Annotated in this window: 112 protein-coding genes and 1 tRNA gene (2 of these 113 cut by a window edge); 50 read left to right on the forward strand and 63 right to left on the reverse strand. The window is 66.6% G+C overall.

Going from position 1 to position 110399, the window contains the following annotated elements; genetic code table 11:
* Positions 1 to 159, forward strand: the end of a protein-coding gene (locus tag AC07NK_RS03635) for a 2'-5' RNA ligase family protein (protein WP_495169194.1). 345 nt of this gene lie to the left of the window's left edge; only the last 159 of its 504 coding nucleotides appear in the window; its start codon lies beyond the left edge, outside the window; it ends in the stop codon at positions 157 to 159.
* Between the two features lie 53 nt (positions 160 to 212).
* A complete protein-coding gene (locus AC07NK_RS03640) occupies positions 213 to 515 on the forward strand; it encodes a LysR family transcriptional regulator (RefSeq protein WP_495169195.1) in 303 nt (100 codons plus the stop codon).
* 208 nt (positions 516 to 723) lie between these two features.
* On the opposite strand, the gene AC07NK_RS03645 is transcribed toward AC07NK_RS03640, so the two are convergent.
* Complete coding sequence (locus AC07NK_RS03645) at positions 724 to 1152, reverse strand: hypothetical protein (protein WP_495169196.1); 429 nt, start codon at positions 1150 to 1152, stop codon at positions 724 to 726.
* A 178-nt stretch (positions 1153 to 1330) separates the two neighbouring features.
* Between AC07NK_RS03645 and AC07NK_RS03650 the strand changes: the two genes are divergently transcribed.
* The 3 genes from AC07NK_RS03650 to AC07NK_RS03660 are packed head-to-tail and all read left to right on the forward strand — an operon-like array spanning position 1331 to position 3362.
* Entirely contained in the window at positions 1331 to 2455 is a 1125-nt protein-coding gene (locus tag AC07NK_RS03650) for an outer membrane protein assembly factor BamB family protein (RefSeq protein ID WP_495169197.1), read from the forward strand.
* A 31-nt stretch (positions 2456 to 2486) separates the two neighbouring features.
* Entirely contained in the window at positions 2487 to 2942 is a 456-nt protein-coding gene (locus AC07NK_RS03655; RefSeq protein ID WP_495169198.1) for a Rid family hydrolase, read from the forward strand.
* A 3-nt stretch (positions 2943 to 2945) separates the two neighbouring features.
* Positions 2946 to 3362 carry a VOC family protein gene (locus tag AC07NK_RS03660; RefSeq protein ID WP_495169199.1) on the forward strand — a complete coding sequence of 139 codons (417 nt, stop codon included), beginning with the start codon at positions 2946 to 2948 and terminating at the stop codon, positions 3360 to 3362.
* An 11-nt stretch (positions 3363 to 3373) separates the two neighbouring features.
* On the opposite strand, the gene AC07NK_RS03665 is transcribed toward AC07NK_RS03660, so the two are convergent.
* Complete coding sequence (locus AC07NK_RS03665; RefSeq protein ID WP_495169200.1) at positions 3374 to 4174, reverse strand: aspartyl protease family protein; 801 nt, start codon at positions 4172 to 4174, stop codon at positions 3374 to 3376.
* 510 nt (positions 4175 to 4684) lie between these two features.
* Here AC07NK_RS03665 and AC07NK_RS03670 point away from each other — a divergent pair.
* The 4 genes from AC07NK_RS03670 to AC07NK_RS03685 are packed head-to-tail and all read left to right on the forward strand — an operon-like array spanning position 4685 to position 7764.
* Positions 4685 to 5119 carry a nuclear transport factor 2 family protein gene (locus AC07NK_RS03670; protein ID WP_495169201.1) on the forward strand — a complete coding sequence of 145 codons (435 nt, stop codon included), beginning with the start codon at positions 4685 to 4687 and terminating at the stop codon, positions 5117 to 5119.
* 43 nt (positions 5120 to 5162) lie between these two features.
* Positions 5163 to 5819 (forward strand): DUF6445 family protein, encoded by a 657-nt coding sequence (locus AC07NK_RS03675; protein ID WP_495169202.1) that lies wholly within the window; start codon positions 5163 to 5165, stop codon positions 5817 to 5819.
* Positions 5816 to 6556, forward strand: coding sequence for a phosphatase PAP2 family protein (locus AC07NK_RS03680; protein ID WP_495169203.1), 741 nt, complete (start codon positions 5816 to 5818; stop codon positions 6554 to 6556). Before AC07NK_RS03675 ends, AC07NK_RS03680 begins: the two co-directional genes overlap by 4 nt.
* Entirely contained in the window at positions 6556 to 7764 is a 1209-nt protein-coding gene (locus AC07NK_RS03685) for a hypothetical protein (RefSeq protein ID WP_495169204.1), read from the forward strand. The genes AC07NK_RS03680 and AC07NK_RS03685 overlap by 1 nt, the downstream gene beginning before the upstream one ends.
* 2 nt (positions 7765 to 7766) lie before the next feature.
* On the opposite strand, the gene AC07NK_RS03690 is transcribed toward AC07NK_RS03685, so the two are convergent.
* On the reverse strand, positions 7767 to 8318 hold the full coding sequence (locus AC07NK_RS03690; RefSeq protein WP_495169205.1) for a PepSY domain-containing protein: 552 nt from the start codon (positions 8316 to 8318) through the stop codon (positions 7767 to 7769).
* Between the two features lie 99 nt (positions 8319 to 8417).
* Here AC07NK_RS03690 and AC07NK_RS03695 point away from each other — a divergent pair, with 99 nt between their 5' ends.
* Positions 8418 to 8753 (forward strand): antibiotic biosynthesis monooxygenase family protein, encoded by a 336-nt coding sequence (locus AC07NK_RS03695; protein ID WP_495169206.1) that lies wholly within the window; start codon positions 8418 to 8420, stop codon positions 8751 to 8753.
* Positions 8754 to 8756: 3 nt separating this feature from the next.
* Here AC07NK_RS03695 and AC07NK_RS03700 read toward each other — a convergent pair whose 3' ends face one another.
* Positions 8757 to 9026, reverse strand: a complete 270-nt coding sequence (locus AC07NK_RS03700; protein ID WP_495169207.1) for a hypothetical protein — start codon at positions 9024 to 9026, stop codon at positions 8757 to 8759.
* 75 nt (positions 9027 to 9101) lie between these two features.
* Complete coding sequence (hemA, locus tag AC07NK_RS03705; protein ID WP_495169208.1) at positions 9102 to 10343, reverse strand: 5-aminolevulinate synthase; 1242 nt, start codon at positions 10341 to 10343, stop codon at positions 9102 to 9104.
* Between the two features lie 217 nt (positions 10344 to 10560).
* Between hemA and AC07NK_RS03710 the strand changes: the two genes are divergently transcribed.
* Complete coding sequence (locus AC07NK_RS03710; RefSeq protein ID WP_495169209.1) at positions 10561 to 10728, forward strand: hypothetical protein; 168 nt, start codon at positions 10561 to 10563, stop codon at positions 10726 to 10728.
* A 27-nt stretch (positions 10729 to 10755) separates the two neighbouring features.
* Here AC07NK_RS03710 and murI read toward each other — a convergent pair whose 3' ends face one another.
* Positions 10756 to 11553, reverse strand: a complete 798-nt coding sequence (gene murI / locus AC07NK_RS03715) for a glutamate racemase (protein ID WP_495169210.1) — start codon at positions 11551 to 11553, stop codon at positions 10756 to 10758.
* 78 nt (positions 11554 to 11631) lie between these two features.
* Here murI and plsY point away from each other — a divergent pair, with 78 nt between their 5' ends.
* From plsY to AC07NK_RS03730, 3 genes are read left to right on the forward strand one after another with little or no spacing between them, the layout of a single operon-like run.
* Positions 11632 to 12237 (forward strand): glycerol-3-phosphate 1-O-acyltransferase PlsY, encoded by a 606-nt coding sequence (gene plsY / locus AC07NK_RS03720; protein ID WP_495169628.1) that lies wholly within the window; start codon positions 11632 to 11634, stop codon positions 12235 to 12237.
* A complete protein-coding gene (gene dprA / locus AC07NK_RS03725; RefSeq protein ID WP_495169211.1) occupies positions 12230 to 13315 on the forward strand; it encodes a DNA-processing protein DprA in 1086 nt (361 codons plus the stop codon). The genes plsY and dprA overlap by 8 nt, the downstream gene beginning before the upstream one ends.
* Positions 13312 to 13767: a GFA family protein gene (locus AC07NK_RS03730; protein ID WP_495169212.1), complete on the forward strand. Its 456-nt coding sequence runs from the start codon at positions 13312 to 13314 to the stop codon at positions 13765 to 13767. Before dprA ends, AC07NK_RS03730 begins: the two co-directional genes overlap by 4 nt.
* On the opposite strand, the gene AC07NK_RS03735 is transcribed toward AC07NK_RS03730, so the two are convergent.
* The gene (locus tag AC07NK_RS03735; protein ID WP_495169213.1) at positions 13764 to 14192 is read right to left on the reverse strand and encodes a hemerythrin domain-containing protein; all 429 of its coding nucleotides are present in this window, start codon (positions 14190 to 14192) and stop codon (positions 13764 to 13766) included. The two genes, AC07NK_RS03730 and AC07NK_RS03735, sit on opposite strands and share 4 nt — an antisense overlap.
* A gap of 85 nt (positions 14193 to 14277) precedes the next feature.
* A complete protein-coding gene (locus AC07NK_RS03740) occupies positions 14278 to 15708 on the reverse strand; it encodes a hypothetical protein (RefSeq protein WP_495169214.1) in 1431 nt (476 codons plus the stop codon).
* Between the two features lie 106 nt (positions 15709 to 15814).
* Between AC07NK_RS03740 and topA the strand changes: the two genes are divergently transcribed.
* Both topA and AC07NK_RS03750 read left to right on the forward strand, forming a co-directional pair.
* The gene (gene topA / locus AC07NK_RS03745; RefSeq protein WP_495169215.1) at positions 15815 to 18364 is read left to right on the forward strand and encodes a type I DNA topoisomerase; all 2550 of its coding nucleotides are present in this window, start codon (positions 15815 to 15817) and stop codon (positions 18362 to 18364) included.
* Positions 18361 to 18810, forward strand: a complete 450-nt coding sequence (locus AC07NK_RS03750) for a GNAT family N-acetyltransferase (RefSeq protein WP_495169216.1) — start codon at positions 18361 to 18363, stop codon at positions 18808 to 18810. Before topA ends, AC07NK_RS03750 begins: the two co-directional genes overlap by 4 nt.
* Here the strand turns inward: AC07NK_RS03750 and AC07NK_RS03755 are convergent, their stop codons facing one another.
* Both AC07NK_RS03755 and panC read right to left on the reverse strand, forming a co-directional pair.
* A complete protein-coding gene (locus tag AC07NK_RS03755) occupies positions 18811 to 19107 on the reverse strand; it encodes a hypothetical protein (RefSeq protein WP_495169217.1) in 297 nt (98 codons plus the stop codon).
* Between the two features lie 92 nt (positions 19108 to 19199).
* Positions 19200 to 20039 (reverse strand): pantoate--beta-alanine ligase, encoded by an 840-nt coding sequence (panC, locus tag AC07NK_RS03760; RefSeq protein ID WP_495169218.1) that lies wholly within the window; start codon positions 20037 to 20039, stop codon positions 19200 to 19202.
* A gap of 81 nt (positions 20040 to 20120) precedes the next feature.
* On the opposite strand from panC, the gene AC07NK_RS03765 reads away from it, so the two are divergent.
* From AC07NK_RS03765 to AC07NK_RS03790, 6 genes are read left to right on the forward strand one after another with little or no spacing between them, the layout of a single operon-like run.
* Complete coding sequence (locus tag AC07NK_RS03765) at positions 20121 to 20921, forward strand: division plane positioning ATPase MipZ (protein ID WP_495169219.1); 801 nt, start codon at positions 20121 to 20123, stop codon at positions 20919 to 20921.
* Positions 20922 to 20931: 10 nt separating this feature from the next.
* On the forward strand, positions 20932 to 21231 hold the full coding sequence (locus tag AC07NK_RS03770; protein WP_495169220.1) for a J domain-containing protein: 300 nt from the start codon (positions 20932 to 20934) through the stop codon (positions 21229 to 21231).
* A 53-nt stretch (positions 21232 to 21284) separates the two neighbouring features.
* A complete protein-coding gene (gene pgmG / locus AC07NK_RS03775) occupies positions 21285 to 22667 on the forward strand; it encodes a phosphoglucomutase/phosphomannomutase PgmG (RefSeq protein ID WP_495169221.1) in 1383 nt (460 codons plus the stop codon).
* Between the two features lie 10 nt (positions 22668 to 22677).
* Entirely contained in the window at positions 22678 to 23307 is a 630-nt protein-coding gene (locus tag AC07NK_RS03780; protein ID WP_495169222.1) for a GNAT family N-acetyltransferase, read from the forward strand.
* A 49-nt stretch (positions 23308 to 23356) separates the two neighbouring features.
* Complete coding sequence (locus AC07NK_RS03785; RefSeq protein WP_495169223.1) at positions 23357 to 24115, forward strand: exonuclease domain-containing protein; 759 nt, start codon at positions 23357 to 23359, stop codon at positions 24113 to 24115.
* Between the two features lie 43 nt (positions 24116 to 24158).
* On the forward strand, positions 24159 to 25268 hold the full coding sequence (locus tag AC07NK_RS03790) for a sialidase family protein (protein WP_495169224.1): 1110 nt from the start codon (positions 24159 to 24161) through the stop codon (positions 25266 to 25268).
* A 35-nt stretch (positions 25269 to 25303) separates the two neighbouring features.
* On the opposite strand, the gene AC07NK_RS03795 is transcribed toward AC07NK_RS03790, so the two are convergent.
* The 4 genes from AC07NK_RS03795 to AC07NK_RS03810 all read right to left on the reverse strand — a co-directional run bounded on the left by AC07NK_RS03795 (position 25304) and on the right by AC07NK_RS03810 (position 28484).
* The gene (locus AC07NK_RS03795) at positions 25304 to 26221 is read right to left on the reverse strand and encodes a TraB/GumN family protein (RefSeq protein WP_495169225.1); all 918 of its coding nucleotides are present in this window, start codon (positions 26219 to 26221) and stop codon (positions 25304 to 25306) included.
* A 55-nt stretch (positions 26222 to 26276) separates the two neighbouring features.
* Complete coding sequence (locus tag AC07NK_RS03800; protein WP_495169226.1) at positions 26277 to 26711, reverse strand: hypothetical protein; 435 nt, start codon at positions 26709 to 26711, stop codon at positions 26277 to 26279.
* A complete protein-coding gene (locus AC07NK_RS03805) occupies positions 26689 to 26895 on the reverse strand; it encodes a helix-turn-helix transcriptional regulator (RefSeq protein ID WP_495169227.1) in 207 nt (68 codons plus the stop codon). Before AC07NK_RS03805 ends, AC07NK_RS03800 begins: the two co-directional genes overlap by 23 nt.
* A gap of 68 nt (positions 26896 to 26963) precedes the next feature.
* Positions 26964 to 28484, reverse strand: coding sequence for a sodium:solute symporter (locus AC07NK_RS03810; RefSeq protein ID WP_495169228.1), 1521 nt, complete (start codon positions 28482 to 28484; stop codon positions 26964 to 26966).
* Between the two features lie 103 nt (positions 28485 to 28587).
* Between AC07NK_RS03810 and ku the strand changes: the two genes are divergently transcribed.
* From ku to AC07NK_RS03865, 11 genes are all read left to right on the forward strand, one after another.
* Complete coding sequence (gene ku / locus AC07NK_RS03815) at positions 28588 to 29442, forward strand: non-homologous end joining protein Ku (protein WP_495169229.1); 855 nt, start codon at positions 28588 to 28590, stop codon at positions 29440 to 29442.
* 3 nt (positions 29443 to 29445) lie between these two features.
* Positions 29446 to 29931, forward strand: a complete 486-nt coding sequence (locus AC07NK_RS03820) for an MgtC/SapB family protein (RefSeq protein WP_495169230.1) — start codon at positions 29446 to 29448, stop codon at positions 29929 to 29931.
* Positions 29918 to 32359 carry a DNA ligase D gene (ligD, locus tag AC07NK_RS03825; protein ID WP_495169231.1) on the forward strand — a complete coding sequence of 814 codons (2442 nt, stop codon included), beginning with the start codon at positions 29918 to 29920 and terminating at the stop codon, positions 32357 to 32359. The genes AC07NK_RS03820 and ligD overlap by 14 nt, the downstream gene beginning before the upstream one ends.
* Before the next feature lie 116 nt (positions 32360 to 32475).
* On the forward strand, positions 32476 to 34905 hold the full coding sequence (locus AC07NK_RS03830; RefSeq protein WP_495169629.1) for a circularly permuted type 2 ATP-grasp protein: 2430 nt from the start codon (positions 32476 to 32478) through the stop codon (positions 34903 to 34905).
* Entirely contained in the window at positions 34905 to 35831 is a 927-nt protein-coding gene (locus AC07NK_RS03835; protein ID WP_495169232.1) for a transglutaminase family protein, read from the forward strand. The genes AC07NK_RS03830 and AC07NK_RS03835 overlap by 1 nt, the downstream gene beginning before the upstream one ends.
* Positions 35832 to 35863: 32 nt before the next feature.
* Positions 35864 to 36805 (forward strand): DnaJ C-terminal domain-containing protein, encoded by a 942-nt coding sequence (locus AC07NK_RS03840; protein ID WP_495169233.1) that lies wholly within the window; start codon positions 35864 to 35866, stop codon positions 36803 to 36805.
* 66 nt (positions 36806 to 36871) lie between these two features.
* On the forward strand, positions 36872 to 37747 hold the full coding sequence (locus AC07NK_RS03845) for a YihY/virulence factor BrkB family protein (RefSeq protein ID WP_495169234.1): 876 nt from the start codon (positions 36872 to 36874) through the stop codon (positions 37745 to 37747).
* A 3-nt stretch (positions 37748 to 37750) separates the two neighbouring features.
* Complete coding sequence (gene fabI, locus AC07NK_RS03850; protein ID WP_495169235.1) at positions 37751 to 38554, forward strand: enoyl-ACP reductase FabI; 804 nt, start codon at positions 37751 to 37753, stop codon at positions 38552 to 38554.
* A 15-nt stretch (positions 38555 to 38569) separates the two neighbouring features.
* Positions 38570 to 39097, forward strand: coding sequence for a GNAT family N-acetyltransferase (locus AC07NK_RS03855; RefSeq protein WP_495169236.1), 528 nt, complete (start codon positions 38570 to 38572; stop codon positions 39095 to 39097).
* 87 nt (positions 39098 to 39184) lie between these two features.
* Positions 39185 to 40255: a chorismate synthase gene (aroC, locus tag AC07NK_RS03860; RefSeq protein WP_495169237.1), complete on the forward strand. Its 1071-nt coding sequence runs from the start codon at positions 39185 to 39187 to the stop codon at positions 40253 to 40255.
* Between the two features lie 147 nt (positions 40256 to 40402).
* A complete protein-coding gene (locus tag AC07NK_RS03865; RefSeq protein ID WP_495169238.1) occupies positions 40403 to 40636 on the forward strand; it encodes a hypothetical protein in 234 nt (77 codons plus the stop codon).
* 63 nt (positions 40637 to 40699) lie between these two features.
* Here AC07NK_RS03865 and AC07NK_RS03870 read toward each other — a convergent pair whose 3' ends face one another.
* Complete coding sequence (locus tag AC07NK_RS03870) at positions 40700 to 41989, reverse strand: adenylosuccinate synthase (RefSeq protein WP_495169239.1); 1290 nt, start codon at positions 41987 to 41989, stop codon at positions 40700 to 40702.
* Positions 41990 to 42193: 204 nt separating this feature from the next.
* Here AC07NK_RS03870 and AC07NK_RS03875 point away from each other — a divergent pair, with 204 nt between their 5' ends.
* Both AC07NK_RS03875 and AC07NK_RS03880 read left to right on the forward strand, forming a co-directional pair.
* Positions 42194 to 43198, forward strand: coding sequence for a fumarylacetoacetate hydrolase family protein (locus AC07NK_RS03875; protein ID WP_495169240.1), 1005 nt, complete (start codon positions 42194 to 42196; stop codon positions 43196 to 43198).
* A 36-nt stretch (positions 43199 to 43234) separates the two neighbouring features.
* On the forward strand, positions 43235 to 43807 hold the full coding sequence (locus AC07NK_RS03880; RefSeq protein ID WP_495169241.1) for a methylated-DNA--[protein]-cysteine S-methyltransferase: 573 nt from the start codon (positions 43235 to 43237) through the stop codon (positions 43805 to 43807).
* A 4-nt stretch (positions 43808 to 43811) separates the two neighbouring features.
* Here the strand turns inward: AC07NK_RS03880 and AC07NK_RS03885 are convergent, their stop codons facing one another.
* Genes AC07NK_RS03885 through AC07NK_RS03900 form a run of 4 tightly spaced genes read right to left on the reverse strand, consistent with a single transcriptional unit; the run spans position 43812 to position 50071 of the window.
* Positions 43812 to 44336 (reverse strand): 2'-5' RNA ligase family protein, encoded by a 525-nt coding sequence (locus AC07NK_RS03885; RefSeq protein ID WP_495169242.1) that lies wholly within the window; start codon positions 44334 to 44336, stop codon positions 43812 to 43814.
* Positions 44336 to 47680 (reverse strand): error-prone DNA polymerase, encoded by a 3345-nt coding sequence (locus AC07NK_RS03890; RefSeq protein WP_495169243.1) that lies wholly within the window; start codon positions 47678 to 47680, stop codon positions 44336 to 44338. Before AC07NK_RS03890 ends, AC07NK_RS03885 begins: the two co-directional genes overlap by 1 nt.
* Positions 47677 to 49407 (reverse strand): Y-family DNA polymerase, encoded by a 1731-nt coding sequence (locus AC07NK_RS03895; RefSeq protein ID WP_495169244.1) that lies wholly within the window; start codon positions 49405 to 49407, stop codon positions 47677 to 47679. Before AC07NK_RS03895 ends, AC07NK_RS03890 begins: the two co-directional genes overlap by 4 nt.
* Positions 49322 to 50071 carry an ImuA family protein gene (locus AC07NK_RS03900; protein WP_495169245.1) on the reverse strand — a complete coding sequence of 250 codons (750 nt, stop codon included), beginning with the start codon at positions 50069 to 50071 and terminating at the stop codon, positions 49322 to 49324. The genes AC07NK_RS03895 and AC07NK_RS03900 overlap by 86 nt, the downstream gene beginning before the upstream one ends.
* A gap of 133 nt (positions 50072 to 50204) precedes the next feature.
* Here AC07NK_RS03900 and AC07NK_RS03905 point away from each other — a divergent pair, with 133 nt between their 5' ends.
* Both AC07NK_RS03905 and AC07NK_RS03910 read left to right on the forward strand, forming a co-directional pair.
* Complete coding sequence (locus AC07NK_RS03905; RefSeq protein WP_495169246.1) at positions 50205 to 52361, forward strand: M3 family metallopeptidase; 2157 nt, start codon at positions 50205 to 50207, stop codon at positions 52359 to 52361.
* Positions 52362 to 52662: 301 nt separating this feature from the next.
* Positions 52663 to 54105, forward strand: a complete 1443-nt coding sequence (locus tag AC07NK_RS03910) for a glycosyltransferase family 2 protein (RefSeq protein ID WP_495169247.1) — start codon at positions 52663 to 52665, stop codon at positions 54103 to 54105.
* A 20-nt stretch (positions 54106 to 54125) separates the two neighbouring features.
* On the opposite strand, the gene AC07NK_RS03915 is transcribed toward AC07NK_RS03910, so the two are convergent.
* Positions 54126 to 54199: transfer RNA gene (locus tag AC07NK_RS03915), tRNA-Gln, on the reverse strand.
* A 165-nt stretch (positions 54200 to 54364) separates the two neighbouring features.
* Between AC07NK_RS03915 and AC07NK_RS03920 the strand changes: the two genes are divergently transcribed.
* Together AC07NK_RS03920 and AC07NK_RS03925 are read left to right on the forward strand one after the other, a co-directional pair.
* Positions 54365 to 55426, forward strand: a complete 1062-nt coding sequence (locus AC07NK_RS03920; RefSeq protein WP_495169630.1) for a Ppx/GppA phosphatase family protein — start codon at positions 54365 to 54367, stop codon at positions 55424 to 55426.
* The gene (locus AC07NK_RS03925) at positions 55423 to 56115 is read left to right on the forward strand and encodes an RlmE family RNA methyltransferase (protein ID WP_495169248.1); all 693 of its coding nucleotides are present in this window, start codon (positions 55423 to 55425) and stop codon (positions 56113 to 56115) included. Before AC07NK_RS03920 ends, AC07NK_RS03925 begins: the two co-directional genes overlap by 4 nt.
* 2 nt (positions 56116 to 56117) lie before the next feature.
* Here the strand turns inward: AC07NK_RS03925 and pip are convergent, their stop codons facing one another.
* Positions 56118 to 57068 (reverse strand): prolyl aminopeptidase, encoded by a 951-nt coding sequence (gene pip / locus AC07NK_RS03930; protein WP_495169249.1) that lies wholly within the window; start codon positions 57066 to 57068, stop codon positions 56118 to 56120.
* A 140-nt stretch (positions 57069 to 57208) separates the two neighbouring features.
* Between pip and AC07NK_RS03935 the strand changes: the two genes are divergently transcribed.
* A complete protein-coding gene (locus AC07NK_RS03935) occupies positions 57209 to 57490 on the forward strand; it encodes a hypothetical protein (protein WP_495169250.1) in 282 nt (93 codons plus the stop codon).
* A gap of 37 nt (positions 57491 to 57527) precedes the next feature.
* Here AC07NK_RS03935 and AC07NK_RS03940 read toward each other — a convergent pair whose 3' ends face one another.
* The 4 genes from AC07NK_RS03940 to AC07NK_RS03955 form a co-directional block, all read right to left on the reverse strand.
* On the reverse strand, positions 57528 to 57998 hold the full coding sequence (locus AC07NK_RS03940) for a hypothetical protein (protein WP_495169251.1): 471 nt from the start codon (positions 57996 to 57998) through the stop codon (positions 57528 to 57530).
* A gap of 107 nt (positions 57999 to 58105) precedes the next feature.
* Positions 58106 to 58531, reverse strand: a complete 426-nt coding sequence (locus tag AC07NK_RS03945; protein ID WP_495169252.1) for a hypothetical protein — start codon at positions 58529 to 58531, stop codon at positions 58106 to 58108.
* A 45-nt stretch (positions 58532 to 58576) separates the two neighbouring features.
* Positions 58577 to 58888: a hypothetical protein gene (locus AC07NK_RS03950; protein ID WP_495169253.1), complete on the reverse strand. Its 312-nt coding sequence runs from the start codon at positions 58886 to 58888 to the stop codon at positions 58577 to 58579.
* Between the two features lie 70 nt (positions 58889 to 58958).
* Complete coding sequence (locus tag AC07NK_RS03955; protein WP_495169254.1) at positions 58959 to 59786, reverse strand: DUF6454 family protein; 828 nt, start codon at positions 59784 to 59786, stop codon at positions 58959 to 58961.
* A gap of 195 nt (positions 59787 to 59981) precedes the next feature.
* Between AC07NK_RS03955 and AC07NK_RS03960 the strand changes: the two genes are divergently transcribed.
* Together AC07NK_RS03960 and pbpC are read left to right on the forward strand one after the other, a co-directional pair.
* Positions 59982 to 65747: an alpha-2-macroglobulin family protein gene (locus tag AC07NK_RS03960; RefSeq protein WP_495169255.1), complete on the forward strand. Its 5766-nt coding sequence runs from the start codon at positions 59982 to 59984 to the stop codon at positions 65745 to 65747.
* Between the two features lie 141 nt (positions 65748 to 65888).
* Positions 65889 to 68078, forward strand: a complete 2190-nt coding sequence (gene pbpC / locus AC07NK_RS03965; protein WP_495169256.1) for a penicillin-binding protein 1C — start codon at positions 65889 to 65891, stop codon at positions 68076 to 68078.
* Positions 68079 to 68304: 226 nt separating this feature from the next.
* Here the strand turns inward: pbpC and AC07NK_RS03970 are convergent, their stop codons facing one another.
* Positions 68305 to 68826 carry an RcnB family protein gene (locus AC07NK_RS03970; RefSeq protein WP_495169257.1) on the reverse strand — a complete coding sequence of 174 codons (522 nt, stop codon included), beginning with the start codon at positions 68824 to 68826 and terminating at the stop codon, positions 68305 to 68307.
* Between the two features lie 105 nt (positions 68827 to 68931).
* Positions 68932 to 69408: an outer membrane protein assembly factor BamE gene (locus AC07NK_RS03975; protein ID WP_495169258.1), complete on the reverse strand. Its 477-nt coding sequence runs from the start codon at positions 69406 to 69408 to the stop codon at positions 68932 to 68934.
* Positions 69409 to 69538: 130 nt separating this feature from the next.
* On the opposite strand from AC07NK_RS03975, the gene AC07NK_RS03980 reads away from it, so the two are divergent.
* Positions 69539 to 70063 (forward strand): ubiquinol-cytochrome C chaperone family protein, encoded by a 525-nt coding sequence (locus AC07NK_RS03980; protein ID WP_495169259.1) that lies wholly within the window; start codon positions 69539 to 69541, stop codon positions 70061 to 70063.
* On the forward strand, positions 70060 to 70572 hold the full coding sequence (locus AC07NK_RS03985; protein WP_495169260.1) for a YceD family protein: 513 nt from the start codon (positions 70060 to 70062) through the stop codon (positions 70570 to 70572). Before AC07NK_RS03980 ends, AC07NK_RS03985 begins: the two co-directional genes overlap by 4 nt.
* On the opposite strand, the gene AC07NK_RS03990 is transcribed toward AC07NK_RS03985, so the two are convergent.
* The 15 genes from AC07NK_RS03990 to AC07NK_RS04060 form a co-directional block, all read right to left on the reverse strand.
* Positions 70569 to 71489 carry a hypothetical protein gene (locus tag AC07NK_RS03990; protein ID WP_495169261.1) on the reverse strand — a complete coding sequence of 307 codons (921 nt, stop codon included), beginning with the start codon at positions 71487 to 71489 and terminating at the stop codon, positions 70569 to 70571. The two genes, AC07NK_RS03985 and AC07NK_RS03990, sit on opposite strands and share 4 nt — an antisense overlap.
* Positions 71490 to 71648: 159 nt before the next feature.
* Positions 71649 to 72671, reverse strand: coding sequence for an SO2930 family diheme c-type cytochrome (locus tag AC07NK_RS03995; RefSeq protein ID WP_495169262.1), 1023 nt, complete (start codon positions 72669 to 72671; stop codon positions 71649 to 71651).
* On the reverse strand, positions 72668 to 73864 hold the full coding sequence (locus AC07NK_RS04000) for a parallel beta-helix domain-containing protein (RefSeq protein ID WP_495169263.1): 1197 nt from the start codon (positions 73862 to 73864) through the stop codon (positions 72668 to 72670). The genes AC07NK_RS03995 and AC07NK_RS04000 overlap by 4 nt, the downstream gene beginning before the upstream one ends.
* 72 nt (positions 73865 to 73936) lie before the next feature.
* Positions 73937 to 74419 carry a hemerythrin domain-containing protein gene (locus tag AC07NK_RS04005; RefSeq protein ID WP_495169264.1) on the reverse strand — a complete coding sequence of 161 codons (483 nt, stop codon included), beginning with the start codon at positions 74417 to 74419 and terminating at the stop codon, positions 73937 to 73939.
* Between the two features lie 63 nt (positions 74420 to 74482).
* The gene (locus AC07NK_RS04010; protein ID WP_495169265.1) at positions 74483 to 75919 is read right to left on the reverse strand and encodes a hypothetical protein; all 1437 of its coding nucleotides are present in this window, start codon (positions 75917 to 75919) and stop codon (positions 74483 to 74485) included.
* Positions 75920 to 76077: 158 nt separating this feature from the next.
* A complete protein-coding gene (locus tag AC07NK_RS04015) occupies positions 76078 to 76479 on the reverse strand; it encodes a hypothetical protein (RefSeq protein ID WP_495169266.1) in 402 nt (133 codons plus the stop codon).
* 25 nt (positions 76480 to 76504) lie between these two features.
* Positions 76505 to 77038 carry a demethoxyubiquinone hydroxylase family protein gene (locus AC07NK_RS04020; protein ID WP_495169267.1) on the reverse strand — a complete coding sequence of 178 codons (534 nt, stop codon included), beginning with the start codon at positions 77036 to 77038 and terminating at the stop codon, positions 76505 to 76507.
* Positions 77035 to 77499, reverse strand: coding sequence for a disulfide bond formation protein B (locus AC07NK_RS04025; RefSeq protein ID WP_495169268.1), 465 nt, complete (start codon positions 77497 to 77499; stop codon positions 77035 to 77037). The genes AC07NK_RS04020 and AC07NK_RS04025 overlap by 4 nt, the downstream gene beginning before the upstream one ends.
* Positions 77500 to 77510: 11 nt before the next feature.
* A complete protein-coding gene (locus AC07NK_RS04030) occupies positions 77511 to 78854 on the reverse strand; it encodes a S41 family peptidase (RefSeq protein WP_495169269.1) in 1344 nt (447 codons plus the stop codon).
* A gap of 121 nt (positions 78855 to 78975) precedes the next feature.
* Positions 78976 to 80169 carry a murein hydrolase activator EnvC family protein gene (locus tag AC07NK_RS04035; RefSeq protein WP_495169270.1) on the reverse strand — a complete coding sequence of 398 codons (1194 nt, stop codon included), beginning with the start codon at positions 80167 to 80169 and terminating at the stop codon, positions 78976 to 78978.
* Positions 80169 to 80591, reverse strand: coding sequence for a 23S rRNA (pseudouridine(1915)-N(3))-methyltransferase RlmH (locus tag AC07NK_RS04040; RefSeq protein ID WP_495169271.1), 423 nt, complete (start codon positions 80589 to 80591; stop codon positions 80169 to 80171). Before AC07NK_RS04040 ends, AC07NK_RS04035 begins: the two co-directional genes overlap by 1 nt.
* A 12-nt stretch (positions 80592 to 80603) precedes the next feature.
* Positions 80604 to 81002 (reverse strand): ribosome silencing factor, encoded by a 399-nt coding sequence (gene rsfS, locus AC07NK_RS04045; RefSeq protein WP_495169272.1) that lies wholly within the window; start codon positions 81000 to 81002, stop codon positions 80604 to 80606.
* Positions 80999 to 81634 carry a nicotinate-nucleotide adenylyltransferase gene (locus AC07NK_RS04050; protein WP_495169631.1) on the reverse strand — a complete coding sequence of 212 codons (636 nt, stop codon included), beginning with the start codon at positions 81632 to 81634 and terminating at the stop codon, positions 80999 to 81001. Before AC07NK_RS04050 ends, rsfS begins: the two co-directional genes overlap by 4 nt.
* Positions 81631 to 82677: an aldo/keto reductase gene (locus AC07NK_RS04055; RefSeq protein WP_495169273.1), complete on the reverse strand. Its 1047-nt coding sequence runs from the start codon at positions 82675 to 82677 to the stop codon at positions 81631 to 81633. Before AC07NK_RS04055 ends, AC07NK_RS04050 begins: the two co-directional genes overlap by 4 nt.
* A gap of 64 nt (positions 82678 to 82741) precedes the next feature.
* Positions 82742 to 84010 (reverse strand): glutamate-5-semialdehyde dehydrogenase, encoded by a 1269-nt coding sequence (locus AC07NK_RS04060; protein ID WP_495169274.1) that lies wholly within the window; start codon positions 84008 to 84010, stop codon positions 82742 to 82744.
* Between the two features lie 73 nt (positions 84011 to 84083).
* Here AC07NK_RS04060 and AC07NK_RS04065 point away from each other — a divergent pair, with 73 nt between their 5' ends.
* Complete coding sequence (locus AC07NK_RS04065; RefSeq protein WP_495169275.1) at positions 84084 to 85142, forward strand: DUF3667 domain-containing protein; 1059 nt, start codon at positions 84084 to 84086, stop codon at positions 85140 to 85142.
* Here the strand turns inward: AC07NK_RS04065 and AC07NK_RS04070 are convergent.
* From AC07NK_RS04070 to AC07NK_RS04110, 9 genes are all read right to left on the reverse strand, one after another.
* Positions 85139 to 86071, reverse strand: a complete 933-nt coding sequence (locus AC07NK_RS04070) for a DUF2268 domain-containing putative Zn-dependent protease (protein ID WP_495169276.1) — start codon at positions 86069 to 86071, stop codon at positions 85139 to 85141. The two genes, AC07NK_RS04065 and AC07NK_RS04070, sit on opposite strands and share 4 nt — an antisense overlap.
* Positions 86053 to 86430 (reverse strand): hypothetical protein, encoded by a 378-nt coding sequence (locus AC07NK_RS04075; protein ID WP_495169277.1) that lies wholly within the window; start codon positions 86428 to 86430, stop codon positions 86053 to 86055. Before AC07NK_RS04075 ends, AC07NK_RS04070 begins: the two co-directional genes overlap by 19 nt.
* 260 nt (positions 86431 to 86690) lie before the next feature.
* On the reverse strand, positions 86691 to 88646 hold the full coding sequence (gene ftsH / locus AC07NK_RS04080) for an ATP-dependent zinc metalloprotease FtsH (protein WP_495169278.1): 1956 nt from the start codon (positions 88644 to 88646) through the stop codon (positions 86691 to 86693).
* Between the two features lie 70 nt (positions 88647 to 88716).
* The gene (gene tilS / locus AC07NK_RS04085; protein WP_495169279.1) at positions 88717 to 89709 is read right to left on the reverse strand and encodes a tRNA lysidine(34) synthetase TilS; all 993 of its coding nucleotides are present in this window, start codon (positions 89707 to 89709) and stop codon (positions 88717 to 88719) included.
* 4 nt (positions 89710 to 89713) lie between these two features.
* Positions 89714 to 90646 (reverse strand): tetratricopeptide repeat protein, encoded by a 933-nt coding sequence (locus AC07NK_RS04090; protein WP_495169280.1) that lies wholly within the window; start codon positions 90644 to 90646, stop codon positions 89714 to 89716.
* Positions 90647 to 90726: 80 nt separating this feature from the next.
* The gene (locus AC07NK_RS04095; protein WP_495169281.1) at positions 90727 to 91668 is read right to left on the reverse strand and encodes a helix-turn-helix domain-containing protein; all 942 of its coding nucleotides are present in this window, start codon (positions 91666 to 91668) and stop codon (positions 90727 to 90729) included.
* A 127-nt stretch (positions 91669 to 91795) separates the two neighbouring features.
* The gene (gene ptsP, locus AC07NK_RS04100; protein ID WP_495169282.1) at positions 91796 to 94075 is read right to left on the reverse strand and encodes a phosphoenolpyruvate--protein phosphotransferase; all 2280 of its coding nucleotides are present in this window, start codon (positions 94073 to 94075) and stop codon (positions 91796 to 91798) included.
* A gap of 96 nt (positions 94076 to 94171) precedes the next feature.
* Positions 94172 to 94873, reverse strand: a complete 702-nt coding sequence (locus tag AC07NK_RS04105; protein WP_495169283.1) for a hypothetical protein — start codon at positions 94871 to 94873, stop codon at positions 94172 to 94174.
* Positions 94874 to 94931: 58 nt separating this feature from the next.
* Positions 94932 to 95951 (reverse strand): NAD(P)H-dependent flavin oxidoreductase, encoded by a 1020-nt coding sequence (locus AC07NK_RS04110; protein ID WP_495169284.1) that lies wholly within the window; start codon positions 95949 to 95951, stop codon positions 94932 to 94934.
* Between the two features lie 75 nt (positions 95952 to 96026).
* Between AC07NK_RS04110 and AC07NK_RS04115 the strand changes: the two genes are divergently transcribed.
* Positions 96027 to 96872, forward strand: coding sequence for an amidohydrolase family protein (locus AC07NK_RS04115; protein ID WP_495169285.1), 846 nt, complete (start codon positions 96027 to 96029; stop codon positions 96870 to 96872).
* Positions 96873 to 96913: 41 nt separating this feature from the next.
* Positions 96914 to 97723, forward strand: a complete 810-nt coding sequence (locus AC07NK_RS04120; protein WP_495169286.1) for an endonuclease/exonuclease/phosphatase family protein — start codon at positions 96914 to 96916, stop codon at positions 97721 to 97723.
* A 111-nt stretch (positions 97724 to 97834) separates the two neighbouring features.
* Here the strand turns inward: AC07NK_RS04120 and AC07NK_RS04125 are convergent, their stop codons facing one another.
* On the reverse strand, positions 97835 to 99094 hold the full coding sequence (locus AC07NK_RS04125; protein WP_495169287.1) for an aspartate kinase: 1260 nt from the start codon (positions 99092 to 99094) through the stop codon (positions 97835 to 97837).
* A gap of 63 nt (positions 99095 to 99157) precedes the next feature.
* Between AC07NK_RS04125 and ubiG the strand changes: the two genes are divergently transcribed.
* Positions 99158 to 99895, forward strand: a complete 738-nt coding sequence (gene ubiG, locus AC07NK_RS04130; protein ID WP_495169288.1) for a bifunctional 2-polyprenyl-6-hydroxyphenol methylase/3-demethylubiquinol 3-O-methyltransferase UbiG — start codon at positions 99158 to 99160, stop codon at positions 99893 to 99895.
* A 105-nt stretch (positions 99896 to 100000) separates the two neighbouring features.
* Here ubiG and AC07NK_RS04135 read toward each other — a convergent pair whose 3' ends face one another.
* The 4 genes from AC07NK_RS04135 to AC07NK_RS04150 form a co-directional block, all read right to left on the reverse strand.
* Positions 100001 to 100177, reverse strand: a complete 177-nt coding sequence (locus AC07NK_RS04135) for a hypothetical protein (protein WP_495169289.1) — start codon at positions 100175 to 100177, stop codon at positions 100001 to 100003.
* Entirely contained in the window at positions 100174 to 100710 is a 537-nt protein-coding gene (locus AC07NK_RS04140; RefSeq protein ID WP_495169290.1) for a hypothetical protein, read from the reverse strand. Before AC07NK_RS04140 ends, AC07NK_RS04135 begins: the two co-directional genes overlap by 4 nt.
* Before the next feature lie 394 nt (positions 100711 to 101104).
* The gene (locus AC07NK_RS04145; RefSeq protein ID WP_495169291.1) at positions 101105 to 101476 is read right to left on the reverse strand and encodes a tRNA-binding protein; all 372 of its coding nucleotides are present in this window, start codon (positions 101474 to 101476) and stop codon (positions 101105 to 101107) included.
* Between the two features lie 3 nt (positions 101477 to 101479).
* Complete coding sequence (locus tag AC07NK_RS04150) at positions 101480 to 101830, reverse strand: GFA family protein (protein ID WP_495169292.1); 351 nt, start codon at positions 101828 to 101830, stop codon at positions 101480 to 101482.
* A gap of 75 nt (positions 101831 to 101905) precedes the next feature.
* On the opposite strand from AC07NK_RS04150, the gene ung reads away from it, so the two are divergent.
* Entirely contained in the window at positions 101906 to 102583 is a 678-nt protein-coding gene (ung, locus tag AC07NK_RS04155; RefSeq protein WP_495169293.1) for a uracil-DNA glycosylase, read from the forward strand.
* Between the two features lie 30 nt (positions 102584 to 102613).
* On the opposite strand, the gene AC07NK_RS04160 is transcribed toward ung, so the two are convergent.
* The 7 genes from AC07NK_RS04160 to AC07NK_RS04190 form a co-directional block, all read right to left on the reverse strand.
* Positions 102614 to 104767, reverse strand: a complete 2154-nt coding sequence (locus AC07NK_RS04160; RefSeq protein ID WP_495169294.1) for a TonB-dependent receptor — start codon at positions 104765 to 104767, stop codon at positions 102614 to 102616.
* Positions 104768 to 104862: 95 nt separating this feature from the next.
* Positions 104863 to 105456, reverse strand: coding sequence for a hypothetical protein (locus AC07NK_RS04165; protein ID WP_495169295.1), 594 nt, complete (start codon positions 105454 to 105456; stop codon positions 104863 to 104865).
* Complete coding sequence (gene folD, locus AC07NK_RS04170; RefSeq protein WP_495169296.1) at positions 105453 to 106328, reverse strand: bifunctional methylenetetrahydrofolate dehydrogenase/methenyltetrahydrofolate cyclohydrolase FolD; 876 nt, start codon at positions 106326 to 106328, stop codon at positions 105453 to 105455. The genes AC07NK_RS04165 and folD overlap by 4 nt, the downstream gene beginning before the upstream one ends.
* On the reverse strand, positions 106318 to 106647 hold the full coding sequence (locus AC07NK_RS04175; RefSeq protein ID WP_495169632.1) for a DUF167 domain-containing protein: 330 nt from the start codon (positions 106645 to 106647) through the stop codon (positions 106318 to 106320). The genes folD and AC07NK_RS04175 overlap by 11 nt, the downstream gene beginning before the upstream one ends.
* Positions 106626 to 106940 (reverse strand): YggT family protein, encoded by a 315-nt coding sequence (locus tag AC07NK_RS04180; RefSeq protein ID WP_495169297.1) that lies wholly within the window; start codon positions 106938 to 106940, stop codon positions 106626 to 106628. Before AC07NK_RS04180 ends, AC07NK_RS04175 begins: the two co-directional genes overlap by 22 nt.
* Positions 106941 to 107017: 77 nt before the next feature.
* Complete coding sequence (gene argB / locus AC07NK_RS04185; RefSeq protein ID WP_495169298.1) at positions 107018 to 107917, reverse strand: acetylglutamate kinase; 900 nt, start codon at positions 107915 to 107917, stop codon at positions 107018 to 107020.
* Between the two features lie 883 nt (positions 107918 to 108800).
* Positions 108801 to 109445 (reverse strand): queuosine precursor transporter, encoded by a 645-nt coding sequence (locus AC07NK_RS04190; protein WP_495169299.1) that lies wholly within the window; start codon positions 109443 to 109445, stop codon positions 108801 to 108803.
* 115 nt (positions 109446 to 109560) lie between these two features.
* Between AC07NK_RS04190 and AC07NK_RS04195 the strand changes: the two genes are divergently transcribed.
* Positions 109561 to 110399: the 5' portion of a NupC/NupG family nucleoside CNT transporter gene (locus AC07NK_RS04195; protein ID WP_495169300.1), read on the forward strand. The gene runs 430 nt beyond the window's last position; the window shows 839 of its 1269 coding nt (coding positions 1-839); its start codon is at positions 109561 to 109563; the stop codon falls past the right edge of the window.

Genomic DNA, 110399 nt, shown 5'->3' on the forward strand with positions numbered 1-110399 from the left:
ACGCCTGAGCCGCATGTCACGATCAACTATGCCGGCGACCGGCTGCGCGCGCAGAAGATGCCGCCGATCGGCTGGACGGTCGATGAAATCATCCTGATGGAAAGCGTGGTCGGCAAGACCACCCATGTCGAACATGGCCGCCGGGCGTTGCGCGGCTAGCGGCCCGCACAAACCATTTTCCTACACGCGCGGTTTCTGCTCCACCCTGTTGGATGGACCAGAATCCCACCGCTTCGCCCCCGGCCGCGACGCCCTCCGGCGTCCGTGCGCATTGGACTCCTGCTCGACAGCGCATCTTCCTCGCCGCTTTGGTTGAAACCGGCAGTATCGCCCGCGCGGCGCGTGCCGCGGGCATGTCGCGGTCGAGCGCGCATGCGTTGCGCCAGCGCCTGCCCGGCACCCCGTTCGATCTGGCATGGGATCGCGCGCTGCGGCTCCATGCCGCGCGCCTCGCCGATCCGCTCGCCCCACCCCAGGCCGCCCGCGCCCCTGTCGCTTCGGGGTCGCCCCGGTGACGCCTGTGCGGCGCGTTCCGGTCACAACCCGTCAATTCGCGTCGCGAAGCTGTCCTGCCGGTGTCGCGTCAGTGTCGCCCCGATGTCGCGCAAGTGTCGCCACCCGGTCGCGTCGCAGTCGCCTTCCGGTCGCGAACCCGTCGCGTCAGTCGGAAAACACCGCTTTTCCGTCAGCTTCGTCAATCGCCACCCGCGCGTCGCGGCGCGATCAGGGTTCCGACTGCACGGCTTCCACTACCGCTTCGGCCTGCTGCCAGCGCCAGATCAGCAACAGCAGCCCGGTGATGATGAACAGCGCGGCGCCCGACAGCACCCATGCGTTGACATACCATTGCTCGCCCCAGGTGAATTTGCCGGCCATGATCTTCTTCCAGCCCATGAAATGCTGGGCCGCGCCGACCGACAGGCCGAACACCGCGAGCACAGCGGAAAGGTAGCGGGAAAACCAGTGCGCCGGATTGGGCAGCATCAGCAACAACCCGAGCAGCCCGATCGCGGTGCGCTGCACGCGGCAATAGGGACAGGCATAGACCACGCCGGTCAGGTCGATCGTCCAGGTCGCCGCGGCGAGCAGGATCGCCGCCAGCCCTACCCACCGGCGGTGCTTCAGCAGAATATCCGGAAGATCGTTGAACATGATGCGTGGCCCCTCTTTGTTGGCGCATTGACACGATGCCTCACCCGATAATGCAAGCGCTTTCACCATCCGGCGCAACCCATCCTGACAATTCCATTTCAATACCAATTGACGACCAATGCGCGCTCTGAAACACATACGTCAGGATATGAGGGAGGGGATTGTGGCGCGACGGTTGTTGGCGTTGGTCTTGTTGCTGTGCGGGTTCGGCGGCGTCGCGCACGCGGCTCCGGGCAGCAAGCTTTGGGAATACCGCGCCGGTGGACAGATTTGGGGCTCGCTCACGCATGATGCGGGCGTGCTCTTTTTCGGCAGCGACGATCACCGTCTCTACGCGCTCGATACCGCCAGCCGGAAGCTCAAATGGGCGTTCGCGACCGGCGGCAAGGTTCGCGCGCAGCCCGCGGTCACCGCCGATCGCGTGTTCGTCCCCAGCGATGACGGCTTCCTCTACGCGGTCGATCGCGCCACCGGTCGCCAGCTCTGGCGCTTCGACCTCAAGGCGCGCGATCTGCACCGCCGGCCGCCGTCGGCCGACAACTCCTATTTCGACTTTCTCCAGTCCTCGCCGGTGGTGCATGAAGGGCGGGTCTACGTCGGCTCGCTCAACGGGGCGCTGTTCGCCGTTGACGCCGCGACCGGCAAACTCGCCTGGACCGTCGGCACGCTCGATGCGATCCGCGGCAACCCTGTCATCCATGGCGGCCGGGTCTATTTCGGCAGCTGGGACGATCATCTCTACGCGATCGATCTCAAGACGCAGAAGCTCGTCTGGCGCGTCGATACCGGCGGCATCGTCCAGTCGACCCCCGCGATCGATCAGGGCCGCGTCGTGGTCGGCAACCGCAGCGCGAAGCTGATCGCCTATGACGCCGAAACCGGCAAGCAAGCCTGGAGCCACGATTATACCGACGGCTCATGGGTCGAATCCTCGGCGATCGCGGCCAATGGCATGCTCTATGTCGGCAGCTCGGACTCGCTCAAGCTGTCCGCCATCGCCGCCGATAGCGGGCGCGAGGCGTGGCAGTTCAAGACCGGCGGCTGGACCTGGGCAACCCCGGTGCTGGCCAACGGCACGCTCTATGTCGGGGCGCTCAGCGGCTATCCCTATTATTTCGAGGGCGTGACGCTCCGGCACGGTTTCCACGCGATCGACGCAGCAACGGGGCGCGAGAAATGGCGCTTCACGCTGCCGGCGGTTGCGGGATATGTCACGGGTGGCGTGGCGGGCTCGCCCGTGATTGCGGGCGGCACCGTCTATGTCGGTGCGCTCGACGGCCGTATCTATGCGCTCAGGGAATGAGCGGTCCGCTGATGTTCGAAGGGAGAAGAGAATGAGCCGTCTGACGATCACCGCGCTCGCGCTCTCCGCCGCGCTCGCCGCGCCGGCCGCAGCGCGCGATCCGGCACAGGTGCTGATGCCGCCGCCCGGCCGCGACGCCGCGCACAAGGAATGGGGCTTTGCCGAGGCGGTGACGCATGGCGACACCATCTACCTCTCCGGCGTGGTCGCCGGGCTGTGGGGCGATACGACGGATCAATCGGTAGCCTATGACCGCGCCTTCGCGCAGATCGGCGATATCCTGAAGCGCGCCGGATCGAGCTGGGACGACGTGATCGAGATGACCACCTATCACACCGACATCACCACCCAGCTCGACGCCTTCGTCAAGGTCAAGGCGCGCTATGTCACCGCGCCTTATCCGGCGTGGACTGCGATCGATGTTGACCGCCTCGTCCCCGACAAGGGGCTGGCGGAGATCAGGGTGATCGCCAAGAAGTCGAAATAGCGCATGCCCCATCTCGCCCATCTTGCACTGGTCGTCCGCGACTATGACGAGGCGCTTGCCTTTTACATCGGCAAGCTCGGCTTCGCGCTGGTCGAGGACAGTTACCAGCCCGAACAGGACAAGCGCTGGGTCACGATCCGCCCGCCCGGCGCTTCAGGCGATGCGACGACGATTCTCCTCGCGCGCGCTTCGACGCCCGAGCAGGAGCGGTTCATCGGCGATCAGGCGGGCGGGCGCGTCTTCCTGTTCCTCGCCACTGACGATTTCGACCGCGACCATGCCGCCTATACCGCCGCCGGGGTCGAATGGGTCCGCCCGCCGGTGGTCCAGCCCTATGGCAAGGTCGCGGTGTTCCTCGACCTCTACGGCAATCGCTGGGATCTGATCGAGTTCGTCCCCGGCCACCCCAACGCCGCCTGAAGCCGGTGGGTTTAGCGGCTCCTTGCCGGGCACAGCGCGATGCTCTTGCTGCGCTGGTCGATCAGGATCGCGAAATGCTGGAGCGCATGCGCCCCGGCGAGCAGTTCGGGATAGCGGTCGGAGACGCGCACCTCGACATCGGACAGGCTCGCCGCGCCGATTCGGAACGGCCCGCGCACCGTCGCCCGGCCTGTCTCGATCGTGGTGTTGGTCAGCTGCCCGCTGCCTGCCGCGGTGACCGGACCGCCGGACACGCGGTCGAACAGCGGCTTGGGCAGCACAAAGGCGACGTTGGCCCCGGTGTCGAGATTGGCCTCCGCCGCCACATCGCCGATGGTGACCGGCACGCGGAACGGCTGCTCATAGCCGAGCACGCCCGTTGTCCCGCGCGTCAGGCCAGTCCCACGGGTGAAGGTCAGCATGCGCGCCGGATAGTCGATCACCAGCAGGCCATCGCCGAAATAGTCGCGCCCGATGATCCCCGCGAACTTCGCCTCAGGGCTGAGCCTGCTGCCATAGTCGCGGGTGATGACCTTGAGGTCGCGGCGCACGAACCCGCCCAGCTCCAGCGTGGCGAACCGCGTCATGTCGACCCGCGACGTCGCCACCCCATCCGACGTCTCGCCCGAACCTTCGACCGGCAGCGCGAGCTTTGCCGTCAGGCTCGCATCGGCACGACCCATGCCGCTCGCCCCGGTATCGACCGCGAAGACGAAGGGGCCGGCGCCGTTGACGCGCGCTTCGACATAGATGCGGCCGTCGACCACCCGGAACGGCACGCGCAGCGTCGCGTTGGCTGCCGCGGCCTGCACCAGCCCGCACGCCCTGGGTTGCGCCGCCTGCGCCGGCAAAGCTGTCAGGCACAGCGCGGATGCCCAAATCCCAAGATGTTTTAATCCGCCCGCGCCGGCCATATTGTCCCCATCGACACCTGCTGTACTAATGAGTTAATACAGTGATGCGGTCAACCCGAGGCCCGGGAACCGCGCGTGGCTTCCACCGCTGCGCACGCCAGAAACCGGCATCCGCCGCACCGGACAAAGGGTTTCAATGCGCCGCTTCGCTCTGCTTGCCGCCACGGCCTGGCTCGTCTTGCTCGCTGCGGGCTCCGGTATCCCGGCGGCCTCCGCGTCGGTGGTGGCGCCCAAGCCTGAGCCGACCCCGACGCCCATCCCCGACGCGGACGTCAAAGCGCCCAGCGGCGCCAGCTTGCCCGCGACCCGGTCGTCGCCCACGCCGCGACGGAGTGTAAATACCCGCATTCGGGTCTGGCGCGGGCTGCCGGGCTGGCTAGGCTGCCTTCTTCACCGTGGGAGCTGCCGATGAGCCTTGTCCTTGCCTTCCTGACCGGTGTGGCCGCGCCACAACCGGCGATCGATCCCGCTGCGCGCACCGCGATCGAGGCGACCTGTTTCGACTATGTCGATGGCCAGCTTGAGGGCGATCCGGCGCGCGTCGCGCGTGCACTCCATCCCGATCTCGCCAAGCGCCGCGTGCTCGGCGATACCCCCGACGAGCGGCTTGGGCTCCGCCGCATGAGCCGGGAAGAGCTGGTCGAGCTGACCCGGCAGGGCGCACTCAAGACGCCGAAGGATCAGTGGAACCGCTCGTGCAAGGTGCTCGACGTTGCGGGCAACGCCGCGGTCGCGCGCGCCGAAACGCCGTGGTTCGTGGACTATTTCCACCTTGGAAAATTCGGGGAGCGCTGGATCATCGTCAACGCGCTCTGGTATCAAAAGCCGCGGGAAGCGCGCTGAACTCTCGCTTCTGTCTGCCGCCCCTTGCCGCTGGCCCTCGCCTTTGTCAGACCCGGCGTATGTCCGCCGCTTCCCGCCCGATGTCCGTATGACGCCATCCTTCGCGATAATCGACGATTTCCTCGGAAACCCGCTTGAGATGCGGCGGCAGGCACTCGCGCTCGGTTACGATGCCGCGACCAAGGATGCTGGTGCGAATTTTCCGGGCGTCACCTCCGAAAGGGCATTGCCGATCCCCGGTCTCGACGATGCGGTGTCGCGCGTGGCTGGAAGGGCGCTGACCGGCGCCGCGGGGACGCTCCACGGTCATTGTCGCCTTACGCTGCGCAACGATCGCGGCGCGAGTGGCGTGCATTGTGATCCGGCCGCCTTCTCGGGCATCCTCTATCTCAGCCTGCCCGAACATTGCCGCGGTGGCACCGATTTCTACCGTCACCGCCGCACCGGGCTGGAACGGGTTCCTGCCACGCTCGATGATGTGGTCGCGGCGGGCTATCCGACGGGGGACGCGCTGGTGGCGGACGTGATCAACCGCGACACGCGTAAGCCCGCGGCGTGGGAGAAGAGCTTCACCGCGCCGATGCGCTTCAACCGGCTGATCCTGTTCAGCCCGTGGATGTTCCACAACAGCGCCGCGGGCTTCGGCGCGGGGCTGGACGATGGCCGGCTGGTGTACCTCATGTTCTTCGCCCCCGCATGACCGGCCCGCACCCCCTCGCTGCGATCGCCGATGCGCCGGTCACGCCCGACCAGTCCGCGCCCGATGTGCGCCATCCGCCGTTCGTGTTCATCGCCATGGCCGCGCTTGCCGGGGCCGTGTTCGTCCTCACGATCCTTGGCCGCACCATCGCGCGCGGCGATCGTTTCGCGTTCGACAGTGCGATCATGCTGGCGATGCGGCAGGACGCGAATCCCGCGCTTCCCGCCGGGCCGGTCTGGCTCAGGCAGGTGATGATCGATGTGACGGCATTGGGGGGCGAGACGGTGCTGACCCTCGCCGTCATCCTCACCATTGGATTCCTTGCCGCCAGCCGCCATCTGCTCGCCGCTGCGCTTGTTCTTGCGGGCACCGTCACCGGCTCGATCGCGGTCGCGCTTGCCAAGACTCTGGTGGGACGCGAGCGTCCCGCACTGGTCGATCATCTGGTCGAGGTGTCGTCGGCGAGTTTCCCCAGCGGCCATGCCGCCAACAGCGCGATCATCTATCTGACGATCGCGCTGGTGAGCATTCAGGTGATCCCGCACCGCGCCGCGCGCTGGTTCCTGTTCGGCGCGACGCTGCTGCTCGTCACCGCGATCGGGACCAGCCGCGTCTATCTTGGCGTGCACTGGCCCAGCGACGTCCTCGCCGGGTGGAGCTTCGGCGCGCTCTGGGCGCTCGCCTGGTGGGCGGCAGGCAGCTGGCTCCGGACGCGCGTGGCAGAAGGCGCGCGGTGATGAGGTTGGGGGCGTTCGGCATCCCGATCGTTCAGCCGGCAGAGGGCTATGCGCTCCTTGGTATGCACGACCCGGGGGCGATCCGCCCCTATCTCGACGCGGCTTCGGGCGAACAAGGCAACGAAGTCCGCGCGCGATTGCGGGCGCGGCCGGGCTTTGCTTCGGTGGACGGAAAGCAGATCGCCTTTTGCCGCCGCGCCTATGGCATGTTCGACGAGCGTCTGGCCGCCGCATGGTGGATCAAATATGCGAACGAACATTCGCCCGCGGCGGCGGATGCTGCGTTCGACGCCTATCTCGCCGCGGATTTCATCCAGACCGACGAAGTGCTCTGGCTGTTCGGGATCAGGCCGGCGGCCGTGTTCCGGATTGATGACGACACCAGACTGGTTCCGGTTGCGTCGGCCCCCGAGAGCACCGACCGCGCCAAATATGCGCTGCGCGCTGCTCTGGCGGGTCACGAGATGGCGCTTCCCACCGCCGCGCTCGTGTCGCGGGTGCCAGTGCCCAAACTCGCCGATCCGGATCACAATATCTGGGCGCAGTATAAGCTCGAGCTCTATGCGCGGCTGATCAACGCGTTGCCCGGCCTGTTCGCGCAGCCCGCGCTGCAAGCGGATTACCCGCTGGCGGAATTTCCCCCCGGCATCTTCGGCGCCAGAGGGTCAGTGAGCCCGATCGGCGACCTGTGGCCGCGGCGTGTGCTCGATATCGAAACGTTCGACGCCGATCTGCTGAAGCGCCTGCTCGATGGGTTGCTGGCATTGCCCGGACAATGGCGCGACCGGGTCGAGCGATCGCTGACCCGGCTCGGGATCGCCAAGGCGCGCTTCGACGCGCAGGAAAAGGCACTCGATCTCGGGATCGCGCTGGAAATGGTCCTGCTCAACGCTGAGAATAAGGGGGAGGAGATCACCAGCCAGCTGAGCAACCATTTCCGCACCCGCGGCGCGTGGTTGCTGGGTGATACGCCGGCGCGGCGCCAGCGACTCCATCGCACGCTCGGCGCGATCTACAATAACCGCAGCAAGATCGCGCATAATGGCTTCTCGGAAGAGCTGACTAAAGCACAGGCGAAGGGCGATCCGATTCCGCCGGACGAGCATTTCACGATCGCCGAGGATATCATCCGCTCGATCATCCTCGATGGACCCCCGTTATGGTCATCGCTGGTGATGGGCGGGCCGCGCAGTGGGGACGCGGGGTAGCGTCAGTGCGCCCAGCGCTCGCCCAGCACCTCGGCGGTGCCGCTCTGCCAGCGCACTTCCATCGCAGGCTCTTTGGGTTTGCCCGGCGCGAACAGCTCATAGATGGTTTCGCCGCCTTCAACCTGACGGCTCTCGATCACACGTTCAGGGGTGAAGGCGTCCTTCTTTGCGGCGGCTGCGGCGCGAACGGGTTGGGGGGCGGTGGCCCAGTCGATGTCGCGCTGCACTTCCACTGCGGTCAGCTTGCCGTTGGCGCCCGCCAGCACGTCGATCTCGACTTCGCTGCCGTCTGGCTTCGTGCCTTCGACGTCATAATAGATACGCCCCTCGCGCTCCTTCCGCTCCGCTTCGACGATCGTCATTCCGGGCACGGTCGCCTCGACCAGCGCGGCAAGCCCTTCGGGCAAGCCGTTCGTGGCGACATTGCTGATCGTGGTCTCGGGTCCCGCGGCGAGCGTGCCATTGTCGGCGGCCCCGTCATTGCCGGTGTCCGCGGCGGGCGAGCAGGCCGCCAGCGTGACAAGAAGAATCAGGGCAGGGGTGGCGCGGCGCATCGGAACTCTCCCTAGGTAACCGGTGTCTATCCTGCGCGCGACACGCGCTCTGCGCAACCTTCGTCACGTTTGAGCGCTTGATGGATGAAGGAGACGGACATGTTCGTCGCGGCCTATTGGTGGAAGGTGCATCCGGGCAAGGAAGACCAGTTCCGCGCCGCCTGGCGCCGCGGAACCCGGCACATTCAGGAACGATACGGCTCGTTCGGCTCACGCCTGCACCGCGACGCGACGGTCGACGCTGACGGTCTCACCCGCTTCATCGGGGTCGCCGAATGGCCCGATCGCGCGACCTGGCAGGCCGCGTTCGATGCACGAATGGTCTATGACGATCCCGACACGCGGGCGGCCTTCGTCGATGCCATCGCCGATACCGCCCGCGAACCCTTGCTGCTGATGGAGGTCACCGACAACCTGCTCGACCGCGCCGGATAGCGCTCAGCGCTTGTTCTCCAGCCGCGCGTCGTCGGCCTGGTCGATCGCGTCGGCTTTGGCCTCGCCGGCATCCTCGACATTGTCGGCCTGCGCCTCAAGCGATTCCGCGAGCGTCAAGTTGCTCGTATTGTCGGCGAGATCTTCAAGGGCATCGGCCTGATTCTCGGCCGCTGCTTCGACATTGTCCGCTGCCTTGTCGTCGGCACCGCCGCCGCACGCGGCCAGCGCGATCAGACCGGCACTGGCCATTGCCGTTTTCAGAATGGATTTCATGCGATTGCGCCTCCTGTTGGTACAAGAGGCAACAATGAACGGGCGGGGAAGGGGTTCCCCCGCCCACCGCAGCGCTCAGGCGGCTGCGCGCAGTTCCAGACGTTCCCAGATCTCGGCGAGCGCCTTGGTCAGCTCGCGCATCATCGCCTCGTCATGCGCCGGACCGGGGGTGAAGCGCAGCCGTTCGGTGCCGCGCGGCACGGTCGGATAGTTGATCGGCTGAACATAGACGCCGTACTCGGCAAGGAGGATATCGCTGATCCGCTTGGCCTTGACCGGATCGCCGACCATCAGCGGCACAATGTGCGTGGTGGTATCCATCACCGGCAACCCGGCCTCGGCCATCATTGCCTTGAGCCGCGCCGCTGCCGCTTGCTGCCCGTCGCGCTCCTCGCTCGACTGTTTGAGGTGCCGCACCGACGCCAGCGCGCCTGCAACCAGCACCGGCGAGAGCGAGGTGGTGAAGATGAACCCGGGCGCATAGCTGCGGATCACATCGATAATCGTCTGGTCCGCGGCAATATAGCCGCCCATCACGCCGAACGCCTTGCCCAGCGTGCCTTCGATGATCGTCAGCCGCGAGGCTGCGTCGTCGCGTTCGGAAACGCCGCCACCGCGCGCGCCGTACATGCCGACCGCATGAACCTCATCGAGATAGGTGAGGGCATTGTACTTGTCGGCTAGGTCACAAATCGCGTGGATCGGCGCGACGTCCCCGTCCATCGAATAGACGCTCTCAAACGCGATCAGCTTGGGCGCCGTGGGTTCGTCTGCCGCCAGCAATTCCTCGAGATGTGCCAGGTCGTTGTGCCGCCACACGCGCTTCTCGCAGCCCGAATTGCGAATGCCCGCAATCATCGATGCGTGGTTGAGCTCGTCCGAATAGATGATGCAGCCGGGCAGCACCTTGGCGAGCGTCGAGAGCGTCGCCTCGTTCGAGACATAGCCGCTGGTGAACAGCAGCGCGCCCTGCTTGCCGTGCAGATCGGCCAGCTCGCCTTCCAGATCGACATGGTAATGGGTGTTGCCGCCGATGTTGCGCGTGCCGCCCGAGCCAGCGCCGACGTCGTGGAGCGCTTCCTCCATCGCCGCGATCACCTTGGGGTGCTGACCCATGGCGAGATAGTCGTTGGAGCACCACACGGTGATTGGCTTCGGCCCGTTATGCCCGTGGAAGCACCGCGCATTGGGGAACATGCCCTTGTTGCGCAGGATGTCGATAAACACCCGATAGCGGCCCTCGGCATGCAGCCGGTCGATCGCCTGGGTGAAGACGCGCGAGTAATCCACGGCGCGCGGAGTCGTGTCGGTGCTCATGGCCGGCCCCGATAACGGTTTCGTTCGCCGAACGCCAGCGCAGTAGAAAGGGATTGTTTCGATAAGCGTGATCGACGCATTCGAATCGCCTGCATCCTGTCCTCGGCAGCGACTCAGGGGCCGCTTCATGCTATAAGGATACCACCGCGGAACCGGGACTCCGAGCATTTCTGCGGTTGAGAGCCATCGCACTCCCGCTTGGATCGGGGAGACGGACATGGAACGTAACGACTACGTCTATTTCAGGCAGCGCGAGGCCGACGAGCGCAATTGTGCCGAGCGCGCGCAGGACCAGACCGCACGCCGCGCGCACCTCGATCTGGCCGAGCGCTATGCCGAGCGGGTGCGGGCAATGGCGCCGCCGGCTGCGCCCAAGGTCGCCTGACCTGCTCAATGCCGGTTCGGCGAGCGTTCAAAGCGCTTCGAGCCGTTCGAGTCCATAGGCTGCGAGCGCCGGAGCAAGCGCGCGCGCGGAATCGTCAAGGCGGGTGAACACGGTCAGGCCAGGAAGCTGCGCATCCGGCCAATCCTGCCCGTCGGTCAGGTGTGCGACGCGCCGGGCGATGCCGGGGCCCCCATCGACAAAGGCAACCGGATGCGGCGCGGCAGCGGCAAGCTCGGCCTCGACCAGAGGGAAATGCGTACAGGCGTTGACGATCACGTCGATCCGATCGCCGTCGGGCTGCTCGAACAGCCCCCTGAGCACCGCGCGGAAACGGGCAGGATCGGGAACTCCGCCATGCAGCTTCGCTTCAGCCAGCCTTACCAGCTCGGCGCTGCCGTGGCGGATCACGGTGCAGTCCGCTGCGAACCGCGCGGCAAGATCGTCGACATAGGGCTGGCGCACCGTTGCTTCCGTGCCCAGCACGCCGATCACCCGGGTCTTCGAGCGTTCCGCTGCGGGCTTGATCGCAGGAACGGTGCCGACGATCGGGATGTCGAGCGCCGCGCGGACATGCGCGAGCGCGATCGTCGAGGCGGTATTGCACGCGATCACGATCAGCCGCGGCCGGTAGCGTTCGGCGAGTCGCCCCAGCAACGCCGGCACGCGCGCGGCGATCTCCTCCTCGCTCTTTGTCCCATAGGGAAAGCCGGCGCTGTCGGCGGCATAGACTAAGGGTGCGTGGGGTAGCAGCGCGCGGGCAGGCGCAAGCACCGAGAGACCGCCGACGCCCGAATCGAAGAAGAGGAGGGGCCGGGAATCGGCCATATCGCGCATTCGCCTGTTCGAGATTGTTGCGCCCGCTTATCGAAGGACTTAGCTTGAACGCAAGCAAGGGGACGCGTGCTGACGACCGAAATTCTCTGGGGAACGCCGACATTGGCGCTGCTGCTGGGCTATCTGCTCGGCTCGATTCCGTTCGGTGTGCTGCTGACGCGCGCTGCGGGCGCGGGTGATCTGCGTACGATCGGCTCGGGCAATATCGGTGCTACCAACGTGCTGCGCACCGGACGCAAGGGGCTGGCGGCGGCGACGCTGTTGCTCGACCTGCTCAAGGGCGCGGCCGCAGTGTGGATCGCGGAGGCGCTATGGCCCGGCAATGGCGTGGTCGCCGCGGCGGGGGCATTCTTCGGCCATTGCTATCCGGTGTGGCTCAAGTTCAGGGGCGGCAAGGGCGTCGCCACGCTGATGGGCATTGTCCTCGCGCTGCATTGGCCCTCGGGGCTGGTGTACGCCGCGGTGTGGCTAGGGCTGTTGGCGGGGGTGCGCATTTCTTCGGTCGCGGGGGTGCTCGCGGCGGTCAGCGCACCGGTCAGCGCGGCGTGGTTCGGCCGGTTCGATATCGTGCCGCTGCTGCTTGCTCTCGCGCTGGTGGTGCTGTGGAAGCATCGTGAGAATATCGGGCGGCTGCTCGCGGGAACCGAGCCGCGTATCGGCCGAAAGAATGGGTGAAGGCGAGGCTGATCTCGCCCGCCTCCGGCTGATCCGCTCGCCGCGCATCGGCCCCGTTACCTACCGCCAGCTCATCTCCCGCTTCGGCAGCGCCGCGGCGGCGCTCGACGCGCTGCCCATGCTGGCGATGCGCGGCGGCGGTGCAGCGCCGGTGATCGCCGATGTCGGGGTTGCGCGGCGTGAGATGGCGGTCGTCGCAAAACTCGGCGCGCGACATTTGTTTCTGGGGGATGCCGACTATCCGTCGCTGCTCGCCGAGATGGAGACCGCGCCGCCCGCGCTGATCGTTCGCGGCGATATCGGACTCGCCGGCAGGCCCTGTGTGGCGATGGTCGGGGCACGCAACGCTTCGGCCGCCGCGTGCCGGTTTGCACGGCAATTGGCGCTGGGATTGGCAGAGGCGGGCGTCACCGTCGTTTCGGGCCTGGCGCGCGGGATCGACACGGCGGCGCATCACGGGTCGATCGCGGGCGGCACCGTCGGCGTGATCGCGAGCGGGATCGACATTGTCTTTCCGCCCGAAAATCGCGACCTGCAGGAACGGATCGCGCTCGAAGGCCTGCTACTCGCCGAACAACCTCCGGGCACCGAACCGCTGGCGCGCAACTTCCCTTCGCGCAACCGGATCATCGCCGGGGTGGCACAGGGCACGGTGGTGGTCGAGGCCGCGCCGCGGTCCGGGTCGCTGATCACCGCGCGGATTGCGGCGGATGCCGGGCGTGAGGTGATGGCGGTGCCCGGCTCGCCGCTCGACCCGCGCGCGCAGGGCTGCAACCTGCTGATCCGCGAGGGCGCAACACTGGTGCAGAGCGTCGAGGACATATTGGAGGCGATCCGCCCCATCGACCCGCGCGTGGTCCGCTCGCCCGCCAGCGGTTTCGAGAGCGAGCCGGGGGGCGAGCCGGACGGCGCTGAGCGGCGCCGGATCGAAGGGCTGCTGGGACCGGTTCCCGTGCCGGTCGACGAATTGATCCGCCAGGCGAATGTGCCCGCCGCCGCGGTTCAGCTCGTGCTGCTTGAGCTGGAGCTGGCCGGGCGGCTCGAACGGCACGCGGGCGGGCGGGTGAGTCTTGTATGAAGGCGGTTCGGGAGGGGCGGTGCCTCTGCGGCAGGATCACGGTGACGATTCCTGCCGACAGAACAGGCGTCGGAACATGCCATTGTCAAACATGCCGTCGCTGGTGCAGCGGGCCATGGATGGCGATTCAGGCGCCGGAAGCGGTCATTCGCGGTGACACGCTCATGGTCTACAGTTCGTCCGCCTATGCCCAACGTGGCTATTGCAACGGTTGCGGCAGCCACATCTTTCATCGCCCTGAAATCGGGCCGGAACTCGCCATCGCGGCCGGCTTGTTCGACGGCGAAGGCCTGACTCTGACGCATGAGATCTTTCACGACCACAAGCCCGCTTTCTATCGTTTCGCGGAGTCGACCTTGAAGCGCAGCAGCCTGTCGATGGCGCTGGAATGGGTGCCGCGTGTCGTGTGGCGTCGCCTCACGGGACGGCGCGCAAGACAGGCGGACGACTAGGCCGCCCGCAGGCGAATATGCGCGGCGCGCAGCGCCATCGGATAGAGAATCTCGTTCTCTGCCTTCACGCGCCGCTGAAGCGTATCCAGCAGCGTCTGCAGGCCGGTCACGAAGCCCGTGCGGTCGGTGGCGATCGCGGATTGATCCCATGTCGCGACGAAGGCGTTCCAGTCGGTGGCGACCGACGCGAAGGCGTTGATCGCTTCTTCCGCCATGATTCGTTGTCCGGAATCGCCGCCGGCGAGCAGCAGCGGATAGATTTCCCCGTCCTCGATCGCGAGATGCGGGGTGAGCAGCGTATCGAGATGGGTGAGGCTTGCTGCGAGTGTCGCGGGGCCGGCGTCGCCTTCGATCTCCTGCACGATCACCCGCACCGCCGCAAAGATGGCGCTGTGGTCGTGCATGAGATCCTCGAACGACAGCATTCCGACTCGCCTAACGATGGAATCCAACCATCGGATAACCGAACTGGGTTAAGAAGCCGGACAAGTCCGCTGTATCCGCCTCCGGTCAGCTCAATAGCTTCGCATAATATTCGATCAGGCCGTTGCGCAGCAGGAGCTGGGCCGGGCCGAAATCGCCGAGCTTGTACAGCAGCATCGTGACGAGCGAGCCGAGAATGCCGGTCACGGTCGCCCCGATCAGCCAGCGCCGTGCCCGCGCCGTGTGGATCCACTGCGTGCCCGCCAGCGCGATCAGGCCGAGAAAGGCGGCGAACTCGATCAGCGCGTAGAAGTCCATGCGATAGCGGAAGTTCATGCTGATCGCGGTCAGCATGAGCAATGGCGCCGCGGTGAGGCCCAGCAGAAGGAGCGTGGCTTGAGTACGAAACGGCCATTGGCGCGCGCGCTGCGTGGCAAGCATTGCAACCCCCAATCCGGCCAGCGTCAGCAGCAACGGATCGGTCAGGAAGAAGCTGCTCGGCGGCAGCTCCACCGCGTCGATCAGCCGGTCGCGCATGCCCGATAGCAGCAATTGCCCATCGGCACCGGTCACCGCCCAGAAGGGCAGGAAATAATAGACGAGGCCGAACGGCAGGCGTTCGATGTTGAAGAGGCCATAGCGCACCGTGCGGTCGAGCCTGTCCGGATAGGTGATGTTGAAGTTGTAGAGGCTATAATTGGCGAAGGTGAGCGGATCGCCCCAACGGGCCTGATTGATCAGCGCGGTTGCGATGATGGCGACGAGCAGGATGGCGGCAGCGGGCGCGTGGTTGCGCGCATAGCCGGCGAGGTCGCGGCGGGATCGCCACAGATGCAGCAGCGCAAGCATCCCGAACGCGGCGAACAACCCCACCGCGACGGATACGCGCGTGAGCAGGGCAGCAGCGCAGGCGAGCGCCATCACGGTCAGCACCGTCCGCGTGAAGCCGCGCAGCACGCCGTGCACCGCTCCCGCGACGAACAGCGCGGCAAAGGCCGCCGCCCAGAAGCACACTTCCTGATAGATGCTGGAGCGCAGGAATGCGATCTGCGCGCCCGACAGGACAAACGCCACGATCACGGTGCGGATCAGCCAACGGGGAAGCGCGGGATAGTCGGCAGCGATGAGCCGTACGGTCCAGAGCTTGGCCCACAGGCCCAGCGTGACTGCCGCGGCGCAATACCAAGGCGTGAAGTTGATCTGCTGCCAGCCGGGAAACCAGGCAAAGGGCAGGCGGAGCAACGCCGGGAGCACGCCCCAATAGGCATAGACCCGTCCGTCACGCGTAAATCCTTCCTGCCCGACGATCGTCGGATCCACGTCCATGCGGCCGCGGAGCAGATGATCGAGCATGCTGTTCAGGATGAAGTCGCGCCCGGCCACGCTTGGCGGCAGCAGGAAGCCGATATCGGTGATCAGGATCAGGTACAGGATCGCCGCCAGCCCGAGTGGGATCAGGATGCCGCGATCGGCAAGAGGAATGCGCGCCGCGCCTCCCGGTTGGCGGGAATGATCCATGTACAGCGGCGATGGCATGGGCATGATACCCAAGCAAGCGGCTTGACGCCGCCCGCCGCACCTCACCATCCTCGCGCGTATACGCGAAGCCTCATATCGGAACCCCATGCAGCTGGTCATCGTCGAATCGCCCGCCAAGGCGAAAACCATCGAGAAGTATCTGGGCAAGGACTATCGGGTCCTCGCTTCCTACGGCCATGTCCGCGACCTGCCGCCCAAGGACGGATCTGTGAAGCCCGATGACGGCTTTGCGATGGACTGGGAAACCTATGCCGACAAGGCGAAGCAGCTCAAGGCGATCACCGACGAGGCGAAGAAGGCCGACCGTCTGATCCTCGCGACTGACCCTGATCGCGAAGGCGAGGCGATCAGCTGGCACGTGCAGGAGCTGCTGGCGAAGAAGAAGGCGCTGCCCAAAGAGGTCGAGCGCGTCACCTTCAACGCGATCACCAAGCCCGCGATCCTCGCGGCGATGGCAGCGCCGCGGCAGCTCGATACCGACCTGATCGACGCCTATCGCGCCCGCCGTGCGCTCGACTATCTCGTCGGCTTCACCCTCTCGCCCGTGCTGTGGCGCAAGCTGCCCGGCGCCAAGTCGGCGGGCCGCGTCCAGTCGGTCGCGCTGCGCCTGATCGTCGAGCGCGAGCGCGAGATCGAGATCTTCAAGCCACAGGAATATTGGTCGGTCACCGCGCATCTCGAGCATGACGGCACCGCGTTCGACGCGCGTCTGGTGCGGTTCGAGGGCAAGAAGATCGATCGCCTGTCGATCGGCGACGAGGGCACCGCCACGCGCGCCAAGTCCGCGGTCGAGCAGGGCCGCTTTACCGTCGCGTCGGTCGAGACCAAGCCGGCGATGCGCAACCCGCCGCCGCCCTTCACCACCTCGACCCTGCAGCAGGAGGCCGCGCGCAAACTCGGTTTCTCGGCCAGCCATACGATGCGGATCGCGCAGGCGCTCTACGAGGATGGCGCGATCACCTATATGCGCACCGATGGCGTGCAGATGGACGGCAGCGCCATCGACGAGGCGCGCAAGGCGATCGTGAACCGCTATCAGGCGAGCTACATCCCGGACAAACCGCGCCAGTACCAGGCCAAGGCGAAGAATGCGCAGGAAGCGCACGAGGCGATCCGCCCGACCGACTTTGGCCGCGACAAGGCTGGATCGGGCGATCACGGCAAGCTCTACGAGCTGATCTGGAAGCGCGCGCTGGCAAGCCAGATGGCGTCGGCGCGGATGGAGCGCACCACCGTCGAGCTGGAGGAGCCGACCGGCCAGGACGCGCTGCGCGCGACCGGCCAGGTGGTGATCTTCCCGGGCTATCTCGCGCTCTACGAGGAAGGGCGCGATGATGAAGGCGATGAGGACAGCCGCCGCCTGCCGGTGATTCGTAACGGCGATACGCCCGCCAAGAAGGGCGTCGACGCCGAGCAGCATTTCACCCAGCCACCGCCGCGCTTCTCCGAAGCTTCGCTGGTGAAGCGGATGGAAGAACTCGGTATCGGCCGCCCCTCGACCTATGCCTCGATCATTCAGGTGCTCAAGGATCGCGCCTATGTCCGCATCGAGAAGAACCGTTTCTTTGCCGAGGAGACGGGTCGCCTCCTGACTGCGTTCCTCGAGCGCTTCTTCGAGAAATACGTCAATTACGACTTCACGGCGGGCCTCGAAGAGGAACTCGACGACGTATCGGGCGGCCGCGCCGGCTGGCAGGCGGTGCTCGAAGCGTTCTGGAAGGACTTCCGCCCGCGCACCGACGAGGTGATGGAGCGCAAGCCGAGCGAGGTCACCGAGGCGCTCGACAAGTTCCTCGAACCCTATCTCTTCCCCGACAAGGGCGACGGCAGCGATCCGCGTCTCTGCCCTTCGTGCGGCGAGGGCAAGCTGGCGCTGCGCGGCGGCAAGTTCGGCGCGTTCGTCGCCTGCTCCAACTATCCCGAGTGCAAGTTCACCCGCCGCTTCGGCCAGCCGGGCGGTGCGGACGGCGGCGATACCGGGCCGGAAGTGATTGGGCAGGATCCGGTGACGGGCGAGGATATCTCGCGCCGCTCCGGGCGGTTCGGGCCATATATCCAGCGCGGCGAGGGCAAGGAGGCGGCGCGCGCCTCGATCCCCAAGGATCTTCCGGAGTTCGATCTCGACTGGGCGGTGAAGCTGCTCAACCTCCCGCGCACGATCGGCGACCATCCCGAGAGCGGCAAGCCGATTACCGCTTCGATTGGCCGCTATGGTCCCTATCTGGCGCATGACGGCAAATATGCGCGGCTGTCGTCGACGGCGGACGTGTTCGAGACCGGCATGAACGCCGCGGTCGTCAAGCTCGCAGAAGCCGCTGCAGGCGGCGGCCGCGCGCGCGCTGGCAGCCGCGAGCCGCTGAAGATATTCGGCGCGCATCCGGAGTCGGGCGCGGAGATCAAGCTGATGGAAGGGCGTTTCGGTCCGTATCTCACCGACGGCACCACCAACGCGACCCTGCCCAAGTCGGTCGACCAGGCGGCACTGACGCTTGAGGACGCGGTGCAACTGATCGACACCAAGGCGGCGGCGGGACCGGCCAAGAAAAAGGGCCGCAAGGCACCGGCGAAGAAGCCCGCGGCGAAGAAAGCCCCGGCCAAGAAGGCGCCGGCCAAGAAGGCCGCTGCGAAGACGTGACACCGGGCTTCCGCGCCTACACGCCGGAGGATGCGGAAGCCTGTCTCGTGCTGTTCGACGCCAATTGTCCGCGCTTCTTCGCGCCCGAAGAACGTGCGGACTATGCAGCGTATCTGGAGCGGGTCGCGGGATATCGCGTGTGCGAGGCGGAGAATGCGGTTCGCGGCGCGTTCGGGGTTGCCCCGGGGCTTCCCGGGCGGGCGAACCTCAACTGGATTCTCGTCGATCCGGCGGCTCAGCGTCTGGGTATTGGCCGGGCGATGATGCGGGCCGCGATCGACGTGGCGCGCGGCCTTGGCGCGTCGGGTCTCGATATCGCGGCGAGCCAGCATTCGGCGCCGTTCTTCGCGCGCTTCGGTGCGCGCGAGCTGGCCCATGTCCCGGATGGCTGGGGACCCGGCATGCACCGGATCGATATGGCGTTGGAAATCAGCCCGGCAGGTTGATCAGGCCGCGCGCAACGTGGTCATCTGGAGCCACGAGCGCGCGAGCTTCTGCGCCTCGATGATCTCGCGCGCGCTCATGTCCTCGGCCACCTCGGCGCGCATATACGGCGCGTGGGCGCTGCCCTTGAGCGCGGCGATGTTGAACCATTTATGCGCTTCGATCAGGTCGACATCGAGGCCAGCCGCGCCGCTCGAATAGACCATGCCGAGCTCATAGGCCGCATCGGCGCTTCCGCGCGCTGCGTCGGCCAGCCGGCTGTCGATCAGGAATTGTGCGCTCTTAAGACTGTTGCCCATGACTTTGCCCCACTTTTGATCTGTATCCTCATGGGATGCAGCCTGCGGCAGTCATGGTAACCAAAGCGTTAACGGTGTTTTTGGGGCCGATTCTAGCTGGCTTCGACCGGGATGTTGTCGATCAGACGCGTGCCGCCGATCCGGGCCGCCGCGAGTAGGCGGCGAGGCTTGCCCGCAACCGGTGCGTTGAGGGTTTCGGCATCGGCCAGCTCGACATAGTCGACCTCGAACCCGGCGGCTTCGAGCGATGCGCGCGCTGTCGCGAGTGCGGCATCCGCATCCTCGCCTTTCTCGATCGCCTTGGCAGCGACGCCCAGCGCTCGTGGCAGCGCTACCGCGGCGGCACGATCCTCAGGCATGAGGTAGACGTTGCGCGAAGAGAGGGCGAGGCCGTCATCGTCGCGTTGGGTGGGAACGCCGCGCACCTCGACGTCGAAATCGAGATCGGCCACCATGCGGCGGATCACCGCGAGCTGCTGGAAATCCTTTTCCCCGAACAGCGCGATGTCGGGCTTCACCTGATTGAACAGCTTGGCGACCACCGTCGCGACGCCATCGAAATGGCCGGGCCGCGAAGCCCCGTCGAGCGGCGCGCTGACGCCCGCCACGCCGACATTCGTCGAATGATCCTCGGGATACATGACCTCGACCGGGGGCAGCCACAGCAGATCAACGCCGGCGTCGCTCAGCAGGCGCGAATCGACCTGTTCCTTGCGCGGATATTTGGCGAGATCCTCGTTCGGGCCGAATTGCTTGGGGTTGACGAAGATCGAAACGACGACGCGATCCGCCGCCAGCTTCGCCTCGGCGACCAGCGCCATGTGGCCGGCGTGCAGCGCCCCCATCGTCGGCACAAACGCGATCCGCTCTCCGGCAGCACGGAATCCCGAAATGGCATTGCGAAGTTCGGGGAGCTGACGGACGGTTTGCACGCGAATGAGGCCTTGGATATGGACGGGAAGCGCGGCCTTCTATGGGGGGTAGGCCCGGGGATCAATCAAGGAAGTTCATTGGTGGGTGAAGCGTCGAACCCGTTGCATGTGATCGTCTTCGCCAACGAGAAGGGCGGGACGGGCAAGTCCACGACCGCCGTCCACACCGCGATCGCGCTGGCGGCGCGGGGCGCGCGGGTCAGTTGTCTCGACCTCGATCATCGTCAGCGGACATTGGGTCGCTACCTCGACAATCGCGGCGAGTCGATCAAGCGCAGCGGCCGCGAATTGCCGATGCCGCGTTACGAGACGCACGATGGCGAGAGCAACGACCTGTTTTCGGAATCGCTTGAGCGGCTGGGCACCGGCAGCGAGTTCCTGATCATCGACACGCCCGGCCGCGACGACAAGTTCGGGCGCATCGCGATCACCAATGCCGATACGCTGGTGACGCCGATGAACGACAGCTTCGTCGATTTCGACCTGATCGGGCATGTCGATCCCGACACGTTCAAGGTGGTCCGCCCCAGCTTCTATTCGGAGCTGATCTGGGATTCGCGCAAGCGCCGGGCCAAGGCGGATGGCGCGACGATCGACTGGGTCGTCCTGCGCAACCGCATGCAGCATATCGAAGCGCGCAACATGAAACGCGTGTCGGAGGCGATCGACCAGCTGGCCAAGCGTGTCGGCTTCCGCGTCATCCCCGGCCTGTCCGAGCGCGTGATCTATCGCGAGCTGTTTCCGAAGGGGCTGACGATGCTCGATGCGCGCGAATTCGGACAAATGGGTCTCGCCCATGTCGCCGCACGCCAGGAATTGCGCGAGATGATGGCGGGTCTGGCGTTGCCCGAGACGGTCAGCACCGTCCCGGTCTTTGCATGAGGCTGCAGCGATGATCTGGAAACTGCTCGTCGCGGTCATGATCGGCTGGCTCGGCTGGCGGATGTGGCATGGCTGGGGGCGTCCCTTGCCCGGGACGCCCAGGCCTGCGCCCGTGCCGTCTTCACCGGTCCGACCCGATGCCGACGCCCGCGCCGTGCTGGGCGTCGGCCCCGATGCCGGCCCTGAGGAAATCCGTGCCGCGCATCGCAAGCTGATCGCCAGCGTGCATCCGGACCGCGGCGGCTCGCCCGAGCTGACTCGTCAGGTCAACGCCGCGCGCGACAAGCTGCTTCCCAAAACTGGCGATTGAACTTTCCACGCCGCTCGCGAATTGGGTGGTTACCGAACTATCCGGAGGCTTCTGTGACGCATCGTTTCGACCCGACCTCGCTTCGCGAGTATGATATCCGCGGCATTGTCGGAAAGACGCTGGGGACTGAGGACGCACGGGCCATCGGCCGCGGTTTTGCGACCTTGCTCCGTCGATCCGGCGGGCATCGCGTGGCGGTTGGCCGCGACGGGCGGGTCTCATCGCCCGCGCTCGAAGCGGCACTGATCGAGGGTCTGAACGCATCGGGCTGCGACGTCGTGCGCGTCGGCATGGGCCCGACGCCGATGCTCTATTATGCTGAAGCGATCCTAGAGGTGGATGGCGGCATACAGATAACCGGCAGCCACAATCCCGGCGATTATAACGGGTTCAAGATGGTGTTTCAGCACCGCCCCTTTTTCGGCCAGGACATTCAGGAGATCGGCAAGCTTGCCGCTGCGGGTGACTGGGCGGACGGTGAGGGGAGCGTTACCGACGTCGATATCCTCGATGACTATGTCGGTCGTCTGCTCGCGGGCTATTCTGGCGGCACCTTCCGCATCGGCTGGGACACGGGCAACGGCGCCGCCGGTCCGGTGATCGAGAAGCTGGTGAAGCTCCTGCCGGGTGAGCATCACACGCTCTTCACCGATGTGGACGGCAATTTTCCGAACCATCACCCCGATCCTACCGAAGAGAAGAATCTGGCTGACCTGCGGCGGCTGGTCGCGGAGAAGAATCTCGATTTCGGATTGGCTTTCGATGGCGATGGCGACCGGATCGGCGCGATCGACGGCGAAGGCCGCGTGATCTGGGGCGATCAGCTTCTGTCCATTCTGGCTGAACCTGTTCTCAAAAAGGCGCCCGGGGCGACGATCATCGCCGATGTGAAAGCGTCGCAGATGCTGTTCGACCGCGTCGCCGAGCTCGGCGGCCAGCCGCTGATGTGGAAGACCGGCCACAGCCTTGTGAAGACCAAGATGAAGGAAACCGACTCCCCGCTCGCGGGCGAGATGAGCGGCCACATCTTCTTCGCGCAGGATTATTACGGCTTTGACGACGCGCAGTACGCCGCGGTTCAGCTGATCAACGCCGTCCATCTGAATGGCAGGTCGCTGACCGAGATTCGCGGTAACATGCCCGCTTTCGTCAACACCCCGGAAATGCGCTTCCAGGTCGATGAAAGCCGCAAGTTCGCCGTGATCGACGAGGTGCTGGAGCGGCTCAAGGCGGCGGGCGCCGACGTCAACGATACCGACGGCGCGCGCGTCAACACGCCCGATGGCTGGTGGCTGTTGCGCGCGTCGAACACGCAGGACGTGCTCGTCGCGCGCGCCGAAGCGCTGAGTCAGGAGGCGCTCGACCGTCTGCTCGCGCAGATCGACGCGCAGCTTGAGGCGAGCGGGCTGGTTCGCGGGCCTCAGGCCGCCCACTAGAGTCTGCGCCTTGAACGACGCGCTGCTGTTCGGCTGGCTCGCGGCGCGCTCGATCGCGCGCGGGCTGCCGGCGCCGGTGGCGGATCGTGGTGGATTCCGGGTTGATACCGGCGGCGAGGTGGAAATCTGCCGCTGGGCGTTCACCCGGCCCGGCGAGGGCTTGGCGGAGCTCGGACGCACGCTCGACGCGCCGGGCTATTTCCTCAAGCTGTGCGGTGAGGGCGAGGATCTGCTCGCCGCGCTTCCCGCGAAGTGGCGGCTCCAGGGCGAGCCGGGCTATGTCATGCGCGGACCGCAGACCCAGCCGCCGCCGGCTGCATTGCCGGCAGGCTACCGTCTGCAGCTCGATCGCGATGCGCATGGCAGCCGCGTCGCGATCCTTGCGCCGGACGGCGCGCTCGCCGCGAGCGGCACTGCGGCCGAGACTGCAGGCGTGTTTGTCTATGACCGGATCATTACCGAGCCGGATCATCGCCGCCGGGGGCTGGGCCGCGTTGTGATGGCCGCGTTGCGTGAGACACGGGCGGACAGCGCCGCGACCGACCTGCTTGTCGCCACCGACGACGGCCGCGCGCTCTACGGCGCGCTCGGCTGGACGGTGATCTCGACGTTCGCCACCGCAGAAATCCCGCCCGTCTGATCGGCGTTTCGACTCGCTTTTCGCCGCACTACCTCCCACTTAGGCTGCCATGGCTACTGCCCCCCAGATCATCCGCGTCATCGATCTCGAAACCACGGGGGACAAGCCGCCAATGCATGCGGTGTGCGAGATCGGCTGGCAGGATGTCGCGCTGGGCGCGGACGGGCGGTGGGCGCTTCAGGGCGAGGGCGGCAGCCGGATGGTCAATCCCGGCCGCCCGATCCCGCCGCTTACCATGGCGATCCACCATATCCGCGACGAGGATGTCGCCGACGCGCCCTGGTGGCATGATGTGGCGCGCCCGATCCTCGATCCGTGGCCGCGCCGGGTGGCGCTGGCAGCGCACCGCGCGAGTTTTGAGGAGCAGTTCTGCACCCCGGCGTTAACCCGCGGCGCGGACTGGATCTGCACTTATAAATGCGCTTTGCGGCTGTGGAGCGACAGCCCGGGCTTTTCCAACCAGTTCCTGCGCTATTACCGCATGCCCGAGGGATTGGAGCATGAGCGCGGCCTGCCTGCCCACCGCGCCTTCCCCGATTCCTATGTGACCGCGCATCACCTGCGCGACATGCTCAACACGGTCAGCGTCGCGCAGCTGATCGAATGGTCGAAGCTGCCCGGACTGTTGCCGCGTGTCCGCTATGGCCCCGATCGCGGCAAGGAATGGAGCGAGATCGACGACGATTCGCTCGACGGCTTCCTGCAGGATCGTGATCCCGATATCCGCTACACCGCCGAGGTCGAGCTGGAACGGCGGCGCGGGCATGGGCGCGTGGTGCGGCCGGATCGGCAACCCGCGCTGTTCTGACGCGCAGGCTGGACGCCGCGGCGTTCCTTATTAGTATGATTATATGTTTAAGCCTGCTCTGCGCGCGCTGGTCGCGCTCGTCCTGACCTTGCCCATGCGCGCGGCCGCCGTTCCGCAGGAGGCGCCCTCGCCGGTGCTGAGCAGTGGCTTCACTTTTACCACAGCGCCCTATCTCGAGGTTCACGCCTCGACGATCGTCGAGACGCGCGCGGGGACGATCCTCGCCGCGTGGTTCGGGGGCACGAAGGAACGGAATCCCGACGTCGAGATTTATGTCGCGCGCCTCGCCGGCGGAGCATGGCAACCGGCGATGAGCGTTGCCACCGGCCTTCAGCCCGATGGCACCCGGCTGCCAGCGTGGAACCCGGTGTTGTTCCAGCCGAAGAACGGCCCCCTGACCCTGTTCTACAAGGTCGGCCCCAGCCCGCGTGAATGGTGGGGTATGATGATGACCTCGGACGATGAAGGTCGGAGCTGGAGCAAACCGCGTCGCCTGCCCGGCGGTATTCTGGGCCCGGTCAAGAACAAGCCGGTCGAGCTTCCTGACGGCAGCTGGTTGTCGCCATCGAGCACCGAGAAGAAGGGCAATCGCTGGGCATTGCACTTCGAGCGGAGCAGCGATCGGGGCCGGACCTGGCAGGCGAGCAGCCCGGTCGAATCGCCCGAGGGGATCGACGCAATCCAGCCGAGCATTCTCTTCCACAGGGATGGGCATTTGCAGGCGGTTGCACGCACACGCGAGGGGGTTCTTGCATCGACCTGGTCGAAGGATGGAGGGAAAAGCTGGTCGGTGCTTTCCGCGATCGACCTGCCTAACCCCAATTCAGGGACCGACGCGGTAACGCTCGCCGATGGGCGCCAGCTGATCGTCTACAACCACAGCGCGCACAGCCTTGGCCGCTCGGGCAAGGGGTTCCGTTATCCGATCAACGTCGCGATTTCGGATGACGGGGTGCGCTGGCGCAAGGTGCTGACGCTGGAGAGCAAGCCGCTCGACGCGGGTTATGCCTATCCCGCGGTGATCCAGACGCGCGATGGGCGGGTGCACATCACCTATACCTGCGATCGCAAGCGCATCCGCCACCTCGTGCTCGATCCGGCGCGGCTGCCGAAGGGCGATTGGGCGGACAAGGATGCCGTGACCGGCGGTTGAGGGGCAGCCCCACCACCGGCCACGACAAGGTGAGATCAATATTCGATCCGCGTCGCTTTTATGTTGCGCTTGGCCAGATAGGCCTGGACGCTCTCGCCCCCGGCAAGATGCCCCGCACCAACCCCAACGAACACCACGCCCGGCTTGTCGAGCCGCGTGTCGATCCATGCCGCCCAGCGCTCGTTGCGATCGGCGAGCAGCTTCTTCGCGACCTCGGGCATGCTGGTGAAACCCTCGTTCATCAGCGCGGCGAGCTTGTCGGCGTCACCCGCAGCCCATTCGGCGACCATCTTGTCGAGCAGCGGCCCTGCTTCGGCGAGCTTGTCGACGGTCTCGATCAGATATTTGACCTGCGCCTCCTCGGACAGCGAGTCGAAGAAGCTGAACTGCTGCTCCATCGTCTCGAGGCCGGAAACTGGCTTGCCCGCGGCCTTGGCAGCGGTGTGCAGCGCTTCCTCGACACCTGCCTGCGGATTGTAACCTTGCTTGACCAGCGCCAGCATCGACATCTGTACGCTCGCCAGCCACGGATCGAACCGGTCGATCACCGCCTGAGGCAGGCCGAGATCGGCAACCGCCTTGGTGAACGCGGCGCGCTTGTCGGCGGGCAGCCTCTCGGTCAGCGTCGGGCCGGTCGGGTTGACGCCATATTTCATGATCAGCGGCTGGACGGCGGCGGGATCAGGCATGACGCCGATTTCGGTCACCAGTTCGCCGCTCGAATCGAACGCCTTCTTCACCGCCTCGTCGAACCAGGACAGACCCGGACGCAGGATGTGAATCGTGCCGAACAGATAGATCGTCGTGTCCTCATCCTTGACCACCCACAATGCGGGATCCGCGTCCTTGGTTACGATGGCCGCGGGGGCTGGCGCAGCCTGCTGCGCGAATGCGCCGGGCGCAGCAAAGAGGAGCGCCAGCGCAGAGCCCGCGCGCAGGAACATATTGGTCATTCAGGCCTCCAGTTGTTTCGAAATTGGCAGTTGATTCGGATTCGAAGGAAAGGGTTCAGGGCCGCAGCTTCTTGTAGCCATAGGTCAGCAGCATCACGGCCATCGTCACAACGAAGATCGTCTCGTGCTGCGGTTCGGGGACCAGCCCGCCACGCCACCACAGATACCAGCTGGCATAGCCGCCGAGGTAGAAATTGAGCGCCATCGCCCCCGCCCATTGGTTGTCGCGCCGGTCGAGTTCGTCGGTCGCCAGATGGTAGCGCCAGCCGCCATAGCCGATCGAAACGGACAGGATCACGGACGCGGCGATCGCCCAGCCGGCCGGGATGCCTTCCATGAAGCCGCCGCCGTCCATTTCGAACTTCGCGGAAAAGAAGCCGATCACCGCACCCGCGCCCATCAGCGCGGCGATGATCAGCTGCAGCCGCCGTCTGCGTGCCTTCGCCGCAGCCAGCCCGTCGAACGGTTTAGGCTGCATCACCGTCTCCATCCTCGAAAATCTCCTCGATCGGCAGGCCGAACAACCGTGCGATACGGAAGGCGAGCGGGAGCGAGGGATCGTATTTCCCCGTCTCGATCGCGTTCACCGCCTGTCGCGACACGCCGAGATGGCCGCCAAGCTCGGCCTGGCTCCAATTGCGTTCCGCGCGCAAGACTCGCAGCTTGTTCTGCATCCTGTGTCAGTTACCCGTGACGATTTGTCATCGATAGCTGACTATATGTCATGCACGCATGACACATGTCAAGCGCCCCTGACACGCGGGATGGCCGTGACGAGCGCGGATACCAGGGTTCCGATGCAAAGCTGATAGGGGAAGGCGAGTCCGGTCGGGCCAAGGATGAAGGGCTGGAGTAACAGCACGGTCACGAAGCCGGCAGCAAGTCCGGCGATCACCGAGGCGCTGTTGCCGCGCTTTGTGAACACCGCGACAAAGTACACGCCGAGCAACCCGGCATAGGCGAACACCATCACCTGGAGCGCGAATTCGAGCAGCGGCATGTCAGTGTAACGCTGCCAATAGAAACTCAACACCGCCATCGCGAACATGGCGACGCCGACGATCGCCATCCCCCATCTGCCGGCGTGCACATAATGTTTGGCATCGGGGACATGCCGCCGCTCGCGCCACGGTTTGTAGAAGTCGCTGATCATCACCGACGACATGGCGTTGAGCGCCGAGTTGGTGGTCGCGACGGCCGCTGCGGTGACACCGATCGTGACCAGCCCACGCAGCCCGGGCGGCACCTGCGTCAGGATATAATGGACGAACACCGTGATCTTCTCGCCCGCAAAGCTCGTCGCTGCCTGATTGTCGGCGCCCATCAGGTCGGGGCGATTGTAAAAGACGTAGAGCAGCAGCCCGATGGTGACGAACATCGCGATCAGCGGGATGCTGGCGAGCTGCGAGTAGATCAGCCCGCGCGCGCCGGTCTTTGCGTCGGGGCTGGCGAGCAGCCGCTGGGTCGTGTCCTGGTCGAGCCCGGCATTGGCGACGTTGAGCAGGAACAGGCCAGTGAAGATCGCCAATACGGTGAATGGCTTGGAGAGGTCGGTCGAGAAGTCGAGCAGTCGCAGCTTGTTCACCCCCTCGGGCGTCATGCGCAGCGCGTCGAACAGTTCGCCATTGGTGGCGGGGATCGACAGGCGCAGGAAGATCAGCACCGCAACCGCTGACCCGGTATAGATCACGAACTGGATGAGGTCGTTCCAGATCACCGACTTCAAACCGCCATGGAAGGTGAAGAGGAAGCTCACCAGCATCACTGCGGCGGCGGACAGGATGATCGCCTGCGCATCGATGCTGCCGAACGCGACCATCGCGATCGCGATCGCCGCCAGATAGACGCGCGCACCACCCGCCAGCACCCGGCCGATCAGGAACATGCCCCCGGCCCACTGCTTGGCGCGGGCGTCGAACCGCGCTTCCAGCAGCTCGTACACCGTCGTTGCGCGCATCGCGTAGAAGCGCGGGATCAGCACATGCGCGACGAAGAATGCGGCCAGCACCGGCGCGATCACTGCGCCGAGATAGCTATAGTCGCCGCGATAGCCCTGATCGGGCGCGCCGAGGAAGGTCGCCGCGGACTGCGTCGCGGAGAGCACCGACACCGCCGCGAGCCATGCCGGAACGGTCCGCCCGGCGAGGAAATAGTCGCGCGCGTCATCCGCCTTGAAGCGCGAGAACAGCCAGCCGCCGATCAGCAGCACCAGCACGTATAGTCCGACCACCAGCCAGTCGAGCGGAGCGAATTGCGGGTTCATTCCAAGTGTGTAGCAGAGCTTTTCGCGCCGTCACGCGGATCGTTGCGCGGAACGACTCCCGCGCTCACGCTTTGAATCGGCCACGCAATGACGGAGCATCATCATGGCCGCGCGTGCCTATTGGCAGGGGCAGATCCGCCTCGCGCTCGTCTCGATCCCGGTCGAGATTTACACCGCGACCAAATCGGGCGCGCAGATTGCCTTCCACCAGGTCCACGAACCATCGGGCAAACGGGTCAAATACGAGAAGGTCGTGCCCGGCATCGGCCCGGTCGATACCGACGAGATCATGAAGGGCTTCGAATATGAAAAGGGCGAATATGTCCTGCTCGACCCAGAGGAGATCGAAGCGGTCAAGCTTGAGTCCAAGAAGACACTCGAGCTGACCCAGTTCGTCGACGCCGACGAGATCGACGTGCTCTATTACGAGAAGCCCTATTTCGTGATCCCCGCTGACGACCTTGCCGAAGAGGCGTTCATCGTGCTGCGCGAGGCGCTGAAGCGCACGCGGAAAGTCGGCCTCGGTCAGCTGGCGATGCGCGGGCGCGAATATGTCGTCAGTCTGAAACCGTGCGGGCGCGGCATGGTGCTCGAGACGCTCCGCTATGCCGATGAGGTCAACAAGGCGCAGGGCTATTTCCGCGACATCCCGGATATCGAGCCCGATGCCGAGCTGCTGGGCCTTGCCGAATCGCTGATCGAGAAGAAGGCGGACAAGTTCGACCCCAAGGTCTTCCACAACCGCTATGTCGATGCGCTTCGGAATCTGATCGAACGGAAGAAGAAGCAGAAGGGCAACCGTCTGATCATCGAGGACAAGGAAGGGCCGGACAAGCGCGGCTCGAACGTGGTCGACCTGATGGCAGCACTCAAGAAGAGCCTCGAAAAGCCGGGCGCCACGAAGAAGCCTGCGGCGGCGAAGGCCACGCGCAAGGCGCCCGCGCGCAAGCGGGCCTGAGCCATGGAACTCAACCCGCCCCTCACGTTCGCGGCGCTCGGCTGGGACCCCTGGCTGCGGCTGGGCGGTGCGATGCTCGCAGGATTGCTGCTCGGCATCGATCGCGAAGTGCGCGATCATCCCGCCGGGATGCGGACGCACGCGATCATGTGCTTCGCGGCGGCTCTGATCACAGTGTCTTCGCTCGCGCTCTACTATCAACTCGGGGGGGTGGAGTCGCAGGCTGACCCGCTGCGCGTGATCGAGGGGACCGCCGCGATGGCGGGGGTGATCGGCGGCGCGCTGATCGTATTCTCCAAAGGTGAGGTGAAGAACCTCACTACCGCGGCGCATATCTGGCTGGCGGCGTCGATCGGCATCGCGTTCGGCGCCGGCCTCTACCCGCTCGCGATCATCGGCACCGTCGTGGCGGTGATCCTGCTGTCGGTATTCGACTGGGTCGAGCGCAAGGCGTTCGACAAGGAAGGATTCGGCAATGGCGAAGGCTGAACGCGCCGATCCGCTCGCCAGATACAATGCGATGCGCGACTTCGCGAAGACCGCCGAGCCCAAAGGCAAGATCGCGAAGGGCAAGGGCCGCACGTTCATCGTCCAGAAGCACGATGCCACGCGTCTCCACTGGGATTTCCGGCTGGAGCTGGACGGGGTGCTCAAGAGCTGGGCGGTGACGCGCGGCCCCAGCCTCGACCCCGGCGAGAAGCGGCTGGCGGTGCGGACCGAGGATCATCCCATGTCCTATGCGCGCTTCGAGGGGACGATCCCCAAGGGCGAATATGGTGGCGGCACGGTGATGCTGTGGGACGAAGGCGAATGGGCGCCGATCGCTGGGAAGAGCGCAAAGGATCTGGAGAAGGGGCATCTCCACTTCATGCTCGCGGGTGAGCGGATGAAGGGCGAATGGCTGCTGATCCGCCTGCGTCCGCGCGGCAATGAGAAGCGCGAGAACTGGCTGCTGCGCAAGATCGAGGACCGCGATGCCGGAGCGACCGACGAGCTGGTCGAGACCGGCCTGACCAGCATCAAAACCGGGCGCACGATGCAGGAGATCGCCGAGGGCGTGCGCTCGCAGAAGCAGCCGGGGAAGAAGGCGGCAAAGGCAGAGACTGGCGCGCGGCTTCCCAAATTCCGCAGCCCGCAGCTCGCGACATTGATGGAGACCGTGCCCGCTGGAAATGGCTGGCTGCATGAGATGAAATATGACGGCTACCGCACGCTGATTGCGCTCGGGAAAGGCGGGCCGAAACTCTACACGCGCACCGGGCTCGACTGGACCGACAAATTCCCCGGCCTCGCTGAGGCCGCGCGGTCGATTCAGGCGGGATCGGCGCTGATCGATGGCGAGGTCGTCGCGTTCAAGGGCGAGAAGACCGATTTCGCGACGCTGCAGGACGCGATCTCGACCGGCGGCGAGGGGCTGAGCTATTTCGCGTTCGATCTGCTCGAACTCGACGGCAAGGACCTGTCCCGGCTGCCGCAGATCGAGCGCAAGGAGGCGCTGCGCGCGCTGATCGCCGGTGCCGACGAACGCATCCTCTTTTCCGAACATGTGCTGGGTGCGGGGGAAAAGCTCTACGATGCGATGTGCGCTGCGGGGCATGAGGGCGTAGTCTCGAAACGTGCCGATGCGCCCTATCGCGGCGCGCGCACCAAAAGCTGGCTCAAGACCAAATGCACGCGGCGGCAGGAATTCGTGATCGTCGGCTGGATTGAAAGCAGTGCGAAGGGACGCGGCTTTCGATCGCTGCTGCTCGGGCTGAACGAGGACGGCAAGCTGCGCTATGCCGGAAAGGTCGGGACCGGGTTCAGCACCGAAACCGGCCACAGGCTGCGGGACCAGCTCGACCGGATCGCACGCAAGACGCCGCCGGTCGAAGTGCCGCGCGAGGCCGCGCGCGGGGCGCACTGGGTGACGCCGAAACTGGTGGCGGAGGTGGCCTTTGCCGAGTTCACCGCCGAGAATGTGGTTCGCCATGCGAGTTTTCTCGGCCTGCGCGAGGACAAGCCGGCCAGCGACGTGCAAGCTGAGGAGGCAGCACCCATGCCTGAAGCGCCTGAGATGGATGTGAAGATCAGCAGTCGTGACCGGGTGATCTTCCCCGACGCGAAGATCACCAAGGGCGATCTCGCTGACTATTATGCCGCGGTCGCCCCGATCCTGCTCCCCTGGGCCGCCGACCGCCCGATCAGCCTGGTGCGCTGTCCGCAGGGGCGGGCTAAACAATGCTTCTTCCAGAAGCACGACGCGGGCAGCTTCGGCGCGCATGTCCACCATGTGGACATCCGCGAGAAGGACGGTTCGGTCGAGCCGTACCTCTATGTGTCCGATGCCGCCGGGTTACTGGCGTGCGTACAGATGGGGACGATCGAATTCCACGGATGGGGCAGCCGCGTCGCCGATGTCGAGAAGCCCGATCGTGTCGTGTTCGACCTCGATCCCGATGAGGGGCTGGATTTCGAAATGGTCAAGAAGGCGGCGGCGGACCTCAAACAGCATCTCGCCGATCTCGGCCTCACCAGTTTCGCGATGCTGTCCGGGGGCAAGGGCGTGCATGTCGTGGTACCGCTGAGGCCTGAGGCAGAATGGCCGGCGGTCAAATCCTTCGCCGAACGCCTTTCGCGCGCACTGGCGCAGGCCGAGCCGGAGCGGTTCACCGCCAACCTCAAGAAAGCCGAGCGCAAGGGCCGCATCTTCATCGACTATCTGCGCAACCAGCGCGGCAGCACCGCGGTGTTGCCCTATGTCGCGCGGGCGCGGCCGGGCGCGCCGGTCGCGGCGCCGGTCGGCTGGACCGAGCTGCGCGCGATCGACACCCCCCAGATGTTCAGCGTGCGCGATGCTGCCGTGTTGATCGAACGCGCCCACAGCCGCGCGCTCCGGGGTTGGGGGCAAGCGGATCAGGTGCTGCCCGACATCTGATCTTTATTGCGCTGCGATATCATTGGCTTCACAACGCGCGGCGGAAAGGGGCGGTGAATTTGGCAAGCGCTGCAACGACATCCGGGAAGGATGCGGCGACGATCGCCGCGCGCTGGATGGCGGACTATCGCGCCGCGACCCCCGCCACCGACATGCTCTATGCCGCCGGCCGCGACGATCCTGCATGGACCGCGCTGTTCGAGGAACTGGCCGGGCGGTCGGGCGACGACCTTGCCAGTGCGCGCGAGCGGGCGCAGCGCCATGCCGAGGATATCGGTACCGGCTTCCGGATTGCGGGTGAGGGCGAAGAGCGCCCCTGGCCATTGTCGCCCGTGCCGCTGCTGATCGCGCGTGCGGAATGGGACGGGATTGCCGCCGGGGTGGCGCAGCGCGCCGATCTGCTCGAAGCGGTGCTCGCCGATTGCTATAGCGACCAGAAGCTGGTGTCCGCCGGCAATATCCCCGCTGCGCTGGTGACGGGCAGCCCCAATTTCCTGCGCCCGATGATGGGACTGATCCCACCCGGCGGCTATCACCTCAATTTCGTCGCGGTCGATCTGTGCCGCGGGCCGACGGGTGAGTGGCGCGTGCTCGCCGACCAGCTGCGCGCGCCGGTGGGGGCGGGCTATGCGCTCGAGAACCGCCTCGCCATGTCGCGGATGCTGGGCGGGCTGCAGACCCGGCTCAATATCGAGCGGCACGCACCCTTCTTCGCGGCGTTCCGTGATGGGCTGGCGGCGCGCTGCCGCCGGGCCGAGCCGCGGATCGTGTTGCTTACCCCCGGTCGGTTCACGCCGAGCTATGCCGAGCAAGCGCATCTGGCGCGCTATCTGGGCTTCCCGCTGGTCGAGGGCGGCGACCTCGCCGTGCTCGATGACCGCGTCTATCTACGCACCATTGCGGGTTTCAAGCGTGTCGATGCACTGTGGCACCGCGTCGATCCGCGGCTGATCGACCCGCTTGCCTTTGATTCTCACTCCGGCGTCGGTGTGCCGGGGCTGGTCGATGCGATGGCGGCGGACGCGGTTGTGGTGACCAACTCGCCGGGTGCCGGGATGCTCGAGGCGCCGGCCTTCGCTGCGTTCCTGCCGCGGCTGTGCACCCGGCTGACGGGGGAACAGCTCAAGCTCGCCAATATCGCGACCTGGTGGTGCGGACAGGCGCGCGAGCGCGATGAGGTCGCGGGCGATCTCGACAATATGCTGATCGCGCCGGCATTTGGGGTCGCGACCAGCGTGCTGGCGGATGGGGCGGCGGTGCTGGGATCGGACATGCCGGCAGAGCAGCGTGCGGCCCTGCTCGCGGATTTCGAACACCGCCCGCAGGATTATGTCGGGCGCGAGGTGGTCCGCCTCTCGACCATGCCGGTGGTGGGTGACAAGGGGTTGGCTGCGCGCCCATTTATGCTACGCGTGTTTGCGGCGCGGCGGCCTGATGGCAGCTGGCATGTCCTGCCCGGCGGCTTCGCCCAGATCGGCGAACATGCCGACGAGCGCGCCGCAGTGATGGGTGAAGGAAGCTGGTCGGCGGACGTCGTGATCTATGGTCCCGAACCGGTTGCGCCGGTGACGTTGCTGGCCTCCGACGATACCACCCAGCTGCGCCGCAACCCCGGGACGCTGCCCAGCCGCGTCGCCGACAATCTCTTCTGGCTCGGCCGTTATCTCGAACGGGGTGAGGCGCTGCTTGGGTTGATCCGCTCGCTGCTCGGCCATTCGATCAGCGCGGATACCGGTGCGGCGCTGTCGGCGGAGACGGTGCGGCAACTCGTTGATCTGGTCGTGCAGGCGGGTGCGGCGCCCGTGCCGCCAAGCCTCAACCGCGCCGATCTCAGCCATTTCGCACGCAGTGCGATGGAGGCGGATGACGGCTGGTACAGCGTGCGCACGATCAACCGTCAGGCGCGCGGGATCGGTGCGGTCAGCCGCGACCGCCTGTCGGCGGATATGGTCCGGTTGCTCGACGCACCCTTCCCGATGAAGGGCGGCGCGCTCGACCGCGCAGGGTCGGCGCAGCGGCGCTATTATGCGCTCGCGGGGCTTGGCGCCGAGCATCTTGGACGTACCGACGCATGGCGCTTTCACGATATCGGTCGCCGGGTCGAGCGCGCGATGGCGGCGATCCGCGCGATCCGCGCGTTCGGGCATGCGGATGCCACCAGCGACGATCTCTCCACCCTGCTCGACCTCGCCGATAGCCAGATCAGCTATCGTCAGCGCTATCTGACGGGAATTGCGCGGGTGCCGGTGCTCGATCTGGTCGCGCTCGATCCCGGCAATCCGCGCGGAATCGCCTATCAGGTCTCGGCGATTGCAGACCATCTGGCGAAGCTTCCGGTGCTGTCCGACGACGGGCTGGCCGAACCGCAACAGGCGCAGGCCGCGGCGCTTTCCGCGATCGTTTCGATCACTCAGGCAGCGGCGCTCGACGAAGCTAGGCTCAATGAGATCGGCGACCGGCTGGCTTCGCTCTCCGACGCCATCGCCCGCCGCTATTTCCTGCAAGGGTCGGAGCCGCTGCGCGCCGCCGGGCTCGTGCTGGCCTGATGCGCTACGCGATCCGCCACGTTACGCGCTTCAACTATGCCGAACCCGTCGGCTTTGCGCGCTGTAACCTGCGCCTGAAGCCGATTCAGTGGTCGGGGCAGCAGCTGCACGACTATGATCTGACCGTCGAACCGGGCGGGCGCACATCGCCGGCGCGTGCCGAGGCGGGGCTGGCGAATGTCGTGCGGCTGGTGATCGAGCAGGCGGCGAACAGCCTGACGATAGAAAGTCGCTGTTGCGTCACCGTCGACCGCCCGGTGCCCGAGCCGGCGGCGAGCGATCCGACGCTGGCGCAGATCGCGGAGCTTGCCCGCGAAAGCCGCGATGCCGGTCCGGCGAGCCCGGTATCCTATCTGTTTCCTTCGCCGCTGATCCCGCTCGATCCGGACATTGCAGCCTGGTGTGCGGCGGACCTCGACCGGGATCGCGGCGCGCTTGAAGCGGGGATCGCGCTCGCACAGCGGATCCAGCGCGAATTCGAATTCGATCCCGCCGCGACTCTGGTTGATACACCTCCGCACGAAGCCTTCGTGAAACGTGGAGGGGTGTGCCAGGATTTTGCGCAGATCATGATCTCCGGCCTGCGCGCCGCGGGACTCCCTGCTGCCTATGCCTCGGGCTATCTGCGCACGCTGCCGCCGCCCGGTCAGCCGCGGCTGGTGGGGGCGGACGCAACCCATGCATGGGTGCTGCTATGGTGCGGGCCGGAGCGGGGTTGGGTCGGGTTCGACCCCACCAACGGCATCTGGATGGCGAACGATCATGTCATCATCGCGATCGGACGCGATTATGCCGATATCGCGCCGATCGACGGTATCATCCTGGGCTATGGCGCGCAGGACATGCAGGTTTCGGTCGATGTCGAGCCGCTGGATGACATTGCGTCACTTGCAACCGGCGCGCCGCGCGCCGATGTAGCGGGGTAATACGCTCAAAGAAGACGAAACGGGGAATACGAGTGGCCGATCCTTACGCAACCCTTGGAGTCTCGCGCGGGGCGGGCGAGGACGAGGTCAAGAAGGCGTATCGGAAGCTCGCCAAGGAGCTGCACCCCGACCGTAACCGCGACAATCCGAAGGCGGCCGAGAAATTCGGCAAGGTGGCGCAGGCCTATGAGCTGCTGAGCGACAAGGACAAGCGCGCGCGCTTCGACCGCGGTGAGATCGACGGCGACGGCAACCCCACTTCCTCCTTTGGTGCAGGGTTCGGCGGCGCGCGAGGCGGGCCGCAGGGTGGGTTCCGCCCGGGTGGCGGCGGGTTCGATTTCGGCGGCGGGGGCGGCGACCCCGATATCGGCGACATCTTCGAAGGACTGTTCGGCGGCCGCGCGGGTGGCCAGTCTGGCGGCTTTTCCAGCGGTTTCGGTCGCCGCCCGCCGCCGGCCAAGGGCGCCAATGTCGCCTATCGCCTGCGCGTTCCGTTCGAAGATGCGGCGGTGCTGAAGCCCCAGCGCATCCAGCTGCGCGATGGTGCGACGATCGACCTCAAGCTTCCAAAGGGGGTCGAGACCGGTACGCAGATGCGGCTGGGCGGCAAGGGCGATGCCGGGCCGGGTGGCAATGGCGACGCGATCGTGACGATCGAGATCGAGCCGCACCGTTTCTACACCCGCGACGGCGACAATATCCGGCTCGACCTCCCGGTGACGCTCAAGGAAGCGGTCGAGGGCGCCGCGGTGCGCGTGCCGACGCCCGAGGGCGCGGTGAGCCTCAAGGTTCCCGCGGGATCCAATTCGGGCAAGACGCTGCGGCTCAAAGGCCGTGGTTTTCACGGCAAGAGCGCGCGTGGCGACCTGCTGGTCTCGCTGATGATCGAGATTCCGGCAAATGACGCCAAGCTCGCCGCCTTCGTCGCCGATTGGGACGCGGAGGGGAACCCGCGCAGCCGGCTGGGCGTCTGATCGGGCGTGACCGAGCCCATTTCCCCCGAATCGCCTGAAGCCCGCCGCCGCGGATTCAACAGGCATTTGGCGGATCTGGGCCTCACCGATCGGGTGGTCGAGGTGATCAAGCGCGTGGTTGTGGGCGCCTATACCGACGGCTTCACCCATGCCGGAAACCTCGCTTACCTCAGCCTCGTCACGCTCTTCCCCTTCTTCATCGTTGCCACCGCGATCGCGCGGCTGGTCGGGCGCACCGGCGACGGGCTTCAGGCGGTGGCGGCATTCCTCCAGACCGTGCCGCCCGAAGTCGGCGCGCTGCTTCGCCCCGCGATACTTGAGGTGCTGGAGGCGCGCTCGGGATCGTTGCTGTGGCTCGGCGCACTGGTGGGCCTCTGGACCACCTCCGGTTTCATCGAGACGGTGCGTGCGATCCTGCGACAGGCTTATGGCGTCCAGTCGGGTACCTCCTTCTGGCGATTGAAGCTGGGCGCGATCGGCATGGTGATCGGATCGGTGATCCTCGCGATGATGGCGTTCAGCTTCCAGGTGCTGCTGATCGGCGCCGAACAGTTTATCTGGCGTGTCATCCCCTTTGCGTCGGATGCCGCACGGATCGTGTCGGTAACCAAGATCGCACCCGCGATCGCGCTCTACGGCGCGCTCTACATCCTCTTCTACACGCTCACGCCGCAGCGCTACCGCCAGTCGAAATGCCCCAAATGGCCGGGGCCGCTGTTCGTGACGATCTGGTGGATGGCGTGCACGGCGGCGCTGCCGCATGTGATCGGCGCCTTTGGCGGCTATGGCCTGACCTATGGCAGCCTTGCAGGGGTGATGGTGGCGCTTATCTTCTTTTTTCTGATCGGGTTTGGGGTCGTTATCGGTGCAGAACTGAATGCGGCGCTGGCGGAAACGCCGGAGAACGGTCTAGAGGGACGACAAGAAAAGACCGGAGGGTAAGACGTGACCGGATTGATGCAGGGCAAGCGCGGGCTCATCATGGGCCTCGCCAATGATCGCTCGCTTGCATGGGGAATTGCGAAGAAGCTGCGCGAGCATGGCGCGGAACTGGCGTTCAGCTATCAGGGTGAGGCGCTGGAGAAGCGTGTGCGCCCGCTGGCCGAGGAACTGGGCAGCGACTTCCTGATCGACTGCGACGTGGCCGATATGGACGCGCTCGACACCGCGTTCGCGACGCTGGCGGCGCGCTGGCCGACGATCGACTTCGTCGTGCACGCGATCGGCTTCTCGGACAAGAACGAGCTGCGCGGCGGCTATGTCGACACCAGCCTCGACAATTTCCTGATGACGATGAACATCAGCGTCTATTCGTTCGTCGCGGTGGCCAAGCGCGCACAGGCGATGATGCCGGATGGCGGAAGCCTCCTGACGCTCAGCTATTATGGCGCCGAGAAGGTGATCCCGCACTATAACGTCATGGGCGTGGCCAAGGCGGCGCTGGAGACCAGCGTTCAGTATCTGGCGGTCGACCTTGGCGGGCAGAATATCCGCGTCAACGCGATTTCGGCCGGTCCGATCAAGACGCTGGCCGCATCGGGCATCGGTGACTTCCGCCTGATCCTCAAGTGGAACGAGCTGAACAGCCCGCTCAAGCGCAACGTCACGATCGAGGACGTCGGCGGCGCGGGCCTCTATTTCCTGTCCGACCTGTCGAGCGGCACCACTGGCGAGACGCATCACGTTGATGCCGGCTATCACGTCATCGGCATGAAGGCCGAAGACGCGCCGGACATTGCCCTTGTCTGATCGGGCACTGGCCCGATGACGATCGCGATCCGTCCGGCGACTGGCGGCGACGTCGCGGCGATCGACGCGCTGCTGCGACGCAGCTTTCCGGCGCCCGACGAGGCTTTGCTGGTGCAGCGGCTTTGTATCGACGGCGACATGGTGCTGACGCTGGTCGCCGACGACGAGGAAACCGGCGCGCTTGCCGGAATGGTCGCGTTCAGCCGGATGGATGTGGCGGTCAACGATCAGCCGCTCGCTGCGGTCGCGCTGGCTCCGGTCGCGGTCGCGGCCGCCTATCGTCGGCAGGGCGTGGCCGAAGCGCTGATCGCGGCGGGCCACCAGCATCTCGCCGATGCGGGTTATGTGATGAGCTTCGTGCTGGGCGATCCGGCCTATTATGGCCGGTTCGGCTATGCCGCGGATCTCGCGCGCGGCTTCGCCTCGCCCTATGCCGGCGACTATCTGATGGCGCTGGCGCTTCAGGACGGGAAATTGCCGTGCGGCGTGCGCGGGGACGCGGCGCATGCGGTGGCTTTCGCGGCTCTGGGGCAGGATGGCTGAGATAGCCGTCGGCTGCCACATCGTCTTTGGCCGACCATCGATGCTTCTTGCTTTCAAATCGCGACGAGTTGGGCGAGGACGCCTGTCATGAGCTTCAATACCTTCGGCCGCGTCTTCCGCTTCACCACCTGGGGGGAAAGCCATGGCCCCGCGATCGGTGCGGTCGTGGATGGCTGCCCGCCGGGCATCGCGCTCACCGAGGCCGATATCCAGCCTTTTCTCGACAAGCGCCGTCCGGGCCAGTCGCGCTTCACCACGCAACGGCAGGAGCCCGATCAGGTCCGCATTCTCTCGGGCGTGTTTGAGGGGAAGACGACCGGCACCCCGATCAGCCTGATGATCGAGAATGTCGACCAGCGCTCAAAGGATTATTCGGAGGTCGCTTCGGCCTATCGCCCCGGCCATGCCGACTATGCTTATGACGCCAAATACGGCCTTCGCGACTATCGCGGCGGCGGGCGCTCGTCGGCGCGCGAGACGGCGAGCCGGGTCGCGGCGGGCGCGGTGGCGCGCGCGGCGATTCCCGAGGTGTCGATCCTTGCCTGGGTCGAAGCGATCGGTGGGGATTCGATCGACTATGCGAAGTTCGACGCAGCCGAGATCGGCAACAACCCGTTCTTCTGTCCCGATGCCGATGCCGCTGCGCGCTGGGAGAAGCTGGTCGACGCCGCGCGCAAGGCAGGGTCGTCGCTGGGTGCGGTGATCGCGTGCGAGGCGACGGGCGTGCCCGCGGGGTGGGGCGCGCCGCTCTATGCCAAGCTGGACAGCGAACTGGCAGCGGCGATGATGAGCATCAACGCGGTCAAGGGCGTCGAGATCGGCGACGGCTTCGCTGCCGCGGCGCTGAGCGGCGAGGCCAATGCCGATCCGATGCGGCCGGGCAATGACGGAACGCCGGTGTTCCTTGCGAACCATGCCGGCGGGATCGCGGGCGGCATTGCGACCGGTCAGCCGGTACGCGTGCGCGTTGCGTTCAAGCCGACCAGCTCGATCCTGACGCCGGTCGAAACGATCACGCGCGAAGGCGAGGCGACCGAGATCCGTACGAGAGGACGGCACGATCCGTGTGTCGGTATTCGCGGCGTTCCGGTGGTCGAGGCGATGATGGCGCTGGTGCTGGCCGACCAGAAATTGCTCCATCGCGCCCAGATCGGCTGATTTTTCCGATCGCGTTCAATCGTTTCGTCCCGCCCGTAGCGCGTTCCGCGGACGGAACGGGATTCAGCGGCGATAGGGCGAAGTGCGCCTTTGGGACCTGATCCGCGGCCCAGCGTTTCTCCTGTGCCATGTAAACAGGAGTATCCCATGCGCCATAAGACGCTCGCCAGCCTTCTTCTTCTTTGCGGTTCGACCGCCGCACTCGCGCATATCGCGCCGGCTCAGACCGAGCCGCCCGCGCAGAATGAGGTAGCGAACCAGGTCGCGCCCGACACCACGGCGCCTGAGACGCAGTCGAACACGACCGATGTCGAGCCGAGCACCGATCCCACGAATAACGGCACCGAAACGGCGCCGGAGCCGAACTCGACCTTCTACTGATCGGGTTTTCGTCGTTCCGGGCGCAGCAATCCGGCTGCGCCCGGGACGACGATTTTCCTAAGGTCAGTCCGCGAACGGATCGCGGACGAGGATGGTGTCCTCACGCTCGGGGCTGGTCGAGACCAGGGCCACCGGGCAGCCGATCAGCTCTTCGATCCGGCGGATATATTTGATCGCCTGCGCAGGAAGCTGTGCCCAGCTGCGCGCGCCCGCAGTCGATTCGCTCCAGCCTTCGAATTCCTCATACACGGCCTCGGCACGCGCCTGATCCTGCGGGCTTGGCGGCAGATAGTCGTAATGCTTGTCGCCGACCGTGTAGCCGGTGCAGATCCGCAGCTGTTCCATCCCGTCGAGGATGTCGAGCTTGGTCAGGGCGATGCCAGTGACGCCGCTGACCGCAACCGACTGGCGTACCAGCACCGCGTCGAACCAGCCGCAGCGGCGCTTGCGTCCGGTGACCACGCCGAACTCACGCCCGCGCGTGCCGAGCAATTCGCCGATCTCATTGTCCTGTTCGCTCGGGAACGGGCCGGAACCGACGCGCGTCGTATACGCCTTGACGATCCCCAGCACGAAGCCGACCGATCCTGGGCCCAGGCCCGAGCCGGAAGCGGCCGATCCGCTCACCGTGTTCGACGAGGTGACGAAGGGGTAGGTGCCGTGGTCAACGTCGAGCAATACGCCCTGCGCGCCCTCGAACAGGATGCGCTTGCCCGCTTCCTTGGCATGCTTGAGCGTGAGCCACACCGGCGCGGCATAAGGCAGCACCGACGGCGCGATCTCGCGCAGCTCTTCGAGCAGGCGGGCGCGGTCGATCGGCGGCTCGCCAAAGCCCGCACGCAGCGCATCGTGATGCGCGCACAGGCGGTCGAGCTGCGCGTCGAGATCGTCGAGATGCGCAAGATCGCACACACGGATCGCGCGGCGACCGACCTTATCCTCATAGGCCGGGCCGATACCACGGCGGGTGGTGCCGATCTTGCCCGCGCCCGAGGCGTCCTCGCGCAGCGCGTCGAGATCGCGGTGGAACGGGAGGATCAGCGGTGCGGTCTCGGCCACCTGCAGCGTTTCGGGCGTGATCTCCACGCCCTGTTCGCGCAGCCGGGCGATCTCGTCGCGGAAATGCCAGGGGTCGAACACCACGCCGTTGCCGATCGCCGACAAGGTGCCGCGCACCAGCCCGGAGGGAAGCAGCGAGAGCTTATAGACCTTTTCGCCGACGACGAGCGTGTGGCCGGCATTGTGCCCGCCCTGAAAGCGGACGACCAGATCGGCGCGGCTGGCGAGCCAGTCGACGATCTTGCCCTTGCCCTCATCGCCCCATTGGGCGCCGATTACTGCGACATTTGCCATGGATACACGTCTCCGCCTGCCAGGCAGACCCAAGGCCGCCCTTCGACAGGACTCGGCGACCGGGGTTTTCGGAAATGCGGGGCGCCAATGGCCCCCGCGCGCCGCCGCGTCAAGAGCGGAGTGGATGGGCGCCGTCGTGAAATTCGCCCTTTCGCGAATTCCGAAAGAGACTCTAAGGGTAGGGGACAGGAGAAGGAGTACCGAATGAAACTGGCAAGCCTCAAGCATGGCCGTGATGGCAAGCTGGTCGTCGTCTCCAACGATCTCGCCTGGTATGCCGATGCCGCGCATATCGCGCCGACGCTGCAGACCGCGCTCGACGACTGGGACCGGGTCGAGGGCGATCTGCGAAACCTCGCCACCGATCTCGACCATGGCGTAATTCCGCGCGAGCGGTTCCACGAGCGTGACGCCGCGGCGCCGCTGCCGCGTGCCTATCAATGGGCTGACGGCTCGGCCTATGTGAACCATGTCGCACTGGTGCGGCAGGCGCGAGGGGCAGAGATGCCTGACAGCTTCTGGCACGACCCGCTGATGTATCAGGGGGGCAGCGACGGCTTCCTCGGGCCACGCGATGCGATCCCGCTCGCGGACGAGAGCTGGGGCTGCGACCTCGAGGCCGAAGTCGTCGTCGTCACGGGCGACGTGCCGCTCGGCGCCAGCCGCGAAGATGCGCTGGCGGCGATCCGGCTGGTCGGCCTCACCAACGACGTGTCGCTGCGCAACCTCATCCCCGGCGAACTCGCCAAGGGTTTCGGCTTCTTCCAGTCCAAGCCCGCGAGTGCCTTCTCGCCGGTGTTTGTGACGCCCGACGTGCTCGGCGACTGGTGGAAGGAGGGCAAGCTGCACCGCAAGTTGATGGTCGACCTCAACGGCAAGCCTTTCGGCCGCGCAGAGGCGGGAGAGGACATGACCTTCGACTTCGGGACTCTGGTTGCGCACGCCGCAAAGACCCGCGCGCTCGGCGCCGGCACGATCATCGGATCGGGCACCGTCTCCAACCGCGATGCCGCTGGCGGCCCCGGCAAGCCGATTGCCGAAGGCGGCGTGGGCTATTCGTGCCTCGCCGAAGTGCGCACCGTCGAGACGATCAACACCGGCAAGCCGGTGACGCCGTTCCTCAAGGCTGGCGATACCGTCCGCATCTGGGCCGAGGATGACAAGCACCACCCGATCTTCGGGGTCATCGAGCAGACCGTCGGCGGCTAGGTTGCGAACGCTCGCGCGCGTTCCGATCTCAACGGGATGACCGACGGAAACGGCTATACCGTGTTCGAGACCGTGGCGGGCTTCGCCGCGGTCGGCTGGAACGCCAGGGGCGTCCACAGCTTTCGGCTGCCCGCCGGAACCGCGCGGGAAGCGGAACAATCGCTGCTTCGGCGTCTGCCGGGTACGAAGGCGGCAGCGCCACCCGCAGCGGTGCAATATGTGATCGACGATGCGCGGCGCTATTTCGCCGGGGATCGCGTCGATTTTTCCGACGTGCCCGTCGATCTCGGGGTGCAGGAGCCCTTTTTCGAGCGCGTCTATGGTGCCGTGCGCCAGCTCGGCTGGGGTGAGACGGCGACCTATGGCGCGATCGCCAAGGCGCTCGATGCCGGGCCGGAATTCGCGCGCGATGTCGGTCAGGCGATGGCGGCCAATCCGGTGCCGCTGATCATCCCCTGCCATCGCGTGACGGCCGCGAACGGGCGGATCGGCGGCTTCTCGGCGCCCGGCGGTTCGCTGTCCAAGGCGCGCATGCTCGAAATCGAGGGCGTCGAGGTGAGGGATGGCATCGTCACTCGCGACACCCCCCAATTGGGGCTGGGTTTCTAGGCGATCAGAAGTCGAATGCGCCCTGCCGGTCGATCAGTGGCCAGCGGCCGCGTTCAGTATGCCGCCCGTAGCCGCTTTCGATCAGCAAAATCTCGTCGACTGGCCATGCGATGGGCGGCACCGCAGCGCGCCGGGCCGATGCGCCGCCATAAGCGAGATTGAGGTGCATGCTGAACTTATAGTCCGGTAGCAGCATGCCGGAACGCGCGATGCGTGCGGCGAGACTGCGTTGGAAGTGTCCCGGTGCGCGTTGGCCTTTGCAGGGTTTGAGCGTGTCGCCCTCGATATGGTCGAATGCTACCCGAAACGGCTCCGCATCGAAGCGCTCAAGCGCGCGATGCACTGCATCGATCGTCGCGGCCGACGTGTCTCCGATCGGTAGCAATGTGCCGTGCCACCGTTCGGGTGCATAGCCGATCTCGATACCCAGCGCTGCACAGAGCCGGATCAATCCGGCGCGCTCGGGTACAGGCGGCTTGAACATGATGTAGAGCGGGTTTCTCCAGCGCTGGATTGCCTGCATCGCCATCAATGGAAATCCCGCGATTTCACCGGAATCAGTTCCGGGGCCTTGAGGCTTCGTCGCGATCCCCAGCTGTCGGCAGGGCGCTGGCGGGGAACCATCCGGTCGCGCGGATCGATGGTGCCGCCATGCGTCGCGCCGTCTCCGGGCATGGCCTGCGACGGCATTTCGAGATCGCCGACCTCGCGGAGCATGCCGGTCAGGTCGGTGATCGTGTCGGCGATGACATGGATGACGATCCCCTCGCGCTGCACGCGGCCGCGGATCGCGAGCATCGTCGCGGACATCACGGCGCGCCGGTTGGCTTCGAACCGGTCACTCCACAGCACCGCATTGGCGATGCCGGTCTCGTCCTCCAGCGTCACAAACACGATGCCACTGGCGGTGCCGGGCCGCTGGCGGACGAGGATCAGCCCGGCGACCTCGACGCGCGCGCCGTCCTTCATGCCGATCAGATCCGCGCATCGGGTGATGCCGTGTGTTGCCAGCCGATCGCGTAGAAAGCGCACGGGGTGGGCGCGCAGCGACAATTGGGTGGCGCGGTAATCCTCCACCACCTCGCGCCCGGCGGTCAGGGGCGCCAGCACGACCGGTGGCTCGGTGCTTTCGGCCATCGTCCGCCCTTCACGCGCATCCGCCGCGGCGAACAGGTCGAGCGGGACCTGCCCCAGCCCCCTGATCGCCCACAATGCCTGCCGTCGGTTCAGCCCCAGCGCCTGAAACGCGTCCGCGCGCGCCAGACGTTCGAGCGCAGCAGGCTTCACCTGCGAACGCCGCCAGACATCCTCGATCGACACGAATGCCCCGTTCGCCGCCCGTGCCGTCAGAATCGCCTCGGCATCCGCCAGCGCCAGTCCCTGCACGATCCGCATCCCCAGCCGGATCGGCAGCAGCCTGGCCCAACCCGCATCGCTTCCGCAAAAACCGGCATGACGCGGGCGCAGGTTCGGAACGTCGGACACCATGCGCGTGTCCCAGTCGCTGTCGTTGATGCAGACCGGCTGTGCTTCGACCCCATGGTCGCGCGCGTCGCGAATCAACTGGGCAGGGGCATAGAAACCCATAGGCTGCGCATTGAGCAGCGCCGCGCAGAACACATCGGGATGATGGCATTTCATCCACGATGAGGCATAGGCGATCTTCGCGAAGCTCGCGGCATGGCTCTCGGGAAAACCGTAGTTGCTGAACCCCCTGATCTGCTCGACCATGCGTTCGGCGAAGTCTGCGCTGATGCCGTTCCTGCGCATCCCCTCGATCAGCTTGGGGCCGAATTCGCCGATATCGCCACTGGACTTGAAGGTCGCCATCGCCCGGCGCAGCCGGTCGGCTTCGGTCGGGGTGAAATCGGCGCCGACAATCGCGACCTGCATCGCCTGTTCCTGGAACAGCGGTACGCCCAGCGTCTTCTTCAGTACCGCCTTCAGCTTCGGGGTGGGATAGTCGACCAGATCGGGATTCTGCCGGCGTTTGAGATAGGGGTGGACCATGTTTCCCTGGATCGGCCCGGGCCGGACGATCGCGACCTGGATCGCGATGTCATAGAAATTGACCGGCTTCATCCGCGGCAGCATCGACATCTGCGCGCGGCTTTCGATCTGGAACACGCCGAGCGTGTCGGCCCGCTGGATCATCTTGAAAGTGGGGTCGTCGTCCTCCTGCATCAGCGGCGAGGCGAGGGTGAGGCATATCCCCTTGTGCTCGGCGAGCAGGTCGAAGGTGCGGCGCATGCAGCCGAGCATGCCGAGGCCGAGGATGTCGACCTTCATGAAGCCGAGCTCCTCGATGTCGAGCTTCTCCCATTCGACGACGCGGCGGTCGATCATCGCCGCGGGCTCGACCGGGATCAGGTCGTGGAGCTTGTCACGGGTCAGCACAAACCCGCCGGGGTGCTGCGACAGGTGCCGCGGCGTGCCGATCAGCTGGCGAGCCAGATCCAGCGTCAGTGCGAGACGCGGGTCGTTGCGGTCGAGGTTGAGTGCATCGGCATGCTTGTCGTCGACATCGTTCGACCAGCCCCACACCTGGCTTGAGAGCGCCGCGGTCAGATCCTCGGGCAGGCCCATCACCTTGCCCACCTCACGCAATGCCCCGCGCGAACGAAAACGGCTGACCACTGCGGTCAGCGCGGCATGATCATGGCCATAATATTCGTAGATCCACTGGATCACTTCCTCGCGCCGCTCATGCTCGAAATCGACGTCGATATCAGGTGGCTCCTTGCGCTCGGTCGAGATGAAGCGTTCGAACAGCAATTGATGTTTGACCGGGTCGATCGAGGTAACGCCGAGCGCGAAGCAGATGACCGAATTGGCCGCGCTGCCGCGCCCCTGGCACAATATCTGCTGGCTCAATGCGAATTGGACGATCGAATTGACCGTGAGGAAATAGGGTGCGTAGCCCATCTGCTCGACCAGCCCGAGCTCGTGTCTCAGCAGCTTCTGATGCGCTTCCGACGGGTTGCCGCCGAACCGCTGCCTCAGGCCGTTCCACGCAAGTGTGCTGAGCGCTTCCTGTGCGGTGCGGCCGGGGATGACATGTTCCTCGGGATACTGATGCTGGAGATCGCGCAGGCTGAAGGTGCAGCGATTGGCGATGGCGAGCGATGCGTGCAGCGCCTCGGGATGGTCGCGGAAGCGGCGCGCCATGTCCTGCGGCGACTTGAGGTGCCGGTCGGCGCTTCGCTCGCGGCGGAAGCCGAGTTCGTCGATCGTGCATTTCTCGCGGATCGCGGTGACCACATCCTGCAACAGGCGCCGATCGGGCGTCGCATAAAGGACGTCGCCCGTTGCGAGCGGGGTCAGCCCGAACCGCCGCGCCGCTGCGTCGAGCTGGTGCAGCCGCGCCGCGTCGCCCGGCCGACGATGCTGGGTCAGGCAAACATGCCCGCGATTCCCGAACACGTCCGCCATCCAGCGCAGCGCCTGTGGGTCGCCGGAATCGGCGATGCCGGGCACCAGCGCGCCGACCAGTCCCTGCGCGGCTTGTGCGACATCCTCCCAATGGAGGAAGCACTGGCCCTTCTCCCCCCGTTGCGTATCGGCACGCGACTTGCCGAGCGTGAGCAGGCGGGTGAGCCGCGACCAGGCCGCAGCATCCTCGGGCCAGACCAGCACCGCACTGCCGTCGGTCAGGTCCAGCCGGCATCCCGCGATCATCCGGATCGGTACGCCCAACGCGGCCAACTGCTCGGCAGCGACCAGCGCGCGCACCACGCCCCCCACCGAATTGCGATCGGCGATGCCGAGCGCGGGCAGGCCCAGCAACGCCGCCTGCCGGAACAGGTCGTCCGGCGAGGATGCCCCGCGCAGGAACGAGAAATAGGTCGTCACCTGGAGCTCGGCATAACTCATCCGAACACCCCGTGGAGATACCAGCTCAAATCGCCGGTTGCGCTCTGCTCGCCATCGCCGCGCCGGAACAGCCAGTAACGGCGGCCGGTCTCATCCTCGACGCGGAAATAGTCGCGGACCTGATCGGCTTCGGCGGCGCGCTTCCACCATTCGCCATAAACGCGCTCCGGTCCGTCGGCGCAAACCACGCGGTGCGGCTGGCCGCGCCAGGTGAAGCGGCGCGGGGCGTGATCGGGCAGTTCGGCAATGACATGGTCGAGCCGTTCGGGGCGGCGCAGCAGCCGTGCCGGCTTGGGCCATTCAGGATGCCAGGGGTAGAACGCGGGGCTGCGATCGAGCTGGCCGACATCGTCGATCTTCGGGCGCGCGCGGCCGCGTTCGGGCGGGTCGAGCACTGCCATCCGCGTCGCAGCACGCTCGGGCACATCGCTCTCCACGGCGCGCATCCGCCACATCCGCTTGAGGCCGATCCGCGTCGCCAGCGTGTCGACCAGCGTGGCGATGTCAGGCGCCGCCTCTTCGTCGAGCCGCTCGACGACCGGTTCGGGACCGAGCGGTGCGGCGCGGCGGACGTGGAGCGCGATGGCGTCGATGCCATAGCCCGGCTCGATATCCTCGATCCGGCGCTTGAGCAGGCGCAGCAGATGCGCCGGATCGCGGCTTGGCCGGGCGAGGCCGATGCGGATGCGCTGGGGGACGCTGTCGACCCGGTCGGCGATGCATTCCAGCGCCCGCACGCCCAGTCCTCCGGCTTCGAGAGCGGTCGTCAGCCGGGGGACCAGAATGCTCAGCCAATGTTCGATCGCCTCCGCCGTGGCGACCGGTTCGGCGAAGCGCTGGCGGGCGACGATCGCTTCGGGCGGGATGACCGGATCGAGCGGTTCGAGCATGCCGCCCAGCGCACGGTCGAGTTGCACCACCGTCCGCGCACCGAAGCGGCGGACAAGGGGCGCGCGCGGCATCGCTGCGAGCTCGCCGATGTGCTCGACGCCAAGGCGTTTGAGCAGTTCCACCGCGGCGTCATCGATCCGCAGCGCGGTCACGGGCAGTCTGGCGAGCGCATCGGCTTGCCCATTCGGCGGGCAGAGCGTCACATGTGCCTCGGCATGTCGCGTCAATGCCCAGGCGGCGGCTGCCGTATCGGCGATTGCGATGCGGGCAGTGAAGCCGGCGCGCGTAAGGACGTGGACGATGCGGCGCGCCATCGCCGCCTCGCCCCCGAAGAGATGCGCGGTGCCGGTGATGTCGAGAAACAGCCCGTCACTGCCCGACAATGCGGTCACGGGTGACCAGCGCCGCGCCGCGAGGATCGCGAGGCGGCGCAGCGCGGCGAGATCGCTTGCCGGGTCGGCCGGGCGGATGTCGAGCCCGCGTACCTGCGCGCGCGCCTGAGTGACTGCCATGCCGGGCCGCAGACCCAGCGCCTGCGCCAGAGGACAGGCCGCAGCGATCTCGATCCGGCTGCCGTTGCGGATTGAGGTGATGCGCGGCGCCCGCTGGTCCGGTGCGGCGGCCCGATGCGGCGGCGCGGCGGATGCGGCCATCTTGTCCTGCGACCAGCGTGCGCCGGGGCGCCAATGCCCCTCATGCTGGCCCGGCTTGCGAAGCGGTGGTGCCCGCAATGCGGGAGCGGGCGCAGCTTCAGGCTGCGCGCCGGGATGCGCTTCCGCCCGCCACAGCCGTTCGACCGGCCATAGGGGCAGGAAGAGCGCAGCGACCCGTTTCATCGCACGCCTCCACCTCGATATCGAAAGGATCCCCTCCCTTTTGCCGCGCCAGATCAAGCGTCCAGCGCGCACGGCCCACTCCCTCCACCGGCAGCGGCGTCGAAGGTGCGGACGCCACCCGCCAGCGCGTCACTGCGGCTGAAGGCGCGCCCAGTGGGTCCCCCGCCTGCCGCGGATGCCGCTTCATCAGCAGCGCGATCGTGCGCCCGCCCTCCGCCGCGAGCTGAAGCCGCCGCGTCGCAGACATGCCCACGCGCCGCGCCTCGCCCACCACCGCGCCAAGCCCGCGATGCCGCAGGCCTTCCTCCATGATCGCGAGCAACTCGTCATCGTCCGCCGCCTCGGCATAGAGGACGCGCTTGGGCGCCAGCCCGGCCTGATAGAGGCCCGGCGCGAAAAGGTCGCGCCGCCGCACCACCCACAGCACCGGCCCCCAGGCACGCGCCGCGATGCCCGCGGTGAACAGGGTTGCTGCGGCATCGTCGCCGGGATCGGGGGTCGCCGCCGCCACCTCGTGCAGCGCATCGAGCCGCAGGCCGCCATCGGCCAGCCGCGCATCCAGCCGGCCAAGTCCGAACGGCAGCACCGGGCGGCGGCGAAAGCCGCTTCCCTCGATGGTGCGCAAGGTTTCGCGCAACTGGCTGATGACGGCGGGATCGGCCATGATCTGCCTCTAGACTCCGACTCGGGACAAGTTGTTCCTATTTTGTTCCATTGGTAGGCAGAGTCAACCGCTTGCCAATGCGGAGTGCCGGGGCGTATCGTCCAGCTATCACACCTAACCCCAGGGGAATTTGATGAAGCCCGTCACCGGCGCGATCCTGCTCGCCACCACCTCGCTCTTCGCCACCAACGTACAGGCAAGCTCGATGTCCCAGAACGCTCCGGCTCAAGCCGCCCCGGTCAATCCCGCGCCGATGCTCGACAAATGGCCGGGTCCGTTCGACGGGGTACCCCAGTGGGACAAGGTGACGCCGGCGATGTTCGGTCCCGCCTTCGAAAAGGGGATGGCCGAGGCGCGCGTCGAATTCGCGAAGATCCGCGATAATCCCGCCGCGCCGACCTTCGCCAACACGATCGAAGCATCCGAGAAGAACAGCAGCGCACTCAGCCGCGTCTTCCCGGTGTGGGGCGTCTACACCAGCAACCTCGCCTCGCCCGAAGTGCAGAAGATCGCCGCCGAATGGAGCCCCAAGCTCTCGGCCTTCTTCACCGAGATGAGCCTCGATCCCAAGATGTTCCAGCGGGTAAAGACGCTCTACGACACGCGCCAGACTCTGGGCCTCAACCCCCAGCAGCTGCGCCTGCTTGAGCGCAGCTATCGCGGCTATGTGACCTCGGGCGCATTGCTTGACGCGGCGCAGAAGGCTGAGGTCAAGCGGATCAATGGCGAGCTCGCCAAGCTCTACACAGACTTCAGCCGCAGGGTGCTGGCGGATGAAGAGACCGCGATCTTCCTCGACAGCGAGGCGGACCTTGCCGGTCTCTCCGACAGCTTCAAGGCGAGCCTTGCCGAAGAGGCGAAGGCGCGCGGACAGGCGGGCAAATGGGCGGTCAAGAACACGCGCTCGTCGATGCAGCCGTTCCTGATGTACTCGACCCGCCGCGACCTGCGCGAGAAGGTCTACAAGGCTTATATCAACCGCGGCGACAATGGCGACGCGAACGACACCAATGCCAGCATCGCCGCGATCCTCAAGCTGCGTCAGGAGCGCGCCAAGGTGCTCGGCTTCAAGACGCATGCCGATTACCGCATGGATGACACGATGGCGGAAACCCCCGCCAATGCGATGAAGCTGATGATGTCGGTCTGGCCCGCGGCGCGTGCCCGCGCGATCGAGGAAGTCGCCGACATGCAGAAGTTTGCCGACGCCGATGCGGCGGCGGGCAAGGGGCCCAAGATCACGATCGAGGGCTGGGATTATCGCTATTATTCGGAGAAGGTCCGCAAGGCGAAGTACGACCTCGATGAGAGCGAGGTGAAGCCCTATCTCGAGCTCAATAACATGGTGAATGCCATGTTCTACGCTGCGGGCCGCCTCTACGATCTGCAGTTCAAGGAGAATACGGGCGCGATCCCGGTCTTCCACCCCGATGTCCGCACGTTCGAGGTGACGCGCCTGGGTAAGACCGTCGGCGTCTTCTATCTCGACAATTTCGCGCGCGCCGGAAAGCGTTCGGGCGCATGGGCGACCGCCTATCGCGGCCGTTCGGGGATCAGGGGCGACAAGATCGTTCTCGCGTCGAACAACAACAATTTCACCAAGGGCGGCGGCGGTGAGCCGACGCTGATCAGCCTCGACGACGCGACGACGCTGTTCCACGAATTCGGCCATGCGCTGCACAGCCTGATCGGGGATGTCTATTACCCCGGCCTCGCCGGCACGCCGCGCGACTTCGTCGAATATCCGAGCCAGGTGAACGAGAACTGGCTGCTGACGCCGGACGTGCTCAACCGCTTCGCCAAGCATTACAAGACCGGTGAGGTGATCCCGGCGGCGCTGGTCGCGAAGATCGAGAAGGCGGACACCTTCAATCAGGGCTTCAGCACGGTCGAATATCTCTCCTCGGCGATCGTCGACATGAAGCTGCACGATCGCACGGTGCCGGTGACCGATCCCGACGCGTTCGAGCGCGACGCGCTGGCCGAGCTCAAGATGCCCAAGGAGATCGTGATGCGGCACCGTCTGCCGCAGTTCAATCACCTCTTCTCGTCCGACGCCTATTCGGCGGGCTATTACAGCTACCTCTGGTCGGAGACGATGGACGCCGACACCTGGGCGGCGTTCACCGAGACGGGCAATGTCTGGGACAAGGGCGTGGCCGACAAGTTCCGTACCATCCTGCTCGCCACGGGCAACGAGACCGACCGCAAGGAAGCCTATAAGGCCTTCCGCGGCCGCGACCCCGACGTGAAGGCGCTGTTCAAGCGCCGCGGCTTCCCGTCGGAGTGAGAATTGGGGCGTCGTCGGTGGGAAGCCGGCGGCGCCCATATCGCTGACATTCTTCCGCTAGTCATTGGTCTCAAAAGCTCGCACATCTCGCAGCCGATGATCCGCCGGGAACGGATGCCTCTGCGCTTTGCAGGGCATGGCGCGATCCAGGAGAGAGCGCATGGAGACTTCGCCGCCCTCGGACATGTCGGATCGCGCGACGATCCTGCCCCTGAACAATCCGCCGCCCGCTAGCCCTCCGGAGCCGGACTGGCCGGACTCGGTTGACGAGAGTCAAAGCCCTCCCATCCCGTTCGATGTCATGTCGTCGCGACCACCCGCTGCGGCCAGCATGCCGAGTGGCGTCGCGCGGTTCGAAAATGCCATGATCAGCTGCATCATGCCGACCCGCGGGCGGGCGGATTTTGTCGAACGGGCCATCGCCGACTTCCGCGCCCAGAATTATCCCGATCGCGAGCTGATCATCGTCCACGATCTCGATAGCGATCTGCCGCCCGGGATCGCCGGGGACGATATCCGGATTCTCCGCGCGCAGGAGAACAGCATCGGGGGGAAGCGCAATCAGGCGGTCGCGGCTGCGCGCGGCGACATCATCGCCCAATGGGATGACGATGACTGGTACGGCCCGGGCCGGTTGAGCCTTCAGGCCGCGCCGATCGTGGACGGAAGCGCCGACGTGACGGCGTTGAACGACATCCTGTTCTTCGATGCGGCGACCGGCGCGTGCTGGGAAGCCGATCCCGCGCTGTTCGCTCGGATGTTCGCGGAGAATGTGGCGGGCGGGACGCTGATGTTCCGGAAGCACGATTGGGAGCGGAGCGGCGGCTATCCGAGCAGCTCGATGCGCGAGGACAGCCATTTCCTCGCCGCGCTGATGCACGGTGGAGCACGCCTGCACCGCCAATCGGGTCGCGAGCAGATGGTGTATGTCAGGCATGGATCGAACACTTGGCAATTACCGTTCGGCCCGGACCTGACCCCGGCGGATTGCCGGATCGTGCCGACGCCCGCTGGATTCGCGGCGGTGCAGGGTGCGTGGATGGGTTCCCCCACGCCGATCAGGCAAAGCGGGCCGCTGCGCGCTGCCGAGCCCAATATTCTCGTCAGCTGTATCCTGCCCACTGCGAACCGCCGCGCCTTCATCCCCGAAGCCATCCGGCAGTTCCAGGCGCAGGACTATCCCAACCGCGAGCTGATCATCGTCGATGACGGCACGGACAGCATTGCCGATCTCGTCCCGGCCGATGCGGCGATTCGCTACTACCGCTCGTCGGCGAGGCTTTCGCTGGGCGCGAAGCGCAACCTTGCCGTCGAGATGGCGCGCGGCGATGTCATCCTTCACTGGGACGACGATGACTGGCGCTCGAACCGATGGGTGCGTTCGCAAGTCACGACCCTCATGTCTGAGCAGGCGGATATCTGTGGGTTGGACTGCGTCCTGTTCTACGACCGCGAAGCTCGGCGTGGCTGGCGCTATGTCTATGACGGCAGAGCGCCATGGGTTGCCGGGGGCACGCTCTGTTACACGCGCGATCTTTGGCGAGCGAACAGGTTCGCGGATCTGAACGTCGGCGAGGACAATGCCTTTGTCTGGAGCAGCCGTCCCAAACGCGTTGTCATCAACCCGCAGGGTGACCAGTTCGTCGCGACCATCCACCGCGGCAACACCAGCCCCAGGGACACCGCTAACCGGCGCTGGCGCGCCGTTCCCGCGGAACAGATCGAAGCCTGTATGCGCGCTTAGGATCCGGTGCTGTAGAAAATTGGATGCCCGACAAGGACTCGAACCTTGATTGACGGAGTCAGAGTCCGCTCTCTTACCATTAGAGGATCGGGCAATCGCGGGCCGCTCTAAGCAGCGATAAACCGCGGGTCAAGCGATTCGGGCCGGTTTTGCACCCGCCGCCGCTCACCTTGCCCGTGCCCGCGCCATGCGCTAGCCTTGCTCCCAAGCACCGGCGGTCCGCTTCGGCCGTGACGGAAGAACATAAGTGAGTGATTTGATGGGGGAAGGCTCCGCCAGGATGCCGCGCCCGCCGGCTCCGAAACCGGCCCGCCCGGCCCCGAATCCGCCTCCGCCCCAAGGGGGGCGGGCACGCTGGCCAGAAGCCCGGCACTATGCCGCGCTCGACCTTGGTACCAATAATTGCCGATTGCTGATCGCCCGGCCACAAGGCGGCGGGTTCACCGTGGTCGACGCCTTTTCGCGAATCGTCCGGCTGGGCGAGGGGCTGGCGTCGAGCGGGCGACTGTCCGACGCGGCGATCGAACGGACCATCGCTGCGCTGCGCATCTGCGCCGACAAATTGAAGCGCCGCCATGTCGCGCTGTCGCGCTCGGTCGCGACCGAAGCATGCCGTCAGGCCTCCAATGGCCCGGAGTTCATCCAGCGCGTCTATCGCGAGACCGGAATCGTGCTCGACATCATCACCGCCGAGGAAGAGGCGCGGCTGGCGGTGCTGGGCTGTCACGCGCTGCTCGAACCGGGCGACGGCCCGGCTCTGGTGTTCGATATCGGCGGCGGATCGACCGAGCTGGTGCTGGTCGATTCGACACAGACCCAGCCGCGCATTCTCGACTGGCACAGCGCGCCCTGGGGCGTGGTGTCGCTGACCGAAGCGCGCGGCATCGCCGACGATCGGGACCCGGACGCGCGCGCGGCGGGCTATGTACGGATGCGCGACAGCGTGGCGGAAGCGTTCGCGCCGTTCATCGCGCGGTTGCCGCAGATCACCGGGACGCCGCGGCTGCTCGGCACCAGCGGCACCGTGACGACGCTCGCCAGCGTGCACCTGGGCCTGCCTTCCTATGACCGCTCGGCCATCGACGGGCTGATCGTCCCTTCCGCGTCGATGCGCGCGGTCAGCCAGCGCGTCGCCGGGCTGGACATGACCGGGCGCTCGGCTATTCCCTGCATCGGTGCAGAGCGGGCCGATCTGGTCGTCGCGGGCTGCGCGATCCTGGAGACGATCATGGACATCTGGCCCGCCGAGCGGCTTGGCATCGCCGACCGCGGCATTCGCGAGGGCATATTGCGCCGCCTGATGGGCGCGCGGGCACAATGAGCAGGGGCGGAACCCGCGGGCATACGCGCGTCCGCACCGGGCGCGGGCGCACCAGCCAGTCGGTGCGCTGGCTCGAACGCCAGCTCAACGACCCGTACGTCAAGAAAGCGAAGGCCGAGGGCTATCGCAGCCGCGCCGCCTACAAGCTGATCGAGCTCGACGAGAAATTCGACTTTCTCAAAGGATCGAAGCGCTTCGTCGATCTCGGCCTCGCGCCGGGTGGGTGGGCACAGGTGGTGCGCCGCCAATGTCCCAAGGCGGCAGTGGTTGGCATCGACCTGCTGCCCGTCGACCCGATCGAGGGGGTGACGATCCTCCAGATGGACTTCATGGACGACGATGCGCCGGGCAAGCTGATCGAAGCGCTGGGCGGCGTCCCCGACCTGATCATGTCGGACATGGCCGCGAATACGGTCGGCCATCCCCAGACCGACGCGCTCCGTACCATGGGGCTGGTCGAGGCCGCGTTCGATTTCGCGATCAACAACCTCGCGCCCGGCGGCACCTTCGTCAGCAAGGTGTTCGCGAGCGGCGGCGACGGCAAGTTCGTCGCCGAGATGAAGCGCAACTTCGCCAGCGTGAAGCACGCCAAGCCGCCGTCGAGCCGCAAGGGGTCGGTCGAATGGTTCGTGGTGGCGCAGGGCTTCAAGGGGCGCCCGGACGCGGCTGAAGACCAGCCGGACGACTGACGTTACGCTGCCGCGTAGCGGTCCGTGGCCCGGATCAGCTGGTCGAGAATGCCCGGCTCCGAATAGGCATGACCCGCGCCCTCGATCAGGTGGAAATCCGCCTCGGGCCACGCCTTGTGCAGCTGCCACGCATAGCGCGCGGGGCAGGGCATGTCGTAGCGGCCATGGACGATCGTCCCGGGAATGCCGTGGAGCTTGTGCGCGTCGCGCAGCAGCTGACCGGGCTCGAGCCAGCAGCCATGGACGAAATAATGCGTTTCGATCCGCGCAAAGGCGAGCGCGAACTCGTCCTCGTCATGGTGCGCAGACAAGGCAGGATCGGGCAGCAATGTGATCGTCTCGCCCTCGAACACGCTCCAGGCGCGCGCCGCGGCGATCCGGTCTTCGCGCGGGCCGGTGGTGAGGCGGCGGTGATAGGCGGAGAGCAGGTCGCCGCGCTCGGCTTCGGGGATCTGGGACGCGAAGCGTTCGTACTTGTCGGGGAACATCTCCGACACGCCGAACTGGTAGAACCAGTCGAGCTCGGGTTTCGTGCAGGTGTAGATGCCGCGCAGCACCAGCTCGCTCACCCGGTCGGCATGCGTCTGGGCATAGGCGAGCGCGAGCGTCGAGCCCCATGAGCCGCCGAACACCAGCCATTGCTCGGCCCCGGCGAGCTCGCGCAGTCGCTCGATATCCGCGACGAGGTGCCAGGTGGTGTTGGCGTCGAGATTGGCGTGCGGCGTCGATCGCCCGCAGCCGCGCTGGTCGAACAGCAATACGTCGTAGCGTGCAGGATCGAACAGCCGTCGATGCGCCGGCGCGATGCCCCCGCCCGGGCCGCCATGCAGGAACACCGCAGGCTTGGCGCCCGGCGTGCCGGCGCGCTCGTAATAGATGGAATGGCCATCCCCGACGTCGAGCATGCCCGACGCATAGGGGGTGATCTCGGGATAGAGGGTGCGCAATGTCATGGGGTGATTGTGGGGGCTGTCGGGCGGAATGGGAAGCTGCGTTCACGCGTTCGCGGTCATTCAGCGCGGAAGCGCAGCTGGGACGGACGGTCAGTTATCGACCCCGTTGCGGACGTCAGGCTGCAGTTTAGGCTGACAGCATGCGGATTCTTCTACAGACCACGCTTGCCGTCATTGATCGCGATGTTGCCCGCTGGGGCGGCAATCCACTCGGCACGATTGTCATAGCCTGCGTGCCGATGATTCTCTGGGCTATTGTCACAGGGGGAAGGCCGGGCGATGCGTCTGCGATCGCGCTGACTCTCATGCTCACGCCACCGGTGTTGTTGGGCGCCGCAGGAGTCTGGCGCGGTTGGCGCCACATCTGGTCGGAGCACAAAAGAACACGAGCGCTGGGTGCGGCCGAGGAACTGGACGATTAGGTCGGCTAACGGGCAGGAGGCGAGTTGATTAGCGCATCTAGGTCGAACAACTATTTCCCGCGCCCGCCTTTGAAAACCGCCAGCCAAGCTGGTTCGCCGAGGTTCGTGCAGCGGTTACGACTTCGTCAAAGCCGATCTCTTGCCGCCAGCCCGTTTTCACCACGTTGAAGCCAAGCCTGTCTGGATTGAAGGTGGTTTCACGGTTTCCATAGCGGTCTGGCTCGCCATCCTTCATCGCGGTCCCGAGAAACATCGAAACACCGCGACCATGGAGCTCCCAGACGTGATTTGGCGGGCCTTTTTCTGCCGGGAACCGCGCCTCAGAAACGCTGAAGTCCAGACGGTCGGCGACGTCCTGAACAAACCGCGAGGTTTCCCCGGATCGCCCTTCCGGCAGGTCCAGGCAGTAAAATGCAGTTTGGGGTGGCCGGTCAGAGGTGCAAGCGGTCAGTGGGACCGCAAAGCTGCAGAGCGCCATCAAAGCCGCAGCGTTGGTTCCTGAAGGCATCCGCACAATCTAACAGCGGCAATGGCGGCTTGCCACCCGCTACCGGCCGCCCGGCAGTTGCAGCGACGTCGAACGGCGGATGGCGAGCGAACGCCCGGTGCGGACTGTCAGCCAGCCGCCTCTTCATAAGCTGCGAGCATCGCCGGTAGCCGAGCGTCGTTCGCAGTCATCTCGACGGCGTTTCGGATGGCATAATATTCCTGCTCGCTGTCGATCCGGCCTCGCCGCAGAGCCCGTTGGACGGCTTGCGAGAACCGCGTTCGAATAGCGGACAGGGTCGGCAGCCCCGCATCTGACAAGCGGCGGTCCGCAATCTCCACCTCTTCGGTTCGCCAGCCGTGCACGGCTTCGATGAGGTCCCCTATCGCTATCGCCAGCCCTTGCCGTGCCCTGGCAGGGGACTTCGCAGCGATCTCATCCAGCACGACCGTCGGGTTCGCCTCCGGCGCAATCTCGAGTTCGCGGAACGCCAGCGGCCACATCCGGGCAAACCACTCCCGCAACTGCGCATAGTCTTCCGGGGCGATTTTCATGGGCGAAAGGTGGCACGTGCAGGCGTTGTCCGCAAATCGACGAACTCAACCGCCGGGCATGCATGCGCGGACGGCGGGCGCGAGCGACGCCTCGTCATAGCTGCCATATTCCTTGAAGGCGCCGCGCTCGGCCGCTTTCCTGACGATGCACCCGCACATCTGGCGGCGCATCGACGCGTCGGGTTGCAACTTGACCATCTTGGCTTCGCACGCCGCGATGCGCGAAGTCTCGGTGCCGCTCGACGCATCGAGAGCCTCAAGCTCGCTGTTGGTGCTCGCCGCACTCCAGATAATCAGTGGGATGCCGACGATGACAAAGAGGAGGAAGAAACCCTTGGGTGCCTGTGTACCAGCCATCGCGCGGTTACAGCAGACGCCGGTAAACAAGACGGTAAACGGGCGACGGTCGCGATATCCCCGCGTGGTGCTAGGCCGGCGCGTCCCCGTCCCGCGCGTCCAGCCGGAAATGGAACATGCGGCTGGGGCCGTCTTCGGGGACGAGGTAGAGGTCGCGGCCTTCGATCGCCATGCCTTCGCCGGTATAGGGGCCGCCGCGGCCGATCGGGCGGATCGGGCCGATCGCGCCGGCGCGCAGCGTGCGCACGACCTTCATCGACGGCCAGTCGATCCAGTCGACCGCGCCGCTCCACGGGGTGATCGCGCCGCCCGCGACGAGCTGATCGCCGACGAACTTCATGTCCTGATGGCGCGTGGCCGAAGGGTTGGGCACCACGCGTGGCGGCGCGTTCCTCGTCAGATCGAAGACGTAGAGCAACCGGCCGTCCCAATTGCCCGCCACCAGCGTGTCGCCCGATGCCGCGACGAAGCCGAGATGGTCCGCGACCGGGATGCTGCGGCGGATTTCGAGACTGTTCGCGTCGACCTCGATCAGGACCGCCGAGCTTCGCGGTTTGTACTCGGCGACCGGAACCCAGATCGAACCGCCGGAGATCGAAATACCGCCGGGGTGGTAACGCGCGCCGTCGGTCAGCTCGATGCGGCGCAGGAACTTGCCCGTGCGCCGGTCGAAGGCATGGAGATACGCCTTGCGGTTGGCCTCATCGACCGAGGTGACCCAGATGCGGCGGGCTTCGAGTTCGAGGCCCTGGACATGGAACAGCTCGCCGTCGAGCCGGAGTTCGCCGGCCAGTTGCGCGCCCTCGATCGGACCGTCGGATGGGTCCGACGCGGCGGTCGTCGACAGGCTGACCAGCGCCAGCAGCGGCAGGCCGGACCGGATCGCCTTGCGGATCATCTGACTTGCCCCCGAATGCCGCTGTCCCGGGGGCCCTTCGCAGATTCATGTGTCAGAAAAGGCAAAGCGGCGTTGCAGATTTGCTGCACTGCGCGCGGGGGATGTCCGCTCAAATCGCCGCTTTTTCAAAGCTTCGCTGGACTTGGCACCTCCCGGCCAAGTAAGTTTCGCGCCGTCCTGCAAGGGGAAGGATCGATGAAGCATTTCGCACGCGCCGCCGCGGTTCTCGCACTGGCGCTCGCGCCGATCGCCGCCTGGGGCGATTCCAGCCCGCAGGTGGTGCTCGCCACCCCCGGCATGGGCGATGGCGCGATCGAGCGCTTCACGCTTCGCTTCAGCGCGCCGATGGTGCCGCTGGGCGATCCGCGCGCGGCCTCCCCGGCCAAGGTCAATTGTCCGGTCGGGGGCGAGGGGCGCTGGGTCGACCAGCAGACCTTCGTCCATGAATTCGCGACCCCGCTCCCCGGCGGCACGACGTGCGAGTTCGAGCTCAACGAGAAGCTGAAGGGCCTGTCGGGCTACGCGGTCACCGGATCGCGAACCTTCAAGATCGATGCCGGCGGGCCGACGGTGAAGGGCATGCTGCCGAGCCGTTATGGCGGGCAGATCGAGGAGGACCAGGTCTTCCTGATCGGCACCAACATGCCCGCGACGCGCCAGTCGATCGCGGCAGGCGCCTATTGCGCGGTCGAAGGGCTGGGCGAACAGATCCCGGTCGAGCTGCTTGACGCCGAGCTGCCCGGCAAACTGATCAAGGACCTGAACCCCGAGCGCTGGGAGGTCCGCAGCTTCCTCAACGATTCAGGGATTGCCGAGAAACTGCCCGAGGACGCCAGCGACCGCGCCAAGGCGCTGGCGAGCGTGGTCGCGGTCAAATGCGGCCGTCCGCTGCCGCCGGGACGCGACGTCTCGCTGGTGTGGGGCGCATCGATCGCGGGCGCGGGCGGCAAGACCGCGGGCGCCGAGCAGCGCTTCGACTTCACCGTGCGCAAGCCGTTCACCGCGCGCTTCGAATGCTCGCGGGTCAACCCGCAGGCGGGCTGCTCGCCGGTGCAGGAGGCGTGGGTGCGCTTCAGTGCGCGCGTGCCCAAGGAACTGGCCGAGCAGGTCCGTATTGAGTTGCCCGACGGCAAGAAGCTGACGCCCGAACTGTCGGACGACGACAAGCGTGCGAATACGGTCAGCGACCTCAAGTTCAAGGCACCGCTGCCGGCGTCGACCACCGCCAAGCTGGTGCTGCCGGCGGGTGTGAAGGACGAGAGCGGCCGTGTGCTCGCCAACGCCGAACGCTTCCCGCTGGAAGTCCGTTTCGACGAAGCGCCGCCACTCGTAAAATTCGCCGCGCCGTTCGGGATCATCGAAGCGCAGGAGGGCGGCATCCTGCCGGTCACTGTGCGCAACGTCGAAGCCTCGCTGCAGGGCAAAGGGCTCTCCGTGGCCGGCCAGCATATGCGGGTCGATGCTTCGGACGGGGTGATCGCCAAGTGGCTGCGCAACATCGACAAGGCCGACGATTACGACGTCGATGAGGTCAAGCGCGGCGAGGAGACGATCCGCATCAACCAGACCGGCGCCAGGTCGATCCTGCCGCAGGGTCTCGGCACCGCGCTCCAGCCGATCGCGCTGCCCGGCAAGGGCAAGGAATTCGAGGTCGTCGGAATCCCGCTCAAAAAGCCCGGATTCTATGTCGTCGAGCTGTCCTCGCCCCAGCTGGGACAGGCGCTGCTCGGGCGCAACGCGCCGCGCTATGTCGCGGCGGGCGCGCTCGTCACCAACATGGCGGTGCATTTCAAATGGGGCCGCGAGGGTTCGCTCGCCTGGGTGACCTCGCTCGACAGCGGCAAGCCGGTGAGCGGCGCTGCGGTGCAGGTGACCGACAGCTGCACCGGTGCGGCGCTGGCCAGAGGCAAGACCGACGATATGGGGCGGCTTGCCGTCAAGCAGGGCATCCCCGAGCCGCAAAGCTATGGCAGCTGCGACGATTCGAGCTCGCACCCGCTGATGATCTCGGCGCGCAAGGGCGACGATATGAGCTTCACGCTGACCGCGTGGGGCGAGGGTATCCGTCCGTACGACTTCGACCTGCGCTATGGCTATGAGGCGGCGAACGAGATCGTCCACACGATCTTCGACCGCGCGCTGGTGCGCCAGGGCGAGACGGTGAACATGAAGCATGTACTGCGCCGCCCGGTGGCACAGGGCTTCATCACCCCGGCGGGTTTCACCGGCAAGCTCAAGCTCAGCCATCGCGGATCCGATACAAGCTTTGAATTGCCGGTCACGGTCGATGCCTCGGGCACCGGCGAGACGCAGTGGAACGTGCCGCAGGGCGCGCCGATGGGCGACTATGACCTGCAGTTCGTCGGCCCGGGCAAGGACGGGACCGACCAGACGATCTGGACCAGCCAGTCGATCAAGGTCGACGAATATAAACTGCCGACGATGAAGGCATCGGTCGCGGGACCCAAGGAAGCCGCGATCAAGCCCAAGAGCCTGCCGCTCGACCTGTTCGTCGGCTATCTCTCGGGTGGCGGTGCCTCCAACCTGCCGGTCGAGCTGCGCATCGGCTATTATGACGGCACCTCCGCGCCCACCGGCTATGACGGCTACAGCTTCGGCGGCAAGGCCATCGCCGAGGGCACCAAGCCGCTGAACGGCGAGGGCGAGGAAGACACCGTCACGCTGCCGCCGATGCAGACGCTGCCGGTGACACTCGGCGCCGATGGGACGACGCGCACCAGCGTCGACATTCCCCAGACGCTCGACGGCAACAGCCAGATGCGTGTCGAGATGGATTATCAGGATGCCAATGGCGAGATCCTGACCGCGTCGCGCCGCGTGCCGATCTATGCCTCGGGCGTCCAGCTCGGCGTCAAGACCGACGGTTGGCTGATGAAGGAGGACGACCTGCGCCTCCGCCTCGTCGCGCTCGGCACCGACGGCAAGCCGATCAAGGGCCAGAAGGTTCAGGTCGCACTCTACAGCCGCGAAATCCTCACCGCGCGGCGGCGGCTGATCGGCGGCTTCTACGCCTATGAGAATAACGCCAAGACCACGAAGATTTCGGCGAGCTGCTCGGCCTCCACCGACTCGCTCGGCCTTGCGCAGTGCGCGATCGACCCCGGCGTGTCGGGTGAGGTCTATGCGGTGGCGACCACCACCGACGGCAACGGCAATGTCGCTCGCGCCGTCACTTCGGTGTGGCTGGCGGGCGAGGACGACTGGTGGTTCGGCGGCGACAATGGCGACCGCATGGACGTCATCCCCGAGCAGCAGGAATATAAGTCGACCGACACCGCGCGCTTTCAGGTGCGCATGCCGTTCCGCAACGCAACTGCGCTGGTCACGGTCGAGCGCGAAGGCGTGATGTCGAGCTTCGTCACCGAATTGTCGGGCGATAATCCGGTGGTCGAGGTGCCGATGCAGGGCGTCTATGCCCCCGACGTGTTCGTCTCGGTGATGGCGGTGCGCGGACGCATCGGCGGATGGAAACTGTGGTGGGCGGACCTCGCCCGCCGCTGGGGCCTGCCCTTCTTCTCACGCGAGGGTGCGGCGCCGACGGCGATGGTCGACCTCGCCAAGCCGAGCTACCGCCTCGGCATCGCCAAGGTGAAGGTCGGCTGGGAAGGCCACCGCATGAACGTGGCGGTCAAGGCCGATAAGGAACGCTACGCCGCGCGCGACACCGCCAAGGTCGCGCTTCAGGTCAACAACCCCGACGGCAGCGTCGCGCCGAGCGCCGATGTCGCGTTCGTCGCGGTGGACGAAGCGCTGCTCCAGCTCGCTCCCAATGAGAGCTGGGACGTGCTCGGCGCGATGATGGGCGAGCGGCCGATTTCGGTGCTCACCTCGACTGCGCAGACTCAGGTGGTGGGCAAGCGCCATTATGGCCGCAAGGCGGTCGAGGCCGGCGGCGGTGGCGGCGGTGACCTCTCGGCGCTCAACCGCGAGAATTTCCAGCCGGTGCTGCTGTGGCGCGGCAAGGTGCCTTTGGATGCACAGGGCAAGGCGCAGGTCGATGTGCCGCTCAGCGACGCGCTGACCTCGTTCAAGCTCGTCGCGATCGCGCTGGGCGACAAGGGCCAGAGCTTCGGCACCGGCGAGACCAGCATCCGCAGCGCGCAGGATCTGTCGATCTTTGCCGGTATCCCGCCGCTGGTACGTAACGGTGACTTCTTCTCGGCGGGCTTCACGCTGCGCAATGGCTCGGACAAGGTGATGAAGGTCACCGCGCATGTCGAGCTGTCGCCCAAGGTGGCAGAGGGCCGCGACCTGACGGTCGAGATCCCGGCGGGCGGCGCGGTGCCGATCGCATGGAACCTCACCGCACCCGCGGGCTTCGAAAAGCTCCAGTGGAAGGTCACGGCGAAGGACGAAAGCGGCAAGGCGGCTGACGCGATCACCGTGGTGCAGGACATCGCGCCGGCGGTGCCGGTCGAAACCTGGGCGGCAACGCTCGTCCGCGTCGGCGAAGGCGGGCCGGTCTCGATCCAGCCGCCAGCGGGCGCACTGCCGGGGATCGGCAACGTCTCGATCCTGCTCACCGATACGCTCACCCCGCCGTTGCAGGGCGTGCGCGACTATATGGCGGCCTATCCCTATGGCTGTTTCGAGCAGCGCACTTCGCGCGCGATCGTGCTCGGCGACATGGGCGAGTGGAACCGTTTGTCGGGCGAGATGCCGGTCTATCTCGATAGCGATGGCCTGCTCCGCTACTTCCCCTCGGACAGCCTGCGCGGGTCGGAAGCGCTGACCAGCTACATCCTGTCGATCACCGCCGAGGCGGGGCTGCCGATCCCGGACGGCCCGCGCGGACGCATGATCGAGGCGCTGAAGGCGGTGCTCGACGGGCGGCTGCGGCACGAGGATTATGGCGATGTCCGCCTGCAAAAGGTCGCGGCGTTCGCGGCGCTGGCGCGGCAGGGCGCGGCCAACGCCGCGATGCTCGGCCAGATCGGCATGACGCCTCAGGACATGCCGACCTCGACGCTGGCCGATTACATCGCGGCTTTGGGCAAGGTGCCCGGCCTCGCCAATGGCGCGCAGCTGCGCGCCGCGGCGGAGGGCGTGCTCAAGACCCGGCTGGTCTATGAAGGCACGCGCATCGACCTGTCCGACAGCGCCAATACGGCGTGGTGGATGATGTCGTCGGGCGACGAATCGGTGCTGCGCGCACTGGTCGCGACGCTCGGCCGTCCGTCCTTCTCGGGCGAGGGGCCGAAGATGATGGTCGGCGCCGCCTTCCGCCAGCAGCGCGGGCATTGGGATACCACCACCGCCAACGCCTGGGGCGTCATTGCCGCGCGCAAGTTCGGCAGCGTCTATCCGGCGAGCGCGGTGGCGGGGATCACCACCGCTTCGCTCGGCGGTCAGAGCGTGACGCGCAGCTGGCCGCTGCCCGATCCGCAGCGCAGCTTCGTCATGGCGCTGCCCGCGGTCGGACAGCAGACGCCGCTCAGCCTGACCCAGTCGGGCGGAGCGGGGCCATGGGCGATGGTTCAGGTCAAGGCAGCGGTACCGCTGACCCAGCCGCTCAGTGCCGGCTACAAGCTGTCGCGCAAGACCGAGGTAGTTCAGGCCAAGACCAAGGGCACACTGACGCGCGGCGATGTGATCCGCGTGACGCTGACGGTCGAGGCGAGTGCCGATCGCAACTGGGTGGTGATCAACGATCCCGTCCCAGCGGGCGCGACGGTGATCGGATCGCTCGGCGGGCAATCGGAGATGCTGGCCGAGGGTGGCGAGACCGAGGGATCGCAGCCGAGCTATGTCGAGCGCGGGCGCGACGCATGGCGCGGCTATTTCGCGTGGCTGCCGCGCGGCACGCACACGGTGACCTATGTGATGCGCCTCAACGCCGCGGGCCGGATGCAGCTGCCGCCGTCGAAGGTCGAGGCGATGTACTCGCCCGAGATCCGCGCGGCGGTGCCGAACCAGCCGATGGTGATCGCGCAGCGGTGACGTGAGCGGTTTGCGGTGCGTATCTCAGTCGGCCGTCACCCCGGCCTTGTGCCGGGGTCCACGGCTCCCGACGCGGTGCCTTCACGCCTCTTGTCCTGCGCTGGCCTCCCGGTGGACCCCGGCGCAAGGCCGGGGTGACGGATGAGCAGGGCGTCCGATCTCTGGCAGCGAGTCCGTACCCTCTGGGCGCGGATCGAAGCCCCAACCCACCGCGTCTGGTGGACCGGCCCGCGCATCGCGATTGCGGCGATTCTGAGCCTCGGCGCGCTCTATGCTGCGGCCGACTTCGCGACGCGCCCGCCGCTCGCGCCGGGCTATTCCGCCACCATCGCCGCATGGAAACCGTCCGAGGCCTGGCTCTACGACCGCGAAGGGCGGCTGCTCGATTCGGCGCGCGTCGATTTTCAGGCGCGGCGCCTCGCATGGGTCCCGCTCGACAAGATCTCGCCGCAAGCGGTCGAGGCACTGGTCGCGGCCGAGGACAAGCGGTTCCGCGATCATGACGGGATCGACTGGTGGTCGGTCGCCGGATCGATCCGCGACCGGATCGAGGGGAAACGCGCGCGCGGTGCCTCGACGCTGTCGATGCAGGTCGCGGCTTATCTTTCGCCCGGTCTCGCCGCACCCGGATCGCGCGGGTTTCGCGACAAGCTACGCCAGATGCGCGCGGGCGCGGCGCTCGAACGGGCATGGCGCAAGGACCAGATCCTTGAGGCCTATCTCAACCTCGCCGGGTTTCGCGGCGAGGCGCAGGGGATCGGGGCCGCGGCGCTCGGCTTGTTCGGCAAGACCCCCGATGCGCTGACCCGCGACGACGGGCTGCTGCTCGCGGCGTTGTTGCCCAATCCTTCGGCGGGCGCGGCCGAGGTGGCGCGGCGGGCCTGTGCGCTCTCCCGCGATACCGACTGCTCGCGTTTCGCCGGGGCCGCGGCCTCGATGCTCGGCCCCGCGCGCAGCCTTGCGCTCGATCCCGGGCTTGCGCCGCACCTCTCCAACCGGTTGCTCACCCAGCCCGGAGCGCGCGTCGAGACCACGATCGACGCCCGCATCCAGCGCCTCGCGATCCGCGCGCTGCGCCGCCAGCTGCAGGGGCTGGGCGGGACGCGCGCGCGCGACGGGGCGGTGATCGTCGCGGACAATGCCACGGGCGAGATTCTCGCATGGGTCGGCGGGATCGGCGGGGCATCGACTGCGCCCTCGGTCGACGGGGCGAACAGCTATCGTCAGGCCGGATCGACGCTCAAGCCCTTCCTCTACGCGCAGGCGATCGAGAAGGGCTATCTGACTCCGGCCTCGATTCTCGACGATTCGCCGGTCCAGCTCGACACCGCTTCGGGCCTTTATGTCCCGCAGAATTACGATCGTGCGTTCAAGGGGCCGGTCAGCGCGCGCGCGGCGCTGGCGGGATCGCTCAACGTGCCCGCGGTGCGCACCTTGCTGCTCACCGGGGTCGAGCCGTTCCGCGACCGGCTGTGGGACACCGGCTATCGCGGGCTGACCGAAAGCGGCGAATATTATGGCTACAGCCTCGCGCTGGGTTCGGCCGAAGTGACGCTGGTCGAGCAGGCGGCGGCGTTCCGCAGTCTCGCGCGCGGCGGGCGCTGGGCGCCGCTGCATGTGCGCAAGGGCGTGAAGGCCGAGCCGGACCGGGCGACGACCACGCCACAGGCCGCCTGGCTGGTGTCCGACATGCTCGCCGACCCCAATGCCCGGGCCAGCACGTTCGGCATGGATTCGGCGCTGCGTCTGCCCTTTTGGGCCGCGGTGAAGACGGGAACGTCGAAGGCGATGCGCGACAATTGGTGTGTCGGCTTCACGGACCGCTACACGGTCGCCGTGTGGGTCGGCAATTTGGAAGGTGATCCGATGCGCGCGGTGTCGGGTACCAGCGGTGCGGCGCCGGTGTGGCGCGATGTGATGATGGCGCTGCATGCGCAGACCCCGGGCCGCGTGCCCGCTCGGCCCGCGGGGATCGAGGCGCGCGCGATCCGCTTCACTGGCAATATCGAGCAGCCGCGCCGCGAATATTTCCTGGCCGGGACGGGGATGAGCGAGATTGCGGTCGCTCCGCCCGTCTCGCGTCGCCCGCGCATCGTCAGTCCGGTATCGGGAAGTGTCTATGCGCTCGACCCTGATATCCCGGTCGACCGGCAGCGCATGGCGATCACCGTATCGGGCGAAGTGACCGCGCACCGGCTTCAACTCGACGGGCGCGACCTCGGTTCGGCGGATGCGCGGCCGATGGTGCTGGCCGGGCCTGGACAGCATCGCCTGCGGTTGGTCGACTCCAGCGGGCGCGTGGTCGATCAGCTACTGTTCACGGTGCGCTGAGCGGGCAGGCTGCGGCTCCGGAGCCCTTTCCGCCGTGTCTGTCCGGTTGCCACTGGGACACGGAAACCGCGAAAGCGCTTTGGCGGCGGCCGCACCGACGAAGGCGAATCGAACCAAAGTGATTCCCGCGCGTTACGGCAAATGGTCCTACCCTTTCGGGACCGAAACATGAGTAGGCCGCGCCGGCAGCGTATCCGCCGGCGCGGCCAATTTTTATCTGGCAGAGTTACCAGAAGAAGTTGCGGATCACCCGGACGACATAGCCGCGGCGAGTATCGACCAGCAGCATGTCGTCATAGTGGCGCACCCAGCGCTGTCCGTAGCCCGCCGGGGGCAAGCGGTAGCGCCATGGATCGTTGATGAAATAGCGGCTGCCATAATATTGCGGCGCGATCCGGGCGCCGTCACGGAAGCCGTAATAGCGGAACGGTGCACGCCACTGGCCACGGTTGTAGACACCGCGGTTGCGGTCGCGCCAGCCGCGCCAGTCGTCATTGCCCCAGCGGCGGTTACGGTCATGCACCGAATCGCGCAGGTCACGACGGGCATCGCGCACGTCGTCGCGCTCGCGGCGCACGTCGCGGCGATCACCATAGCGTTCGGCACGGCGCAGCTCGCGCTGTTCCTCGCGCAGTTGCTCGCGATCACGGCGAACTTCACGCTGGCTCTGGGCATTGGCAGCCATCGGCGCCATCGCCGGCATGGCGACGGCGGCGATGAGCGCCGAGATTATGAGCTTCCTGTTCATCACAGCTCCTCCTTCTTTCGGGCCGGAAGCGATCCGGCGTGATCGAGGAGCTAGCAGAGCCCAACTGAACGGCGCGGGAATGTGCCGGTCAGGAAAATGAAAGACTTAAGGGCCGTTGCTCGGTCCTGGACCCGCGCCGGGCGCGCCGACAGTGCCGATATTGCCGAACAGATCCTCGAAGAAGCCGCGCTCGCGGCCCAGCGTCGGGGTCTTCTTGTTCGACGGGTTGATCGACGCGACCTGTTCGACGCCGGTGCGCGTCACTTCGGTGACATTGCCCTGCGCGTCGAAGGTGATGCGCAGCGTGGTCTGTTCGCGCGGCTTGGGGTTGCTGAAGGCATAATTGCGGGTGTTGCGCCCGACATAATACCATTCGCCCTGATTGAACTGGCTGGTCAGCGTCGGCTTGCCCAGCGTCGCCAGCACCGATTCGCGATTGTCGACACCCGGCTGGACCGAGTTCACCAGATCGGCGTCGACGACATAGCCCTGATAGCCGCGGAGCGGTGCGCAGGCACCCGCGCCAAGCAGCGCAATGCCGGAAGCGGCGGCAAGAAGGACACGGGCGGAAATCATCAACATACTCTCCCAGGCGGGGCAGTGGCGCCGCGCATTGCATCGCAGGCCATTCGCCTCAATATGCGGCCACGCCCGCGCAAACAAGTCACGCGGGACATTGTAGTTGCCGCCGATGCAGCGGCGGGTGGAGCATATGAACATGGGATTGTGGCAACGGCTGGCCGGACGCAAGGCGGAAAATCCCGCTGCGGCGCTGTATCAGGCCGTCGTGGCGCGCGGACGGGAGCCGCATTGGTATGAAGCCGGCGGGGTGCCCGACTCGGTCAATGGCCGCTTCGACACGATCGCGAGCGTGCTCGCGGTGGTACTGCTGCGGCTGGAAGCCGAACCGGCAGCGGCAGAAATTATCGCGCGGCTGATTGAGTGTTTCGTCGATGACATGGACGGCCAGCTGCGCCAGTTCGGCGTCGGCGACGTCGTCGTCGGCAAGCGGATGGGCAAGATGATGGGGCTGCTCGGCGGGCGGCTGGGCGCCTATCGCGACGCGCTGGTCACGGGGACCGAGCCGCTCGACGATGCGCTGCTGCGCAATCTCTATCGAGCCGAGGATCCCGGCGCGGCAGCGCTGGCGCATAGCGCGGGAGAGCTGCGCACGTTGCATGCGGCGCTGGCGCAGGTCGAACTCGATGCGCTGATGGCGGGGCGGCTTTCGGCATGACCCCCGAATTCTCCAGACCCCGGCGGCTCGACACAATCGGCACGGGAGAGAGCCGCGTGACGGTCGAGGCGGATGCGACTGAGCGGCTGGCGCTTGCACGGCGGTTCGGCCTGATCGCAATCGACACCCTCACGGCGGATTATGCGATCCGGCGTGACGCCGCGGGCATCATCGCACACGGGCATCTCTCGGGTGCGGTGGTGCAGCCGTGCAGTATCACCGGCGATCCGGTTCCGGCGCAGATCGAGGAGGATTTCGCGATCCGCTTCGTGCCTGAAGGCGGGGAATCGGGTGATGAGGTTGAGCTGAGCGAAGACGATTGCGACACCGTCTTCTACACCGGCGGCGCGATCGACCTGGGCGAGGCCGCTGCGGAGACGCTGGCGCTGGCGCTTGACCCCTTCCCCCGCAGTGCGGGCGCGCAATCCGCGCTGCGCGACGCCGGGGTGCTGGGTGAGGAAGAGACCGGGCCGTTCGCCGCGCTGGCAAAGCTCCGGACCAAATCCTAGCGAATCGGCGTGAGCGGTGGCCGTCCGGAGAGATAGGCGCGCGCGGGATCGTCGAACGGAAAACCCTGCGCCGCAAGGGCACCGAGCAGGCGGCGGACATTCTGGAGGCTCGCATCGGTCACGGCCTGTGCCGCGGGGTGCGACAGCCACAGGCTGTTGACCCGAAACCCGCCGGCCCCCCGCACCAGCTGACCGGTCTCGGTCATCGCGGAAAGGTGTCGGTTTGTGGTCACCGGGGTCACGCCGATCGTTCGCGACACTGCCAATGCCCGAATCGGGCGGTCGGCGAAGCTAAGCGCGGCATCGATCGGGTGACGGCGGCAATTGGCGGCGACCACGGTCGAAAACAGGATCAGATCGAGCCAGCCGGCATGTTTTTCGCGATTGGTCTGCAGGATCGCGAGCATGATATCGACCCCGGTCCGGACGCCGTGTGCCATCTCATAGGGCGTGCCGCTTCGCGACGGCGGCAGCACTTCTCCAGCTGCGCTGAGATCCTCGACGAAGCGGACGAAGCAGTCATGCGCCCAACGCACGAGGTGTGCGATTCGCGGGCGGCGCAGTCCTTCGGGGGTCACGTGGATTCGGTTGCCGTGGCGAACGCACAGGCCATCGTCGATCAGCGCGTTCACATGCCGCCGGATCGTCTCATAGGGGCGGCCGAGCGATGCCGCGAGCGCATGTGCGGAGGTCGGGACCATCGCTGCGGCTTCGGCGTCCGACAGGCCGGTGACGCGTGCCGCCAGCGTGTAGATGATGAACCGGTCGATCCGTCCACCGAACGCGCGCACGCCGATGGCGAGCAAGCTGGTCTGCAGCTCGGCGAGGAGGCGGGTGACAGAGCGGACCTGCGCGATCGGTACCTCCGCCGCATTGCCCCGTTGGGGGAATTGAGCGGAGCCCGGCGTCAGTCGCATCGGCTCGATTGACGAGCGGCAAGGGGAGGCGGTGCCGCCGGGGGCACGGGATTTGCCATAGGGGCAGGTTCGGAGAACGCCAGGTACATGATCCGTCGAAACGCAGCCTGCGCGGGATCGGTTGCCAAGTCAAAGCATCAACCACCGACCGGATGAAGTTCAGCGTGCGGGCATCGAGTCGATCCATTGCGACAGCAGCGCGATGCCCTCGTCATGCGCGGTCGCGCGGCCCAGTTCGGGCATCGCGATGCCGGGATCGGTGCTGCGCAGGCGATAGATCAGGATCGACGCTTCGGCATCGCCCGGCGCAATCGCGAAGTCGCGCCCGCCGCTGCCCCGACCTGCCGCCACCGGGCGCTTGCCGACCCCGATCGTCACCGCTTCCTTGCGGTCGAGCTCAAGGAACAGCCCCGAGTTGGACGCCGCGCCCGCCGGGTTGTGGCAATGCGCGCAGTTGATCTCGAGATAGGCGCGCGCGCGGGCTTCGAGCGGAGCCTTGGGATCGTCCCAGCGCGCGACGCGGGGGGCATCGGCGGGCGCACGGTCGAGCAGCCCTGCCGCAACGAGCTTCTGCAGCTGGCCTCCATGGTTGAGGTAGCGCGCCTTGGCGCCGATCGGGACGATCTGGCCCGACAGCGCATGGCAATCCTTGCACTGGTTCTGGTTGGGCACGGCGTAGCTGATCTGGCGCGGCTTGCCCGAAGGATCGGTGAAGGCGACAGCAAGCCGGGTGCCAGCGCGCTTCAGGACCGCGTCGGTGCCTTCGGTATTCCAGACATAGGGGATCGCGACCCAGCCCGCGGCGCGGCGCAGCAGCAGCCGGGTCTCGATCGGCTTGAACGCTGCCCCTGTTCCATAGCCAAAGCTCTTGATGAGGGCGCTGCCGACCGGGAAGCCAAACGCATTGGCGGGGTCGTAGGCCACCTTTGCCCCCGTGGGCACATAGATGAAGCGCTGTTTGGCGGTGTAGTCCGAGAAGAGCGCCGTCTCGAGGTCGTAGCCGATCACGCGCGGCGCAGGCGACCGCTTCACCAGATCGGCGAAGAAGCCATAGTCAGACAGCTTCGCCGGATAGCCGTCGGCGGTGATCGCGGTGTCGTTGACACGCACCGGCTGCTGCACCGCCGCGGTGGCGAAGGTTGCCGCAGCCAGCCCGAACAGCGCCAGCCCCAGACGGCTCACTTCGCCGCTGCCTCCATCGCCGCCGGCAGCACGATCGGGGCGGGTTGCGGCACATCGGGCGCGTTGAGCTCGACCTTGGACGGTTTGGCGCTGTCGGTCGATGCGCCAAGCGCGAGGCCGAGACCGAGCACGGGCACCGCATCGGCGACGCGCAGTCCCAGTTCGCCCGGCACGCCAGTGCCGTCCCACCATACCGGCGGGGCGTTGCCGCCGAACGCCGTGGTCAGGAAGCCGCCGCCTGGTACGTCGGGTGCGAAGCCCGCGCGGCCATGGCGATTGCCCGAGACGATGATGCGGCGCGGATAGGGGTTGTACTTCGCATCATCGAACTTCGAGCGGTAGGAGATGATCATCACATTGGCGGTGGCATGCTCCGACAGGTCGTTGTCGAACACGTGGACGCCGTCATTGGCCATCACCAGCACCCCGGTCCCCTTGGGCACGGTCGCAACGATATTGCCCTTGGGCGCGAAGTTCGGCGTGTCGTTGGCGAATACCTTGTTGCCGAACACGCGCACCCCGCCCCCGTTCATGCGCGGGAGGTTGGGCAGGTCGAACACCAGGATGCCGCCGGTATTGCCCGTGGCGGTGTTGCCATGGACGTCGGCCATGTTGCTGTTCTCGATCTCGATCCCGGCGACATTGTGCGAGACGGTCGAGTTGCGCACCACGATCCGCTCGGACTGGCCGACATAGATGCCGGCGTCCGACGCACCTTTCACCGTGACGCCATCGACCAGGATGGTGTGGCTCGAGACCGGATAGACGCCGTACGCGCCGTTGGTCGCCTTGGGCCCGCCGGTCCATTCGACGCGGATGTCCTTGTAGACGATGCGGTTGGCGTCCTTGGACTTGATCCCGTCGCCCTTGGTATCTTCCACCGCGAAGCTGCGCAGCACGACATCGTCCGACGTGACGAGCAGGCCTTCGCCCGCGCCGAGCTGACCCTTGAAGCTCAACACCGTCTTGTCCGGTCCGGCGCCACGCACCGTCACCTTGTCGACGTCGAGGCTCAAACCGTCCGTCAGCTCGAACCGGCCCGCGCCGATCTGAACCACGTCACCCGGCCTGGCGTCGAGCAACGCCTCTTGCAGTCGTTCCTGCGCATTGGGGCCGGCGGGGACATCGATCGTCTTGGCGAGCGTGGTGGACGACGCAAAGGCAAGCAGCGTGAACGCGGCGGTGCGGATCATGAGCCTCTCCCTGTTATGAGAGGCAGCTTACGCACTCCGCGGCGCCCGTCCAGCCACTAACATGCCTGTCAGTTACGCGCGGGCGTCGCCCGGCATCTCGTCCTCCGCCCGCGCCAGCTCCTTCGGCTTGCGCTTTTCGAACACCGCGGCGAGGCGGACCTTGGTCGCGTCGTCGAGGTCCTTCGCCGCGGCGGGAAACATCTCTTCCTCTTCCTCGTCGATATGGTGGAGGTAGCGGTGGCGCATCGTCTTGAAGCGCGTCAGCCAGCCGGTCGAGCTCATCTCCATCTCGACCAGCTCGCCGAGCATGTCGTCGACCTCCTTGTGCTCGGACACCGAATGGCGGGCGTCGTCGCGCAGATCGGGGTTGGCAAGCATCGTCGCATAGAGCGACTCCTCCTCGGCGGCGGCATGCGCCTGAAGCTCGAGGCGCAGTTCCTCGAACAAGGCGCGGCGCTCCGCGCTGTCGCCGCTGGTTCTGCCGATCGCATCGAGCAGGTCGCGCTGGCGGTCATGATCGCGCTTCAGCGCTGCGAAAATTGGGTCATCGGCCATCGGAGACTCTCCTCTGGCGCTTCAACCGGCCAGACCGGCCCAGGTTTCAGCCGCGAATCATTCTCATGCGGTTTCAAGGGCTTCGCGCCGCCACGCCCGCGCGAACAGCGCCACCAGAAGACCCGCAAGCGCAAGGTAGAGCCCCAGTCCGCTCCAGGGCGACCAGCCCCAGAACTCGTTGGGAAGGGTGCGGATATCGCCGGCGATGAATTTGGGGATGATATGCTGGGTCACCGGGGCGGGGTAGAAATGCGGCGCCTGCACCTCGGCTGCGGTGATGGCGAGGTTGATCGCGATGCTGACGGCAAGGAAACCGCCGCCAAGCCACTTCTCCGCCCGGCTCGCGCTCGCCCGGAAGGCGGCAAGGCCGATCGCGAGATAGGCGACCGCGGGCAGGGCGTGGCGCGGCCCGGTCGAATTGCCGCCGTCCCAATAGACATAGGATGCGTGGTAGAGGAACGCGATCACCGCGCCCGTGACGGCCATGACGCCGATGTCGCGCGTCTTCGGGTTGCGCAGCAGCGTCCAGATGCCGAACGGCGCGAGCACCAGCACCGGCGCGACCCACACCATGCCGCGGCGCTTGCCGCCGAGAATCTCCCACAGGATATCGGGCTTGGGATAGGTCAGCCCGAAAAGACCCTGCTGCATCCCCTCGAACCCGACCACGCCCGAATAGCCGGTTTGGAACAGATGGCCGAACACGCTGAGATTATAGGCGAAGAGCGGGATCGACGCGGCGATCCCTCCGGCCAGCGCCAGGGCCACGATACGCCTGATCAGAGGCGGCTTCCAGCTGCGGATACGCCACAATGCCCAGAGCGCGACCGGGGCACCGGTGAGAACCGCGCTATGCTCGATCACCACCGCCCAGCCGAGCGCGACCCCCGCGATCAGTGCGTGCCGTCCCGGCGCGCCGCCACTGGTACCGCGCCACACCGCCCAGAGCGCGATGGCGATCAATGCGGTGGTGGATGCGTGGCCGAAATAGGTGGTGCTCCACCCCCACATCGTCGTTCCCAACGCAAAGCCGATGGCGCCCAACAGCCCTGCGCCGCGACTCCCGGTGACGCCGGTGCCGAGGTCGAGCAGCGCGATTGCCGCCAATGCGGTCAGGATCGCGCTGGTGAAGGCGATGGCGACGCGCATCCGCAGCTTCAGGAAATCCTCCGCTGCGGGGTCGAACAATTTGTGCGGAACATCCGCGGAGGTCTGGCCGGTGACCTGATTGGTCAGCGCCACCCAGGGCAATGCCATCAGCGTCATGCCCGGCGCCTTGTCCATGTAGAAATGGCCGTCGAACTGCGCCTTGTCCATCGTCATGTCGGCAAAGCTGTCGATCCGCGCATCGCCGTTTTCGACGATCGCGATGGCGGCGAGCACACGGGTCGCACTGTTGGGGTTGAATGCCCAGGAGCCGAACCAGATGCACGACAGCCAGACCAGCGCGAACAACAACGCCGGAACCCGCCAGTACGCACGTGCTTTACCGCCGGGCACTCTATTCGCTCGCGTCACGTTCATGGGAACACTTCACCATCAAGCCGTCATGCCCGCGCAGGCGCGAACCTGTTAGTCTGACGTTGCGGTTTTGCCCGTTCCGTCAGTCTGAATGGATTCTTGCCTGCGCGGGCCTGGCGATCGACATGATCGCGATCCTAGTCGGGCAGGACCTTCTCGGCCCGCTTGCGTGCATCCGCCTCGGCCTTGCCTGCCTGGATCTCGCGGGTCGAACAGCCGATGCCGCCACCGGGGCCGACCGACGAGCAGCTGCCGATGCCGGTGCCGCCCGCGTTCAGCGCGTCCTGCTGGCGCACCGCCCAGCTTTGATTCTGCGGCGTCACATCCAGCCCCCGCAATTCCTTGGGGATGCGGAAGCGTTCCTCGGCGGGACGGCGGACGCAGATCACGATCTCGTCGCCATCGGCATTGGTGGGGCATTTGTCCTCGCCATAAATGACGAGCACGCCATTCTGCGCCGCGTTCTGAGCGAACGCGGGAAGCGGTGCCGCCATCGGCGCGGTGGCAAGAATGAGGCCCAGCAGGATCGTCTTGGTCATCGTCAACTCCGTACCCCTATCGCCCCTATATCCGTTTCGAGACGGCAATGGCAGCCTTGCATGCCAGCCGGATCGCCCCGGCGAGCAGCGGATAGGCGGGCGCGGTCTCCGCGCCTGCCGCCAGCGCCGAATCGCGATGCTCAAGCTCCTCGGCGCGGAACTCGGCGACCGCCTCTGACAGTACCGGATCGTCATTGCCGAGCGCTTCGAGCTGCTCCTGATAATGAAGGTCGATCTCGGTCTCGACCGCCACGGTGCAGGCCATCGCCGCTGCCGGGCCGATCGCTGCAGTCGCCGCGCCCAGCGCGAAGCCTGCGATGTTCCAAACCGGCTGAAGCGCGGTCGGTCGCACGCCGCGCTCGGCGATCAATGCATCGAAGAAGGCGCGGTGCCGCTCCTCCTGATTGGCCATGCCCGAAATCGCGCGCGCCATGTCGTGCCGGTCGCCCATCACCGCGAGCTGCCCGGCATAGATGCGCGTGGCGCCATATTCGCCCGCCTGATCGACGCGGATCATCGACGCGACCGCGTCGCGCCGGTCTCCCGGCTTCCACTTCATCGGCGTTGTTTCCTCAGCATCAGCATCGCGATCACCAACGCGCCACCAAGCGAAAGGATCGCATTCCATCCCGCAAGCGAGATGCCGAGGAAATGCCAGGGCGCGACGTCGCAGCGCACCAGCGGCGCGTTCATGATCGCCTCGAGCGCGTTGCCGCCGCCGAAATGGGTGGCGCATTGGGTCACGCCCTCCCACCATTTATACTCGACGCCGGCATGGAAGGCGCCGATCGCGCCGCTGATCGCGATGGCCAGCGCGGCGAGCCAGACCAGCGCATCACGGAACGGTTTGGTCGCGAACGACAGCGCCGCGAGCACGATCGCCGTGTAATGCGGCCAGCGCTGCCACATGCACATCTCGCACGGGAACAGCCCGCCGACATACTGGCTGTAAAGCGCCCCGCCGATCAGACCGAGCGGAAGCAGCAGGGCAAGCGCCTGCGCGGTGCGACGGGGAGCCATGATTGTCCTCCTCAGCGCCGGCTGCCGGCCTTGGGCGCGCCGCCGCCTGCCATCCGGGCGGGCGCGGCAGTGCGGGCGATCGTCTCCAGCGCATAATGGAGCTGGAAGTCTTCGACGCCCTTCTTCTTGAGGTCGTCGACGCTCGCGGCGAAGCGCGGATCGGCCTTGGTGTCTTCCTCCAGCACCGAATTGTCGACCTTGGCCTGGTTGAGCAAATGGCGGCGCAGATCGGCTTCGCGCAGCACCGGCCGGGTCTTGTAGTCGGGGTCGGAAAGCTGCGGCACTGCGATATCCGGCGTGATCCCGCCTTCCTGCACCGAATGGCCCGACGGCGTGTAATAGCGCGCGGTGGTCAGCCGCAGCGCGCTGCGCGGTCCCATTTCGAGGATCGACTGGACCGATCCCTTGCCGAAGGTGCGCTCGCCCATCACCAGCGCGCGGTGGTGGTCCTGCAGCGCCCCGGCGACGATTTCCGACGCCGACGCGGTGCCGGCATCGACCAGCACGACCAGCGGCAGCCCGCGGGCAAGATCATCGGCCTTGGCGTACCAGCGCTCGATATCCGCCTTCTCGCGCCCGCGCTGCGAGACGATCTCGCCATGCTGGAGGAAGGCGTCGCTGACCTCGATCGCCTGGCTGAGCAGCCCGCCACCATTGGCGCGCAGATCGATCACATAGCCCTTGGGCTTGCCGCCCAGCTGCTTCTCGATCGCCACGATGCCGGCCCGCATGTCGGCCGCGGTGGTGGCGCTGAAGGTATTGATGTTGAGGATGCCGATGCCGTCCTTGACCTCCCACTTCACCGCCTTCTGGATGATGATCTCGCGGGTCAGGGTCACGTCGAACGGCTTGTCGCGGCCGGGGCGGACGATCCGGACGACGATCTTGCTGCCCGGCTCGCCGCGCATCTGCGTGACCGCCTCGTCCAGCGTGCCGCCATAGATCAGCTTGCCGTCGATATGGGTGATGAAATCGCCCGACTTGATCCCTGCGCGCCAGGCCGGGGTGTCCTCGGTGGGCGTGATCACCTTGACCGCGCCGTCCTCCATCGTGACCGACAGGCCCAGGCCGCCATAGCTGCCCGAGGTCTGGATCTGCAGATTGTCATAGTCGATCCCGTCGGCGAACGAGCTGTGCGGATCGAGGCTCGCGAGCATTCCCTCGATCGCGCCCTTGATCAGCTTCTTGTCGTCGACCTTCTCGACATAGGTCGCCTTCACCCGGGCATAGACGTCCATGAACGTGTCGAGCTCGCGATAGCTCGAGGTCTCGACGCTCGCCATGGCGCCGGTGGTGACGGGAATGATCGCCAGCGCGCCGACGGCGGCGGTGACCTGAAGCAGGGGACGGATCATACGCAAACTTCCTGAGCGGTGCTTGGGGACAGGATAGACCGGAAAGCCGTGGCCGCAAAGCGGCAAGGAGTGGGCGTCTTGTTGGCTTGCGGCACCCGCCCGGCGCCGTCCAACGAACGCCTCAATCCAACAGCTGCGCCAGATCGACCGGCTGGCCCTTGCGGCGCAGCTCGATCATGATGCGGGGCGCCTCGCCCTTGAGGGCGCTGCCGAGCGGGGTGCCCTGCACCGGTGCGTCGCCGACACGCACCAGCATGCGGTCGAGTCCCGCGACGAGCGAGCTCCAGCCATCGCCATGATCGAGAATCACGATATTGCCATAGCCGCGGAAGCGCCCGGCATAGATTACGCGCCCGGCTGCTGGCGCGACGATTTGCGCCCCGGCCCAGGTCGAAAGCGTGAGACCGCGCGACCGCACGCCGGCTTCGGAGATTTCGCCAAGGCCTGTGACCAGACTGCCCGCGACCGGCAGGCGGTAGGGGGGCGGACCCTGTGGCGCCGGCCGTGCGATCGCGGGTGTCGCGTCCTCGCTCTCTGCGCCGGGCCGCGGAAGCGGGCCCGGCAGCGCCTCCAGCGCCTCGCGCGTTTCCGCTGCAGCCCCGAGCGTGTCCATCAGCTCGACGAGGTCGCGCGCCTGTTCGCCGAGCGCGAGCGCGCGGTCGGATTCGATCATCGCCTCGCGCCGATAGCCCGTGGCGTGCAGCCGATGCCCGGCCTCCATCTTCAGCAGCGCCAGCCGCTCGGCCTCGAGCTTCTCGCGTCCGTCGCGAAGGCTGCGCGCAGCGATCTGTGCCCCCTCGCGCAGGCGGCGGGTGCGGGCGATCTCGTCGCGCACGCTTGCGCTGCGAGCCCGCACCACCGGAGCGGCGCTGCCCAATACGGCGCGAACATGGACGATGTCGGCGGTCGATCCCGGCTGGAGCAGTCCCAGCATCGCGGGCCGCCGTGCGAGCGACTGGAGCGCCGCGATCAGCCGTGCAATCGGCCCCTGTTGCGCCTCGAGCCGCGCGCGCTGCTCAACAAGAAGCCGGTCGACGATCGCGGTGCGCGCCTGTGCCGCGAGGATCTGCGCTTCCGCCGCCTGGATGCTCGCTGCGACCGCCGCCTCGCGCACCCTGGCACGCCGCGTCGCATCGCGCTCGCCATCGGCGGCCTGCTGGAGGCGCTTGGCGCGCGCCTCGGCATCTCGCGCGGCCTTGTTCGCGGCCTTGAGCTGCCCTTGCTGTGCCGCAAGATCGGGGGCCTGCGCGGACAAGGCGCTCAGCCCCGCGATTCCGAGGGCGGCGGCAGCGCCGGCGATCAGAAGCCGCCGCACTAGCCTTCCCGGTGATAGGGGTGGTTGGCGAGGATGCTGGTCGCGCGCCAGAGCTGCTCGGCGAGCATCGCGCGCGCCATCAGATGCGGCCAGGTCGCGCGGCCGAACGCGATCAGCAGATCGGCCTCGGAACGCTCGGCATCACCGAATCCGTCCGCCGCACCGATCAGGAAGCGCGTCTCACGCACCCCGTCGTCGCGCCATGCCTGAAGCCGTTCGGCGAGCACGCGCGAGGGCAGGTTGTCGCCCTTCTCGTCGAGCATCACCCGGCGCGTGCCCGGCGCCAGATCGGGCAGCTTGCCCCCGGTATCGGGCATTTCGGTGATCTTGTGGGGCCAGGTGACGCGCTTCATGTAGCGCGCGACCAGATCGGCCTCCGGCCCCCGCCCGATGCGCCCGCGCGCCACGATATGCAGCAGCACGGGCGGTAGAACTCAGGCGTTGCCGACGGGCGGCGCGTCGCCGAACGCCCACATGCGCTCGAGATTGTAGAAGCTGCGCACTTCGGGCCGGAACAGGTGGACGATCACGTCTCCGGCATCGATCAGCACCCAGTCGGCGGTGGGCAGACCCTCGATTCGTGGGCTGCGGCCGAACTCGGCCTTGATCTTCTCGGACAGCTTCTGGGCCATCGATGCGACCTGTCGCGTCGATTTGCCGCTGGCGACGACCATATAGTCGGCGATGCTGCTCTTGCCCGCGAGCGGGATCGAGACGGTTTCGACCGCCTGATCGTCGTCGAGCGAAGTCAGGATGAGCTTGTGCAGCGCGTCTGCCTCGTTCGGGGAACCTTTGGGTTCGGGACTACGCGAAACATTAGGCGTGGCGTTCAAGTCTGCTCCTGGCGCCCGGAGACGCGCGTGCTGTGATGTGGGGACGGCGCAAAGCGCCGGTGCCAGGCGGGATCGGCGGCACGAAGCCGTGTCGCCGAAGTCGTGTCAGGGCGGAAGCGCAACAGCACCAGTGCCGGCAAACTCCACTTCGTCCAGTTCTTCGCCTGGCCTGCGGGCCGCACGTAGCGCCGCAGCCAGCCCATGGCAGGACTTGCATGGGCGTCGCGATCATAGCCCGGCCGCGCGATCACCGCAATCGGAACCTGTTGTGCGATCCGCCGCCAGCCTTTCCATTGGTCGAACTGGCCAAGATTGTCGGCACCCATCAGCCAGATGAAGCGGTGCTTTGGGTAAAGTTGCGGTAATTTGGTGAGCGTGTCGACGGTGTAGCGGGTCTTGAGCCGCTTCTCGACTGCGGTCGGCCGGATCGGCGCGTGCTTCGCCATTGCGCGGGCCGAAGCCATTCGCACCGCGAACGGGGCCATGCCCGCGGCTTCCTTGAGCGGATTGCCGGGTGAGACCATCCACCACACCTCGTCCAGCCCCAGCGCGCGCAGGGCGTGGAGCGAGATCGCCCGGTGCCCGCGATGCGCCGGGTTGAACGACCCGCCAAGGAGACCGATGCGTTTCAGCGTGCCGTACCCGTCGGCGGCGCGCCGGCCGCGCCGCCGCGGCGATACTCTCCCTGTCGTGCAATCATCCAGCCGGGATATTCGGGCGGCAGCGCGCTCGCGGCGTCGAGCGCCGCGACCTCATCGGCGCCAAGCCGCAGTTCGGCGGCGGCGAGGTTGTCGGCGAGCTGATCGGGCCGCTTTGCACCGGCGATGATGTTGGTCACCTCGGGCCGCTGGAGCAGCCAGGCGAGCGCGACTTGCGCCACCGACACGCCATGCGCCGCCGCGACCGGCTCCATCGCGTCGAGCACCGCGTCGCCGCGCGCCATGTTCACCGGCGGGAAGTCGAACCCGGCGCGACGGCCACCATCTGCGCCGTTGCGGTATTTGCCCGACAGATAGCCGCCCGCGAGCGGGCTCCATACCATCAAACCCAGGCCTTCGGACGCGATCATCGGGCCAATCTCGCGTTCGATGTCGCGTCCGGCAAGCGTGTAATAGGCCTGGACCGACTGGAAGCGCGCCATCTGGCGCCGTTCGGCGATGCCCAGCGCCTTCATGATCTGCCACGCGGCCCAGTTGGAGACGCCGACATAGCGGACGTCGCCCGCGCGGACGAGCGTGTCGAGCGCCTCGACCGTCTCTTCGACCGGCACCGCCGGGTCCCAGCCATGGATCTGGTAGAGGTCGATATAGTCGGTGCCGAGCCGCCTGAGGCTGGCATGCGCCTGCGCGACGATATGCTTGCGCGAAGTACCGCGGTTGTTCGGGCCGGGGCCCATCGGCCCCATCACCTTGGTCGCCAGCACCAGCTCATCGCGGTCGAGGCCGAGGTTGCGGATCGCCTGACCCGTAATCTCCTCCGACATCCCCTCCGAATAGACGTTGGCGGTGTCGACGAAATTGACCCCGGCGTCGACCGCCGCCCTGACCAGCGCATCGGCGTCGCCCTGTCCCAGATCGCCGATGCGGGCAAACGCGCCCTGACCGCCAAAGGTCATGGTGCCGAGGCAGATTTCGGAGACGAACAGGCCGGTGCGGCCGAGCGGCTTCATGCGCATGGGGCGATCCTTTCGGGAAGAGGGACGCGCGTCAGATAGGGATGCGGCGGCCTTCTTCCAGATCCTATGGCCGCGTCTGTCCGGTCCCGCGCACCACCCATTTGTACGTCGTCAGCCCCTCAAGCGCGACCGGGCCGCGGGCGTGGAGGCGACCGGTGGCGATGCCGATCTCGGCGCCAAGCCCAAACTCGCCGCCATCGGCGAACTGGGTCGATGCATTCCACATCACGATCGCGCTGTCGACGCCGTTGAGGAAGCGCTCGGCGGTGGCGGCGTCCGCGGTGACGATGGCGTCGGTATGGTGCGACCCGTGCGCGGCGATATGCGCCATCGCGCCGTCGACGCCGTCGACGCGCTTCACCGACAGGATCGAATCGAGATACTCGGTGTCCCAATCCTCGGTATTGGCCGCGACTACGCGTGGTTCGATGGCGCGGATATCGGCGTCGCCGCGCAGCTCGCATCCGGTATCGGCGAGCGCCGACAGGATCGGCGCGGGATCGGCGAACGCCGTGTCGATCAGCAAAGTCTCGGTCGCGCCGCAAATGCCGGTGCGGCGCATTTTGGCGTTGACCGCAAGCTCGCGCGCCATCTCCGGATCGGCGGCACCGTCGATATAGGTGTGGTTGATCCCGTCGAGATGCGCGAGCACGGGCACGCGCGCTTCCTCCTGCACGCGCGCGACGAGGCTCTTGCCGCCGCGCGGGATGATCAGGTCGATCGCGCCATCGGCCTTGAGCATCGCGCCCACCGCCGCACGATCGGTGGTGGGGACGAGCTGGACCGCGTCTTGCGGCAGCCCGGCATCGGCAAGGCCGCGCGTAAAGGCGGCGTGGATCGCGCGGTTGCTGTGCACTGCCTCCGACCCGCCGCGCAGGATCGTTGCATTGCCGCTCATCACGCACAAAGCCGCGGCGTCGGCGGTGACGTTGGGGCGGCTTTCATAGATGATGCCGATCACCCCGATCGGTACGCGCACGCGGGTTAGTTCAAGACCGTTGGGCCGCTCGCTGCGGCTGATCGTCTCGCCCACCGGATCGATGAGCGCGGCGACCGCCTCGACCCCCGCTGCGGCACCCTCGAGTCGGCCGGGATCGAGCCGCAACCGGTCGAGCATCGCGCCCGAAAGCCCGTTCGCCTCACCCGCCGCGACGTCCTGCGCGTTCGCCGCAAGGATCGCGTCGGCATCCGCGCGGATCGCAGCAGCGGCGGCGCGCAGCCCTTCGGCCTTGCGCGGCGCCGGCAGCCCAGCGAGCGTCACAGCGGCAGCGCGGGCGCGTGCGCCCATGCCGGTGATCAGGGCTGCAGGCGAGGTTTCGGCGATCGTGTCCATATATCGCGGCTAACATGGGTCAGGGCGAAAGTCCCTATCGCCTCTGCTTTCGCACTTTGTTAGGTGGGCTTTCATGGGGGAATTTGACGCAGCCGGGGAAGTCGTGAGCGGGGCACTGCTGGGCCGCGCCGTCGAGAGTCATCGTGGCGAGGCCGGGCATGGGGGTCATGGGGGCATCTGCCTCAACTGCGGCACCACGCTGACCGGGCCTTATTGCCACCGCTGCGGACAGACGGGGCATGTCCACCGAACGATCGGCGCGATCTGGCACGAGATCCTGCACGGCGTCGTCCATTTCGAGGGCAAGCTGTGGAACACGCTGCCGATGCTCTGCCTGCGTCCGGGCGAGCTGACGCGCCGCTACATCCATGGCGAGCGCGCGCGGTTCGTCTCGCCGATGGCGATGTTCCTCTTCTCGGTCTTCATGATGTTCGCGGTGCTCCAGATCATGGGCATTTCCGCGCCGACGCAGGTCGGCACCGCCGCGCAGTTCGAAACGACGTTGAGCTTCGCCAGGCAGAACACCGAAAGCGATCTTGCCGATGCGCGCGAGGCGCGTGCGCGGGCAGAGCCGGGCAGCGAGCGTGCAGAGAAGCTTGACCGCAAGATCGCCGGATTGTCGCGGAGTCTGAGCGAGATCAAGCGCATTCCGGTGGACCTCGCCAAGACGAGCAGCACGGGGCTGGGCTTCAAGACCGGCTGGAAGCGGCTCGACAAGGGGATCGACAAGGCCAACCAGAATCCCGGCCTTGCGCTCTACAAGCTCCAGACCAACAGCTATAAATTCAGCTGGGCGCTGATCCCGCTGTCGATCCCGTTCGTGTGGCTGCTGTTCTTCTGGAGGCGGCGCTACAAGGGCTACGACCACGCGGTGTTCGTGACCTATTCGCTGTCATTCATGTCGCTGCTGTCGATCGTGCTGACGATCGCGGGCGGACTGGGACTGGCCATGGACGCCATTGCGACGGCGGCGTTGGTGATTCCGCCGGTCCATATTTTCTTCCAGCTGAAGGGCGCCTATCGCCTGGGCAGATGGGGCGCGCTGCTGCGCACCTTCATCCTGCTCATCTTCATCACATTGATCCTGCCGATCTTCCTGCTGCTGCTGCTCGGCCTGGGATTGACCGGCTAGGGGAGCTTGATCCCGGGCTTCCAGCCGCTCGCGGTGAGGAACGCTTTGGGATCGCGCAGCTCGATGATGTCGCGCACCGCCGCGCGCTTGTCCTTGGCGCGGGCGTAATAGGCCTTGGCGATGCGATAGCCGACCCAATAGCCCAGATCGCCCGGCCAGTCGGGTGTGCCGCGCCCGTTATACAGCCACCGCGACCCCTCGGCAGGCTTGTCGATATCATCGAGGAAGCCCGCCTCGAACATGGCTTCGCGCTTGTGGGTGATGCGCGCCAGATGCTGATAGCTGACCGAACCTGACATCAGCTCGCCGATAAACTCGGCGCCGCCTTCGATCAGCGTGGCCTTGAGCACGGTCGTGCCCTTCTCGTCGTCCGATCCTGCAGCGGCCTGCTGCACATGGACATATTCGTGCGCGATGACATGGACGAACCGGTCCTGCGGGTTAGCGACCATGAAATCGGCGGCGCATAGCGCCTCGAGCCCGATCATCACGCCGTCCGCATTGGCGGTTCCCACCGGCTTGCCACGGCCGATCGCCAGCGTCACCGGGGGCAGGCGGGCATCGGGATAGAGCGTGCGCATCTTGCCGAGGCTGGCGGCCAACCGGTTGCGGATAGCGGGAAGCTGCGCCGCGCAGCCGCGCGCCTTGACATAGAGGTCGGGCTGAGCGGCGAGGGTCGCGGCGATCCGGTCTGCGGTGATCCGGCGCATCTTGATGAACGCCACGAAGCCGTCACTGGCATGATCGAGATAGTCGCGCTGGATCCGCGCCGCATCGGGCTTGCCGTCGGTCGCGTCGTACAGCGCATAGAAACGGTCGACATCCGCGGTGCGGATTTCCGGTCCCGGCGCACTCGCGGCGGGCAGCAGCGCCAGAACGCTGGCAGCAAGAACGATACGGATCACCTGGGTCAGCTCCGGCAGGGCCAACGGCGCTTCATGATGATGTAGAAGGCGGTCTTCATGCTCATCGACCGCTGGTGCGGCGGAATTTGTTCGAGTTCGGCAAGAAAGGCTGCCGGCTTGATCTTCGCAGCTTCGCTGCCCTCAGGTGGCGGGCAGCTGTGCGGCGGGCGGCCGGCGGCCTGATCGGCGCGCAGATCGGCGCGATAGCTGGTCGCCACCGACTTGATCTCGGCCTTCACCGGCGCAAGGTCAGACGAGAACAGCGCAAACGGCCCTTTGGCCTTGAGTGCGCGCGCCTTGACCAGAAATTCCTCTACCGTCATCGCCTGCGCGCTCGCCGGTATCAACGCGACCGCACAGGCAATCAGCCACACATGCTTCATGCAACCCCCCAACATTCGCCTGCGACCGATATCGGCCCCTTCTCAGCCGCAGCGCTCCGCCAAGCTTGCCGTGATTTGACGCGCGTTCAAGCATGATTCGCAGGGAAAAGGACTTTACCGGCCTGCGCGTACCCTGACGGCCGGGCGTGCCGTCATCGCATTCAGGCGCCACCGTGCAGCCCGATGCGGATGCCGCCAAAAACGATGCGGCCCGCGCTCATCACGCGGGCCGAACCGAATTCAATGGAGAAGCAAAACCGTTATGCGCCCTGAGGCGCCGGGTTCCCGAACGGCCCCTTGGGGCGGCGCGTCTTCGGGATTGACGTGCCCGCGGTCGCCGCCGGCCCCTTGAGCGTTGCCGGATCGGGCCGGCCGATATCACCATCGGCAAGCAGCTTCTTGATTTCGTCGCCGGAGAGGGTTTCGTATTCGAGCAGCGCACCGGCAAGCGTATGGAGCTGGTCGAGATGCTCGGTCAGCAGCTGGCGTGCACGGGTCAGGCCGCCTTCGACCGTCGCGCGGATCTCGTGATCGATTAGCTGCTGGGTCTCGTTCGACATGTGCCGCGGCTGCGACGCCGAATAGCCGAGGAACGATTCGCCCTCGGGCTGGGCGTATTCGACCGGGCCGACCTTGTCCGACATGCCCCATTTCGTGATCATGTCCCGCGCAAGGCCGGTGGCATACTGAATGTCGCCGGATGCGCCCGACGAGACCTTGTCGTAACCGAAGATCACTTCCTCGGCGACGCGGCCGCCCATCGCTACGGCGAGGTTCGCGTACATCTTGTCGCGGTGATAGCTGTACGAATCCCGCTCGGGCAGGCGCATGACCATGCCCAGCGCGCGGCCGCGCGGGATGATCGTCGCCTTGTGGATCGGGTCCGACGCCGGCTCGTGCAGGCTGACGATGGCGTGGCCGGCCTCGTGATAGGCGGTCATCCGCTTCTCGTCGTCGGTCATGACCATCGAACGCCGCTCGGCGCCCATCATCACCTTGTCCTTGGCTTCTTCGAACTCCTGCATCGCGACGAGGCGCTTGCCTTTCCGCGCAGCCATCAGGGCGGCCTCGTTGACGAGGTTGGCGAGATCGGCGCCCGAGAAGCCCGGCGTGCCGCGCGCGATCGTGCGCGCATCGACGTCGGGCGCCAGCGGCACCTTCTTCATATGGACCTGCAGGATCTTGACGCGGCCCTCGATGTCGGGACGCGGCACCACGACCTGACGGTCGAAGCGGCCCGGACGCAGCAGCGCGGGATCGAGCACGTCGGGACGGTTGGTCGCGGCGACGATGATGATGCCTTCGTTCGCTTCGAAGCCGTCCATCTCGACCAGCAGCTGGTTCAGCGTCTGCTCGCGCTCGTCATTGCCGTTGCCGAGGCCCGCGCCGCGATGGCGGCCGACCGCGTCGATCTCGTCGATGAAGACGATGCAGGGCGCGCTCTTCTTGGCCTGTTCGAACATGTCGCGCACGCGGCTGGCGCCGACGCCGACGAACATTTCGACAAAGTCCGAGCCGGAGATGGTGAAGAACGGCACGCCGGCCTCGCCTGCGATCGCGCGGGCGAGCAGCGTCTTGCCGGTGCCGGGCGAGCCGACCAGCAGCGCGCCCTTGGGGATCTTGCCGCCGAGGCGGGCGAATTTGGTCGGATCGCGCAGGAACTCGACGACTTCCTCCAGCTCCTCGCGCGCTTCGTCGATGCCGGCGACATCGGCGAAGGTGACCTTGCCTTCCTTCTGCGTCAGCAGCTTGGCGCGCGACTTGCCGAAGCCCATCGCGCCCGAACCCGAGCCCTTCTGCATCTGGCGCAGCACGAAGAAGGCGATGCCGAGGAAGAGCAGGAACGGCAGCGAATTGTACAGCATGTACATCCAGATCGACGGGCTCTCTTCGGGCCGCGCGCTGATCGTCACGCCCTTGGCGCGCAGCGTCGGGATGAGCTGCGGGTCCGGCACCGTGTTGGTGCGGAACTTGCCTTCGTTGCTGAAGGTGCCGGTGATCACCGTCGGGCTGACGTTGACGTCCTTGACCTCACCGCCCTGAACCTTGTCGAGGAAGGTCGAATAGGGGATCGTCGAGCCGGTGGTCTGGCCCGGTTTCTCCATAAACGAGACGAACAGCGCAAGCGCCGCGAGGATGCCCACCCAGATGAGCAGGCTTTTCATCCAGGGATTGCCGTTATTCTCGGGGCCCTGCTGCTTGTCGTTGTCGTTCATTCCGATCCCGGTGCCATGATTCCCCGATAAGATAGGGTGTGGCAGGTTAATGGCAATGGAACAGCTTCGATCAGAGTGATCGACGCGGTGGAGCGGGGGTGACGCGCCAGCGACCGTCGCGCTCGGGCGAAACCAGCACGCCCGCCTGTGTCGCGGCCTTTCGGGCCGCCAGCGCGTCGAGCAGCGCCTCGACATTGGCAGCGTCCGAAAAATCGGGTGCGGCGATTCCGTGTGCGGTCCGCACCGCCGTGATCGCATCGCGCACCAGCCGGCGCTGCATCTCGCGGGGCAGATTCTCCGCGCGCAGCAATCCCTTGCCCGGCGACCAGCGCTCGGTCCGGAGCATTTCGGCGAATGCGTCCAGCGCCGTCTCGGCCTCGCCGAGATACGCGGCGGACCGGGCAAGCGCCGCGGGATCGAGCAAGGGCTGATGCGCGAGGAAGTCGCGAAAGCGAGTCCGGTCGTGACGCGGGTCGGCGTTGGAGGGATCCTCCACCCAGCGCACGCCCGCGGCATGGACGATCTGGCGCAGATCGTCGCGCCGCCAGGTCAGCAGGGGCCGTAGCAGCAGCGTGTCATCCTCAAAGCGCCACGGCCGGATTCCGCTCAGCCCCGCGACGCCCGACGCGCGGTTGAGCCGCATCAGCAGCGTTTCGGCCTGATCGTCGGCATGGTGTGCGGTCAGCAATGCGCTGGCGCCCTGCGCCCATGCCGTCAGCGCCGCGTAACGCGCTTCGCGGGCCTGTTTCTGGATGCTGCTCCCGGCGATCGGCGCGATCGGCGCCAGCGTCGTGTGCGATACGTCCAGCCGCTCGCAGAGTTCGGCGACCAGCGCGGCCTCGGCGGCGGCTTCGGGGCGCAGGCCGTGATCGACCGTCGCGGCGATCACCCGGCCGGGAAAGGCGGTGGCGGCGAGTAGCAGCATCGCGACGCTGTCGGCGCCGCCCGATACGGCAAGCGCGATCGTTACGTCCCCGGGCAGAGCTTCGCCCGTCGCTTCGGCGAACAGCCGGCGAAGATCGCCGGCGAACCGCTCGACCCCCGCGGGATCGAGCGGATTCAAGCGCTTACTTGCACTTGCTGGCGGTGCGGCCGGTGGCGACATCTTTCTTCATCGCGTCGGAGATGCGGTCGCCATAGACCTGAGTCAGCTCGTCATAGACCTTGCAGACCTCGCTCGCCGGCTTCTTCATCTTCACCAGCGCCTGGGCGAGGTAGTAGAGCGAATCCGGCGCGCGCTCGCCGTTCGGCATCTTCTGATAGCTCTCGAAGAACGCGGTCGCGGCGAGCGCCGGCTTGCCCTGATCGAGCAGGGTGCGACCGAGCAGATTCTGCGAATAGCTGGCGCGGCGGTGCTTGGGGTATTTCTGGACGACGGTGCGCAGCTCGGGGATCGCCTTATCATACTGCTTCGCCTGCCACAGGCGATAGCCATAGACATAGCCGTCCTCGGCGGGATCGTCGGTCTTGGGGCGGTCGATCCCCGCCACAGGCGTCGCGGGCGTGGCCGGCGCGGTGGTGGCAGGGCCGCCAACCGCGGGGCGGGTGGGACGCGTGCCCGTCACCGGCTCTTCCTCGACCGCGGGCGCAGGACCTGCTTCGAGTGCCTTGAGCCGCGCATCGGTCGTGCGCTTGTACGCGTTGAACGCCTCTTCGAGCTGGCGCACGCGATACTGGGTCTGTTCGACCTGTCCGGTGATCGAGGAGAGCTGCGATTCCACCGCGCTGACGCGGGCGTTGAGGTCGGCCACCACACTGGTCGCGGGAATGCCCGGCGTACCCTGCTGCTGCTGGGGCGGCGTGATCTGCGGCTCGATCGTCTGGCCGGCACCGCCCGGGAACACCTTGCGCTGCACCGCGCGCATCTCGCGCTCCAGCCGGTCGACGCGACCTTCGATCCCGCCTGCGGCAGTGCCGCGGCTGGTCTGCGCCGTTGCCGGCATCGCCGCCAGTGCGGCCATCGCGCTGCCCAGCAACGCCATCTTTCCAATCAAACGCATCGATATCCCCGCCGGCGCTAACATCCTCAACGCCTTATACATCACATGCCGAATCTGTCGCCACGCTTTACCGCATGTGTTTACGGAGCGGTCGAGTTTCCGCCGGTCTGGGGTTCTGGCGTGACCGGCACCGGCTGCGCGGGCGGGTCAAAAGCAGGGCGGAAGGCCGGCGGCACCTGCTGCTGGCGCGCCCGCGGGCTTGCCGTCGCCGCGGGGGCTGGAGTGCCGGCCGTGGCTGCCGGGGTCGCACCCGTGCCGCGCGCCAGCAACGCCGTCGCGCTGATCGGCACATCCTTGATCGCACGGCCGGGCGTACCCAGCGGCGCGACGTCCGATCCGTTGACGCTTACGCGAACCGCCTCGGGCCGGCCGAGGTTGATCATCGGGCCATTGGCATCCTGCGGCACGTCGTAGCGCTCACCTGCCGCCATCTCTTTCTCGAACAGGCGCTTGCCGTCCGCGTCATAGATGCGCAGCCACACCGCCTCGGTCGCGGTCAGCGTGACCTGGCCGTTGCCCGTCACCGCTGCTGCGGGAGAAGGCGCGCTTTCCGGCGCCGTCACCGGTGTTTCGGTCGCCAGCGGTTCGGGCACGCTGCCGCTGCTGCGGAACAGGTCGGTGCCGTACCACAGGCCGACCGCCGCCAGCAGCAGGATCGCGATCACGGCACCCGCCCAGACCAGCCCGCTCGACGGCTCGCGCACCGGGTCCTGCGGGTCATAGCTTTCATAGACCTCGCGCGCGGCGAACATGCCCGATGTCTCTGCACGCAGTTCCTTGGCGAGCGCCACCTCGTCCGCGCCGATGGCGCGCGCGTAGGATTTGACGAACCCGACCGCATAGGTCGGCGAGGGCAGGCCCGAATAATCGGAGCTTTCGATCGCCTGCAAATGGCGAAGCGGAATCCGGGTGCGCGCGGCGATGTCGGACAGTTCGAGCCCCTGCGCCAGCCGCGCATCGCGCAGCTTTTCGCCGACCTTCTCTGGGAAGAGTGTCGGGTTCTCGCCGGGTTCGCCGTCCATTCAGTCTCTCTCCGGTCGCGCTGGGGGTTCGCCAGCGAAATGCAGGCCGTGCGGGGGTGTCCAACACCCGCCTGCCGCTGTCAACGCTGGCGGTGGGGAAAAAGCTGCAGAATTAGGGTCCAAAGCATCACGCCAGCTCGACCCCGTGATCCTCCGCCCATTGCTCGAGCGCCGCGCGCATGTCCTTCGGCGGATGAGCCAGCATCCCGGCCATCACGTCGATCAGCGCGGGCCGGTCGAGCGAGCGTACCATCGCCTTGATCGGCCCGACCGCGGCGGGGGTGATCGACAATCGCTCGATGCCAAGCCCGATCAGCGCCATCGCCTCCAGCGGCCGCCCGCCCATTTCGCCGCATACCGCCAGCGGTACGCCCGCTGCATTGGCTTCCAGCGTCACGCGGCGCAGGAAGCGCAGGATCGACGGGCTCAGCCAGTCATAGCGCACCGCCAGCTTGGGATGCGCGCGGTCGGCCGCGAACAGGAACTGGGTCAGGTCGTTGGTGCCCACCGACAGGAAATCGATATTGGGCAGCAGGATATCGAGCACCTCGGCCAGCGCCGGCACTTCCAGCATCGCGCCATAGCGGATGTGGATCGGCAATTTGTGCCCGCGTGCGTCGAGCCACGCCCGCTGGCTCTCGAACAGCGCGCGTGCCTGATCGAACTCCCAGGGTTCGGAGACCATCGGGAACATGACGTTGAGCGTGCGGCCGGCGGCGGCCTCGAGCAGCGCGCGCGCCTGCACCTTCATCAGGCCTTCGCGGTCGAGCGCCAGCCGCAGCGCGCGCCAGCCCATCGCCGGATTTTCCTCGTCGCCATTCTCGTCATGGTCGAGATAGGGCAGCGCCTTGTCCCCGCCGATATCGACGGTGCGGAAGGTGACCGGACGATCGCCCGCGGCGTCGAGCACGTCCTTGTACAGCCGCCGCTGGCTGTCGCGCTGGGGCAAAGTGGCGGAGACGAGGAACTGGAATTCGGTGCGGAACAGCCCGATCCCGTCGGCGCCGGTCAGGTCGAGCGCGGCGACATCGTCGCGCAGCCCGGCATTGACCATCACCGTGACGCGATGCCCGTCCTTCGTGACCGGCGCCTCGCTCTTGAGCGCAGCAAAGGCGGCGCGGCGCTTCTGCGTTACCAGCAGCTTGGCCTCGAACGCCTCGTCCATCGCGGCCGTGGGCCGGATGACCAGCGTATCCCCGGTCACGTCGACCAGCAGCCGGTCGCCCTCGGCGATCAGGCGGCGGACATCCTTGACGCGGCCCAGCACCGGTACGCCCATCGCCCGCGCGACGATGGTGACATGCGCGGTCAGCGATCCTTCCTCGAGCACCACGCCCTTGAGGCGCCGGCGGTCATATTCGAGCAATTCGGCAGGGCCCAGATTGCGCGCGATCAGGATCGAATCCTGCCGCAGGCCCAATTGCGCGGCGGTGCCGAGCTGGCCCGAAACGATACGCAACAGCCGGTTGGACAGGTCCTCCAGATCGTGCATGCGTTCGCGCAGCAGCGGATCGTCGATCTGCCGCATCCGCATCCGCGTGCGCTGCTGGACGCGCTCGATCGCCGCCTCGGCGGTGAGGCCGGAATCGATCGCCTCGTTGATGCGGCGGCTCCAGCCTTCGTCATAGGCGAACATCTTGTAGGTCTCGAGGACCTCTTCATGCTCGCCGCCGCCGCCGAACTCGGCCTGGCTGGTCATGCGCTCGATCTGCTCGCGCATCTTGTCGAACGCGGCATAAACGCGGTGGCGCTCGGCCTCGATATCCTCGGCGACCGTATGCTCGATGATGATGCGCGGCTGGTGGAACACCGCGGCGCCCGCCGCCATCCCCTCGACCAGCTTGAACCCGGCCACCCGTGCGGTTCCGGTCGATTGCAGCCGCGTGGTTCCGCCGCCGCCCGCGGGGTCGATCAGCCCGGCATTGGCGATCAGTTCGGACAGCACCATCGCCACGGTCTGCAAGGCCTCGATCTCGACCTCGTCATATTTGCGCGGCTCGGCATGCTGGACCGCCAGCACGCCCACGGCGCGCTCCTTACGGATGATGGGCACGCCGGCATAGCTGTGGAAGCGATCCTCACCGGTTTCGGGGCGATAGGCGAAGTCGGGGTGGGCGGCGGCTTCATCGAGGTTCAATGTCTCGACATTCGCCGCGATCGTGCCGGTCAGCCCTTCGCCCAGCGCCAGCTTGGTGACATGGACGGCCTCCTGCGCGAGCCCGCGGGTCGCGAACAGCTCGAGCACGCCCTCGCGCAGCAGGTAGATCGAACAGACCTCGCTGTTCAGCGCCTCGCCGATGATATTGACGACCGAATTGAGTTTCGCCTGCGCCGCCGATCGCGACGCCATCACATCGTGCAGCCGTGTCAGGATTTCGCGGGCGGAGGCGGCGGCGGAAACGGGCATGATAGCGCGCTATCAGATCGGCGCGGGCGCGCCAATCGCTTCGGCGTTACCAACGATGTCAGCGTGGCTGTTCGATCGGCCCCACCGAACGCCGCGTCAGCGCGCGGCGAGGACGGTGCGCCCGCCGCCGGTGACCGTGGCGTTTGCGGTGAACACGGTGCGGTCATAGGTCAGTCTCGGCGTCGCCAGCGTGCCGGCGCGCCACGCCGCCAGATCGGTGCGATAGCTGTCATAACGCGCATAGAAATCGCCGAACGGCCGGTCGATCGCCGCCAGCGCGGTCCCGGCAAAGCCGTCGAGCGACCCCGCGGGCAATGCCGCCGCCTGATGCAGCAACGGTCCTGCCTGCGCGCAGAAGCGCGCCAGTACCGGCGGCTGCGCGAAATAATTGTAGAGCCGCGTCATCGCCGGATCGAACGACGCCATGCCGCCATGCTCGGCGGTCAGCGTGCGATGCGCCGTCGCCAGCGCCTGACGATGCGTGCTCAGCAGCTTGTTGTAGGTCGGCGCGAGGCTGGTGTCGGGACAGCTCAGCGCAGCGACGTTGAACGCTGCGCGCAAATGCCAGACGGCGCCGGCCGCGGAGACGTTGCGGTTGGGGGTGGCGAAGCTGCCATCGCCAAGCTTTGCCGGGATCGTCAGCCCTGCCGCCGCGCCATCGGGCGGCAGCGGCGCAGTGATCCGGACGGGTGCGGGGCCCGGCACCGGGATCGGCGCAGGGCCCGCAACCTGTTTCTGCCCGGCGCACCCGGCAAGGGCGGCCAGGGCGGCAAGCGAAGCAAGGACGCGGTACGACATACCGCCATCCCATCAGGAGAAGGTAAAATTGACGTTAACCGCGGCGCGGCGCCGGTTTTCAGGCCGCGCGCTTTTCCAGCGCGTGCGCGGCTTCGGCCATCAGCTGGGCGATGATCTCGGCGACCGGCTCTTCCTTCGTGACCATGCCCACCGACTGGCCCGCCATCAGCGATCCGTTGTCGACATCGCCCTCGATCACCGCGCGGCGCAGCGCGCCCGCCCAGTAATGCTCGATCTGGAGCTGGGCTTCCATCATCTCGACCTTGTTCTCGTCGAGCAGCTGCGCGACTTCGCGCTGCTTGGCGGTAAACAGCTCGGACGACGCGTTCTTGAGCGCGCGTACCGGGATCACCGGCAGGCGCGGATCGATCTGCACGCTGGCGACGGCGTCGCGCGCCGAAGCGCGGAAGAACGCCTTCTTGAAATTGGGGTGGGCGATGCTCTCGGTCGCGCAGGCGAAGCGCGTGCCGAGCTGGACGCCCGCCGCGCCCTGATCGAGATAGCCGGCGATCGCCTCGCCGCGGCCGATTCCGCCCGCGACGAACACCGGCACCTGCTCGGCGACCTCGGGCAGGATTTCCTGCGCGAGCACGCTGGTCGACACCGGACCGATATGCCCGCCGGCTTCCATGCCCTCGACCACCAGCGCGTCGACGCCCGACCGGATCAGCTTCTTGGCAAGGCTGAGCGCGGGCGCGAAGCAGATCAGCTTGGCGCCATTGCCCTTGATCGCATCAAGGCTGCCCGCAGGCGGCAGTCCGCCCGCCAGCACGATGTGCGAAACATTGTGCTTCGCGCACACCGCGATCAGGTCGAACAGCATCGGGTGCATGGTGATCAGGTTGACGCCGAACGGCTTGTCGGTCAGCGCCTTGGTCGCGGCAATCTCGGCGTCGAGCTGCTCGGGGTTCATCGCGCCGCACGCGATCAGGCCGAAGCCGCCCGCGTTCGAGATCGCGGAGACGAGGTTGCGCTCGCTCACCCATGACATCGCGCCGCACAGGATCGCGGTCTTGCTGCCCAGAAACTCGATGCCGCGCGCCATGCGGCGCTGAAGGCGCTCTTCCCCAATGCTCATCGCGATGCCCTAGCCTTGCGCGCCCCGTCCCGGCAAGTCTGGCCAGCGCCGCGCCCGCGCTTTAGGACGTCACGCATGAAACCAGCCGCGCTCGCCAGCCTCGTCCTGATCGCCCTCGCGCCCGCCGCCGCGGCGCAGGAGCCGCTGTTCGACAACCATGTCCACCTCTGGAAGGGCGAGGAATCGCTGCGCGCCTATCGCGCCCAGTCGACGGCCGCGGGATACGATCCGGTCGCCGCGGTGATGTGGTTCGGCGGCCCCAATCAGGCGCTCGCCGGCAAGCCCGAAGCGATCCGCGCCAGCAACGACGCGATCATCGCGCTCGCCAAAGCCAATCCCAGGCTGGTCCCCGTCGCCACCGTCCATCCCTATGACGGCGAGGCGGCGATCGCCGAGGTGCAGCGCGTCGGCGCGGTCGGGGTGAAGCTGCTCAAGATCCACCCGCACACGCAGAAGTTCGATGCCGCCGATCCGCGCGTGCTGGCGGTGGTCAAAGCGGCGGGCGCGGCGGGGATCGTGGTGCTGATGGACAATGCCGGCATCGTCAACGACGACAATGAGAAGCTGTTCAACCTCGCGCTGTCCGCGCCGAAGACCAGATTCATCTTCGCGCATATGGGTGCGATGGGCTTCCGCTTCTGGAATATGCTCAAGGCCGCGCGCACGGCGGAAGGGCTGTTCGGCGACAATATCTATTTCGACATTTCGGCCACCGTAACGCTGACCGCCGATTCCCCGATCGAGGACGAATTCGTGTGGACGATGCGCAATGTCGGCATCGATCATATCCTGCTCGGCTCGGACTATCCGCAATTCTCGCTTGCGCAGAATGTCGAGGCGCTCGGCAAGCTCGGCCTGACCGCCGGGGAACTGGCGAAGATCCGCTACGGCAACGCGCGCAAGCTGCTCGGCCTGCCCTGACGCGCGTTGCGGTCCGCCGGGCCGGCGCGTAGCAGGGCGGAATGACTCGCTTCACCCGCCGTACCCTGCTCGCCGCCGCCACCGCGTTTCCCGTTGCCGCCTGCGCCCCGCGCGCCACCCCGCCGCGCACGCCGCTGCGTGCCGTCACCTTCAACATCTGGCACGACGCGGGCAACTGGCCGCTGCGGCTCAAGCTGATCGTTGACGTGCTGCGCGCCGCCGATGCCGATGTCATCGCGCTGCAGGAAGTGCTGCAGGATTCGAAGAAGAACCTGCCCAACCAGGCCGAGACCATCGCCGCCGCGCTCGGCGGCTATACCGCGCATTTCATGTCGACCTCGCCCGAGGGCGCCGCCAATCGCTACGGCAACGCCATCCTGACGCGGCTCCCGGTGACTGCCACCGACACGATCAAGCTCGAGCCGCTCGACGACTATCGCACCGCGATCCGCGTCCGCGTCGATGCGCACGGCCGGCCGGTCGATGTGGTCAACACCCATCTCGCCTGGCAGCCCGATGCCGGTCCGGTCCGCGCACAGCAGATCCGCGGCCTGTTCGACTGGCTGCCGCAGGATGAGGTGCCGCTGGTGCTGATGGGCGACTTCAACGCCCCGCTCGACGAAGCCCCGCTCGCGCAGATCGCAGTCCGCGGTCTCGATCCGGCGCTCAAGCCCGGTGCGACCGACACCACGCTGGTCGTTTCACGCGGCCACCCGCCACGCGTGATCGACCATATCTTCGCCGATCCGCGCGTGTTCGACGTGACCGAGGCGCGCCGCATCGGCGATGCGGTGGAGGGCGAATATCCCTCCGATCATTTCGGCGTGGCGGCGACCCTCATCCCGCGCTGAAGGCGGGTGATTGCGGGTTCAAATGGATGATTTCTCTCCGTCACCCCGGCATAAGGCCGGGGTGACGGGGAAGAAGGTTGACCGCCTGCTTCCTGTCGATGCCGTTCCGACTTACGCCGCCTCGTCTTCCGGCGCGTCCAGCCCATAAGCGGTGTGCAGCACGCGGACGGCCAGCTCGGTCTCGTCCTCGTGGATCAGCACGCTGACCTTGATCTCGCTGGTGGTGATGGCGAGGATGTTGATGCGGCGCTCGCCCAGCGTCTCGAACATCGTCGCGGCGACACCGGCATGGCTGCGCATGCCCACACCGACGACACTGATCTTGGCGACCTTGGTGTCATGGACCAGCGCGTCGTAACCGATCGGCGCCTTCTGCTTCTCGAGCACGTCGAGCGCACGCGCCAGTTCCGCACGCGGCACGGTGAAGGTGACGTCGGTCGAGCCCGTCGCATGGGCGACGTTCTGGACGATCATGTCGACGTTGATCCCGGTCTCGGCCAGCGGGGTGAAGATATGGCCCACCGCGCCGGGACGGTCGGGGACGTTGGTGAGCGTCACCTTCGCCTCGTTCTTGTCGTGCGCGATGCCGGTGATCAGCTGGCGTTCCACGTCGTCAATCTCCTCTTCGCCAACGATCAGCGTGCCGCGATGGCCGTCGTCGTTGCGCGTATCCTCGAACGAGGAAAGCACGCGCACGCGCACGCCTTCCTTCATCGCCAGTCCGACCGAGCGGGTCTGGAGCACCTTCGCCCCGACGCTCGCCAGTTCCAGCATTTCCTCATAGGTGACCTTGGACAGCTTGCGCGCCCTCGGCACGATGCGCGGGTCGGTGGTGTAGACCCCGTCGACATCGGTATAGATATCGCAGCGGTCGGCCTTCATCGCCGCCGCCACCGCCACCGCGCTGGTATCCGATCCGCCACGACCGAGCGTGGTCACGCGATTATCCTCGGCCAGCCCCTGAAAGCCCGGCACCACCGCGACATTGCCGTCGGCCAGGCTGGCGTTGAACTCCGCCGTGTCGATCGTGCCGATGCGCGCGCTGGCATGCGCGCTGCTGGTGTGGATCGGCAGCTGCCAGCCGAGCCACGAGCGCGCGGGCACGCCCATCGCCTGAAGCGTGATCGCGAGCAAGCCGCTGGTCACCTGCTCGCCGGCCGAGACCACCACGTCATATTCGCGCAGATCGTAAAGCGGCGAGGCTTCCTTGCAGAATCCGACCAGCCGGTCGGTCTCGCCTGCCATTGCGGAAACGACGACCGCGACCTGATTTCCCGCTTCCCATTCGGCTTTCACACGGGCGGCGACGTTGCGAATCCGCTCGATGCCCGCCATCGACGTGCCACCGAACTTCATCACGATGCGTGCCATTTGATTGTCGTCCCCGATTGATCTCAGCTTGGGTAGCTGTCGGCGCGCTGATAGGAGGGGGGGATGGCGATGACAAGCAAAGCAACCATTGACCCGCGTGAAGCTGAGCATTTCGGGCGGCTCGCGGCGGACTGGTGGAACCCCCGCGGCTCCTCGGCGATGCTCCACCGCCTCAACCCGCCGCGGTTGCGCTACATCCGCGAGGCGGTGGACGCGCATTGGGGCGGCGATTCCGCCAGCTTCACCCCGCTCGCGGCCAAGACCGCGCTCGATGTCGGCTGCGGCGCGGGGCTGTTGTGCGAGCCGCTCGCCCGGCTCGGCGCGCAGGTCACCGGGGTCGATGCGGCACCCGAGAATATCGGGGCGGCGCGCGCGCATGCGGAGGCGTCGGGCCTCACAATCGACTATCGCGCGGGCGAGTTCGAGACGCAGGTCACGGGCCGAACCTTCGATCTCGTCACCTCGATGGAGGTGATTGAGCATGTCACCGACCCCGCTGCCTTCGTCGCGGGCCTCGCTGCTGCGCTCGCGCCTGGTGGCCTCATGATCCTCTCCACCCCCAACCGTACCCCGCTGTCGCGGCTCGCGATGATCACATTGGGCGAGGGGTTGGGGATGATCCCGCGCGGCACCCACGACCATGACAAGTTCATCACCCCGGACGAGCTGACCGAATTGCTCGCCGATGCCGGAATGGAAGTGACCGACCTGCGCGGCCTCAGCTTCTCGCCCGCCGCCGGCTTCCACCTCTCGGACGACACCAGCCTCAACTATCTGCTGACGGCGCGCCGCCCGGCCTAGCGGCTACGCGCGGTCCGCCAATGCGACCGTCATCTCCCACGACAACCGTCATCCCCGCGCAGGCGGGGATCCATTCCGGCTGCCATTGAGGATCGATCCGCTACGTCACGGCCAATGGATTCCCGCCTTCGCGGGAATGACGAAGGAAGAGGGTACGGATTCGGGGCCCGCGTGCCGTTCGGCATAGCGGTCGGGGATCCGCGGCGAGCGGTGGATGCGCCCGAACAGATGCGCCCGTTCCTCTTCGGTGAGCGGGTCGGTCAGCTTGCGCGGCGCGCTCATCGCCGTTCTCCGGCGAGCTTGAACAACGTCCCCGCCACCACCCACAGGCCGGTGAAGAAGAGCGTCAGCGCGATCACGCCGCGCGGCCAGCCTTGCCCCTCCGTGCCGAGTCTATCCGTCAGCACGATGACTCCGATGGCAAGCTGCGCGGCGGCGGCGATGAACAGCGTTCGCGCCATCCCCCGGGGCCGAAAGCGCGCGATGCACGCTCCGCCTGCCAGGATCGCGATCACCCACGCGAACATCAAACTGCCACCGACCGCCAGGTTGATCCAGATGAGCAGGAACAGGCCCAGCGTCGTCAGCGCCGCCGCCGCGCGGCCGATCATGGTCTGCGCGTGACCGGCAAGCAAATCGTACACGCCGAGGATTGCGGCGAGCAGTGCCCCCATCACCGCGAAGTCGTTCGCGCTCCAGTCGACCTCGCCGGTGAAGCGCATCGCGATCGCGGGGACGCACAGCAACGCTGCCGCTGCGCTCCACCGCCCGATCCGCCACCCATTGACCTGCTTCGTTCGTGTGATCGCCGTCATGTTCCGAACCTCATCGTGATGAGGCGCGCTTGTCCCGCACGCCGGTGGTGCGCGTCATGAGCGGCGGATGAGCAAGGCATGAGGAATGTGGTATTTTCCTACAGCCGGCGCCTTGTGATAGCTGGCATGTCCCATGCGGTATCGGGACACCCCTTCGCGCATTTCGATCCGTCCCCTGTCGCGCCACCGTCGCGCCGGTGACGCGTGGCCGGCGCATTCCTGTCACAGGGTGTCGCGTCGGCGTCGCGTCAGTGTCGCGTTGCTGGTGCGTGCATGGCGCGCGGGTGTCGCCTGCGTGTCGCGAAGCTGTCGCGTCGCGGTCGCTTCGCCGGCGCGAACCGGTCGCTTCGGCCTGAAAACCCCTGTTTCGTGTCGGCTTTGTAAGGCGCGCTTGTCAGTACAGTCGCCCGCCATCGGGCACCGCCACGCTCGGATGGAACAGCACCACCTTCCCTTCGGCATCGGGGAAGCCCAATGTCAGCACCTCGGACATCATCGGCCCGATCTGGCGCGGCGGGAAGTTGACTACCGCCGCAATCTGTCGTCCGGGCAGGTCTTCAAGGGCGTAATGCTCGGTGATCTGCGCCGAGGAGCGCTTGATCCCGATCGTGGGGCCAAAGTCGATCGTCAGCCTATAGGCGGGCTTGCGCGCCTCCGGAAACGGCTCGGCGGCAACGATCGTGCCGACGCGGATGTCGACGGCGAGGAACTGGTCGAACGCGATTTCCGCCGCGGCGGGCGCGGTGGCGTCGTGGCTCATATGCATGACTTAGCGACTGGCTCCGTCGAATTTGTGGATGGTGAGTGCGTCGACATCGATATCGTCGGCGCAGCGCAGGTTGATCGCCACCATCTCCTTGCCGTCCGGCCCGGTCCCGCCCCCGAACGGCGAACAGCCGCAGGTCGCGCAGAAATTGTGGCGGATATTGTGCTTGTTGAACTGATAGGTGCTCATCGCTGCCGGGTCGGTGTGCAGCGTGAACTGATCCGCCGCTGCGAAGTGGAGCAAAGATCCCTTGCGGCGGCAGATCGAGCAGTTGCACGATACCGCGCTGGAGGGCGCTTCGCCCTCGAGTGTGTAGCTGACGTTGCCGCAATGGCAGCTTCCGGTGACGGGCATCTCGGCTCTCCTTCGTCGATGCGTCGATTGACAGGCGCGCGTTGGTTCGCACAGTCGCGCCCGGAAGGAAACCTCATGGCCGTGAAGCTGCATCCCGACTGGCTCGAACCGCTGCAACGCGAGTTCGACGCGCCGTACATGGCCGCGCTCCGCCAGTTCCTGCTCGACGAGAAGGCGGCGGGGAAGCGCATCTTCCCCAAGGGGGCTGACTGGTTCCGCGCGCTCGACCTGACCCCGCCGCAGGATGTGCGCGTCGTCATCCTCGGTCAGGACCCCTATCATGGCGAGGGGCAGGCGCATGGCCTGTGCTTCTCGGTCCAGCCCGGCGTCCGCGTGCCGCCGAGCCTCGTCAACATCTACAAGGAACTGCGCAGCGACCTCGGCATCGAGCCGCCACGCCACGGCTTCCTCGAACATTGGGCGAAGCAGGGCGTGCTGCTGCTCAACAATTGCCTGACGGTCGAGATGGGGCAGGCCGCGTCGCACAAGGGCCGCGGCTGGGAGACATTCACCGACGCGGTGGTCGCGCATGTCAACGCGCTGCCCGATCCGGTGGTGTTCATGCTGTGGGGCAGCCACGCCCAGAAAAAGGCGCCGTCGGTCGATCCGCGGCATCTGGTGCTGAAGTCGGTCCACCCCTCGCCGCTGTCGGCGCATGGCGGCTTTTTCGGCTGCCGCCATTTCTCTCAGGCGAACGCATTTCTGGAGGCGAAGGGGCGCGGGGCGATCGATTGGGCGCTGCCCCCCTTGTAGGGAAGGGAGACAGCGCCCGCCGGGGGCAACCTAAAAGCTTACACGGGCCGCCACGCGGATGTCGCGGCCGGCAAGCGGCACGAAATCCTTGGTGAATGAGGCATGCCGCCGGGCCTCGACATCGAAGATATTGTTGGCGGACAGGATCAGCGCGGTCTCGCGCTTCTCGCCGAACGGGTGCCAGGTGAGCGACGCGTTGACGAGGGTGAAGGCCGGGGTCTCGGTCTCGAACGTGGCGATGCGCGCCTGTTTGGTGACGTGCTCGACCTCGACCCGGCCGCCGAACGGGCCGTGGCTGGCATCGATCCCGGCAAGGACGCGGAACGGCGGGATGCGCGGGACGGGGCTTCCGTCGCCGAGCGTGGCGCGGACATAGTCGGCGACGATGTTGCCGCCGAGCGTAAACTCGCCCTGCTGAATCAGCGTCGCAGAGACCTCACCCTCGACGCCGAGGTAGCGGGCATTGGCCTGCCGGTACTGGAACACTGGCAGTTCGTCGATCTCGAGGCCGGTCTCGGTCTCGTAGATATAGTCGGTGAACCAGTTGGCGTAGCCCGCCAGCTGGAACTTGACCTTGCCGAGCGTGCCGCGGGCATAGACTTCGCCGCCCCAGCTCTTCTCGGTGCGGAAATTGGGATTGCCGACCTCATAGGCCTGGGTCGCAACGTGCGGGCCGTTGGAGAACAGCTCCTCGGCCGACGGCGCGCGGACGGCGCGCGAGGCGTTGACGCCGACCTTCACGCGCGGGGCGACCTCATAGGACACGCCGATCGCGCCCGAAACGGCGTCGAAGTCCCGGTTCACCCGGCCCGTCGGCGCGTCCTCTTCGAGCCCCAGCCTGACCTTGTTCGAGCGCACCCCGGTCCGCTCGTAGCGCAGCGCACCCTCGAGTCCGAGCTTGCCGAGATTGACCTCCTGCAAGGTGAAGAAGCCGTACTGGTTGGTCGTGTTCTCCGGCACGAACGCCTCTGCACCGGTGGCCGAGAAGTCGCGGGTAAAGCCCTGGAAGCCCATCACGCCGCGCCAGCCGCCGCGATCCGCCTGAACCAGCTCGAGCCGCCCCTCGAACCCGGTCGAGGCGAAGACGGTGCCGACTTCGGTGCCTTCGAATTCGGTGTGTTCATAGTCCGAATAGCCCGCGCGGACGCGGATCTTGTCGAGGAAGGCGCCGTTGACGTTGACCTCCCCGCGCAGGTCCGCGCGCCACTGGTGCAGACCGATCGTCACTGGCCCCTCGCCATGGTCGTGTCCGGCGTCGTGATCGTCGTGCGCGCCCGGCGGACGCTCGGGTACGCCATAGTTGGTGTCGTAATAGCCGACCGAGAAGCCGAGGCTGCCACCGTCGTTGATCAGCGAAAGCCCGCCGCCGAGCGTGTAGGTGCGCGTGCCGCTGTTGGGCAGGCGCCCGCGCAGATTGGCGAGCGCTGTCGCTTCGGCCGCCTCATCGGCATGGCCGTCCTCGATCGCATGCTCGGCGCGATGGAGCTGCTCGGCACGCAGCGGCGCGCTCAGCACGTAGCCGCCGACGCGGACGTCGTCGGTCTTGCGGTAGCTGCCGTCGAGATGGAGGACGAACTGGTGGTCGAGCGCGATGTCCACCGCCGCGCCGCCGCTGCGCTCGTCTGCCGCCGAGCCATAGGTGCCGACCGCATCGACATGGAAGCCGTTCTCGGGAACGGCGCGCGGGATGCGGCGGTCGATCACATTGACCGCGCCGCCGATCGCCTGGCTGCCGAACAGCAGCACTGCGGGGCCGCGCAGCACCTCGATCCGCTCGGCGGTGAGCGGATCGATTGACACGGCGTGGTCGGTCGAGGTGTTGGAGACGTCGAGCGTGCCGAGCCCGTCCGAGAGCACGCGCACGCGCTCGCCCTGAAAGCCGCGCAGAACTGGTCGCGACGCACCGGGGCTGAACGAGGTGGCGGAGACGCCCGGAACCTTGGTCAGCGTGTCGCCGATCTGCCCGCGAATGTCGCGCACCAGCGCGTCGCCCGTCACCACCGACGCGCCTGCGAGCAGGTCGAGATCGGCGACATAGGGCGCGGTGATCACGATCTCGTCGTCCGAGTCGCCATGCACCGCGCTGCGGCCGGTCGCGTCGCGTTCGGCGTGGGTTGCGGTCTGGGCAAGGGCGGGGAGGGTGAGGAGACTCGTGGCGAGGAGGGCAACGACGCTACGCTTCATGGGTACACGGTCCTGCGACTGGAAACGTGCCCCTTTATTCGCAATGTTACATCATCACAAGTAGGGATTGTCCGAAAGCGCGGGGACCGGCGCGACTATTGCGGTGCGGCGACGCGATCGGTGACGACGTCCTCGAATCGCTTTCCGGTCCAGATCGACGCAGTGAAGCTGCGGCTGCCGTTCGCGGCCATCGCCCAATGCCAGCGCAGCGACCCGTCTGGCGACGTGCCGGAGCCGCTGTCGGGGCCAACTGCCGCGAGGATCGGCGAGGAGCGCGCGCCGCACGCTGCGCGGCGTATCCTGGGTCGTTCGGGGAGCGCGCGGGGTGTCTTCAGCGCGTCGCCCCCATCATAGACCCATTTCCATCCGTTACCGGCTTGCCGGATCCAGATGGTCGTGAAGAACCCTGACCCGCGCGGCGCGACCCAAGGGCCGGTATTCACCGCCACCGCGCCGTCGCACGAGACATAGCTTTCCGCCGGCCACCATTGCACTGCGGCCGGCGGGTCCTTGCGGTCCTTGAGGAAGGCCTGCGCATTGGTCGGCTTGGGCACGAACATCACCGCGTCGTCCGTGGCGTAGCGGCGGAAGGCGGTCCATTGCCCTTCCGTCTGCGCAACCCGGTTGAAGTCCCGCTCCGCCTCGACCGCCGTCCCTGCCTGAGCGAGCAGCAGGGCGGCGAGGATCACAGCGCTGCTGTGTCCAGCGCCAGCCCTTCGCGGCGATGCGCGGCGACCAGCGTGTTGCGGAGCAGACAGGCGATGGTCATCGGCCCGACGCCGCCCGGAACGGGGGTGATCGCGCCTGCGACCGATGCTGCGCTCTCGAACTCGACATCGCCGGTGAGGCCATTGTCGGTACGGTTGATGCCGACATCGATCACGGTCGCGCCGGGCTTAAGCCACTCGCCCTTGACGAAGCCGGCCCGACCCACCGCCGCGACGACGATGTCGGCGCGTGACACATGCCCCGGAAGGTCCCTGGTCCGCGAGTGTGCCAGCGTCACCGTCGCGCTCGCCGCGGTCAGCAGCGCCGCCATCGGCTTGCCGACGATGTTGGAGCGGCCGATCACCACCGCGTCCAGCCCACTGAGGTCGCCGAGCTGATCCTTGAGCAGCATCAGGCAGCCGAATGGCGTGCACGGGACGAATCCGTCGAGCCCGGTCGCGAGGCGGCCGGCATTGACCGGGTGGAAGCCGTCGACGTCCTTGTCGGGGCTGATCCGCAGCAGCACGTCCTGCTCGTCGAGATGGCGGGGCAAGGGTAGCTGGACGAGGATGCCATCGACCGCGGGATCGGCGTTGAGCGAATCAACCAGCGCGATCAGCGTGTTCTGGTCGGTATCGGCGGGCAGGCGGTGCTCGAAGCTCTCCATATTGGCGGCGACTGTCGCCTTGCCCTTGCTGCGGACATAGACTGCGGAGGCAGGATCCTCGCCGACCAGCACCACGGCGAGTCCCGCCTTGCGGCCCGCCTGCGCCTCGAACGCCGCCGCCGCGTCGCCCACGCGCGCGCGCAGGCCAGCCGCAAATGCCTTACCGTCGATGATCTCAGCCGTCATGGCTCGCCCCATAGAACTCTGCGGCGATTCCCGCCAGCACCGAAGCGTCGCCGGTGACGGTCAGCCGCTTGATCCGGGAGGTTTCGCCCGCAATCAGCGTTACATCGCGCTTCGCCACGCCGAATGTCTTTGCGACCAGAACCGTCAGCGCCGCGTTGGCTGCGCCCTCGACCGGCGGTGCGGCAAGGCGAGCGGCGAAATGCTCGGGCGTCCCGGCGAGAAACACCGACTTCGACGCGCGCGGCGTCACCCGCACTGTGATGCGGATGCCGTCCGCGCCCTGCTGCCAGGGCCGGGTCAGGCGCCGCCGCGGACCAATGCCCCGGCGACGTTAGGCAGGACCGCATCCTGAAGGATCCAGATCAGGATCAGAACCACGAACGGCGCGAAGTCCATCGGCCCGGTATCGGGCAGGATGCGGCGGATCGGGCGATAGACCGGCTCGGTCAGCGTGTTGAGGCCGCGCCACAGCGAGCTGACGAAGTCGTTATAGGTGTTGATCACGTTGAACGCGATCAGCGTCGAGAGGATCGCCTGCACGACGATGATCCACCAGCCCACGGTCAGCAGGATCTGGGCGATGGAGTAGGTGGTCGCGACTAGGGTATCCAACAGGAGCCTCCGGGGTTTTCAACGCTTCTACCGGAAAGCCGCGTGAAGCGGCAACCGTGTTATCTATATAATACGGCTCAGCGATGCACCAAGGTGCCGGCGCCCTGCGGCGTGAAGATCTCGAGCAGCATCGAATGCGGCACGCGCCCGTCGAGGATGACCGCGGCGTCCACTCCGGCATCGACCGCGGCGACGCAGGTCTCGACCTTGGGGATCATCCCGCCGCTGATCGTGCCGTCGCCCTTGAGCGCAGCGATGCGGCCGGGGTCGAGGTCGGTGAGCAGCTGCTTGTCCTTGGTCAGCACGCCGGGCACGTCGGTGAGCAGGAAGAGGCGCGACGCGCCCAGCGCGCCCGCGATCGCGCCCGCCATCGTATCGGCGTTGATGTTATAGGTGTGCCCGTCGGCGCCCAGCGCGATCGGCGCGATCACCGGGATGAAGCCCTGCGCCGACAGCGTCGTCAGCACGCCGGCATCGACCGCCACGGGCTCGCCGACGAAGCCGAGATCGACATGGCGTTCGATCCCTTGCAGCGGATCGGCTTCGTTACGCGTCACTTTGCGCGCGGTGACCAGCCCTGAATCCTTGCCCGAAATGCCGATCGCCTTGCCGCCAGCAGCGCCGATCCAGCTGACGATTTCCTTGTTGATCGATCCGGCCAGGACCATCTCGGCGATCCGTGCGGTCTCGGCATCGGTGACGCGTAGCCCGCCGACGAACTCCGATTCGACGCCGAGGCGCTTGAGCATCTGGCCGATCTGCGGCCCGCCGCCATGGACGACGACCGGGTTGATCCCGACCGCCTTGAGCAACACGACATCCTCGGCGAAATCGCGCGCCAGCTCGGGATCGCCCATCGCGTGGCCGCCATATTTCACGACAAAGGTCTTGCCCGCGTAGCGCTGCATATACGGCAGCGCGTCGGTCAGCGTCTCCGCCTTGGCGAGCATCTGAGGGTCGGGGGCATGATCGGTCATGGCGCGCCCTTAGCGTGAGTTGCCGCGATACGAAAGCGGTGGAGGGGCGACGGCATTCGCAAGCTGCTGTCGGTGCCGCCGCAAAGTTGACGAAGTTACGCGGAACGCGATTCATTCTGTCAATCTGGTCGCCTTTGTCGGGTGGGTGTCAGGCAGGGGTAACCGAGCGGATCGACGACATCAAAGAGCAGTGCCTGGCACCGGATGATGCAAGCAAATGTATTCCAACATTGCAAGCGGGGTTGGGATAGGGCGGGAGACGGTGGTTGCCAGCTATATGCTCGGTCAGCGCGAAGTCCTGCACTGCTTGCTAATGATAGCATGTCGGTTCTCTAACCCGATAATTTGATCATACAGGTACATGTGATGACTGTCTGATTTGAGGGAGTGTCGAGGGCTGTTTCGTGCAAGCCTGCTTGCTTGTGACCACAAGATAGATTTTCGCTCATCCAGTAAGCGAAGGGCGAGGCGGCAATCCTTGGCGTCCCGCGCTTGAATCAACTTCCGATTGAACTGCCCCTCGGAACGCAGTTGTCCAACGGTTTGGGCACGTACGCCTGCTGGGCTGAGTGCCAGAAGAAATGAGCAAGCGAAAGTAATCCTCTTCCTCACCCATGCTTTCCTTCAAGCCAAAGCTTCCGCAGTTCAGTCGTTGCCCCGTGCGTCTGGCCGATTCCAAATTGGCAGCCTTTCCGACGACCGGCAACTCGGTCGTCAGCGCTCACCCTTCTCCTCCGTCATCCCGGCCTTGTGCCGGGATCCACGGTCCGCCTGGGCGATGCGATAGAACCTCTTGCTTCCTGCTCGCCTCCCGGTGGATCCCGGCACAAGGCCGGGATGACGGGCTATTTGCGATAGTGCGGGTTGGCGATTGGCCGCGCCTTCAGGCGTTGCGGTCCAGCCTGCGTCCCAGGCCGACAAAGGCGTAGATCAGGATCGGCACCGCGATCGCCGACAGCACCACCTTGGCGATCAGCTGCCCCATCAGCAGCTCGCCGATCGGGAACACGCCGTAAAAGGCGATGCCGATGAAGATCATCGTGTCGACGATCTGGCTGAGCACGCCCGCCACCGCGGCGCGCAGCCACAGCAATTTGCCCTCGTCGCGCTTGAGCCACGAGAAGATGGTGACGTTGAGTGTCTGCGAGATGCCATAGGCGAAGATTCCGCCGATCCAGATGCGCCAGGTGGCGAAGAGGATGCCCTGGATCGCCTTCAGGTCGTCAGGACGGTGCTGGATCATCTCCTGCGATGCCGGGAGCGACCAGACGAGCAACGAGAGCAGCAGCGAGGCGATCAGCGGGATGAAGCCGATCTGGACCAGCCGGTTGGCAACGCTGCGCCCGTGCAGTTCGGCGACCGCGCTCGACACCGCGACCAGCAGCAGGAAGGCGAAGATGCCGGCTTCCACCCCAAGCGGCCCCATCGCCACCTGCTTGTTGCCCAGCACGCCCGCGATGCAGACCATGCCGCCGTAGAAGATCGAGAAGAAGAAGAGCGAGCGCGTCAGCGGAGCCGGTGTGGTCATGGGCGTTGCTAGCGCGGTTTCAAGCGATACGGAAGCACCTAGCGATGCAGGATTCACCCGCTATGCTGCAGCCCCATATGCCGCGCACCAGACGCGGCGCTTGGGGGCCTTCCACTTGAACAATCTTCCGATCGGTATTCTGGGCATCGTCGCGATTCTCGCGATCGCCTTTGCGCTTTCGTCGAACCGCCGCGCCATCCGGCTGCGCGTCGTCGGAGCGGCGTTCGCGTTGCAGACCGGCATCGCCGTCCTCGTTCTCTATGTGCCCGCAGGCCGAGCCGTGATCGAGGGCATGTCGCGCGGTGTGTCGGCACTGCTCAGCTATGCCCAGGCTGGGACCGACTTCATCTTCGGCCCGCTCGCCAAGCCCGAAATGGGCGGGCACAGCTTTGCGATCGCGGCGCTGCCGGTGATCATCTTCTTCGCCAGCCTTGTCTCGATCCTCTATTATCTGCGCATCATGCCGCTGGTGATCCGCTGGATCGGCGGCGCGATCGAGAAGGTGACCGGGGTCAGCAAGGTCGAATCGCTATGCTCGGCGGCGAATATCTTCGTCGGCCAGAGCGAATCGCCGCTGGTGATCCGCCCCTATCTGGCGAGCCTCACCCCTGCACAGATGTTCGCGGTGATGAGCGTCGGAATGGCCGGGGTCGCGGGCACGATCCTCGCCGCCTATGCCGCGATGGGAATCGACATTCAGTATCTGCTCGCGGCATCCTTCATGGCGGCGCCCGGCGGTCTGCTGATGGCCAAGATCATGATGCCTGACGAGCCGGTCAAACAGGCCGAACTCCCGCTTGACGGCGAAGCGCCCGCCGATCCTGAGGATGCCGCGATCCGCGCGGTCGAGAAGGATCTGGACGAGGAGCGTCCCGCCAACATCATCATGGCCGCGGCGATGGGCGCGCAGATCGGCGTCAAGATCGCGGTCGCGGTCGGCGCGATGGTGCTCGC

Source organism: Sphingomonas sp. GW821-FHT09B04 (genome assembly GCF_059418285.1).

What these genes read in the sequence shown, in the direction of transcription:
- AC07NK_RS03890 (WP_495169243.1), bottom strand. Translation starts at nt 47,680, where the DNA reads ATGAGTTATGCCGAGCTCCAGGTGACGACCTATTTCTCGTTCCTGCGC.
- ligD (WP_495169231.1), top strand. Translation starts at nt 29,918, where the DNA reads ATGGCGAAGGCTGAACGCGCCGATCCGCTCGCCAGATACAATGCGATG.
- AC07NK_RS03685 (WP_495169204.1), top strand. Translation starts at nt 6,556, where the DNA reads ATGAGGTTGGGGGCGTTCGGCATCCCGATCGTTCAGCCGGCAGAGGGC.
- AC07NK_RS04095 (WP_495169281.1), bottom strand. Translation starts at nt 91,668, where the DNA reads ATGGACGGCGAACCCGGCGAGAACCCGACACTCTTCCCAGAGAAGGTC.
- AC07NK_RS04125 (WP_495169287.1), bottom strand. Translation starts at nt 99,094, where the DNA reads ATGGCACGCATCGTGATGAAGTTCGGTGGCACGTCGATGGCGGGCATC.
- AC07NK_RS03805 (WP_495169227.1), bottom strand. Translation starts at nt 26,895, where the DNA reads ATGCAGAACAAGCTGCGAGTCTTGCGCGCGGAACGCAATTGGAGCCAG.
- AC07NK_RS04065 (WP_495169275.1), top strand. Translation starts at nt 84,084, where the DNA reads ATGGGGGAATTTGACGCAGCCGGGGAAGTCGTGAGCGGGGCACTGCTG.
- AC07NK_RS04145 (WP_495169291.1), bottom strand. Translation starts at nt 101,476, where the DNA reads ATGCATATGAGCCACGACGCCACCGCGCCCGCCGCGGCGGAAATCGCG.
- AC07NK_RS04000 (WP_495169263.1), bottom strand. Translation starts at nt 73,864, where the DNA reads ATGATCCGCACCGCCGCGTTCACGCTGCTTGCCTTTGCGTCGTCCACC.
- ptsP (WP_495169282.1), bottom strand. Translation starts at nt 94,075, where the DNA reads ATGCCCGTTTCCGCCGCCGCCTCCGCCCGCGAAATCCTGACACGGCTG.
- argB (WP_495169298.1), bottom strand. Translation starts at nt 107,917, where the DNA reads ATGACCGATCATGCCCCCGACCCTCAGATGCTCGCCAAGGCGGAGACG.
- AC07NK_RS04150 (WP_495169292.1), bottom strand. Translation starts at nt 101,830, where the DNA reads ATGCCCGTCACCGGAAGCTGCCATTGCGGCAACGTCAGCTACACACTC.
- AC07NK_RS03950 (WP_495169253.1), bottom strand. Translation starts at nt 58,888, where the DNA reads ATGGCTGGTACACAGGCACCCAAGGGTTTCTTCCTCCTCTTTGTCATC.
- AC07NK_RS03975 (WP_495169258.1), bottom strand. Translation starts at nt 69,408, where the DNA reads ATGTTGATGATTTCCGCCCGTGTCCTTCTTGCCGCCGCTTCCGGCATT.
- pbpC (WP_495169256.1), top strand. Translation starts at nt 65,889, where the DNA reads ATGAGCAGGGCGTCCGATCTCTGGCAGCGAGTCCGTACCCTCTGGGCG.
- AC07NK_RS04075 (WP_495169277.1), bottom strand. Translation starts at nt 86,430, where the DNA reads ATGAAGCATGTGTGGCTGATTGCCTGTGCGGTCGCGTTGATACCGGCG.
- AC07NK_RS03820 (WP_495169230.1), top strand. Translation starts at nt 29,446, where the DNA reads ATGGAACTCAACCCGCCCCTCACGTTCGCGGCGCTCGGCTGGGACCCC.
- ftsH (WP_495169278.1), bottom strand. Translation starts at nt 88,646, where the DNA reads ATGAACGACAACGACAAGCAGCAGGGCCCCGAGAATAACGGCAATCCC.
- AC07NK_RS03810 (WP_495169228.1), bottom strand. Translation starts at nt 28,484, where the DNA reads ATGAACCCGCAATTCGCTCCGCTCGACTGGCTGGTGGTCGGACTATAC.
- aroC (WP_495169237.1), top strand. Translation starts at nt 39,185, where the DNA reads ATGAGCTTCAATACCTTCGGCCGCGTCTTCCGCTTCACCACCTGGGGG.
- AC07NK_RS04060 (WP_495169274.1), bottom strand. Translation starts at nt 84,010, where the DNA reads ATGGACACGATCGCCGAAACCTCGCCTGCAGCCCTGATCACCGGCATG.
- topA (WP_495169215.1), top strand. Translation starts at nt 15,815, where the DNA reads ATGCAGCTGGTCATCGTCGAATCGCCCGCCAAGGCGAAAACCATCGAG.
- AC07NK_RS03885 (WP_495169242.1), bottom strand. Translation starts at nt 44,336, where the DNA reads ATGGCGATGCAGGCAATCCAGCGCTGGAGAAACCCGCTCTACATCATG.
- AC07NK_RS04055 (WP_495169273.1), bottom strand. Translation starts at nt 82,677, where the DNA reads ATGCGCATGAAGCCGCTCGGCCGCACCGGCCTGTTCGTCTCCGAAATC.
- AC07NK_RS03645 (WP_495169196.1), bottom strand. Translation starts at nt 1,152, where the DNA reads ATGTTCAACGATCTTCCGGATATTCTGCTGAAGCACCGCCGGTGGGTA.
- AC07NK_RS03740 (WP_495169214.1), bottom strand. Translation starts at nt 15,708, where the DNA reads ATGGATCATTCCCGCCAACCGGGAGGCGCGGCGCGCATTCCTCTTGCC.
- AC07NK_RS03695 (WP_495169206.1), top strand. Translation starts at nt 8,418, where the DNA reads ATGTTCGTCGCGGCCTATTGGTGGAAGGTGCATCCGGGCAAGGAAGAC.
- AC07NK_RS04160 (WP_495169294.1), bottom strand. Translation starts at nt 104,767, where the DNA reads ATGAAGCGTAGCGTCGTTGCCCTCCTCGCCACGAGTCTCCTCACCCTC.
- murI (WP_495169210.1), bottom strand. Translation starts at nt 11,553, where the DNA reads ATGGCCGATTCCCGGCCCCTCCTCTTCTTCGATTCGGGCGTCGGCGGT.
- AC07NK_RS03985 (WP_495169260.1), top strand. Translation starts at nt 70,060, where the DNA reads ATGACCCCCGAATTCTCCAGACCCCGGCGGCTCGACACAATCGGCACG.
- AC07NK_RS04110 (WP_495169284.1), bottom strand. Translation starts at nt 95,951, where the DNA reads ATGAGCATTGGGGAAGAGCGCCTTCAGCGCCGCATGGCGCGCGGCATC.
- AC07NK_RS03735 (WP_495169213.1), bottom strand. Translation starts at nt 14,192, where the DNA reads ATGCTGTCGTTCGAGGATCTCATGCACGACCACAGCGCCATCTTTGCG.
- AC07NK_RS04120 (WP_495169286.1), top strand. Translation starts at nt 96,914, where the DNA reads ATGACTCGCTTCACCCGCCGTACCCTGCTCGCCGCCGCCACCGCGTTT.
- AC07NK_RS03800 (WP_495169226.1), bottom strand. Translation starts at nt 26,711, where the DNA reads ATGGAGACGGTGATGCAGCCTAAACCGTTCGACGGGCTGGCTGCGGCG.
- AC07NK_RS04020 (WP_495169267.1), bottom strand. Translation starts at nt 77,038, where the DNA reads ATGAAGTGGAAGCCGGGAGACCGGCGCGACGCGGTCGCGTCGATGATC.
- AC07NK_RS03655 (WP_495169198.1), top strand. Translation starts at nt 2,487, where the DNA reads ATGAGCCGTCTGACGATCACCGCGCTCGCGCTCTCCGCCGCGCTCGCC.
- AC07NK_RS03710 (WP_495169209.1), top strand. Translation starts at nt 10,561, where the DNA reads ATGGAACGTAACGACTACGTCTATTTCAGGCAGCGCGAGGCCGACGAG.
- AC07NK_RS03700 (WP_495169207.1), bottom strand. Translation starts at nt 9,026, where the DNA reads ATGAAATCCATTCTGAAAACGGCAATGGCCAGTGCCGGTCTGATCGCG.
- AC07NK_RS04015 (WP_495169266.1), bottom strand. Translation starts at nt 76,479, where the DNA reads ATGACCAAGACGATCCTGCTGGGCCTCATTCTTGCCACCGCGCCGATG.
- ku (WP_495169229.1), top strand. Translation starts at nt 28,588, where the DNA reads ATGGCCGCGCGTGCCTATTGGCAGGGGCAGATCCGCCTCGCGCTCGTC.
- AC07NK_RS03785 (WP_495169223.1), top strand. Translation starts at nt 23,357, where the DNA reads ATGGCTACTGCCCCCCAGATCATCCGCGTCATCGATCTCGAAACCACG.
- folD (WP_495169296.1), bottom strand. Translation starts at nt 106,328, where the DNA reads ATGACGGCTGAGATCATCGACGGTAAGGCATTTGCGGCTGGCCTGCGC.
- AC07NK_RS03910 (WP_495169247.1), top strand. Translation starts at nt 52,663, where the DNA reads ATGTCGTCGCGACCACCCGCTGCGGCCAGCATGCCGAGTGGCGTCGCG.
- AC07NK_RS03680 (WP_495169203.1), top strand. Translation starts at nt 5,816, where the DNA reads ATGACCGGCCCGCACCCCCTCGCTGCGATCGCCGATGCGCCGGTCACG.
- AC07NK_RS03895 (WP_495169244.1), bottom strand. Translation starts at nt 49,407, where the DNA reads ATGAAACGGGTCGCTGCGCTCTTCCTGCCCCTATGGCCGGTCGAACGG.
- AC07NK_RS03835 (WP_495169232.1), top strand. Translation starts at nt 34,905, where the DNA reads ATGCGCTACGCGATCCGCCACGTTACGCGCTTCAACTATGCCGAACCC.
- AC07NK_RS03690 (WP_495169205.1), bottom strand. Translation starts at nt 8,318, where the DNA reads ATGCGCCGCGCCACCCCTGCCCTGATTCTTCTTGTCACGCTGGCGGCC.
- AC07NK_RS03960 (WP_495169255.1), top strand. Translation starts at nt 59,982, where the DNA reads ATGAAGCATTTCGCACGCGCCGCCGCGGTTCTCGCACTGGCGCTCGCG.
- AC07NK_RS03925 (WP_495169248.1), top strand. Translation starts at nt 55,423, where the DNA reads ATGAGCAGGGGCGGAACCCGCGGGCATACGCGCGTCCGCACCGGGCGC.
- AC07NK_RS03945 (WP_495169252.1), bottom strand. Translation starts at nt 58,531, where the DNA reads ATGAAAATCGCCCCGGAAGACTATGCGCAGTTGCGGGAGTGGTTTGCC.
- AC07NK_RS04025 (WP_495169268.1), bottom strand. Translation starts at nt 77,499, where the DNA reads ATGGCTCCCCGTCGCACCGCGCAGGCGCTTGCCCTGCTGCTTCCGCTC.
- pip (WP_495169249.1), bottom strand. Translation starts at nt 57,068, where the DNA reads ATGACATTGCGCACCCTCTATCCCGAGATCACCCCCTATGCGTCGGGC.
- AC07NK_RS03730 (WP_495169212.1), top strand. Translation starts at nt 13,312, where the DNA reads ATGAAGGCGGTTCGGGAGGGGCGGTGCCTCTGCGGCAGGATCACGGTG.
- AC07NK_RS04005 (WP_495169264.1), bottom strand. Translation starts at nt 74,419, where the DNA reads ATGGCCGATGACCCAATTTTCGCAGCGCTGAAGCGCGATCATGACCGC.
- AC07NK_RS04030 (WP_495169269.1), bottom strand. Translation starts at nt 78,854, where the DNA reads ATGATCCGTCCCCTGCTTCAGGTCACCGCCGCCGTCGGCGCGCTGGCG.
- AC07NK_RS04090 (WP_495169280.1), bottom strand. Translation starts at nt 90,646, where the DNA reads ATGCGTTTGATTGGAAAGATGGCGTTGCTGGGCAGCGCGATGGCCGCA.
- AC07NK_RS04140 (WP_495169290.1), bottom strand. Translation starts at nt 100,710, where the DNA reads ATGACGGCGATCACACGAACGAAGCAGGTCAATGGGTGGCGGATCGGG.
- AC07NK_RS03900 (WP_495169245.1), bottom strand. Translation starts at nt 50,071, where the DNA reads ATGGCCGATCCCGCCGTCATCAGCCAGTTGCGCGAAACCTTGCGCACC.
- AC07NK_RS03790 (WP_495169224.1), top strand. Translation starts at nt 24,159, where the DNA reads ATGTTTAAGCCTGCTCTGCGCGCGCTGGTCGCGCTCGTCCTGACCTTG.
- AC07NK_RS03905 (WP_495169246.1), top strand. Translation starts at nt 50,205, where the DNA reads ATGAAGCCCGTCACCGGCGCGATCCTGCTCGCCACCACCTCGCTCTTC.
- AC07NK_RS03795 (WP_495169225.1), bottom strand. Translation starts at nt 26,221, where the DNA reads ATGACCAATATGTTCCTGCGCGCGGGCTCTGCGCTGGCGCTCCTCTTT.
- AC07NK_RS03770 (WP_495169220.1), top strand. Translation starts at nt 20,932, where the DNA reads ATGATCTGGAAACTGCTCGTCGCGGTCATGATCGGCTGGCTCGGCTGG.
- AC07NK_RS04190 (WP_495169299.1), bottom strand. Translation starts at nt 109,445, where the DNA reads ATGACCACACCGGCTCCGCTGACGCGCTCGCTCTTCTTCTTCTCGATC.
- AC07NK_RS04105 (WP_495169283.1), bottom strand. Translation starts at nt 94,873, where the DNA reads ATGTCGTACCGCGTCCTTGCTTCGCTTGCCGCCCTGGCCGCCCTTGCC.
- AC07NK_RS04135 (WP_495169289.1), bottom strand. Translation starts at nt 100,177, where the DNA reads ATGAGCGCGCCGCGCAAGCTGACCGACCCGCTCACCGAAGAGGAACGG.
- AC07NK_RS03970 (WP_495169257.1), bottom strand. Translation starts at nt 68,826, where the DNA reads ATGAACAGGAAGCTCATAATCTCGGCGCTCATCGCCGCCGTCGCCATG.
- AC07NK_RS03640 (WP_495169195.1), top strand. Translation starts at nt 213, where the DNA reads ATGGACCAGAATCCCACCGCTTCGCCCCCGGCCGCGACGCCCTCCGGC.
- AC07NK_RS03670 (WP_495169201.1), top strand. Translation starts at nt 4,685, where the DNA reads ATGAGCCTTGTCCTTGCCTTCCTGACCGGTGTGGCCGCGCCACAACCG.
- AC07NK_RS03660 (WP_495169199.1), top strand. Translation starts at nt 2,946, where the DNA reads ATGCCCCATCTCGCCCATCTTGCACTGGTCGTCCGCGACTATGACGAG.
- AC07NK_RS04115 (WP_495169285.1), top strand. Translation starts at nt 96,027, where the DNA reads ATGAAACCAGCCGCGCTCGCCAGCCTCGTCCTGATCGCCCTCGCGCCC.
- AC07NK_RS03875 (WP_495169240.1), top strand. Translation starts at nt 42,194, where the DNA reads ATGAAACTGGCAAGCCTCAAGCATGGCCGTGATGGCAAGCTGGTCGTC.
- ubiG (WP_495169288.1), top strand. Translation starts at nt 99,158, where the DNA reads ATGGCGATGACAAGCAAAGCAACCATTGACCCGCGTGAAGCTGAGCAT.
- AC07NK_RS03940 (WP_495169251.1), bottom strand. Translation starts at nt 57,998, where the DNA reads ATGCCTTCAGGAACCAACGCTGCGGCTTTGATGGCGCTCTGCAGCTTT.
- dprA (WP_495169211.1), top strand. Translation starts at nt 12,230, where the DNA reads ATGGGTGAAGGCGAGGCTGATCTCGCCCGCCTCCGGCTGATCCGCTCG.
- AC07NK_RS03755 (WP_495169217.1), bottom strand. Translation starts at nt 19,107, where the DNA reads ATGGGCAACAGTCTTAAGAGCGCACAATTCCTGATCGACAGCCGGCTG.
- AC07NK_RS03855 (WP_495169236.1), top strand. Translation starts at nt 38,570, where the DNA reads ATGACGATCGCGATCCGTCCGGCGACTGGCGGCGACGTCGCGGCGATC.
- AC07NK_RS03865 (WP_495169238.1), top strand. Translation starts at nt 40,403, where the DNA reads ATGCGCCATAAGACGCTCGCCAGCCTTCTTCTTCTTTGCGGTTCGACC.
- AC07NK_RS03990 (WP_495169261.1), bottom strand. Translation starts at nt 71,489, where the DNA reads ATGCGACTGACGCCGGGCTCCGCTCAATTCCCCCAACGGGGCAATGCG.
- AC07NK_RS03880 (WP_495169241.1), top strand. Translation starts at nt 43,235, where the DNA reads ATGACCGACGGAAACGGCTATACCGTGTTCGAGACCGTGGCGGGCTTC.
- AC07NK_RS03955 (WP_495169254.1), bottom strand. Translation starts at nt 59,786, where the DNA reads ATGATCCGCAAGGCGATCCGGTCCGGCCTGCCGCTGCTGGCGCTGGTC.
- AC07NK_RS03870 (WP_495169239.1), bottom strand. Translation starts at nt 41,989, where the DNA reads ATGGCAAATGTCGCAGTAATCGGCGCCCAATGGGGCGATGAGGGCAAG.
- AC07NK_RS03980 (WP_495169259.1), top strand. Translation starts at nt 69,539, where the DNA reads ATGAACATGGGATTGTGGCAACGGCTGGCCGGACGCAAGGCGGAAAAT.
- AC07NK_RS03935 (WP_495169250.1), top strand. Translation starts at nt 57,209, where the DNA reads ATGCGGATTCTTCTACAGACCACGCTTGCCGTCATTGATCGCGATGTT.
- AC07NK_RS03920 (WP_495169630.1), top strand. Translation starts at nt 54,365, where the DNA reads ATGGGGGAAGGCTCCGCCAGGATGCCGCGCCCGCCGGCTCCGAAACCG.
- hemA (WP_495169208.1), bottom strand. Translation starts at nt 10,343, where the DNA reads ATGAGCACCGACACGACTCCGCGCGCCGTGGATTACTCGCGCGTCTTC.
- ung (WP_495169293.1), top strand. Translation starts at nt 101,906, where the DNA reads ATGGCCGTGAAGCTGCATCCCGACTGGCTCGAACCGCTGCAACGCGAG.
- AC07NK_RS03830 (WP_495169629.1), top strand. Translation starts at nt 32,476, where the DNA reads ATGGCGGACTATCGCGCCGCGACCCCCGCCACCGACATGCTCTATGCC.